102 protein-coding genes, 1 tRNA gene and 1 other RNA gene (2 of these 104 cut by a window edge) are annotated in these 115343 nt (G+C 60.2%); 46 read left to right on the top strand and 58 right to left on the bottom strand.

From position 1 onward, the window contains the following. The 15 genes from murG to FAA97_RS01005 form a co-directional block, all read right to left on the bottom strand. Nucleotides 1-596, bottom strand: partial view of an undecaprenyldiphospho-muramoylpentapeptide beta-N-acetylglucosaminyltransferase gene (murG, locus tag FAA97_RS01075; protein ID WP_136596683.1) — the 5' portion only. Its footprint begins 526 nt before the window's first position; 596 of the gene's 1122 nt are visible here — the first part of the coding sequence; it begins with the start codon at nt 594-596; its stop codon lies beyond the left edge, outside the window. Between the two features lie 4 nt (nt 597-600). Beyond that, nucleotides 601-1755: a putative lipid II flippase FtsW gene (gene ftsW, locus FAA97_RS01070; RefSeq protein ID WP_136596682.1), complete on the bottom strand. Its 1155-nt coding sequence runs from the start codon at nt 1753-1755 to the stop codon at nt 601-603. 1 nt (nt 1756) lies between these two features. Beyond that, nucleotides 1757-3169, bottom strand: coding sequence for a UDP-N-acetylmuramoyl-L-alanine--D-glutamate ligase (gene murD / locus FAA97_RS01065; RefSeq protein ID WP_136596681.1), 1413 nt, complete (start codon nt 3167-3169; stop codon nt 1757-1759). A 7-nt stretch (nt 3170-3176) separates the two neighbouring features. Further along, nucleotides 3177-4277 carry a phospho-N-acetylmuramoyl-pentapeptide-transferase gene (mraY, locus tag FAA97_RS01060; RefSeq protein ID WP_136596680.1) on the bottom strand — a complete coding sequence of 367 codons (1101 nt, stop codon included), beginning with the start codon at nt 4275-4277 and terminating at the stop codon, nt 3177-3179. Between the two features lie 24 nt (nt 4278-4301). Next, nucleotides 4302-5735: a UDP-N-acetylmuramoylalanyl-D-glutamyl-2,6-diaminopimelate--D-alanyl-D-alanine ligase gene (locus FAA97_RS01055; RefSeq protein ID WP_136596679.1), complete on the bottom strand. Its 1434-nt coding sequence runs from the start codon at nt 5733-5735 to the stop codon at nt 4302-4304. Then, the gene (locus FAA97_RS01050) at nt 5732-7186 is read right to left on the bottom strand and encodes a UDP-N-acetylmuramoyl-L-alanyl-D-glutamate--2,6-diaminopimelate ligase (protein ID WP_136596678.1); all 1455 of its coding nucleotides are present in this window, start codon (nt 7184-7186) and stop codon (nt 5732-5734) included. Before FAA97_RS01050 ends, FAA97_RS01055 begins: the two co-directional genes overlap by 4 nt. 57 nt (nt 7187-7243) lie before the next feature. Next, nucleotides 7244-8989, bottom strand: coding sequence for a peptidoglycan D,D-transpeptidase FtsI family protein (locus FAA97_RS01045; protein ID WP_136596677.1), 1746 nt, complete (start codon nt 8987-8989; stop codon nt 7244-7246). Then, the gene (ftsL, locus tag FAA97_RS21200; protein ID WP_246041308.1) at nt 8989-9486 is read right to left on the bottom strand and encodes a cell division protein FtsL; all 498 of its coding nucleotides are present in this window, start codon (nt 9484-9486) and stop codon (nt 8989-8991) included. The genes FAA97_RS01045 and ftsL overlap by 1 nt, the downstream gene beginning before the upstream one ends. Before the next feature lies 1 nt (nt 9487). After that, nucleotides 9488-10513, bottom strand: coding sequence for a 16S rRNA (cytosine(1402)-N(4))-methyltransferase RsmH (gene rsmH / locus FAA97_RS01035; RefSeq protein ID WP_136596676.1), 1026 nt, complete (start codon nt 10511-10513; stop codon nt 9488-9490). 17 nt (nt 10514-10530) lie between these two features. Further along, nucleotides 10531-10971 carry a division/cell wall cluster transcriptional repressor MraZ gene (mraZ, locus tag FAA97_RS01030; protein ID WP_136596675.1) on the bottom strand — a complete coding sequence of 147 codons (441 nt, stop codon included), beginning with the start codon at nt 10969-10971 and terminating at the stop codon, nt 10531-10533. A gap of 407 nt (nt 10972-11378) precedes the next feature. Next, an RNA gene (gene rnpB, locus FAA97_RS01025) (RNase P RNA component class A) lies at nt 11379-11777 on the bottom strand. 69 nt (nt 11778-11846) lie between these two features. Continuing rightward, complete coding sequence (locus FAA97_RS01020) at nt 11847-13037, bottom strand: FAD-dependent oxidoreductase (protein WP_136597669.1); 1191 nt, start codon at nt 13035-13037, stop codon at nt 11847-11849. Between the two features lie 80 nt (nt 13038-13117). Continuing rightward, complete coding sequence (locus FAA97_RS01015) at nt 13118-13642, bottom strand: lytic transglycosylase domain-containing protein (RefSeq protein WP_136596674.1); 525 nt, start codon at nt 13640-13642, stop codon at nt 13118-13120. Between the two features lie 221 nt (nt 13643-13863). Continuing rightward, nucleotides 13864-14625, bottom strand: a complete 762-nt coding sequence (locus tag FAA97_RS01010; RefSeq protein WP_136596673.1) for an N-acetylmuramoyl-L-alanine amidase — start codon at nt 14623-14625, stop codon at nt 13864-13866. Next, nucleotides 14622-15359 carry a J domain-containing protein gene (locus tag FAA97_RS01005; RefSeq protein WP_136596672.1) on the bottom strand — a complete coding sequence of 246 codons (738 nt, stop codon included), beginning with the start codon at nt 15357-15359 and terminating at the stop codon, nt 14622-14624. The genes FAA97_RS01010 and FAA97_RS01005 overlap by 4 nt, the downstream gene beginning before the upstream one ends. Before the next feature lie 339 nt (nt 15360-15698). Here FAA97_RS01005 and FAA97_RS01000 point away from each other — a divergent pair, with 339 nt between their 5' ends. The 3 genes from FAA97_RS01000 (at nt 15699) to FAA97_RS00990 (ending at nt 18654) form a co-directional block, all read left to right on the top strand. Beyond that, nucleotides 15699-16913 carry a pyrophosphate--fructose-6-phosphate 1-phosphotransferase gene (locus FAA97_RS01000; RefSeq protein WP_136596671.1) on the top strand — a complete coding sequence of 405 codons (1215 nt, stop codon included), beginning with the start codon at nt 15699-15701 and terminating at the stop codon, nt 16911-16913. Between the two features lie 47 nt (nt 16914-16960). Further along, a complete protein-coding gene (locus tag FAA97_RS00995) occupies nt 16961-17596 on the top strand; it encodes a LysE family translocator (protein ID WP_136596670.1) in 636 nt (211 codons plus the stop codon). A 143-nt stretch (nt 17597-17739) separates the two neighbouring features. Continuing rightward, complete coding sequence (locus tag FAA97_RS00990) at nt 17740-18654, top strand: lytic transglycosylase domain-containing protein (protein ID WP_136596669.1); 915 nt, start codon at nt 17740-17742, stop codon at nt 18652-18654. 13 nt (nt 18655-18667) lie between these two features. On the opposite strand, the gene FAA97_RS00985 is transcribed toward FAA97_RS00990, so the two are convergent. Then, nucleotides 18668-20029 (bottom strand): serine hydrolase domain-containing protein, encoded by a 1362-nt coding sequence (locus FAA97_RS00985; protein ID WP_246041307.1) that lies wholly within the window; start codon nt 20027-20029, stop codon nt 18668-18670. Between the two features lie 200 nt (nt 20030-20229). On the opposite strand from FAA97_RS00985, the gene FAA97_RS00980 reads away from it, so the two are divergent. From FAA97_RS00980 to FAA97_RS00970, 3 genes are all read left to right on the top strand, one after another. Further along, entirely contained in the window at nt 20230-21480 is a 1251-nt protein-coding gene (locus FAA97_RS00980) for a BtaA family protein (RefSeq protein WP_136596667.1), read from the top strand. Next, on the top strand, nt 21477-22139 hold the full coding sequence (locus tag FAA97_RS00975) for a class I SAM-dependent methyltransferase (RefSeq protein WP_246041306.1): 663 nt from the start codon (nt 21477-21479) through the stop codon (nt 22137-22139). Before FAA97_RS00980 ends, FAA97_RS00975 begins: the two co-directional genes overlap by 4 nt. Before the next feature lie 130 nt (nt 22140-22269). Continuing rightward, the gene (locus FAA97_RS00970) at nt 22270-23049 is read left to right on the top strand and encodes a glycoside hydrolase family 25 protein (RefSeq protein WP_136596666.1); all 780 of its coding nucleotides are present in this window, start codon (nt 22270-22272) and stop codon (nt 23047-23049) included. Nucleotides 23050-23604: 555 nt separating this feature from the next. Here the strand turns inward: FAA97_RS00970 and metF are convergent. The 4 genes from metF to FAA97_RS00950 form a co-directional block, all read right to left on the bottom strand. Then, the gene (gene metF, locus FAA97_RS00965; RefSeq protein ID WP_136596665.1) at nt 23605-24510 is read right to left on the bottom strand and encodes a methylenetetrahydrofolate reductase [NAD(P)H]; all 906 of its coding nucleotides are present in this window, start codon (nt 24508-24510) and stop codon (nt 23605-23607) included. Continuing rightward, nucleotides 24510-25517, bottom strand: a complete 1008-nt coding sequence (locus tag FAA97_RS00960) for an ArsR/SmtB family transcription factor (protein WP_136596664.1) — start codon at nt 25515-25517, stop codon at nt 24510-24512. Before FAA97_RS00960 ends, metF begins: the two co-directional genes overlap by 1 nt. 140 nt (nt 25518-25657) lie before the next feature. Continuing rightward, nucleotides 25658-27307 carry an energy-dependent translational throttle protein EttA gene (gene ettA / locus FAA97_RS00955; protein WP_136596663.1) on the bottom strand — a complete coding sequence of 550 codons (1650 nt, stop codon included), beginning with the start codon at nt 27305-27307 and terminating at the stop codon, nt 25658-25660. Nucleotides 27308-27419: 112 nt separating this feature from the next. Further along, entirely contained in the window at nt 27420-29216 is a 1797-nt protein-coding gene (locus tag FAA97_RS00950) for a hypothetical protein (protein WP_136596662.1), read from the bottom strand. A gap of 172 nt (nt 29217-29388) precedes the next feature. Between FAA97_RS00950 and FAA97_RS00945 the strand changes: the two genes are divergently transcribed. The 3 genes from FAA97_RS00945 (at nt 29389) to FAA97_RS00935 (ending at nt 33312) form a co-directional block, all read left to right on the top strand. Continuing rightward, nucleotides 29389-30339: an alpha/beta hydrolase gene (locus tag FAA97_RS00945; protein ID WP_136596661.1), complete on the top strand. Its 951-nt coding sequence runs from the start codon at nt 29389-29391 to the stop codon at nt 30337-30339. A 124-nt stretch (nt 30340-30463) separates the two neighbouring features. Next, nucleotides 30464-31663, top strand: coding sequence for a succinate--glutarate CoA-transferase (gene caiB / locus FAA97_RS00940; protein WP_136596660.1), 1200 nt, complete (start codon nt 30464-30466; stop codon nt 31661-31663). After that, a complete protein-coding gene (locus tag FAA97_RS00935) occupies nt 31660-33312 on the top strand; it encodes a thiamine pyrophosphate-binding protein (protein WP_136596659.1) in 1653 nt (550 codons plus the stop codon). Before caiB ends, FAA97_RS00935 begins: the two co-directional genes overlap by 4 nt. A 73-nt stretch (nt 33313-33385) precedes the next feature. On the opposite strand, the gene FAA97_RS00930 is transcribed toward FAA97_RS00935, so the two are convergent. The 4 genes from FAA97_RS00930 to FAA97_RS00915 form a co-directional block, all read right to left on the bottom strand. Beyond that, complete coding sequence (locus FAA97_RS00930; RefSeq protein WP_136596658.1) at nt 33386-33727, bottom strand: RidA family protein; 342 nt, start codon at nt 33725-33727, stop codon at nt 33386-33388. A 78-nt stretch (nt 33728-33805) separates the two neighbouring features. Next, a complete protein-coding gene (locus tag FAA97_RS00925; protein ID WP_136596657.1) occupies nt 33806-34144 on the bottom strand; it encodes a protein tyrosine phosphatase family protein in 339 nt (112 codons plus the stop codon). 82 nt (nt 34145-34226) lie between these two features. Beyond that, nucleotides 34227-35051: a DUF4432 family protein gene (locus tag FAA97_RS00920; RefSeq protein WP_136596656.1), complete on the bottom strand. Its 825-nt coding sequence runs from the start codon at nt 35049-35051 to the stop codon at nt 34227-34229. Continuing rightward, on the bottom strand, nt 35029-35529 hold the full coding sequence (locus FAA97_RS00915; RefSeq protein ID WP_168800884.1) for a MarR family winged helix-turn-helix transcriptional regulator: 501 nt from the start codon (nt 35527-35529) through the stop codon (nt 35029-35031). The genes FAA97_RS00920 and FAA97_RS00915 overlap by 23 nt, the downstream gene beginning before the upstream one ends. 163 nt (nt 35530-35692) lie before the next feature. On the opposite strand from FAA97_RS00915, the gene FAA97_RS00910 reads away from it, so the two are divergent. Continuing rightward, the gene (locus FAA97_RS00910) at nt 35693-37048 is read left to right on the top strand and encodes a L,D-transpeptidase family protein (RefSeq protein WP_425467390.1); all 1356 of its coding nucleotides are present in this window, start codon (nt 35693-35695) and stop codon (nt 37046-37048) included. A 174-nt stretch (nt 37049-37222) separates the two neighbouring features. On the opposite strand, the gene FAA97_RS00905 is transcribed toward FAA97_RS00910, so the two are convergent. From FAA97_RS00905 to FAA97_RS00870, 8 genes are all read right to left on the bottom strand, one after another. Beyond that, the gene (locus tag FAA97_RS00905) at nt 37223-37942 is read right to left on the bottom strand and encodes a ParA family protein (RefSeq protein ID WP_136596655.1); all 720 of its coding nucleotides are present in this window, start codon (nt 37940-37942) and stop codon (nt 37223-37225) included. A gap of 283 nt (nt 37943-38225) precedes the next feature. Beyond that, a complete protein-coding gene (locus FAA97_RS00900; protein ID WP_136596654.1) occupies nt 38226-39371 on the bottom strand; it encodes an iron-containing alcohol dehydrogenase in 1146 nt (381 codons plus the stop codon). Next, a complete protein-coding gene (locus FAA97_RS00895) occupies nt 39368-40753 on the bottom strand; it encodes an aldehyde dehydrogenase family protein (RefSeq protein ID WP_136597665.1) in 1386 nt (461 codons plus the stop codon). Before FAA97_RS00895 ends, FAA97_RS00900 begins: the two co-directional genes overlap by 4 nt. Before the next feature lie 103 nt (nt 40754-40856). Beyond that, nucleotides 40857-42224, bottom strand: a complete 1368-nt coding sequence (locus tag FAA97_RS00890) for a glutamine synthetase family protein (protein ID WP_136596653.1) — start codon at nt 42222-42224, stop codon at nt 40857-40859. Between the two features lie 89 nt (nt 42225-42313). After that, the gene (locus tag FAA97_RS00885; RefSeq protein WP_136596652.1) at nt 42314-43354 is read right to left on the bottom strand and encodes a TRAP transporter substrate-binding protein; all 1041 of its coding nucleotides are present in this window, start codon (nt 43352-43354) and stop codon (nt 42314-42316) included. A 99-nt stretch (nt 43355-43453) separates the two neighbouring features. Then, nucleotides 43454-44803, bottom strand: a complete 1350-nt coding sequence (locus tag FAA97_RS00880; protein WP_136596651.1) for a TRAP transporter large permease — start codon at nt 44801-44803, stop codon at nt 43454-43456. Then, the gene (locus FAA97_RS00875; RefSeq protein WP_136596650.1) at nt 44800-45309 is read right to left on the bottom strand and encodes a TRAP transporter small permease subunit; all 510 of its coding nucleotides are present in this window, start codon (nt 45307-45309) and stop codon (nt 44800-44802) included. The genes FAA97_RS00880 and FAA97_RS00875 overlap by 4 nt, the downstream gene beginning before the upstream one ends. Nucleotides 45310-45405: 96 nt before the next feature. Beyond that, nucleotides 45406-46197 carry an N-formylglutamate amidohydrolase gene (locus FAA97_RS00870; RefSeq protein WP_136596649.1) on the bottom strand — a complete coding sequence of 264 codons (792 nt, stop codon included), beginning with the start codon at nt 46195-46197 and terminating at the stop codon, nt 45406-45408. A 182-nt stretch (nt 46198-46379) separates the two neighbouring features. On the opposite strand from FAA97_RS00870, the gene FAA97_RS00865 reads away from it, so the two are divergent. The 7 genes from FAA97_RS00865 (at nt 46380) to FAA97_RS00835 (ending at nt 53330) form a co-directional block, all read left to right on the top strand. Beyond that, nucleotides 46380-47252 carry a MurR/RpiR family transcriptional regulator gene (locus tag FAA97_RS00865; protein WP_136596648.1) on the top strand — a complete coding sequence of 291 codons (873 nt, stop codon included), beginning with the start codon at nt 46380-46382 and terminating at the stop codon, nt 47250-47252. Between the two features lie 159 nt (nt 47253-47411). Then, nucleotides 47412-48497, top strand: coding sequence for an ABC transporter substrate-binding protein (locus FAA97_RS00860; RefSeq protein ID WP_425467399.1), 1086 nt, complete (start codon nt 47412-47414; stop codon nt 48495-48497). Nucleotides 48498-48607: 110 nt separating this feature from the next. Continuing rightward, nucleotides 48608-49483, top strand: coding sequence for an ABC transporter permease (locus FAA97_RS00855; protein WP_136596646.1), 876 nt, complete (start codon nt 48608-48610; stop codon nt 49481-49483). Next, nucleotides 49480-50271 (top strand): ABC transporter permease, encoded by a 792-nt coding sequence (locus FAA97_RS00850; protein WP_136596645.1) that lies wholly within the window; start codon nt 49480-49482, stop codon nt 50269-50271. The genes FAA97_RS00855 and FAA97_RS00850 overlap by 4 nt, the downstream gene beginning before the upstream one ends. Before the next feature lie 11 nt (nt 50272-50282). Beyond that, entirely contained in the window at nt 50283-51335 is a 1053-nt protein-coding gene (locus FAA97_RS00845; protein WP_136596644.1) for an ABC transporter ATP-binding protein, read from the top strand. Between the two features lie 53 nt (nt 51336-51388). Then, a complete protein-coding gene (locus FAA97_RS00840) occupies nt 51389-52432 on the top strand; it encodes a zinc-dependent alcohol dehydrogenase family protein (protein WP_136596643.1) in 1044 nt (347 codons plus the stop codon). Nucleotides 52433-52457: 25 nt separating this feature from the next. Beyond that, nucleotides 52458-53330: a hypothetical protein gene (locus FAA97_RS00835; protein ID WP_136596642.1), complete on the top strand. Its 873-nt coding sequence runs from the start codon at nt 52458-52460 to the stop codon at nt 53328-53330. Between the two features lie 303 nt (nt 53331-53633). On the opposite strand, the gene metH is transcribed toward FAA97_RS00835, so the two are convergent. Further along, entirely contained in the window at nt 53634-57386 is a 3753-nt protein-coding gene (metH, locus tag FAA97_RS00830; RefSeq protein ID WP_136596641.1) for a methionine synthase, read from the bottom strand. Nucleotides 57387-57541: 155 nt separating this feature from the next. On the opposite strand from metH, the gene FAA97_RS00825 reads away from it, so the two are divergent. After that, entirely contained in the window at nt 57542-58783 is a 1242-nt protein-coding gene (locus FAA97_RS00825; protein ID WP_136596640.1) for an AGE family epimerase/isomerase, read from the top strand. Between the two features lie 80 nt (nt 58784-58863). Here FAA97_RS00825 and FAA97_RS00820 read toward each other — a convergent pair whose 3' ends face one another. Further along, a complete protein-coding gene (locus FAA97_RS00820) occupies nt 58864-59607 on the bottom strand; it encodes an SIMPL domain-containing protein (protein WP_136596639.1) in 744 nt (247 codons plus the stop codon). 192 nt (nt 59608-59799) lie between these two features. Here FAA97_RS00820 and FAA97_RS00815 point away from each other — a divergent pair. Then, nucleotides 59800-59875 (top strand) — tRNA-Ile (locus tag FAA97_RS00815). A gap of 58 nt (nt 59876-59933) precedes the next feature. Here the strand turns inward: FAA97_RS00815 and FAA97_RS00810 are convergent. From FAA97_RS00810 to FAA97_RS00800, 3 genes are all read right to left on the bottom strand, one after another. Next, nucleotides 59934-60257: an ATPase inhibitor subunit zeta gene (locus tag FAA97_RS00810; RefSeq protein ID WP_246041305.1), complete on the bottom strand. Its 324-nt coding sequence runs from the start codon at nt 60255-60257 to the stop codon at nt 59934-59936. 201 nt (nt 60258-60458) lie between these two features. Further along, the gene (locus tag FAA97_RS00805) at nt 60459-60845 is read right to left on the bottom strand and encodes a hypothetical protein (protein ID WP_136596638.1); all 387 of its coding nucleotides are present in this window, start codon (nt 60843-60845) and stop codon (nt 60459-60461) included. Nucleotides 60846-60994: 149 nt separating this feature from the next. Then, nucleotides 60995-61411, bottom strand: coding sequence for a secondary thiamine-phosphate synthase enzyme YjbQ (locus FAA97_RS00800; protein WP_136596637.1), 417 nt, complete (start codon nt 61409-61411; stop codon nt 60995-60997). 101 nt (nt 61412-61512) lie between these two features. Between FAA97_RS00800 and FAA97_RS00795 the strand changes: the two genes are divergently transcribed. Further along, a complete protein-coding gene (locus FAA97_RS00795; protein WP_136596636.1) occupies nt 61513-61974 on the top strand; it encodes a heme-degrading domain-containing protein in 462 nt (153 codons plus the stop codon). Here FAA97_RS00795 and FAA97_RS00790 read toward each other — a convergent pair whose 3' ends face one another. Next, nucleotides 61975-62355: a YybH family protein gene (locus FAA97_RS00790; RefSeq protein ID WP_136596635.1), complete on the bottom strand. Its 381-nt coding sequence runs from the start codon at nt 62353-62355 to the stop codon at nt 61975-61977. It abuts the gene before it with no gap. Nucleotides 62356-62412: 57 nt separating this feature from the next. Next, on the bottom strand, nt 62413-63312 hold the full coding sequence (locus FAA97_RS00785) for a LysR family transcriptional regulator ArgP (protein WP_136596634.1): 900 nt from the start codon (nt 63310-63312) through the stop codon (nt 62413-62415). 86 nt (nt 63313-63398) lie between these two features. On the opposite strand from FAA97_RS00785, the gene FAA97_RS00780 reads away from it, so the two are divergent. Next, a complete protein-coding gene (locus tag FAA97_RS00780; RefSeq protein WP_136596633.1) occupies nt 63399-64001 on the top strand; it encodes a LysE/ArgO family amino acid transporter in 603 nt (200 codons plus the stop codon). 3 nt (nt 64002-64004) lie between these two features. Here the strand turns inward: FAA97_RS00780 and FAA97_RS00775 are convergent, their stop codons facing one another. The 4 genes from FAA97_RS00775 to FAA97_RS00760 form a co-directional block, all read right to left on the bottom strand. Then, complete coding sequence (locus tag FAA97_RS00775; protein ID WP_136596632.1) at nt 64005-65225, bottom strand: DUF930 domain-containing protein; 1221 nt, start codon at nt 65223-65225, stop codon at nt 64005-64007. A 66-nt stretch (nt 65226-65291) separates the two neighbouring features. Beyond that, entirely contained in the window at nt 65292-67352 is a 2061-nt protein-coding gene (rpoD, locus tag FAA97_RS00770; RefSeq protein ID WP_136596631.1) for an RNA polymerase sigma factor RpoD, read from the bottom strand. Between the two features lie 397 nt (nt 67353-67749). Further along, entirely contained in the window at nt 67750-69759 is a 2010-nt protein-coding gene (dnaG, locus tag FAA97_RS00765; protein WP_136596630.1) for a DNA primase, read from the bottom strand. A 168-nt stretch (nt 69760-69927) separates the two neighbouring features. Next, entirely contained in the window at nt 69928-70380 is a 453-nt protein-coding gene (locus FAA97_RS00760) for a GatB/YqeY domain-containing protein (RefSeq protein ID WP_136596629.1), read from the bottom strand. A 311-nt stretch (nt 70381-70691) separates the two neighbouring features. Between FAA97_RS00760 and carA the strand changes: the two genes are divergently transcribed. Continuing rightward, nucleotides 70692-71897, top strand: a complete 1206-nt coding sequence (carA, locus tag FAA97_RS00755; RefSeq protein WP_136596628.1) for a glutamine-hydrolyzing carbamoyl-phosphate synthase small subunit — start codon at nt 70692-70694, stop codon at nt 71895-71897. A gap of 36 nt (nt 71898-71933) precedes the next feature. Here the strand turns inward: carA and FAA97_RS00750 are convergent, their stop codons facing one another. The 3 genes from FAA97_RS00750 to FAA97_RS00740 form a co-directional block, all read right to left on the bottom strand. Further along, nucleotides 71934-73334, bottom strand: coding sequence for an MATE family efflux transporter (locus FAA97_RS00750; protein ID WP_136596627.1), 1401 nt, complete (start codon nt 73332-73334; stop codon nt 71934-71936). Nucleotides 73335-73478: 144 nt separating this feature from the next. Beyond that, the gene (gene ypfJ / locus FAA97_RS00745; protein WP_136596626.1) at nt 73479-74405 is read right to left on the bottom strand and encodes a KPN_02809 family neutral zinc metallopeptidase; all 927 of its coding nucleotides are present in this window, start codon (nt 74403-74405) and stop codon (nt 73479-73481) included. Nucleotides 74406-74478: 73 nt separating this feature from the next. Then, nucleotides 74479-75147, bottom strand: a complete 669-nt coding sequence (locus tag FAA97_RS00740) for a glutathione S-transferase family protein (RefSeq protein WP_136596625.1) — start codon at nt 75145-75147, stop codon at nt 74479-74481. A gap of 250 nt (nt 75148-75397) precedes the next feature. On the opposite strand from FAA97_RS00740, the gene FAA97_RS00735 reads away from it, so the two are divergent. Continuing rightward, nucleotides 75398-77770, top strand: a complete 2373-nt coding sequence (locus FAA97_RS00735; RefSeq protein ID WP_136596624.1) for a methyl-accepting chemotaxis protein — start codon at nt 75398-75400, stop codon at nt 77768-77770. 65 nt (nt 77771-77835) lie between these two features. On the opposite strand, the gene FAA97_RS00730 is transcribed toward FAA97_RS00735, so the two are convergent. Next, nucleotides 77836-78561 carry a DUF1868 domain-containing protein gene (locus FAA97_RS00730; RefSeq protein ID WP_136596623.1) on the bottom strand — a complete coding sequence of 242 codons (726 nt, stop codon included), beginning with the start codon at nt 78559-78561 and terminating at the stop codon, nt 77836-77838. Between the two features lie 151 nt (nt 78562-78712). Between FAA97_RS00730 and FAA97_RS00725 the strand changes: the two genes are divergently transcribed. The 5 genes from FAA97_RS00725 to FAA97_RS00705 all read left to right on the top strand — a co-directional run bounded on the left by FAA97_RS00725 (nt 78713) and on the right by FAA97_RS00705 (nt 84837). Next, entirely contained in the window at nt 78713-79660 is a 948-nt protein-coding gene (locus FAA97_RS00725) for a phosphatase PAP2 family protein (RefSeq protein WP_136596622.1), read from the top strand. A gap of 205 nt (nt 79661-79865) precedes the next feature. Further along, entirely contained in the window at nt 79866-83348 is a 3483-nt protein-coding gene (gene carB, locus FAA97_RS00720; RefSeq protein WP_136596621.1) for a carbamoyl-phosphate synthase large subunit, read from the top strand. A 226-nt stretch (nt 83349-83574) separates the two neighbouring features. Beyond that, a complete protein-coding gene (locus tag FAA97_RS00715; RefSeq protein ID WP_136596620.1) occupies nt 83575-83928 on the top strand; it encodes an ArsR/SmtB family transcription factor in 354 nt (117 codons plus the stop codon). After that, nucleotides 83925-84365 (top strand): SRPBCC domain-containing protein, encoded by a 441-nt coding sequence (locus FAA97_RS00710; protein ID WP_136596619.1) that lies wholly within the window; start codon nt 83925-83927, stop codon nt 84363-84365. The genes FAA97_RS00715 and FAA97_RS00710 overlap by 4 nt, the downstream gene beginning before the upstream one ends. A 1-nt stretch (nt 84366) precedes the next feature. Continuing rightward, the gene (locus tag FAA97_RS00705; RefSeq protein WP_136596618.1) at nt 84367-84837 is read left to right on the top strand and encodes an SRPBCC family protein; all 471 of its coding nucleotides are present in this window, start codon (nt 84367-84369) and stop codon (nt 84835-84837) included. A 23-nt stretch (nt 84838-84860) separates the two neighbouring features. On the opposite strand, the gene FAA97_RS00700 is transcribed toward FAA97_RS00705, so the two are convergent. Then, a complete protein-coding gene (locus tag FAA97_RS00700) occupies nt 84861-85718 on the bottom strand; it encodes a DMT family transporter (RefSeq protein ID WP_136596617.1) in 858 nt (285 codons plus the stop codon). Between the two features lie 248 nt (nt 85719-85966). Between FAA97_RS00700 and FAA97_RS00695 the strand changes: the two genes are divergently transcribed. Continuing rightward, the gene (locus FAA97_RS00695; RefSeq protein WP_136596616.1) at nt 85967-87511 is read left to right on the top strand and encodes an MFS transporter; all 1545 of its coding nucleotides are present in this window, start codon (nt 85967-85969) and stop codon (nt 87509-87511) included. 9 nt (nt 87512-87520) lie between these two features. Here the strand turns inward: FAA97_RS00695 and FAA97_RS00690 are convergent, their stop codons facing one another. Both FAA97_RS00690 and FAA97_RS00685 read right to left on the bottom strand, forming a co-directional pair. Continuing rightward, the gene (locus FAA97_RS00690; RefSeq protein ID WP_136596615.1) at nt 87521-88975 is read right to left on the bottom strand and encodes a UdgX family uracil-DNA binding protein; all 1455 of its coding nucleotides are present in this window, start codon (nt 88973-88975) and stop codon (nt 87521-87523) included. After that, on the bottom strand, nt 88975-90204 hold the full coding sequence (locus FAA97_RS00685; protein ID WP_136596614.1) for a putative DNA modification/repair radical SAM protein: 1230 nt from the start codon (nt 90202-90204) through the stop codon (nt 88975-88977). The genes FAA97_RS00690 and FAA97_RS00685 overlap by 1 nt, the downstream gene beginning before the upstream one ends. A gap of 254 nt (nt 90205-90458) precedes the next feature. Between FAA97_RS00685 and greA the strand changes: the two genes are divergently transcribed. Genes greA through FAA97_RS00670 form a run of 3 tightly spaced genes read left to right on the top strand, consistent with a single transcriptional unit; the run spans nt 90459 to nt 93006 of the window. Then, nucleotides 90459-90935, top strand: coding sequence for a transcription elongation factor GreA (gene greA, locus FAA97_RS00680; RefSeq protein WP_136596613.1), 477 nt, complete (start codon nt 90459-90461; stop codon nt 90933-90935). A gap of 22 nt (nt 90936-90957) precedes the next feature. Continuing rightward, nucleotides 90958-92046, top strand: coding sequence for a glycosyltransferase family 4 protein (locus FAA97_RS00675; RefSeq protein WP_136596612.1), 1089 nt, complete (start codon nt 90958-90960; stop codon nt 92044-92046). 3 nt (nt 92047-92049) lie between these two features. After that, nucleotides 92050-93006, top strand: coding sequence for a glycosyltransferase (locus tag FAA97_RS00670; RefSeq protein ID WP_136596611.1), 957 nt, complete (start codon nt 92050-92052; stop codon nt 93004-93006). 9 nt (nt 93007-93015) lie between these two features. On the opposite strand, the gene FAA97_RS00665 is transcribed toward FAA97_RS00670, so the two are convergent. Beyond that, the gene (locus tag FAA97_RS00665; protein ID WP_136596610.1) at nt 93016-93483 is read right to left on the bottom strand and encodes an Lrp/AsnC family transcriptional regulator; all 468 of its coding nucleotides are present in this window, start codon (nt 93481-93483) and stop codon (nt 93016-93018) included. Nucleotides 93484-93598: 115 nt separating this feature from the next. Next, nucleotides 93599-94369, bottom strand: coding sequence for an FkbM family methyltransferase (locus tag FAA97_RS00660; protein ID WP_206109930.1), 771 nt, complete (start codon nt 94367-94369; stop codon nt 93599-93601). 400 nt (nt 94370-94769) lie between these two features. Here FAA97_RS00660 and trxB point away from each other — a divergent pair, with 400 nt between their 5' ends. From trxB to FAA97_RS00640, 4 genes are all read left to right on the top strand, one after another. Further along, nucleotides 94770-95747, top strand: coding sequence for a thioredoxin-disulfide reductase (gene trxB / locus FAA97_RS00655; RefSeq protein WP_136596608.1), 978 nt, complete (start codon nt 94770-94772; stop codon nt 95745-95747). Nucleotides 95748-95767: 20 nt separating this feature from the next. Then, nucleotides 95768-96664: a LysR family transcriptional regulator VtlR gene (locus tag FAA97_RS00650; protein ID WP_136597663.1), complete on the top strand. Its 897-nt coding sequence runs from the start codon at nt 95768-95770 to the stop codon at nt 96662-96664. A gap of 358 nt (nt 96665-97022) precedes the next feature. Continuing rightward, nucleotides 97023-97316, top strand: a complete 294-nt coding sequence (locus FAA97_RS00645; RefSeq protein ID WP_136596607.1) for an ArsR/SmtB family transcription factor — start codon at nt 97023-97025, stop codon at nt 97314-97316. A 61-nt stretch (nt 97317-97377) separates the two neighbouring features. Beyond that, nucleotides 97378-98478, top strand: coding sequence for an alkene reductase (locus FAA97_RS00640; protein WP_136596606.1), 1101 nt, complete (start codon nt 97378-97380; stop codon nt 98476-98478). 107 nt (nt 98479-98585) lie between these two features. Here FAA97_RS00640 and FAA97_RS00635 read toward each other — a convergent pair whose 3' ends face one another. Further along, a complete protein-coding gene (locus FAA97_RS00635; RefSeq protein WP_136596605.1) occupies nt 98586-98846 on the bottom strand; it encodes a DUF2188 domain-containing protein in 261 nt (86 codons plus the stop codon). A gap of 122 nt (nt 98847-98968) precedes the next feature. Here FAA97_RS00635 and FAA97_RS00630 point away from each other — a divergent pair, with 122 nt between their 5' ends. The 3 genes from FAA97_RS00630 to FAA97_RS00620 all read left to right on the top strand — a co-directional run bounded on the left by FAA97_RS00630 (nt 98969) and on the right by FAA97_RS00620 (nt 102903). Next, nucleotides 98969-100117, top strand: coding sequence for a calcium:cation antiporter (locus tag FAA97_RS00630; RefSeq protein ID WP_136596604.1), 1149 nt, complete (start codon nt 98969-98971; stop codon nt 100115-100117). A gap of 169 nt (nt 100118-100286) precedes the next feature. Continuing rightward, nucleotides 100287-101495, top strand: coding sequence for an OpgC family protein (locus FAA97_RS00625; RefSeq protein ID WP_136596603.1), 1209 nt, complete (start codon nt 100287-100289; stop codon nt 101493-101495). A 190-nt stretch (nt 101496-101685) separates the two neighbouring features. Then, entirely contained in the window at nt 101686-102903 is a 1218-nt protein-coding gene (locus tag FAA97_RS00620; protein ID WP_136596602.1) for a PQQ-dependent sugar dehydrogenase, read from the top strand. 67 nt (nt 102904-102970) lie between these two features. Here FAA97_RS00620 and FAA97_RS00615 read toward each other — a convergent pair whose 3' ends face one another. Continuing rightward, nucleotides 102971-104173 (bottom strand): pyridoxal phosphate-dependent aminotransferase, encoded by a 1203-nt coding sequence (locus FAA97_RS00615; RefSeq protein ID WP_136596601.1) that lies wholly within the window; start codon nt 104171-104173, stop codon nt 102971-102973. Between the two features lie 118 nt (nt 104174-104291). Here FAA97_RS00615 and FAA97_RS00610 point away from each other — a divergent pair, with 118 nt between their 5' ends. From FAA97_RS00610 to FAA97_RS00600, 3 genes are all read left to right on the top strand, one after another. Next, the gene (locus tag FAA97_RS00610) at nt 104292-104849 is read left to right on the top strand and encodes a hypothetical protein (protein ID WP_136596600.1); all 558 of its coding nucleotides are present in this window, start codon (nt 104292-104294) and stop codon (nt 104847-104849) included. 547 nt (nt 104850-105396) lie between these two features. Then, on the top strand, nt 105397-105612 hold the full coding sequence (locus FAA97_RS00605) for a cold-shock protein (RefSeq protein ID WP_136596599.1): 216 nt from the start codon (nt 105397-105399) through the stop codon (nt 105610-105612). A 159-nt stretch (nt 105613-105771) separates the two neighbouring features. Then, complete coding sequence (locus tag FAA97_RS00600) at nt 105772-106218, top strand: BA14K family protein (protein ID WP_136596598.1); 447 nt, start codon at nt 105772-105774, stop codon at nt 106216-106218. Between the two features lie 126 nt (nt 106219-106344). Here the strand turns inward: FAA97_RS00600 and bacA are convergent, their stop codons facing one another. After that, on the bottom strand, nt 106345-107622 hold the full coding sequence (gene bacA / locus FAA97_RS00595; protein WP_136596597.1) for a bacteroid development protein BacA: 1278 nt from the start codon (nt 107620-107622) through the stop codon (nt 106345-106347). A gap of 237 nt (nt 107623-107859) precedes the next feature. On the opposite strand from bacA, the gene FAA97_RS00590 reads away from it, so the two are divergent. Then, nucleotides 107860-108093, top strand: a complete 234-nt coding sequence (locus FAA97_RS00590) for a hypothetical protein (RefSeq protein ID WP_136596596.1) — start codon at nt 107860-107862, stop codon at nt 108091-108093. Between the two features lie 22 nt (nt 108094-108115). Here FAA97_RS00590 and map read toward each other — a convergent pair whose 3' ends face one another. Together map and FAA97_RS00580 are read right to left on the bottom strand one after the other, a co-directional pair. After that, entirely contained in the window at nt 108116-108865 is a 750-nt protein-coding gene (gene map, locus FAA97_RS00585; RefSeq protein ID WP_136596595.1) for a type I methionyl aminopeptidase, read from the bottom strand. Between the two features lie 42 nt (nt 108866-108907). After that, nucleotides 108908-109954 carry an LLM class flavin-dependent oxidoreductase gene (locus tag FAA97_RS00580; protein ID WP_136596594.1) on the bottom strand — a complete coding sequence of 349 codons (1047 nt, stop codon included), beginning with the start codon at nt 109952-109954 and terminating at the stop codon, nt 108908-108910. A 235-nt stretch (nt 109955-110189) separates the two neighbouring features. On the opposite strand from FAA97_RS00580, the gene FAA97_RS00575 reads away from it, so the two are divergent. The 3 genes from FAA97_RS00575 to xdhB are packed head-to-tail and all read left to right on the top strand — an operon-like array spanning nt 110190 to nt 114800. Then, entirely contained in the window at nt 110190-110963 is a 774-nt protein-coding gene (locus FAA97_RS00575; RefSeq protein ID WP_136596593.1) for a 3-hydroxybutyrate dehydrogenase, read from the top strand. 28 nt (nt 110964-110991) lie between these two features. After that, nucleotides 110992-112461, top strand: a complete 1470-nt coding sequence (gene xdhA / locus FAA97_RS00570) for a xanthine dehydrogenase small subunit (RefSeq protein ID WP_136596592.1) — start codon at nt 110992-110994, stop codon at nt 112459-112461. Between the two features lie 2 nt (nt 112462-112463). Further along, entirely contained in the window at nt 112464-114800 is a 2337-nt protein-coding gene (gene xdhB, locus FAA97_RS00565) for a xanthine dehydrogenase molybdopterin binding subunit (RefSeq protein WP_136596591.1), read from the top strand. 4 nt (nt 114801-114804) lie between these two features. Here the strand turns inward: xdhB and FAA97_RS00560 are convergent, their stop codons facing one another. Continuing rightward, on the bottom strand, nt 114805-115343 hold the 3' portion of the coding sequence (locus tag FAA97_RS00560) for a hypothetical protein (RefSeq protein WP_136596590.1). The gene runs 328 nt beyond the window's last position; the window shows 539 of its 867 coding nt (coding positions 329-867); the start codon falls outside the window, past its right edge — the gene reads right to left on this strand; its stop codon occupies nt 114805-114807.

Here is a 115343-nt window from a genome sequence, read left to right as displayed (position 1 = left end):
GAGAAGAATTGCGCGCCCTGGCTCCCACCGAAGACGACGAGATGGAAAGGTTCGCCCGGAGCCGAGGCGCGGTAAGCGACCGCAGCACTCTCGATCACGGCGGGCCGAACGGGATTTCCGGTCAGAACCATCTTTGCGGCATACGGCCCTGACGGCGCGAGAAAACCACCGGCAATCGCCCGCACACGCCCGGCCAGCAGCCGGTTGCCACGCCCCATCACGGCGTTCTGCTCATGAACCGCCGTCGCCACGCCAAGAGATGCAGCCGCAAAGATCGGCGGCACCGTCGGGTAACCACCGAAGCCGATGGCTGCCTTCGGCTGAAACCGCGCCACAAGACGGCGCGCTTCGCGATAGCCTTGCCACAGGGTCCACAAGGCCCTGGCAATCGACAGAGGGTTCTTTGAACCGATCGTCGCCGAGCGAACGGTATGGATTTCGTCTGCAGGAAACTGGCCGGCAAACCGTTCGGCGCGCTTGTCCGTTACAAGATGAACAGCCCATCCCCGGCGCTTCAACTCATGCGCCAGGGCTTCAGCCGGAAAGAGATGGCCGCCGGTACCACCGGCGGCAAGAAGAATATTGCCTTTGGACATAGGTCTACTCCGCAGGAACGCCGGATACGGAACGGAAGAGACCGCGTTCCTGGGCGCGTTTCTCTGGCCGACGTCGCGTCAGCGCGAGGATGAAACCCGCCGTGACGCAGATGGCGGTCATTGATGACCCACCGTAGGAAATGAGAGGCAGCGTCATGCCCTTCGCAGGCAGAAGCTCCAGATTGACGCCAATGTTGATGAGCGACTGAACGCCCAGAAGAAGGACCAGTCCCGAAACGGCCAATCGGTTGAAATCATTGCGCTCGCCAAACGCGTGGCTGAGGCCACGCAGAACGAGGAACGCAAATATCGCGACGAGCGCCATGCAAAAGACTATGCCGAATTCCTCTGCCGCCACCGAAAAGATGAAATCGGTATGGCTGTCGGGAATAATCCGTTTCACGATGCCCTCACCCGGCCCCTGCCCGAACCAGTCACCGCGGATAATCGCCTCGCGTGCAGTATCCACCTGGAACGTATCACCCTCACCTGTCAGAAAGCGGTCGATACGGCCGGCCACGTGCGGCAAAGTATAATAGGCGCCGAAGACACCAAGGACGCCCACCCCGCCCAGGACCACGATCAGGAGCCAGGGCATGCCAGCCATGAAGAACATGGCGCCCCACACAGTGCTGATCAGAATGGTCTGCCCAAGGTCCGGCTGGGCAATCAACAGGGCGACCGCAATGCCAAGCAAGAGAACGGAAAAGAGATTGCCGGGAATTTCCGGCTGGCGCGCGTGTTCGGCAAACAGCCAGGCACAGATAACGACAAAAGCCGGTTTCATGAATTCTGAAGGCTGAATGGTAAGCCCTGCCAGCGAAAGCCAGCGCCGACCGCCCTTCACCTCAACCCCGATGAAAAGCACCAGCACCATCATGATCAGGGAGACAGCAAGCAGAACCATGGCCGTGCGGCGCACCTGGCGGGGCGACAGGAAAGACAGCCCCACCATGACCGACAGCGCTGGCAACATGAAGACGCCGTGACGCTTGACGAAGTGGAAGCTCTCAAGCCCCAACCTTTCGGCAACCGCGGGGGAAGCGGCAAACGAGAGCATCAGACCGATCCCCATCAGCAGGATGAAAATCCCGAGGAAAAGGCGATCAATCGTCCAGAACCAATCTGCAACCGGTCCTCGCTCTACGCGGCTCACCATGTCATTTCACTCCTGTGGAGGACGTTTCGACCAGCATGGAAACCTCCGCTAGCTCGGCGACATGTCCGACAAATGCCTCGCCGCGGACTTCGAAATTCTTGTACTGATCGAAGCTTGCGCAAGCGGGAGAGAGCATCACGACCGAACCTTCGGTATCCGCGTCTGCATCCTTGGCGGCATGGGCCAGCGCACGATCAAGACGATCGGATATCTCGAAGGGCACGCGATCCCCCAACTGCGCTGCAAAGGAAGAGGCCGCCTCACCAATGAGGTACGCCTTCACTATGCGCGGGAAAAGTGGTGCGAGGCTTGCGATACCACCTTCTTTCGGCAATCCGCCGGCAATCCAGTAGATCCGGTCATAGCTGGAAAGGGCTGGCGCCGCCGCCTCCGCATTGGTCGCCTTGCTATCGTTCACGAACAGCACCTGCCGGCGCCGTGCGACCGGCTGCATGCGGTGTTTGAGGCCCGGAAAGCTTTTAAGGCCAACGCGGATCTCCTCAGCCGAAACACCGACCACCAGACAAGCCGCAATCGCGGCGGCCGCGTTCTGCGCATTGTGGCTGCCACGCAGCGTTTGGATCTCAACAAGCTCGGCAATCAAGCTATTTTTGCCCTGCTCGGCCAGGTGGATTGCGCTGCCTTCCGCATACAGCCCGTCTGCCAGCGGCTGACGCTTGGAAATGCGGATCACCTTGGTACCGGCACGATCGACACGGTCAGCGATCAGCGCACAATAGCTGTCGTCGACACCGATAATGGCAGTTTGCGCCCCGGCAACCAGCCGTTCCTTCACATCCGCATAGTGCTGCATCGTGCCATGACGATCGAGATGATCGGGCGTGAGATTGAGAAGGATTCCCGCTGTCGGATTGAGTGTCGGCGCAAGGTCGATCTGGTAGGACGAGCACTCCACGACGAAATACCGTCCGGGCTGCGGCTCATCGAGTGTGAGCACTGCGCGTCCGATATTTCCACCCAATTGCGTGTCGCGTCCGGAAGCGGAGAGAATATGGGCAATCAGCGCGGTGGTCGTCGATTTGCCGTTTGTGCCGGTAATCGCGATGAACGGACTGTCTGGCGCGCGGGCGCGCCGTTCGCGCACGAAGATCTCGATATCGCCGATGATCTCGACGCCCGCTGCCTTTGCATAGGCCACCGTCCAATGCGGCTTGGGATGGGTCAGCGGCACACCGGGAGACAAAACGAAGGACGAGATCCTGGCCCAGTCTATCGTGCGCAGATCGGACGTCGTGATCCCGACGGATGCGGCGCGCGAAACGCTGTCGGGATTGTCATCCCAAGCAAGGACGTCGGCGCCGCCGGCAATCAATGCCTGGGCAGTCGCAAGTCCGGACCCGCCAAGCCCGAACAGCGCGACCTTTTTTCCCTTGAATGTCGTTGCCGCAATCATCTGGTGCTCACCGCAGTTTCAGGGTGGAGAGACCCAGCATCGCAAGGCCAACGGCGATGATCCAGAACCGGATCACGACCTGGCTTTCCGTCCAGCCAAGCTTTTCGAAATGGTGATGGATGGGGGCCATGAGGAAGACGCGCTTGCCGGTCAGCTTGAAATATCCGACCTGGATAATCACCGACAGGGTCTCCATCACGAACAAGCCGCCAATGATTGCCATGACGATTTCATGCTTCGTCGCGACCGCGACCGAACCGATGAGACCTCCAAGCGCAAGCGACCCCGTGTCGCCCATGAAGATGGCGGCCGGCGGCGCATTGAACCAGAGAAACCCGAGACCGGCACCGATGACGGCGCCGAGCAGCACCGCGAGCTCACCCGTCCCTGGAACAAAATGGATCTGCAGGTAGTTGGCAAACACCGCATTGCCCGCGAGATAGGCAATCACGCCGAAGGAGGCGGCGGCAATCATCACCGGCACGATGGCCAGGCCGTCGAGGCCATCGGTCAGATTGACGGCATTGCCGGCACCGACGACGACGAAACCACCGAAGACGACGAAGAAGATCCCAAGGTCGAGCACGTAGTCCTTGACGAAAGGAAAGGCCACCGAAGAGCCGAAGGTAGAGGCCTGCGGCGCGGAGGCAAGCGCTGTTGCCATCATGAAGTAGACCGCAATACCGGCAATCACGAACTCGATGCCGAGCCGAGCCTTGCTGGAAAAGCCCTTGTCGGTCTGCTTCGTCACCTTGAGGTAATCGTCGTAAAAGCCGATTGCGCCAAAGCCAAGCGTCACGAGCAGCGTCGCCACGACATAGAGGTTCGACAGATCCGCCCAGAGCAGCGATGACACAACGATACCGGTCAGGATCATCAACCCGCCCATCGTTGGCGTACCGGCCTTCTTGAAATGCGTCTGCGGCCCGTCAGCCCGGATCGGCTGGCCTTTGCCCTGACGCACCCGCAGCGAAGAGATCATCGCCGGTCCGAAGAGGAAAACCACCAGAGCCGAGGTGAACAAAGCCGCCCCGGTTCTGAAGGTGATGTAACGGAACAAATTGAAAAACTGGAAGTGGTCGGCCAGTTCGACAAGCCAAATCAGCATTGGAGCCCTTTCGAAAAGCCCGGATTAAAACTGGCGCTCCGTGTCGGGGAACGATGGATACTTGTCAAGCAAACCCTGAATGATCTTGCCGAAACCGAGACCAAACGAAGACTTGACCATCACCACGTCGCCCGCGCGCACGTGCTCCAGAACATAGGGAACGAGATCCTGCGTCTCATCGAAATGCGCGACAGAGACGGTTTCGGGCAAGGCATCGCGCAAAGCCGTCATTTCCGGCCCGCCGAGCCAGACATCCTCAATGCCCGCTGCCAGCAGCGGCGCGGCCAGGTCCGCATGAACCGATGGCGAAAACTCGCCCATTTCCAGCATGTCGCCGAGGACCGCGATCCGCCGCCCGTCCCCTTGCGGTTTCGCCCCGGCAAGGACGGCGATGGCAGCGCGCATCGACGCCGGGTTCGCATTGTAGCTTTCGTCGATCACGGTCAGCATGCCGCCAGGGATTCGAAGCCTGTGCCTCTCACCCCGGCCTTTTACGGCACCAATGCCGGAAAAGGCAGCGACAGCCGCGGGCACATCGGCACCGACAAGGGCCACCGTCGCCAAAACCGCCATCGCATTTTCGGCCAGATGACGCCCCGGCGCCCCAATCGTCACCTCATGGGTTTCCGAGCCGAAGACGGCCCAGAGTGTCGACTGTTCGGCGGCGCCGTCAAATTCGGCCAAGCGGAAGTCGGCCTTGGCATGCTGCCCGAAACTGTGAACATGCTCTATGCCGGCTTTGCGCGCCGCCAGTTCGAGCTGGTCGAACTGCGCATTGTCGCGGTTGAGGATGACGTCTCCGCCAGCAACAACGCCCTCGAAAATCTCGGCCTTGGCGTCAGCGATTTCCTCGACATTTGCAAAATTGCCGAGATGCGCCGGCGCGATCGTCGTTATGATCGCAACATCCGGGCGGACCATGCGCGACAGCGGGCCAATTTCACCAGGATGGTTCATACCGATCTCGAACACACCAAAACGGGCATCGGCGGGCATACGCGCAAGCGTCAACGGAACGCCCCAGTGATTGTTGAGCGAGGCGACCGCGGCATGAACCTTGCCGGAGGGCTCAAGCGTTCGGCGCAGCATTTCCTTCGTCGTCGTCTTGCCGACCGAACCGGTGACAGCGATGACGGTGGCCGCGCTACGATCGCGAGCCGCAATTCCAAGCTTCTGCAGTGCGACGAACACGTCCTCGACGACAATCATAGGCGCGGACAAACGTCCAAGCGCCGGCAGTTTGGATTCGGCCACAACCAGCAAGGCGGCGCCATTGGCAATGGCGTAGCTTGCGTAATCATGGCCGTCGGTCTTGTCGCCCTTGATGGCAAAGAAGGCGTCGCCCGGACCGATCGTCCGCGTGTCGATGGAAATTCCGGTGATGCCGGCCGGCATGATGCCAATCGGCCGCCCCCCCATCGCCGCAACCATGTCGCTTGAGGTCCACAGCATGCTCACCGGCCCATCTCCTCAAGCGCCTTGCGAACTTCCACATGGTCGGAGAACGGATGCGTCTCAGTCCCGATGGTCTGACCTTCTTCGTGGCCCTTGCCGGCAACGATCAGCGTATCGCCAGGTCCCAGCATACCAACGGCCTCGCGGATTGCTTTTGCGCGATCTCCGATCTCGATCCCCTTGGGTGTCGCGGCCATGATTTCGGCGCGAATGGTTTCGGGCACCTCCGAACGAGGATTGTCATCGGTGACGATCACGATGTCGGCGAGCCGCGTCGCGATTTCGCCCATGATCGGTCGCTTGCCCTTGTCACGGTCCCCGCCGCAACCAAAGACGACGACAACGCGGCCCGTGGTAAAGGGTCGTACGGATTGCAGAACATTCTCAAGCGCGTCCGGCTTGTGGGCATAGTCGACATAGGCAAGCGCGCCAGCCTTGGTCTGCCCCACCAGCTCCAGCCGCCCGGAAGCTCCCTGAAGCTGCTCGAGCGCCTTGAGCGCCACAGGAACGGAAACACCGGTCGAGATCGCAAGACCTGCCGCCACCACCGCATTGGCAATCTGGAAATCCCCCGCCAGTGGGATATGAACTTCGTAGATGTCGTCGCCATGGTGGATCTCGGCCACCTGCTTGTGCCGAGAATGCTCGACACGCTTCAGTGTTAGAAACGTTCCCTTGCGGCCAACGGTCAGGATCTGATGTCCCGCCTCACGCGCCACGCGAATGGCTTCATCCGACCAGACGTCGTCAGCATAAATCACCGCTGGCGCGCCCTTCGGCAAAAGTTCGCGGAAGAGCCGCATTTTCGCGGCCATATAGTCCTCGACGGTCGGATGGTAATCCATGTGATCGCGACCGAGATTGGTAAAGCCGGCTGCAGCCAGCCTCACACCATCGAGACGGTGCTGATCAAGCCCGTGGCTTGAAGCCTCCATAGCGGCATGGGTGACACCCTCATCGGCAAGCGCGCCGAGGAGTTCATGCAGAGAGATCGGGTCCGGCGTGGTCAGCGAGCCGTAGTCGTTCCGGCTTGGCGAAATGACGCCGGTCGTGCCGATCTGTGCTGCCGGATGCCCGGCCCTGGCCCATATCTGCCGCGTAAAGGAAGCAACGGACGTTTTGCCGGCGGTTCCCGTAACGGCGACCATGGTCTCCGGCTGCCGTCCACCGTGACGAGCAGCGGCAAGTGCGAGGAAGTGCCGCGGATCCTTGACGATTACCACCGGCACGCTGACGTCGAGCGCATGGCTGGCAACGATTGCAACCGCACCATTTTCAACGGCCTGTCGCGCGTAACTCGCGCCATCGGCCTTCACGCCGGTCAATGCGAAAAACAAGGTGCCGGGCACAACCTTGCGACTGTCAGACGACAAAGCCAGGATCTCGACCTGGCCGCAGCCGCTCTGCGCGACCTCATCCTTGAAATCCTCACCCGCGAGCGCGCTCAGTAACATGTTGCAGTCCATCCTCATGGGAAACGGGGCGAATCGCCCCGTTATCCGAAAATCTGATCAATAAGAGACGAGCAATGCTGACCCGTCTTCCCCGAATTTCGGTTCTACACCGAGAATTGCGGCGCTTCTGCGGATGATGTCACCCACCATCGGTGCCGCACTATTGCCGGCGAGCGCTGCACCATTGCCCTTGTCAGTTTTGGGCTCATCAATAAAGCTCAAAACGACATAACGCGGATTGTCGATCGGAAAGGCTGCAAGAAAGGCATTGAAATTCTTGTCGTTGACATAACGGCCATTGACGACCTTGTCGGCGGTACCGGTCTTGCCACCGACATCGAAGCCCTCGACCCGGGCATTCTTGCCCGACCCCTTGATACCGTTCCAGCGGAACAGAAACCGCATGTCTGTGCTGGTCGCCGGATCCAGGACCTGCTGGGCGATCTGGTCCGCCTGTTCGCGCGTGCGCGGCAGGAAGGTCGGGTTGAGCAACTTTCCACCATTGACGAGCGCAACGCCAGCCACCGCCGTTTGCAGGGGGGTCGTCGAGACACCGTGACCGAAGGAAATGGTGACGGAATTGATCTTCTTCCACACGCGCGGCTGGGACGGCATCGCCACTTCCGGCAATTCCGTCTGCATGCGCGTCAGCAGTCCGATACGGGTCAGGAATTCCTTGTGGGCGTCCGTTCCGACCAGATCGGCGATCTTCGCCGTGCCGATGTTCGATGAATACTGGAACACCTCAGGCACGGTCAGAATGCGGTTCTTCCCGTGGAAATCCTTGATGGTGAAGCCGCCGAGCCTGATGGGATACCGCGCATCAAGCGTCGAATTCATGTTGATCTTCTTGTGATCCAAGCCCATCGCGACCGTGAACGACTTGAATGTCGAGCCCATTTCAAAGGTCGCGTTGGCCATACGGGAAAGCCACCCCTCCTCCGACCCGACAGGGTTGTTCGGATCATAGTCGGGCAGAGACGCCATTGCGAGGATTTCACCCGTATGCGCGTCGATCACGACGCCGCCGGCACCGATTGCCTTGAACTTGTCCATCGCCTTGACCAGAACGTCGCGCACGATGTTCTGGACGCGCAGATCGATCGAGAGCTTGACCGGCTCCAGCGGCGCATCGGTCGTCATGCCGAGTGCGCGCAGGTCTGCCATGCCCTGGTTGTCGATATATTTCTCCATGCCCGTCATGCCGCGGTTGTCGATATTGACGTAACCAACAACATGCGAGGCCGTGGGGCCGCCTGGATAGAAACGGCGCTTTTCGGGGCGGAAGCCAATTCCGGGAATGCCAAGCGCCAGAATCTGGCTCTGCTGCTTGGGCGTCAACTGACGCCGCAGCCATTGGAAACGGGAATCCGAGGAGAGCTTGCGGTAGGTGTCGCGAACGTCGAGATCGGTGAGCACCGTCTGCAACCGTTCAACGGCTTCGTCGGCATCGACAATCTTGTGCGGCTCTGCAAACAGCGAGACCGTGCGAATATCGGTCGCCAGCACCTCCCCATTGCGATCGAGGATATCGGGCCGGGAAGCCATCAGCCGGTCGGCAGGCAGAATGCTGGAGACGGTTTCGGGCTGCGCATAGCCATACTGCACCAATCGGCCGCCGATCACGGCATAGACGAGGCAGAAGCCGGCGATGACAACACCGACGCGATTCTTCGCCATCTGCGACTTGCGCTTACCGGCGCCCTTGATAGTCAGATTGTTGGCGGTCACGCCGCCGCGCTGCCCATCGGTGGAAAAATGGGCCCGGCTTTTCAGGAGCATGATGCGGGAAAGAAATGTCATCAGCGTTCCACCGATCCTGTCGTGATGATGTCCCTGATGGGATCTGCGGCATTGCCATCTGCAAGAATGGCAGCCTCGGCCTCAGCCGCCAGCTCCGCCTGCAAGGCAGCCTCAGCCTGAGCCTTGGCCTCCGCTTCGGCAGCCAGGGCCAGTTGCGCCTCGCGCTCCGCCTGCGCCTTTTCCGCCGCGAGGATGGCCTCGGGCGTTTCCGCCTTCGGCATCGGGAGTTCAACCGGGCGCGCCAGTTGCGTGGGGGCCGTAGGCTCCAGCTTCAACTCCTCATGATAGGCCTGCACGAGGCGCTCGAGCCGGTTTGGCTGGGTCAGCAGGGCGCGGTCCGCCTTGAGCAGATCGATCGTATCCCGCTCCAGCTTGATCTCCGCTTCCAGGCGACGCACCTCTTCCGCCTTGTTATCGGTGTCATGCTTGATCTTGTAGGTAACGGTCGCCGCCGTCAGCATCGCGCCGACAAGAATAAGGTCGAAGGTCTTCAACATGTCAGCCTCCGAGCTTTTCGAGTGTTGCAAGATCGGGAAGATCGAAAATCGACATATCCGCGACTTCGGCGGGCGCGTCCGTTCTCACCCCAGCCCGCAGTTTGGCGGAACGGGCACGCGGATTGGTTTCTGCCTCTGCCTCCGATGCAGACAGCATTCCCTTGCCGAGAGGGTCGAACGTTGCCGGCCGCGCTTGGACCATCGGAAGATGGCGCGAACCTGATGCCTTGCCCGACCGCTCCGAGAAAAACTTCTTGACGATCCGGTCTTCCAGCGAATGGAAGGTCACGACCACCAGGCGACCACCAGGCTTCAGCGCACGCTCGGCTGCAAACAGCGCCTCAGCAAGTTCGCCAAGCTCATTGTTGACGAAGATGCGGAGCGCCTGAAACACCCGCGTTGCCGGATGAATCTTGTCCTTTGCCTTGCGGGGATTGACCGTTTCGATCAGATTGGCGAGGTCGCGCGTTGTCTGAAAGGGCTCAGTGAGGCGGCGCTTTTCAATGGCACGCGCAATGCGCCCAGCATGCTTTTCCTCGCCCAGAAAGCCGAAGATGCGGATGAGATCGGAAACCTTGGCGCGGTTGACGACATCAGCGGCAGACACACCGGCTGCGGACATACGCATATCGAGCGGCCCGTTTCTCTGAAAGGAGAAGCCGCGATCCGCCTCATCGATCTGCATCGAGGAAACCCCGATGTCGAGAACGATGCCGTCAAAACCGCCCTCGGGTGCGTGATCGGCCAATTGTGAAAACTGGGAGTGACGCAGGTCGAGCGCACCGTTTCGGGCCTTGACCATGTCCTGGCCGGCAGCAATTGCTGTCGGGTCACGATCGAGCGCCACAACACGGGCGCCCTTGTCGAGAATGGCCGCCGTATAGCCGCCAGCACCGAAGGTCCCATCCAGGATCAGCTTGCCATCGCTCGGCTCGAGCGCTGCAAGAACCTCCGCGAGAAGAACCGGAATGTGGCGAACCGATCCGCCATTGGCATCGGTATCACCTTCGCCAAGATTCGCCGCCATTCCGTTTCCCCGCCTGTTTACTGCCTTACACCTCGCATCCTGACCATTTCCCGGGCTTTCGCCTGCGCCTCGTGAAACGCCTGCGGCTGCCACAATTGAAAATGATCCGACCGGCCAACGAAGCAGACCTCCGAGGATATCCCCGTGAAATCCCGGATGAACTCCGTAACCGGCAGTCGCCCCTCTGCATCGAGACGCATATAGACGCCGCCGCCATGCAAGAGCAGCGACATCTCGTTTGCTTCCAACGCGAATGGATCTTCTGCAGCCATCCTTCGCTCGAAACGATCCAGCAGATCCGGCCCGCCGATATTGATCGCCGGATAGATGAAATCCTGGAGACAATAAAGCTCCTGAATTCCCTGCTGCGAAAGCACAGAGCGAAACACCGCCGGGACGGAAACCCGCCCCTTCGCATCGATCCTGTTTGTCGCATTGGACAGGAAGCGGCCCGCCACTGGAATCCGACCCCCTCTTGGACGAAGGCCACGAGATCGGCCCCCTGCTACGCACCACCACACCAACCGGCAGCGCAATCAGAAAACAGCCCCCAACCGCCGGGGCATTCTGCTTCGTCTTGCGATGCGCAGAGACCTTGGAAATCTCCGCTACGGCATGAAAATGGGATACCATGGGACACTATGGGCGTCAATGGGATTGGCTTCTGGACCCTCCCCTGAGGAGGTTGGATATGAATAATGGATTAAGCTTAACGAATCGTTAGAAACGGCTGTTTTTGCGCACAAAACGACGCTCGGTCACACGCCTCCGCCGCAACGTGAGACCAACCGCCAGCTCAATCTTCTCAATGGTTTGGAAAAATTTGCGCAGACCCTTGAAAAGGATCTGGCAATGGATGGGGAAAATCGCCAGTCGGCCTGTAAGCCGGGTTCTGTATGGCCCCGGTTTCCCGGAACGTGGCAGCCATTCATCTGGGACAGCGCTTGCGCGCTGCCTCTCGCAACCCACCCGGATGACTGGCCCGGAAACCGGCTGTAGCCGCGCCGGAGCGCTGCCCACGTCATCCCTATTCGGTCTTGCTCCCGGTGGGGTTTACCTTGCCATCCCTGTCACCAGCGATGCGGTGGGCTCTTACCCCACCCTTTCACCCTTACCCCGCAAGCGGGGCGGTTTGCTTTCTGCGGCACTTTCCCTGAGGTCGCCCTCGCCGGACGTTATCCGGCACCGTGTATCCGTGGAGCCCGGACTTTCCTCACCCTACCACCTTTCGGCATTGGTAAAGCGCGGCTGCCCGGCCGACTGGCACGGCGTCCATAGCCGACACCTTTTGGAAACGCCATCGAAATCGCCACCCGAGGGGCCGAAAGCCGACTCAGTCCCTGAAAGCTGGTTCGAAACAGCGGCCATACGATTCGTCTTCGATCCGGCCGCGGAGAATCAGTTCAGCCCCGAGCCGGCCAATTTCGTCTGAGCTCTTGGCCGCCGCGCCACAACCACCGGAAAGCACGGCGATGCGATCGCTGGCATAGCCGATCGCCGGATAATTTCCAGGCGTGAACGAGGTGACGCATGCCCCCATGGAAACCGGCGAATCGGCCAGCGACGGCACCAGTGCCAAGGCGATTCGCTGCAAGTGCTCACGCGTGGTCAGACGCCCGCCCCGGCGGAACCAGGCGCGAATCTGAGGCTCCGTCTCCAGCAAAAGATCATCCGGATCACCGCCGATTTTCAGATAGGCCTTGCCGTCCGGATAGAGCACCGGGGGAAGCAGGTAGATGTGGTTTGTGGGATCGTCGGGCTGGTGAATGAGCGATGGCATCCCGCGCATCGCCTCCTGCTGTTCTTCCGAGACTTCGAAGAATGCGACGGTGCGAGCATAGACCTTCAAGTCCAGAGGGCGCGGCAAGAGACGTTCTGCAATCGTGAACCCGCCGGCAGCGACGAGCACCTTTTCCGCCGTGAAGACATGACCATCCTCGGTCGTCACCATGGCGAGGCTGCCCTCCTCCTGCACTGAAACGGCCGTCTTGCGGATCATGGTTGCCCCGGCCCGCTGTGCGAGCAGCGCCTGAGCCTTCACCAGCCGCCGCGGGTTGATGTATCCGGCATTCTTCGCTTCATGAATGCCTTCACAGCCGGTGCCGAACTCGAAATACGGAAAGCGCGTCGACAGACGCCGCGAATCGCAGACCTCGACAGGGACAGCGAGCGCGCTTGCCGCATCGACGACGTTGGCGACATAGGGATCGGCCCCGCCGCGTTCTGGCCCAACGATCAGGCATCCGGCCTCGTGATAGAAGGCGATGCCGCTCTCGTCGGCAATCGCCTGATACCGGGCAATCGACCGGTTTGCCAGGCGCGCCCAGATCGGATCCGAATCGATCGTTCTGGTAATCCGCGCCTCATCGTAGTGGCTGGCAAAGACGCCGTGATGCTGGCCCGGATCAACGGGCTCGTCCGGACCGATCACCGCAACGCCATCGCTCGAAAGCGCCAGATAGCGTGCGGCAGCCGCCCCCATCATTCCGGCTCCGACAACGATGGTTTTGTAGTGCTCGACCATGATCTTCCCTTCGCGTTTTGCGAGGGGTGATACCACGGACAGCCCTTCAAGCCACCCCGTAACCGGAGAACCTGGACGGCTTAGCCGCCGATCAGGGCAAGGACCTTGCCGCAATAGCGCTTGGAAACCGGATTCATGCGCTTGGCAGCATGGCCCGCATTGTAGCGCAGAATGGTGCCGCAGGTCTCGCCACCGCCAAGCTCATGCGCCATCGACAGATACTTCATGCCGAATTTGATGTTGGTCTCCGGATCATAAAGACCCTTCGTCTTCCCACGATAGCCCATGGAGCGCGCCGTTGCAGGCTTGATCTGCATGAGACCGACCTCACCGGCACTGCCGCGCGCCTTCGGATTGAAGTTGCTTTCGACACGAACGACTGCGTGGGCAAGATCGACCGGAACGCCATAGGCCTTGGCATATTTCGAGATGATCGCCGAATAGGGCCTTGCAGCGACAGACGGTTTCATCGAAAAACCGGCATCACGCTCGATGGTCTTCAAAGGCTTCGTGAAGAGTGTCTTTCCGCCGTTCGCAAATGCAAGGGGCGCGCTCGACAATAGAAATGCAGTGCATGCCGCGGCAGCAACAATTCGCTTCATCATGTAAAGGTTGTTCTCCAAGACAAAGATCAGCAGGCAGGAACAGATATACGCAACGCTCTCCTCATTGAGAGCGGCCTGCTCAGATCTTTATGTTGATAGTTGTGCTAAGTCCCGCATGGACATCAGTCACTGTTCAGCAAGACCTTTAAAGCTGCGCAATAAGGAATTCCTGTGACGCATCGCACAAAATCACCGGCGGAACGAAATTCGCGGCCCCGCATTTACCGGTAACGCGGCAGTGCGACGAGCAGCCGATGCAAGGTATCAATGGTCGAAGAATCGGCGACGCCATCCACCTTTAAAGGGCGGAAGTGACGCTGGAATGCAGCAACGACACCTTCCGTCATTTCACAATAATTGCCGGTTATTTCAACGCCATACCCGTAGAGCGCCAACATCGATTGCAAGGCCTCGATGGGTGCGCCCATCTCGCCACGCTGGAAGTAGCGCCCCCCACCGATCGGGGTGGGCTCAACCCAGTGCCCTACCCCTTGCCCATGCAGCTTCCGCCAAGGGAAATTTTCACCGGGATCGACCTTGCGAATAGGGGCGACATCGGAGTGCGCCAAGACCCGCTCAGCCCGGATTTGATGCCGCTCGACACAATCCAGACACAATTCGATCACCGCCTGGATCTGCATGGAGGGGAAATCCGGAAGGCCTTCTGGATGACCGCCATTGGCAATCTCGATGCCAATCGAGCGTGAATTGATGTCCGTTACATCGGCCCATATGCTCTTGCCGGCGTGCCAGGCGCGCTTGCTCTCGGGCACCATCTGCACGACACGACCGTCCTCATGCACCAGATAGTGGCTGGAGACCTGGCTTTCGGGAGAACAAAGCCAATCCTGCGCACCTTGCGCGCTCGGCATGCCCGTATAGTGGAGGATGATCATATCCGGCCGACACGCATCAGCACGGTCGCCAAAATTCGGCGATGCACAGACTTCCGCCCGCTGATAGTCAGGCAGAAAGCTGGTCATGCAGCGCGGCGCGCCTTCTCGATGGCAGAGTAAGCCGCGTTGAAGCGCGCCATGCGATGATGGGCAACCGCATGGAATTCCGTCGGCACACCGCGGGCATGCAGGCGGTCCGGATGGTTTTCAGCCGCAAGCGCACGATAGCGACGCTTGATCGTGGCGAAATCATCGGAGGGCTGAACACCGAGGACACCATAGGGATCGCCGTCCAGATGAATGTGACGATGGGCGAGCTGCTCGAAGCGCTCTTCGGATACGCCGAAGATTTCAGCCGTCCGCGACAGAAACGCCAGCTCCTTCTCATGCACTAGTCCATCGGCCTTCGCGATGTGGAACAACGCGTCAACGATGTCCTCGAGCACCGGGCAGTATTGATCACAGGTGCGGCACATGTTTGCGAGGTTGCCGGCATAGGTCTCGAAACCTGCGACATCCTGGCGCGCGAGATTGTAGAGGCGTGCCACGTTGCGCGCCTCTTCCGGCGGAAAATCGAAGATCTTGCGGAAGGCCTGCACTTCGGCATCCGAAACGATGCCATCGGCTTTGGCCATCTTGGCGGAGAGCGCGATGATCGCCACGGAGAAGGAAACGCGCCGTCGCGTTTCCGGATCGCCCTCAAACACGGTTCTCACCGCCTCGACGATAGTGGCCAGGACATTTCCGGCAGCATCCCCGACAGCGCCCAGCAAGCGGTCAAAAAAGGAGGAGATCTGCTCGCAGGCGAAATCGAATATCATGCGAAAGAATGACCAAATATCCCGGCAAATTGCAAGCTGAAGCGGGAAGCAGCCAGATTAAACTTTCTTCATCTTGGCTCAGTTTTGATGAAGCCCCCCCATATCCTATGCCCCGGTTTCAACCGAACGCCCTATGCGCCTGCCCGTCCTGAACTTATCCACAAGAGGCGATTACGACCAGCATCGGATTGAAACGATTGAATGATCGGTCTTTGCCTCACCTCCCTCCAAGACGTCGACGGAGGCCCGAATTGGCCTTTACAGGAGCGCGCCCGTGCCGCATCGATGCGGGGCATGAGAACAGCGCGGTGCCGTCGATGACGCATCCAAGGAGGACACATGGCCAAGCACAAAGTCGCAATGCTGACCGCAGGAGGCCTTGCGCCCTGCCTCTCCTCCGCCGTTGGCGGTCTGATCGAGCGCTACACGGACATCTCCCCTGAGACGGAGATCGTGGCTTACAAGTCCGGTTTCCGCGGCCTCCTGATGGACTACAAGATCGAGATCACCCCGCAAATGCGGGACAAGGCACACGTGCTGCACCGCTACGGCGGCTCCCCGATCGGCAACAGCCGGGTCAAACTCACCAATGTCGCCGATTGCATCAAGCGCGGCCTGGTCAAGGACGGCGAGATCCCGCTGCAGGTGGCAGCCGAGCGCCTGGCAGCCGATGGCATCACCATTCTGCACACCATCGGCGGCGATGACACGAACACGACAGCTGCCGATCTTGCCGCCTATCTCGGTGCAAATGGCTATGACCTGACCGTCGTCGGCATGCCAAAAACCGTCGACAACGATGTCTATCCGATTCGCCAGACACTCGGCGCCTGGACGGCGGCAGATGTCGGCGCGCGGTTCTTTGACCACGTCTCCAACGAACAGAGTGCGGCACCCCGCACCCTCGTCATTCACGAGGTCATGGGTCGCCACTGCGGCTGGCTGACGGCGGCGACCGCACGCGCCTATATTCAGCGTACCAAGCACAATGAGTATATCGACGGCTTCATGATGAACCAGGAGCTGAAGAACATCGATGGCCTCTACCTGCCGGAAACCCATTTCGACATGGAGCAGGAAGCAAGCCGCCTGAAGGAGATCATGGATCGCACCGGTTACGTCACCCTGTTCGTATCGGAAGGCGCCTGCATGGACGAAATCGTCGCCGATCGCGAAGCTGCCGGTGAGACCATCCAGCGCGACGCATTCGGTCACGTCAAGCTCGACACGATCAATGTCGGCAGCTGGTTCCAGAAGCATTTCGCCAAGCTGCTCGATGCCGAGCGTTCGATGGTCCAGAAATCGGGATACTACGCCCGGTCCGCCCCCGCCAACTACGAGGACCTGCGTCTCATTCAAAGCATGGTCGATCTGGCCGTCGAAAGCGGCTTGAATGGCATCTCCGGCGTAACCGGCCATGACGAAGATCAGGGCGGACGACTTCGCACGATCGAATTCCCCCGCATTCGCGGCGGCAAGCCATTCGATCTTTCGACCCCCTGGTTTGCAGAGGTTATGGACTATCTTGGCCAGAAATACCGCCCTGTGAATTGACCTCGGCGCAGAAAACTGGCTTCCTCGTTTGAGGAGGAATGCATGCGATGACCTGGCAAATCTGGTTGGTCTTTTTGACAACCTCTGCGATCCTGCTGGCGCTGCCGCGCCGAAGCATGATCGATGTGGCAAGCTTTGCGGTCGGCCTTGGCAGACGATCGGCGTTTGCAACGGTGACCGGGGTGATCATCGGCCATCTCTGCGCCGCAGCCCTGGTCTTTGCGCTTGCGGTGACACTCGGTCTGGCGTCGCCTTTCACGCTCTCGCTTATCCAGGGTGCAGGACTTGGTTTGCTCGCAATCAAGGCGATCAATCTCTGGCGCAATCCGACAGCAACGGAGCCTGTTGCCGACAACGACAACCTGCCGGTCGAAAAGCCTTTGGGGGTGGTCGCGCATCTCGTGAAGCGGACAACGATTCAGCCTGACTCCCTGATCCTTGTTGCCGCCTTCTTGCCACAATTCGTACCGCTCGCCATGGCAAATCCGAGCGACGCATTTGCCCTGATCGGCGCCTTCGCGGGCATGGCTGGTCTCGTTGCGGTCGCCTATGCCCTGGCTGCATTCAAGATAAGGAAAATCCTGCAAAAACACCGTCGGCGCAGAGCGTCCGATCGCTCGCGCGGCACCGTTTTGATAGCCGCCCGTTCGGTCACCGCCGGCTATCGGAAGATCGCCGCCTGACGCAAGAAGACCGTGTATCCGGCCCGGCCTGGCCGCATGCTTGCCGCAATGGTACGGTTGGATTAATAAAGGCAATTGAATGAGCATTGATTTGCTCTGAAGAGGCGACCGGCAGTCGCTGCGGCTCGAATACGGATATCGGCATGATCGTCAAGTTGGACCGAGGCATCGTTCAGGGATGTGCAGCTTCTCTTCTGGTTGTTTTGACCGGCTGCACGGGCATAGACGATAGCGTCAAGGCAGATCTGGCGGCCACGAGCCTCAGCAATCCCAACTCGCTTGAAATGAAAATGGCCAAGCAGGCCGAAGCGGCCAATGCGCAAAGCGCAACGACGGACGTTGCCGAAAACACTGGCCCCGCGCCCATCATCCCGGGTACGGAAACGGCGGCCCCCGTTCCAACGCTCAAGGCCTCGGCCCTCGCCTCGACCACGGAGGCACCGGCAGCGCAGGCCTTGGCTGCTGTGACGGCCCAACCAACGGCAGATACGGCCCAGATGACGGCCAATGCAGCGTCGGCGCAGGCGACACTCGCTCCGGCTGGCGAGAGCACAGCGCAGGAAGCCGCGGAAGGCTCGCCTAAACCTGTGGTGCTTGCCTATGCCTCACCGCTGCGCGCCACCGCTCTGACAAGCTTCGGCGACCCCTTCGACACGTCTGCACCGTCAGACGAGAAACCAGAAATTTCCGCCAAGACCTCCGATACCGTCGGACCGACACGTCTCAACGCGCTGATTTCGAAATACTCCAAGATCTACGAGATCCCCGAGGATCTTGTGCATCGGGTGGTGAAGCGCGAGAGCCGCTACAACCCGGCCGCCTACAGCAAGGGCAATTACGGCCTGATGCAAATCCGCTACAATACCGCCAAGGCCATGGGCTATAGTGGCAGTGCTGACGGTTTGTTCGATGCCGAAACCAACATCAAATACGCGGTCAAATATCTCAAGGGCGCCTGGATGGTCGCAGACAACGATCACGACCACGCGGTTCGGCTCTACTCACGCGGCTATTATTACGACGCGAAGAAGAAGGGCATGCTGCATCTGATGCATTGATAGGCGGCGCGGGCTAGTCCAGCGCGTCCCTGATCGCTTTGAGCAGCGGCTGCGGCCGATAACCGAGTTTGGCCGGCGTGAGCCCCAGGCGAACAACCACAAGCCCAGTCCCGCCATCCACGGCGATGGACTGACCGTCATGGCCTAGCATCCAGAGTGTTGCGCTCGTATCGCCCTCACCTGCCCCATCTTCATCACCCGGCCCCTTGAGCCAAGTCTGCGCCTGCGAATAGGCTCCATTTGAAGCAGACGAAGGTGTTTTCATCCGCGCAATAAAGTCGAGCGGTACGATCTGCCGGCCCTGCCAGACCCCGTCATTGGCGAGCAGCAGACCAAAGCGGGCCCAATCGTGCGCTGTGGCATAGAGGTAGGAACTGCCGACGAACGTGCCCCTCGCATCAGCTTCAAGAACGGCACTGTCCATGCCCAAAGGATCAAACAAAGCTCGTCGTGGAAATTCGTGCGCGACTTCAAGCGTCGGAAGCTTGCTCATCCAGTGGCGCGCGATGAGCACGCTGTCACCGGAGGAGTAGTTGAACCGTTTCTCCGGCGCAGCGGCCAGCCCTAGGGTCTGGACATAGCCTGCCATATCGCGCTCCAGATAGAGCATACGCGTGACATCGGCGAGATCGCCGTAGCTCTCGTTGAAATCGATGCCGCTTTCCATGGCCAGGAGATCGGCTAGGCGGATGCGGGCGTGATCTCGATCGCGCCATCCCTCGAAGAGCTGGTCATCGTCAAGATCGACACCGCCCTGCCCGGCCAGGATGCCCACCAGGGCGGCGTTCACCGTCTTTGCCATCGACCATCCCAGAAGCGGCGTCTCCGGGGTGATTCTGTCGCCATAGGCTTCCCCAAGGATGCGCCCGTCCTTCACGATGACGACCGCGCGATATCCCGGGCCGAGCAATGCCTCGTCAGCAAGGATCTCACGCAAACGCGAATCAACTTGCCCGACAAGCGCACCCTCCGGCCAGGTGCGCATAGGATCGGCGACAGCCGCACCCGCGACCGGAGCAGAAAATGCCTTTGCAGCTTCGAGACCGTCAGCCTCAACATTCGCGCAACCAAGCCCGTCGCGGTAAACCGCGGTGGAAGCGGCAAACGACAAGGGCATGGCAGCCGTCACGCGCCGGTCGTCAACGGAAACGTCAACACTCACAAGCCGTAGCAGCGGATGGCCGGGTGCCTGGACATCGAGCGCCAGCACATCATCGGCATCCCGGCCGGCAATGAAGACGTTCGAGCAGACGATCTTGGCCGCATAGCCGGTGCCGACCTTCAGCAGATCCACCGGCACGAATACCACGGCGCTTGCGACCGCAACGCCGACAACGGCAACACCAGCGCCCAGCACCGCTTTCCAGATCTTCATGATTCGCGTCCTCTCTTCGCCCAACTGCACTGCATGCAAGCAGCAAACCATGTCAGGCAAAAGTGCTTGAGCACCTTTACTGCACAACCAACCGAAATCATCCGATGCAAAGTCGCAAGCCTGCATCCCAGCCGCGCCGTCATCAAACTGTTGTGGGGTCTGGCTAAACCCTCCAGACCTTCAACGGATGGCGCAGACAGATGACAGATCTCGCACGGGACGCCGGTTTTGGCAGAAACGTAAAACTGAAGGATGCGCTGCTACAGCATGCGCCCTTGTCTGCAGACGGTTTGTCAGAACGGATATTCGGCCTTCTCTTTTCCGGCCTGGTCTATGCGCAGATCTGGGAAGACCCGGAGGTCGATATGGAAGCGATGGAGCTAGCGCCCCATCATCGTATCGTCACGATCGGTTCTGGCGGCTGCAACATGCTCGCTTATCTCAGCCGCAGCCCGCAACACATCGACGTCGTCGATCTCAACCCCAACCATATCGCGCTCAACCGCCTCAAACTGGCGGCCTTCAAATATCTGCCGGATCACGCCGCCGTCGTGCGCATGTTGTCAGGCAGTGGGGTTTCCACCAATGTCCGGCTCTACGACCGCTACCTTGATGAAAAGCTCGATGCCGCCACGCGCAGCTACTGGCAGCGCCGTGGCCTCTCCGGTCGTCGGCGTATCTCGATCTTCAACAGCAACATCTATCGCACGGGGCTTCTCGGACGCTTCATTGCCCTCGGACATCTTTTGGCGCGGGCGCACGGCGTTGTGCTGACCGACATGGAAAACTGCCGCTCGCTGCGCGACCAACGTCAGTTCTTCGACACGAGGATCGCTCCCCTGTTCGAGAAGCCCTTCATCCGCTTCCTGACGGCCCGCAAGAGTTCTCTCTTCGGTCTGGGTATCCCGCCACAGCAATATGATGAACTGGCAAGCCTCTCCGATAACGGCACCATTGCGCCCGTGCTGAAGCACCGTCTGGAAAAGCTTGCCTGCCACTTTTCACTGCGCAACAACTATTTTGCCTGGCAGGCCTTCATGCGCCGCTATCCGCGGGCCGAGGAAGGCGTACTCCCCACCTATCTGCAGCCGCAGAACTACGAGGCGATCCGCGCCGCAACAGACCGCGTCACCGTTCATCATGAAAGCGTCACCGACCTCCTGGCGGCCAAGGAAGCCGGATCTGTAGACCGGGTCGTGCTTCTCGACGCCCAGGACTGGATGACGGATGCGCAGTTGACCGCGCTGTGGACGGAGATCACCCGCTGCGCATCGGAAGGAGCCCGCGTCATTTTCCGGACGGCTGCAGAGGATAGCATCCTGAACGGTCGCATACCGGGTTCGCTTCTTGCCCATTGGCACTACCAGGCGGAACGCTCCGCAAGCCTGAACCTGCGCGATCGCTCGGCCATCTACGGCGGCTTTCACATTTACGAGAAGCGGGCCGCATGAGCATGCGCGGCCAAATGCCCAGCCCATCGTCATCGCATGCCGAAGACATGGACAGAATGTACCGCTATCAGCGCTACATCTATGACCTGACACGAAAATACTATCTGCTTGGGCGCGATCAGATGATCCTCGACCTTAACGTGCCCCAAGGCGGGAGCCTGCTTGAGATTGGCTGCGGCACGGGTCGCAACCTCTTGCTCGCGCAGCGCAGCTACCCACAGGCGCGCATGTTCGGGCTCGACATCTCCGCCGAGATGCTGGACACCGCCCGGTCGAAGCTGTCGCGCGGTGGGAGTGTCCCGAAGCTGCGCGTGGCAGATGCCACGCGGTTTACGGCGCACGACTTCGCAGAGCGAAGCTTCGATCGGATCATGATATCCTATGCGCTCTCCATGATCCCTGACTGGACTTCGGCCATCGATCAGGCGCTTGCTGCGCTGTCGCCGCGAGGCTCGCTCCACATCATCGACTTTGGTCAGCAGGAGAACTTGCCCAGCTGGACTCGCCCTGCCCTGCAAGCCTGGCTAACACGCTTCCACGTCACGCCCCGCGCGGACCTGAAGGTCGAACTGGCAAAACGCTGTGAAGTATTGGGCGCGGAGCTTCGCTTCACCCCGATCGCCAGAGGCTATGCCTGGCACGCGATCGTGAAACGCTAAAAATCAAGGCTCCCGTTGGCAAGTCTGACAATCTCCGCAATGATCGACCCCGTGTAGGCTGAAATGCGATTCCCGCAGGCGGGAGCGTCGACTTACCACGGGGATGACTTCGGGGATCGGGTTGGGTTTGATGCGCTGGGCGACGATACCATGGCTGTTGCTGGGTCTGGCAGCAGCAGGCTGCACATCGAGTGCGACCTCCGTTCTGGACAGCGCGGTGGAGCGTCCACGCTTCGCCGACAGCGACCCTCAGGATTTCAATGGACGCACCCCGCATCGGCACGAGGTCCACGGCATCGACGTCTCCAAGTGGAACGGGGCGGTCGAATGGCACTCGGTGCGCAAATCCGGCGTCGACTTTGCCTTCATCAAGGCGACCGAAGGCGGCGATCGGCTGGACAGCGGCTTCCACGCCTATTGGCAGGGCGCGCGCGCTGCAGGGATCGCCCATGCACCCTATCACTTCTTCTATTTCTGCACGCCCGCAGATGTTCAGGCGGACTGGTTCATCGCCAATGTTCCCAAGGAAGCGGTGCACCTTCCCCCGGTGCTCGATGCCGAGTGGAACCCGACCTCGAAGACCTGCCGTTTGCGGCCGGAACCACCGGCGGTAAGGGCAGAATTGCAGCGCTTTCTGCAGCGCCTGCATGCACACTACGGCAAACGGCCGATCATCTACACGACGGTCGATTTCCACCGCGAGAATCTTGAGGGACATTTTCCTGATCACCCCTTTTGGGTAAGAGCCGTGGCGCAACACCCAAGCGAGATCTATCCCGGTCGAAACTGGACCTTCTGGCAATATACATCGACGGGCACCGTACCCGGGGTCGATGGCGATACAGACATCAACGTTTTCGCCGGCAACCGGGGAGCTTGGCGCAACTGGATGGCCTCTGTCTCGAAATGAGTGACGAGCGAGACCGCGGCCCGACACCAGCTTCACGCCGTCGCACATGCGAGTGCCGAAGACGGGGACAGCCTTCCAAGTGAACTCGGATCGATAGCGCGATAAACACCGCTCAATCCGTTCTCCTGCTGCTCGCTGTGTCCAACACGAGGCGATCGCGCTCGCGCAAGCGTTAAACTTCGTTAAAATTCGTGAACTGTCTACGCAATTGAAAGAACATACATATTAGCCGCAGCAACAGGTCATCATAGTAAGCCCTACGGCGGTGCAGCATCGTTTCCCCCTTGCTTTGACACAAAAGGAACATACTATCTAACGGTCAACGCAAGGAGGCACACATGGGACTGACCAATTCGCTTAACGTCCTTATCATCGGTGCGGCGTTTGTTTTCATAGCCACGATGCTGTTCATCTGATCACGTGATCAGGTCAACCACCAAGCCATGAGGCGGCCGACCTAGGCCTCTCCAAAGCAGACTTTGACAAAACAACAAGGCGCCCGACCATCTGGTCCGGCGCCTTTTTCTATTCCATCGCAGCGAAGAGCGCTGTCGCTCAGGCAGCGGCTTCCGTCCTGTCCTTTGCACCCACGACACCCAGCCGTGCCAGCGTAGCAAGGGTAAGCGGCGCACGGTTCATCGTGTAGATGTGGAACTCATCCAGTCCGCGGCGCTTGAGATCGGCAATCTGTTCGGCGGCGATATCGGCGGCCACCGCAGCACGCCCCTGGGCATCGCCCTCGACCGCCGCGAAACGGCGGTCAAACGCGTCCGGAACGCTTGCCCCGCACATGCCGGCAAAACGCTTGAGCTGTGTGAGGTTCTGGATAGGCATGATCCCCGGCACAATGGGAATGCTGATGCCCGCTGCCCGAACGCGATCCAGATAAGCTTCAAACACGTCGTTGTCGAAAAAGAACTGCGTCAGTGCTCGTGTTGCGCCCGCATCGACCTTCCGCTTCAGCATATCGATATCGGCAGCGTCATCGGCGCTCTCCGGATGCTTCTCCGGATAGGCCGACACGGAGATTTCAAAATCACCCATGTCGCGAAGCCCGCGCACCAGGGCTGCGGCATTCTCAAAGCCGCCTGGATGCGGCTCATAGCGCGACCCAACCCCGCCCTGCGGATCGCCGCGCAGGGCGACGAAATGTCGAACACCAGCGGCCCTGAACTCCTCAACGACAGCCTGCACGTCCTGGCGCGTGGCACCGACACAGGTCAGATGCGCTGCGGTGGCAAGCGGCGTCTCGGCAATCAGGCGACGCACAGTCGCGAGCGTCGGCTCTCGCGTCGTGCCGCCGGCGCCATAGGTGACGGAAACGAAATCAGGAGAGACCGCCTGCAGTGCCTTTACGGTCTCCCAGAGCTGGCCTTCCATGTCGGGTGATTTTGGCGGAAAGAACTCGAATGAAACCTTCATCGTCTGATCATTGCCGATGGTGGGATTTGTGTCGGTCATCAGTCGCTCCCGGTCAATGCAAGGGGTGTCAAGGAGGCTTGGCTTGTCGTGCGCTCGCCTCGGCGGGCAATCCAGATGGTCACCGTCAAGCCCTCGCCGCCGGTCTGAGACGGCGGAAGATCAACGACTTGTTCCATGGTGAGCCCGAGCCGCGTCAGCCAGTCAGACATGACAGAATGCGCAAATCCCAGCCGCAGATGGGCATGGTCGTCGCGCAGATACTCCAGCTCATGCGGAGCAAGGTCGATGATGACGAGACGGCCGCCCGGGCGCAGCATGCGCACCGCCTCGGCGAGCGCCAGTTCCGGCTGCTCCAGGAAGTGAAGCACCTGATGGACGGTGACAATGTCGTAATCGCTGGCGTCGAGCGGCAGGTTAAGAATATCGCCATGCCGGACGGTTGCGGACTTCACCCCCGCCTTGTCGAGATTGGAGCGGGCAACGGCCAGCATGTCGCGGCTTGCGTCGATACCAACCGCCCGCCGGTAACGATCCGAGAACAGCTGCAGGATACGTCCGGTTCCGGTACCAAGATCCAGGAGCGCCTCGACCGGCTCTTCTCCGATCAGGGTCACAAGGGCCGCCTCGACCTCCGAATCATTCACATGCAGTCGGCGCAATTCATCCCATTCTGCAGCATTGCGGCTGAAATAGGCTTGCGCCTTTTCCGCGCGCGCCCGCTTCACCGAAGCAAGACGCTCCCGGTCGCGCGACAACACCGGATCTGCATCTTCGCTTGCCTGAAGCAGTTGGCGGATGAACGTGACGCCGTCGCCTTCCTGCTTCAGCCGAAAGTAAGCCCAGGCGCCTTCCTGATACCGATCGACCAACCCCGCTTCCCCAAGGAGCTTCAAGTGCCGCGAGATACGCGGTTGGGATTGCCCCAGAATTTCGGTAAGATCGGTAACCGTCAGGTCGCCGGCAGACAGAAGCTCGAGAAGCCGCAAGCGCGTCGGCTCTCCCGCAGCCTTCAAAAGATCCACTAAACGATCAATGCCAAACTTCATCGACAACCCCAATAATCACATAAAGATATCTTTATGTCTGATTGAGAAATGAAGCAAGGGGGTTTTTGCGACCACAGACCTCAAAGAAAAACGGCCGCCGATAGGGCGACCGCTTTTTCGTGATGCAGGTTGCAAAAGCCTCAGCGCGTCAGCCGCTTGTAGGCCTGGCTGCCGGGGTTCAGCGCGTCGGGACCGAGGCGGCGGATCTTGTCCTGCTCATAGTCCTCGAAGTTGCCTTCGAACCATTCGACATGGCCATCGCCTTCAAACGCCAGGATGTGGGTCGCGAGACGGTCGAGGAACATGCGATCGTGGCTGATGATGATCGCGCAGCCGGCAAAGGCTTCGAGCGCGCTTTCAAGCGCACCGAGCGTTTCCGTATCAAGGTCGTTGGTCGGTTCGTCGAGCAGGAGAACGTTGCCGCCGGCCTTCAGCATCTTGGCAAGGTGAACGCGGTTGCGCTGACCGCCAGAGAGATTGCCGACCTTCTGCTGCTGGTCGCCACCCTTGAAGTTGAAGGCGCCGCAATAGGCGCGTGAGTTCATGTCGAACTTGCCGAGCTTGATGACTTCGGCACCGCCGGAGATTTCTTCCCAAACGGTCTTGTTGCCATCGAGCGCGTCGCGGCTCTGGTCGACATAGCCGAGATGAACGGTATCGCCGATGCGAATCGTGCCTTCATCCGGCTTTTCCTGACCGGTGATCATCTTGAACAGCGTCGACTTGCCGGCGCCGTTCGGGCCGATGATGCCGACGATGCCGCCCGGCGGCAGCTTGATCGACAGGTCGTTGATCAGCGTGCGACCGTCAAAGCCCTTCTTGATGCCTTCCAGCTCGATGACGACCTGACCGAGGCGCTCGGAGACCGGAATGATGATCTGTGCATCGCCGGGGCGGATGTTTTCCGCCGCATCGACCAGCTGTTCATAGGCCTTGATACGGGCCTTGGACTTCGCCTGACGGGCCTTCGGGCTGGAGGCAATCCATTCCTGTTCGCGCGAAAGCGCCTTCTGGCGACCGGCTTCGTCGCGGGCTTCCTGCTGCATGCGCTTGGCCTTGGCCGTCAGGTAGGCAGAGTAGTTGCCTTCATAAGGAATGCCGCGGCCGCGGTCGAGCTCGAGGATCCAGCCCGTAACGTTGTCTAGGAAGTAGCGGTCGTGGGTGATCATCATCACGGCGCCCGGATAATCGCGCAGGTGCTTTTCCAGCCAGGCGATGGTCTCGGCGTCAAGGTGGTTGGTCGGCTCGTCGAGCAGCAGCAGGTCCGGCTGCGACAGAAGCAGGCGGCAGAGCGCGATACGGCGGCGTTCACCACCCGAAAGCACGGTGACATCCGAATCCTTCGGCGGGCAGCGCAGCGCTTCCATCGCCATCTCGACCTGCTGTTCGAGATCCCAGAGGTTTTGGCTGTCGATGATGTCCTGGAGCTTGGCGCCTTCATCGGCGGTCTCGTCGGAATAGTTCATCATCAGTTCGTTGTAACGGTCGAGCACGGCCTGCTTGTCGGCCACGCCTTCCATGACGTTTTCGAAGGCGTTCTTGTTCGGATCGAGGTGCGGCTCCTGCTCGAGATAGCCGACGGTCGCGCCTTCGGCGAGCCAGGCCTCACCGGTGTATTCCTTGTCCTGACCGGCGATGATGCGCAGTACGGTCGACTTACCGGCGCCGTTCGGGCCGAGAATACCGATCTTGGCATCGGGATAGAACGAGAGATGAATGTTCTCGAGGATCTTCTTGGCGCCGTAGGACTTGCTGAGTCCCGACATGTGATAGATGAACTGGCGTGCCATCGTGAAATTGCTCCGGGCAGAAGGGAAAGTTGCCGCTATGTAGGCGAATTGCGCCTGCGGAGCAATGCATTCGCCCCAAAACCAATGAGAAATTGCTAGGCGGCAAGCCCACTCAGCGAAGATTTTGCAGATCGATCCTGTAGATCTGCAAGGGATTGCCAGCGCCGGTATCGACCGGCACAAGGCCTGGCCACGTTTCGCCTCTGGCGAGCGTTTCGTAAAGGCCGTTACCGCTGCCCGAAAGGGTCTCCGGCAAACGACAGACGGCAACATAGCTGAAGCCCTTCATAAGCCGCTGTCGCACCGATGCATCGGAACCGGCGAGAGCTTGAAATCCAAGGCTCATTCCGGGCGCCGCGCGGTGAAAAGGCACCGCGTTGACGGGATGACGGCCATCGCCTTGCAGAAGAATCGGAACACCAAGTCCGTGGGGCGCAAGAATTCGCCCGGACGGCAGCGTCGCGAGGACCGAAAAATCTCCCGCGTCACAGGGGTTTCCCATGCTCATCTCGACACGGTATGCGGCAGCGACTTTAGGCACCATCAGAAATGCAAGGGCGAAGATGGCGAACCCGCCAAGTGAACCATGAACGCCCTGCAAGGCCCTCAGTCTTTGCTCCCGGTCTGTCAGGGCGAGGAGAACATAGGGAAGGAAAAGCGGGATCATCGCTGCTGCGAACCGAATAAAGCGCATCTGGGCAAGCGTCAGAACGGCCACCGCGCACGCCACGGCCAGCGCCACGGCAAGACCGGGCCTGCGTCCTGCCTGCGGCAGAATGGCCCCAAGCGCCGCGAAAAGAAGGATCACCAGGAGCACGACGCTACTTGCGACCGAATAATGCCCCAGCTCCAACTGATGCCAGAGCCCGTGCTCCTGCGGGATCGGATCAAGCCAGTATCGCCGGGCGATATCATCGACCATCCAGTAAGGCCCAGTGAGACATTCCGGAAACAGCGCGATGACGAGGGCGAGCATCGCAAGAGATGGTAAAACCATGGCCGCCAGACGCCCCGGCAAAGACACCCGGCCAAACCATAGGGGCACGGCTGCCGCGATAACACCGTAGCCGACGGCAAGATAAGCATAAGGCGCCGAGAAACTATCGCAGGCAACCGTCGAAAGGGCTGCCGGGCTGATGAAAGCGACAGCCAGAACGATGGAGGAAATTGCAAGTGTTCCGCCTGCCCAGGAGAGCACGCGCGCACTGCGTTCCGGGTCGAATAACCAGGCCGAAACCATGCCGCAATAGGCCACAGCGATCATCGGCACGCATTCAAGGCCGACAACGACAGAGATTGCGGAGGCAAGTCCAATGAGCACGCCGCCGCCCCGGTCAAAGGACCTCAGTCCCACCATCATCGCAAGCGCACACAGGATCTGGACATTGTGGTGATCGATGCGACCGGGCACGAACTCCAGAACCGCAACCGACATCAGCACCATCATGAGCGCCGAAATCAGGATGATCCGCAAAATCGGCCATTCGGATTGCGCCAGGACCGGCGTGACAAACTTTGCGACCAGCATCACGTAGATTGCCAGCATGACCAGCGGCCATGTCGAAAATGAGGCGGCGAGAGCCTGCGTCTCGCCGAGCAATGGCAGGTAAGCCCAGTAGAGCAGCACATAGGGAAGATCGACCAGCCGCGACCACGGGGACACATAGAGATCAGGCGTCCTGATCTGCGGCATGGAAAGATCAAACCAGGATGATGCGCCGCTGAGATACAAACGTATCTGATATTCCCGCAGACCATCGTCGACATCACGAAGCAGTCCCTGGCCGTCAGCGATATCAAGCAGAACCAGAAGCACCGCGACGACAAACAGGACGAGCGCAAGCATGGACGTCAGCCCTGAACCTCTGCGATCCGTCGTTTCGACGCGCACCTCTCCCACTGTTGCCAAAGCCCTGTCCCCTTCCAGATCGTGTGCTACCTTGACGGGAATTCCTTAAATCAGGTTTATCAAGCCGTTTCATAATTCTCGTGCGGGCAGGCTCAATGAACTGTGGATGCGCTTGCCTTTGCGCAGTTGCCCTCACCAACCAGATCATTTCCTATGGCGATTGGAGGACATCATGTTCAATGACCAAAACACTCACCTGTCGCCAAGCGGGGCCGTGCTTGCCTATCACCGGGAAAAAGCTGCGATACCGGCGCGGGCCTCGATAGTCGTCTGCCATGGCTTGGCTGAGCATTCGCGCCGCTATCAGGCATTTGCTGTCGCGATGGCCAATCGGGGTTACCACGTCTATGTTCACGATCACCGCGGCCATGGCCAAACAACCGCGCCGGGTGCGCCCCTTGGACGCTTTGCAGCATTGCCGGGCAAGGCAGAGGTGATCGCAGACGTCCTTGCCATGCGTGACCTTGCCGTTTCCGAACACCCCGGCCTGCCCGTTGTTCTCTTTGGTCACTCGATGGGCGGGCTGATCGCGCTCAACACCGCCGAGCAACACCCAGATTCGTTTCAAGCGCTAACGGTCTGGAACTCCAATTTCAACCCGGGCATAGCTGGCCGGTTTGCACAGCTGGTCCTCAAGATTGAGCAGGCGCTGAAGGGTTCGGACGTACCGTCTTTTATCCTGCCCATGGCCACCTTTGCCGCCTGGGGTCGCTCCATTTCACCGCGACGGACCGATTTCGACTGGATCTCCCATGATCCAGCTGTGGTCGACGCCTATATTGCCGATCCGCTCTGCGGCTTCGACGCAAGCGTCTCCCTGTGGCGCACCATTTTTCAGCTCACATTTGACGGGGCCAGCGACAATGCCCTTCGGCAGTTGCGCTCGTCCATGCCCATCTATCTCGTTGGCGGCGGTGAAGATCCGGCGACCGAGAAAGGGGCCGCGATCCGCTGGCTCGGCGAGCGCCTGAAGGCTGCAGGCCTCCGCGATGTCAGCACCACCATCTATCCGAATGCCCGCCACGAAACTCTGAACGACACGGATCGCCAGAAGGCAATCGAGGACCTCGCGCAGTGGCTCGACCGACACTTTCAACCGGCTCGTCTTGCCGAAACGGAATGATGCCATGAGACAATATCGCGTGCGCCAGGCCTGAAGGACGGCTAAACCGGTGCTGACCGCGAGGAAAAGTCATGGCCAGTGCCATGCCGGTACCAAGCGCTCCACCATGGCCGACAGGATATCGATGACACCTTCATCCCCCGCCCCGCCGCCGCTCGCTGGTATCCGCGTGATCGAGCTCGCCCGCGTCCTTGCTGGCCCCTGGGCCGGCCAGATGCTCGCCGATCTCGGTGCCGACGTGATCAAGGTGGAAAACCCTGATGGAGGTGACGACACCCGCGCCTGGGGGCCTCCCTTTGTCGAAGGTGCCGATGGCGAAAACCTCTCGGCGGCCTATTACCATTCGACCAATCGCAACAAGCGCTCCATCGCCGTCGACTTGAAAACGCCTGACGGCCAGGAAACGGTCCGCCGCCTCTGCGCCTCGGCGGATGTCGTGATCGAGAACTTCAAGCGCGGCGGCTTGGCAAAATACGGCCTCGACTACGAAAGCCTGAAGGCGATCAATCCAAAACTCGTCTATTGCTCGATCACCGGTTTCGGCCAGGATGGCCCCTATGCCGATTTCGCCGGTTACGACTACATCGTCCAGGGCATGTCCGGCTTCATGTCGATCACGGGCGAAAAGGACGGCGAGCCGATGAAGGCGGGCGTTGCCATCGCCGACATCTTCACCGGCATCTATGCGGTGACCGCCATCCAGGCTGCTCTCATCCATGTCATGAAGACCGGCCAGGGCCAGTTCATAGACATGGCCCTGCTCGACGTCATGTCGGCGGTGCTCGCCAACCAGAATATGAACTATCTGATCTCGGGCAAGGCGCCCACTCGGCTTGGCAATGCCCACCCCAACATCAGCCCTTACGAGGTGGTGCCAACCGCAGACGGCCACTTGATTCTCGCGGTGGGCAATGACGGCCAGTTCCGGCGTCTTTGTGCCATCCTCGGCATCCCCTCGGTGGCCGAAGACGAGCGTTTTGCCACCAACAAGGCCCGCGTCGCCAACAAGGTCGAGGTCCGCCGCATCGTCACCGCCGAAACCGCAAAATGGCAGAAGCGCGAGCTTCTCTCAGCCTGCGAGGCCAATGCCGTGCCGGCCGGACCGATCAACTCCATCAAGGAAATGTTCGCCGATCCGCAAGTTGAGGCACGCGGCCTGAAGATCGAGCTCACCGACGACAAGGGCACCGTGATCCCCTCTGTGCGCACGCCGATTGTGCTCTCTGAAACACCGCTACGCTATGAACGCCCGAGCCCGCGCATCGGCGAACACGGCGAAGACATTCTGGCCGAACTGGCCGAGCTGGAAAGGAAGACAAAATGAAGAGAACCGGCGGAGCCCTTGTTGTCGAGGCCCTGAAGGCCAACGGGGTGGAGCGCGTGTCCTGCGTTCCCGGCGAGAGCTACCTCGCAGTGCTCGACGCGCTGAAGGACAGCGGCATCGAAACGCTGGTCTGCCGCCAGGAAGGTGGCGCCGCAATGATGGCCGATGCCTGGGGCCGCCTCACCGGCAAGCCCGGCATCTGCATGGTCACGCGCGGTCCGGGTGCGACGAACGCCTCGGCTGGCCTGCATGTGGCGCGTCAGGACTCGATCCCGATGATCCTTTTCATCGGCCAGATCGGCCGCGACATGAAGGAGCGCGAAGCCTTCCAGGAGGTCGAATATCGCCGCGCCTTCACCGAATTTGCCAAATGGGTCGGTGAAATCGACGATGCCCGCCGCATCCCGGAATTCATCACGCGCGCCTTCGCTGTCGCCACCTCCGGTCGCCCCGGCCCGGTCGTGCTGACACTGCCGGAAGATATGCTGCTCGACGAGGTCGAAGCGCCCGAGGCGAAGCCGCACACCCCCGTCGAGGCCCATCCCGGCCCCTCACAGATTGCGAAATTGGGCGAGATGCTGAAGACCGCCAAGCGGCCGATGATCGTTCTCGGTGGCACGCGCTGGAGTGAGGCTTCAGTCGCCGGCATCCAGGCCTTTGCAGAAAAATTCAAGCTGCCCGTCGGCTGCTCCTTCCGCCGCCAGATGCTTTTCGATCACCTGCACCCGTCCTATGCCGGCGATGTCGGTATCGGCATCAATCCGGCGCTGGCCAAAGAAGTGAAGGAGGCAGATCTGCTGATCTTGCTCGGTGGCCGCTTCTCGGAAATGCCGTCTTCGTCCTATACGCTGATGGACATCCCCTACCCGGCGCAAAAGCTCGTGCATGTGCATCCTGACCCGTCCGAGCTTGGCCGCGTCTACCGCGCCGATCTCGCGATCTGTGCCGCACCGGAAGAATTCGTTGCAGCACTCACCGCGCTTGAGTCCGTCGGAGAGCCGAACTGGGCCGCCCGCACCGAGACCATGCATGAAGCCTACCTCGCCTGGTCAACGCCGCCGAAAACCGGCCCCGGCGCGGTTCAGATGGGACCGATCATGGACTGGATCGAGGCCAACACGCCGAAGAATGCGATTTTCACCAATGGCGCCGGCAACTACGCCACATGGCTGCACCGCTTCCACCGCTTCCAGGCCTTCAACACCCAGGCCGCCCCGACCTCCGGCTCCATGGGCTATGGCCTGCCGGCCGCAGTTGCTGCCAAGCACCTCTTTCCCGAGCGCGAGGTCATCTGCTTTGCCGGTGACGGCTGCTTCATGATGCATGGCCAGGAGTTGGCGACCGCCATGCGTTACGATCTGCCGATCATCACGCTCGTCATCAACAATGGCATCTACGGCACGATCCGCATGCACCAGGAGCGCGAATACCCCGGCCGGGTCAGCGCGACCGACCTGACCAATCCCGATTTCGCAGCGCTGGCGAAAGCCTATGGCGGCCATGGCGAAACCGTCGAAACGACCGAGGACTTTGCGCCTGCCTTCCTGCGCGCCCGCGCAAGCGGAAAGCCGGCGATCATCGAAATCAAGCTCGACCCGGAAGCGATCACGCCGGCGCGGACATTGACCCAAATTCGCAACAAGGCCTGACAGATCCTTGACTTCAAAGAGAAAAGGCCGGGATCGCTCCCGGCCTTTCGCATTCTACACGTTGCCAAATAAATCAGATGGCAGCGGTCACGATGAACTCGACCTTGTAGTCGCGCGTGGCGAGCGGCGCGCCGCTCGTGGCGCGGGCCGGCGGGTTTTCCGGATCGATCCAGCCTTCCCAAACGGCGTTCATTTCGGCAAAGGTCGACATGTCTGCAAGGTAGATGATGGTCTGCAGGATCTTCGACTTGTTCGAACCGGCAGCGGCCAGCAGACGATCAACTTCGGCCAAGGCGGCCTTCGACTGCTCGGCAACCGTCGCGCCTTCACCGACCTGACCGGCGAGATAGACGGTGTTGCCGTGAACGACGGCGCCGCTCATGCGCTTGCCGGGTTCGATACGCTTGATGCTCATGGACTTCACTCCTGCTTTAAGACCTGTGGAAATACTGGGGACGACCCGAAGGCCATCCGCAAAGGCGAGCGTGCAATCTCAGCCGCGTTGGCGCTGGGCATGCTCGTAAGTGGCTGTCGAGCGCGCGCCCGAACGGCAATAGCCAAGCATCGGTCGCTCGAAATCCTCAAGCGCATCGACCATGCCGGCCACCGCATCCGGCGTCACACCCATCGGTCCGACCGGCACGTGCTTGATCTTCAGGCCGAGCTCTTCAGCGCGCTTGGCGATTTCCGCAAACGCCGGTTGACCGAAGTCTTCGCCATCGGGTCGATGGCAGACAATGGACTTGAAACCGAGCGCCTTGATCTCGTCGACCTCATCGACGGTGATCTGCCCGCTGACCGAATATTCCTCGTTGATCTGCCTGATGTTCATCGGCGCACCTCGTAAATCCTGTGGGCCAAACATCTACGACGCGACGGCATGAGCGTCAATGACAGGCACTGTTCGCAAAGCCTCACTCAAAGGAAAAAGAAAGTCCGAAGCTCCGGCTCTCCCCTGGCTGGAGCATGGTGATTTCATCAGCCAGCTCAAGTGCTTGGCGATCCGCCAACCGGTGCGACACGGGCTCGATGCCAAGCACACGGGCAGACAGGCGCTGATTGTGCCAGACCTGAAGATGTGGCAGCGTATCGGTGCGGAAAGAGACGCGCAAAGTCTTGGCGCCGAGGGCAAGCATGGGGCCTAGTCTCACCTCCGCCATGGCATCTTGATCGGCCGGCACACAGAACAATCCGCCGTCTTCGGACTCGAATGCCCATGGAATTCCGCCTCCCGCGAGCATGCCTCCATGAAGGCGGGTGCCAGCATCGAAGTGTTTTGAACCGATGTTCATATGATACATCAGAAAGCACGGGAAAGCCGCAGGCCCTGTATTTATCAGAAGATCGGAAAGAACGACTTCGCCGCTTTCGGCCTTGATCCGCCACTCGCGCTGCAATTCCGCCAGATGGCCGCCAACGAGCGTCAGCGGCACCGTTGCCCGTGCGACCAAATCCCCGTCATCGGTTTCAACGCGCACATCTTGTGCACCATGCCCGGAGGCAGAACCATGCAGCGGAAACCTGAGACCGTTGCGATTTACACTGGGGTGACGGATGTGGTCTGGTCCGCAGGTGAAAAGAAAGCCCTCCAGCGAATGGTCGATTCGCCGATCGCCATCGTCAGGTATGGCGCGACCCGGCGCGATATCAACGCCGTCTACCCAGCAGGAACCGATATCGAACACCGACGTTGTGTCCAGGACCAGACGCGGCCCCTTAGCTCCCTGTATGGTGATCATTGTGCAAACCTCCGACGCGATCGACAACCTGGTCGAACGGGCCGGACGCTAGCATCTCCTCGACGCCTTGCAAGCCGTCGTTTAATGACGCGAGATCCGCATGTGCAACATTTGCCTCGATGACTGTCTGGAAGTATCGGGCCCGCTCCTCAAGCCTTCCAAATCGCGAAAACCCTTCAGGCGTCAGCGCCAGGAGCTCGAATCGACGATCCGATCGATCGCGTCTGCGGGTGATGTAGGCGCGATCCTCAAGAACTTTCACCGCACGGCTGATCTTGGTTTTCGACATGCCGCATCGAAGGGCGATTGCCTTCGCCGTTCCGGGCGAAGTCTCCGCCAGACACCAGAGGACCTGCCATTCCGAAAAGGAAAGCTCATCATCCGGTCCGCAGACGGCGCCGAAAGCGCGATCCAGAACTTCGGCCATGCGCATAAGACGATAAGGCCAGAACGCCTCCAGCCGCAGGGTTTCCTGCATGGTCCTCCCTCCGGGCCTCCCAGCCCTTGTCCTTTCCGCCTCCCCAGACGGTTCTCCACCAGCACATTATCAAATTAGCGAGATGTTCACCATGAATTCACTCTTTCCACATTAGTGTCAAATTTCTAGCGTTTCTCGCGCGCACAGACGAGGAATCCGAATCGTGATCTCTATCAAGAAATTTGCCCTGCTCGCGGCGGTCGCGCCTGTAGCTCTTTGCGCGAACACGTTTGCGCATGCGCAGGCCTTCTATGATCGGCAACCGGCACAAGGGCAGACTCTCCTGGTTTCGCCGGAGGGCGACATCCTGGACTTCGTGCCGGAAGTGGGCGAAGTCGCGATCAGCCGCGACCGTATGGGGCGCACCATTCTCGTTGACCGTCGCGGCAATCTGGTTGCAACCGAGATCCCGGCCGAGAGCTATTATCCGCGCAATGGGCGTAGCCGCCAGCAGGCCTTGCCCGGTGTTGAAGACCCCTATCAGTATGACGAGCAGCAGGCCGAACGCTGGGATGATGAGGTCACCACCGCCTCGATCCCTGACGTGGAACCGCTGCGCCCCGGCTTCGACGATAATTTGCAGGACATGCCGCAGGGCGGCCCGGATCTGCCACTCCCGCCAGATACCCAGCCGGCCCGCACCGTCACGCCGGATATTCCAGTCAAATCGGATCTGTCTCGGCTCGAAATCACCGCACTGCAGGTCTTCCTTGATCGCGAAGGCGTCTCCCCTGGCGTCATCGACGGCAAGATGGGGCAAAATGTCAACAAGGCCATCGTTGCCTGGCAGCAGATCACCGGCGAGACGCTCGACCCGAACAATGCCGAGGACATTCTGGAACGCCTGCGGATGACGGGTGGCATGGCGCTCAAGAGCTATACGATTACCCCCGGTGATGCGGCGGGCCCGTATGTCGCGTCGATCCCCGACGATTACGCCCACAAGGCCCAGCTACCGGCCATGTCCTATACCTCGACCGCAGAAATGCTGGCCGAGAAATTCCATATGGACGAAGGCTACCTGCGCGAACTCAATCCCGGCGTCGACTTCACCATTCCCGGCACCATCATCAAGGTCACCGATCCCGGCGAGACGAAAAAGGGCCAGGTGTCGCGCATCGTAGCCGACAAGGGTTTGAAGCAGGTCTTTGCCTATGGCGAGGATGGCGCGCTCATCGCTGCCTATCCAGCCAGCATCGGCTCGGCTGATACGCCCTCGCCCTCCGGCACTGTGACGATCGAGCGTATCGCCCTCAATCCGGGGTACACCTATAATCCCAAGGTGAACTTTCAGCAGGGCAACAATACGAAAATCCTGCAGATTCCGCCAGGCCCGAACGGACCGGTCGGTACGGTCTGGCTTGCCTTGTCCAAACCAACCTACGGGATTCATGGCACCCCCGAACCCTCCAAGATCGGGCGCACCCAGAGCCACGGCTGTATCCGCCTGACCAACTGGGATGCCACCGAGCTTGCAAAGATGGTGAAGGCCGGTGTCACGGTCGAGTTTCTCGACTGAGCCGCCGGTTCGGCCTCATCGCAGGTATGCTGTTTCAGACAGGTGAACAGTCCGAGACCCACGGCTAACAGAGCCTTGAACCGTCCGGGCAGATTACCGCTCTTCGAAAACGAAACGACCCGCGCTGGTATCCAGACGCGGGTCGAAAATTGAGGCGAGCAGGGAGTCGGACTATCAGGCGGCGGAACGGACAAGTCTGAACAGGCGCCGTGGCTCACTGGACCGAACCACGCGAGCAGGCAGCAGACGCATGACTTCGGCCGCAAAAGCCTTTGCGTTTTCCTGGGCCTTGTCGAGATTGCTGACCTTATGCGGGTCCAGCGAGTATAGGGTGCCGCCACAGTCGAAGATCTCGCGAAACGCCGTGCGCTCTGCAATGGCCGTGTTGATGACGTTCACACCACGGGCGGCAAGCAGGCCCTTGATCGCGAGAAGTGCGCGGGTCGTAACCATCGAGGTCACGCGGGTCAGCACGACCGAATGGGGAATGACGAGATTACCGGCACTCTGCATGAGCTTGATCAGGTCGAGGATCTGCGCCCCGCCCTTTGCATCCATCGCACAGCCTTGAACCGGGATGAGGACGTGATCCGACAGGCCGATGCCGGTTGTGACCATCGCATCGCGGGCGCCTGCGAGGTCCATGATGATGTAATCATTGGTGCGGGACAGCTCGCGGATATGACCCTGGACGGAGGCGACGGATACTTCCGAGATGACTTCGATGTTGTGAAGATGGCCGGTTGCGTCATACCACTGCGTGATCCAGCGCTGCGGATCCGCATCCAGAATGGCTACCCGGTATCCCTGATGGGCCAGTTCAGTGGCAAGCAGCAGGGCTGCTGTTGTCTTACCGGCGCCACCTTTGGCATTGGCGAATGAAATGACTGGCATGCTGTTTTCCCACTATCGGATCCGAGCGGCTCATCGCTCATATCGCAGTCATAGATATCCGACTGCATATGTTCATTCTTGCTAAACATGGTTAACAATTTGCAAACAAAACAATTTCACGCCCTCCCTAATTTTGGGAGTGCGGGTGCTAAAAGCCAGGAAATTCAAGGAATCCAGCGTGGCTTTGAATGTGACTTGGAAACAGGTCAGCACCACACAAAAGGTTAAGAACCGAAGCACGAAGGGCAAGGCCGGATGGCCCTGCCTTTCGTCGTGACGGGAATCAGAAGCAGTCGGCGAAAAGCTGCTTCGTGTTTTCAAGCGTCATTTTGACAGGGTTTCCACCTGCACTCGGATCTTCGATCGCCATGGCCGACAATTCGTCGATCCGGTCATTGGCAATGCCCATGGCTGTCAGGTTTTCAGGAACATGAAGCTCGGCCCGTAGCGACAGGACATAGTCGTAAAAACCGTCGAACCCACCGGAAATGCCGAGATAGGCCGCAGCCCGCTCGATCCGCTCCTCGATCACCGCGCGGTTGAACTTGAGCACCGGCGGCATGACGACGGCATTCGTCATGCCGTGATGGGTGTTGTAAACGGCACCGATCGGATGTGACAGCGCGTGAATGGCGCCAAGCCCCTTCTGGAAGGCGACGGCACCCATGGCAGCTGCCGACATCATGTTGGTACGGGCCTCGATATCGGTGCCGTCATGATAGGCGCGCGGCAGGAATTCCTTCACGAGCCGCATGCCCTCCAGCGCGATACCGGCAGACATCGGATGATAGAAGGGCGAGGAATAGGCTTCCAGGCAATGCGCAAACGCGTCCATGCCGGTACCTGCCGTAATCATCTTCGGCATGCCGACCGTCAGTTCCGGATCGCAGATGACGACGCCGGGCAGGAACTTCGGATGGAAGATGATCTTCTTCACATGGGTGACGGAATTGGTGATGACCGAGGCGCGGCCGACTTCCGAGCCGGTACCGGCAGTCGTCGGCACGGCAACGATCGGCGCGATGCCGTCGGAATTGGCCCGCGTCCACCAGTCGCCGATGTCTTCGAAGTCCCAGACCGGACGGGTCTGGCCGGCCATGAAGGCCACGCATTTGCCGAGATCGAGGCCGGAGCCGCCGCCAAAGGCAACCACGCCGTCGTGACCGCCGTCCTTGTAGGCCTTGATACCGGCTTCGAGGTTCTTCTCGTTCGGGTTCGGATCGACATCGGCAAACAGCGCGCGACCGAGGCCTGCCTCTTCCAACACGTCGAGCGCGGTCTGCGTGATCCCCATGGGCGCAAGGCCGCGGTCGGTGATCAACAGCGGCTTCTTCATGCCGAGCGACTTGCAGGCATCCGCCAGTTCCCTGATCCGGCCACGTCCCATCTTGATGGCGGTGGGATAGCTCCAGTTGGCGACGATATTCATTTCGTGACTTTCTTGAGGTGATAGGATTTCGGACGGGTCAGGTTCTGGAAGCCAAGCACGGAGAGCGAACCGCCCTTGCCGGTTTCCTTGACGCCGGTCCAGCAGAGCGCCGGATCGAGATAGTCTGCCCGGTTCATGAAGACGGTGCCGGTCTCGATCTCGCGGCCGATGCGCGAGGCGCGTTCCGGATCCTGCGTCCACAGCGACGCGGTCAGGCCGTAGGGGCTGTCGTTCATCAGGGCGAGCGCTTCGTCGTCGCTCTTCACCTTCATGATGCCGACCGCCGGGCCAAAGGTCTCGTCCTTCATGAAGGCCATGGAGTGATCGACGTTCACCAAAACCTGCGGCATGATATAGGCGCCGCCGTCATCGGCCGGAAAAAGCTTGGGATCGACCAGCGCCTTGGCGCCCTTCGAAACCGCGTCTGCGATCTGCTCGCGCACGACCTTGGCAAAGCGCTTGTTGGCCATCGGTCCAAGCGTCGTTTCCTGGTCGAGCGGATTGCCAAGCTTGTAGTTGGACACCCAGGCGACCGACTTCTCGACGAAAGCGTCGTAGAGGCTTTCATGCACATAGATGCGCTCGATGCCGCAGCAGCACTGGCCGGAATTATAGGTCGCGCCATCCATCAGCGTGTCGACGGCAGCGTCGAGATCCGCGTCTTCCATGACGTAACCCGGATCCTTGCCGCCCAGCTCGAGACCGAGTCCGGCAAAGGTTCCGGCAGCGGCCCGCTCGATCGAACGACCGCCTTCGACCGAACCGGTGAAGTTGATGAAGTTGAAATTGCCGGCCGCAATCAGCGCCGAGGTCGTGGCGTGATCGAGGAAGAGGTTGATGAAGACGTCGTCAGGGACGCCCGCCTCGACGAAGGCCCGCACCATGCGCTCGCCGACCAGCAGCGTCTGGGTGGCATGCTTGATGACGACTGTATTGCCAGCCATCAGCGCCGGCGCGATCGTGTTGATCGCCGTCATATACGGATAGTTCCACGGCGCGATGACAAAGACCACGCCATGCGGCTCGCGCTCGATGCGGCGGGAAAAGGTCGCGCTGTCCTCAACAACCAGCGGCGCCAGCGCGTCGGCGGCAATGGCCGCGACATAGTTGGAGCGCTCGTTGAAACCCTTGTATTCCCCGCCATAGCGCACCGGACGACCCATCATGTGGGCGAGTTCCGGCACCACCTCATCCGACATCTCGTTGAGCCGCGCGACGCCCTTCAGCACGAGCTGCACACGCTCTTCGAGTGGCCGGCGCGCCCAGGCCTTCTGCGCCTTGCGGGCCCGCCCGACGGCATCTGTCGCCGCGTCCAGCGACATGGCCGGACGTTCGGCGTAAACCGATCCGTCGATCGGCGAAATGCATTGGATCATGGTCATGATCTTCTTCCTGTTTTCATCGGTCACGATGACGGCGACCATGGGTCGCCATCCCTGTTTCCACCCTTACTCAATTATAGGATCAGCTCAACGCTGCCTTTGGTCACGCCCGTTCGAAACCGCGTGCCACCTCCCAGTCCGTGATGCGCCGATCATACTCCTCCTGCTCCCATTCGGCAGCGCGAACATAGTGGTCAACAACGTCATCGCCGAAGGCAGCGCGCAGCATGGCGGAACCGCGAAGCGTCTCGGCAGCGGCGCGCAGCGTCCGCGGAATTTCCCGGACGCCCTCAGCGCCATAGGCATCGCCGGAAAACTCCGGCTCAAGTTCCATCTTCTTCTCAATGCCCTCGATGCCCGCGGCAAGAAGCGCAGCCATTGCCAGATACGGGTTGAGGTCCGAGCCCCCGACGCGGCACTCGACGCGGATGCCCTTGCTTGCTTCACCGCACAGCCGGTAGCCGGCCGTGCGGTTGTCCTTCGACCAGATCGCCTTGGTCGGGGCAAATGTGCCAGCGACGAAGCGCTTGTAGGAATTGATATAGGGCGCGAGGAAATAGGTGAACTCCCCGGCATACGCCAGAAGCCCCGCCATGTAGTGCCGCATGACGTCGGACATGCCATACCTGCCGTTTTCGTCGAAGAAGAGCGGCGTCTTGCCATCGACAGACCATAGCGACTGGTGGATATGCGAGGAAGAGCCTGCGGCATTGTAGTGCCATTTGGCCAGGAAGGTGATGGCCTTGCCCTTCGACCAGGCAATTTCCTTGCAACCATTCTTGATGATCACGTGCCGGTCGGCCATCGAAAGCGCATCGGCATAGCGGACATTGATCTCTTCCTGGCCGGCAGACGCCTCGCCCTTGGAATTTTCGACCGGGATGCCGGCCCCCTGCAGGCCCTTGCGGATTGCCCGCATCACATCCTCTTCCTTGGTCGTCTGGAAGATGTGGTAGTCCTCATTGTAGCCAGAGACGGGTTTCAGGTCGCGGTATCCGGAAAGGCGCGCCGCGTCATAGGTCTGGTCGAAGAGGAAGAATTCGAGTTCTGTCGCCATGAAGGCCTTCATGCCCATGGCTTCGAGCCGGGCAACCTGCTTTTTCAGGATTGCGCGCGGCGAATGCGGCACTTCGGCATGGGTGGCGTGGTCGAGCATATCGCAGAGCACGAGAGCCGTTCCTTCGAGCCAGGGTATCCGGCGAAGCGTCGAAAGATCGGGCTTCATCGTATAGTCGCCATAGCCCTTTTCCCATGACGTCGCTTTGTAGCCAGAGACCGTTTCCATCTCCATGTCCGTGGCCAGCAGATAGTTGCAGCTATGGGTTTCCTTCCAGGCGCTCTCCACGAAATACTCGGCTTGAAAGCGCTTGCCCATCAGCCGGCCCTGCATGTCCACCTGACACGCCAGAACCGTGTCGATGCGCCCTTCGGCGACGTCCTTCTTCAGATCTTCAAATGTATAAGTGGTCATGTCGGTGTTCCCAGGGCAGCGTTTGGCTCATGCCGTCTTGTTTTTGTGCAGGCGACCCGACCGGGGCCGGATCGCCGACGCGGGTCTGATCAGCCGTAGCGATAGGGCTTGCCAGCCTTTTCCATGTCGGAATTGTACTTCTTCAGGATCTCGACCACCTTGCCGGTGCGCTCGGTCTGCTTGGCAACCTCCTCCCAGAAGACATGGGCCGCATCTTCAACCGTCTTCCATTCGGCATCGGGAATGCTTGTCAGCTCGAGACGCTTGCCTTCGGCCCGCAGGCGGGCTTCGCCACCCCAGTACCAGTGAAGGCGCTTGTAGTGCGAGGAATCCATGCACATCTGCCAAAGGGTCTGGAGGTGTGGCGGCACCTCGTTCCAGCGATCGGCATTGGCGAAGAACGAACCGCACCAGCCGCCCGACACGTTGTTGGTCAGGAAATACTTGGTGACATCGACCCACCCCGAGGTGAAGACCTCGGTGATACCGGACCAGGCGATCGCGTCGATTTCACCGGTCTGCATGGCAACCGGCACGTCTTCGAACGGAATGGTGACCGGCACGACACCGAACTGCGAGAGGAACTGTCCAGCCGTCGGGAAGGTGAAGACGCGCAGGCCCTTGAGGTCATCGAGCTTGGTGATCGGCTTGTTTGTGGCAAAGTTGCACGGATCCCATGCACCGGCCGACAGCCACTTCACGCCCACTTCCGAATAGGCCTGATCCCAGATTTCGGCGAGGCCATACTCGTAGAACAGCGTCGGCACATCGAGACTGTAACGCGAGGCAAACGGAAAGTAGCCGCCGAAGACCTTGATATCGACAGGCGAGTTCATCGAATCGTCATCAGACTGAACGGCATCGATGGTCCCGGCCTGCATGGCACGGAAGAGTTCGCCCGTCGGAACGAGCTGGTCGGCTGTGAAGAGCTGAATTTCCATCTCTCCATTTGCCGCCTTGTTGAAGGCATCGACGGCAGGACGCACGACGAATTCGGCAAGCGCCGCGCCGGCATAGGTCTGGAGACGCCAGGTGATCTTGGCATTCTGAGCTTTGACATAAGGGGCTGCAAGCACAGCGGGCGTCGCCATGGCGGCCGTTTTTAGAAATGAACGTCTGCTATTGGTCATGTTGTTTCCCTCTGTTTTTATCGTTTTCATCCACGGAACCCTCCGCCCCGCGCATGGTCTGGTGCCGGACCCGTTTGCCGGGTCTCTCGTCATTGCAAATCAGCCTCGCAGATAGATCTGGCTTGGAAGCCAGGTGGCAATCTGCGGGAACATCATGATGATCGCCATGCCCAGGAGCATGATGGCGACAAAGGGGAAGACCGATCGATAGATGTCGACAAGCCTGATTTCGGGCGGTGCCATCGCACGCATGAGGAAGAGATTATAACCGAAGGGCGGGGTCATGTAGGCGATCTGGCAGGTGATGGTATAAAGGACGCCGTACCAGACGAGTGCGTTGTCGACGCCCAGATCGAGCTTGCCGACCAGCGGGATGTAGAGCGGTGCGACGATGACAAGCATGGCGGTGTCATCGAGGAAGGCTCCCATCACCAGGAACGACAACTGCATCATGATCAGGATCTGCCACGGTGTCAGGCCGATATCGTTGACCAGCAGTTTCTCGATCGCCCTGACGGCGCCCAGGCCGTCGAACACGGCGCCGAAGCAGAGGGCCGCCAGAATGATCCACATGAACATGCAGGAAATGCCAAGCGTCTGCTCGAGCACCCGGTTCCACACTGCCTTGGTGAGACGCCCCTTGTACCAGGCGGCAAACAGCGCGCTGAGAGCACCGATCGCCGAGCTTTCGACCAGGCTGGTGACCCCCATCAGGAACAGGCCCATCATCAGGAAGAAGATGAGGAATGGCAGGATGCCCGCACGCAACAGCTTGAGCTTCTCACGCATCGGCATGTCGCGCTCCTCCTTGGGGAGCGCGGGGCCAAGCGCCGGATTGAGCCGGCAGCGAATGATGATGTAGAGGCAAAAGAGCGTTGCAAGCAGCAAGCCGGGGAATACACCGGCAAGCCAGAGCTGACTGACCGGCTGGCGCGCAATCATGCCATAGAGCACCAGCACCACGCTTGGCGGGATAAGGATGCCAAGCGAGCTGCCGGCCTGGATGACGCCAGACACCATGATCTTGTCATAGCCGCGGCGGAGCAGCTCCGGCAGCGCAATGGAGGCGCCGATTGCCATGCCGGCAACGGACAGGCCGTTCATCGCCGAGATCACCACCATCAGGCCGATGGTGCCGACGGCCAGACCACCCGGCATTCCACCGAACCAGACATGGAAGGCTTTGTAGAGATCTTCGGCAATGCCGGATTCCGACAGCATGTAGCCCATGTAGATGAACATGGGCAGCGTCAAAAGCGGATACCACTTCATGAGCTTCATGCCGGCCGAAAAGCCCATTTCGAAGCCGCCATTGCCCCAGAGAACAGCAGCGGAAACGACACCGACGAAACCGATCGTGGCGAAGACACGCTGCCCAGTCAGCATCGACAACATCATCGATGAAAACATCAGGAGCGCGATCATTTCATAGCTTAGGAACTCGCTCATGGGAGTGGCCTCCCGATCGCAACAGCAATGTCCTTGATCAGGATCGACGTCGCCTGGAGGAACATCAGAGCAATACCGATCACCATCACGATCTTCACGGGCGCCATGTACGGCGACCAGGACGAGTAGCTGGTCTCGCTGTATTGGAGTGCGTAAGCGGTGCTCGATACGCCGCCATAGAGGAGGAAGAAGAGGTAGACGAAGAGCATCAGGATGGTCACGACATCCACGACCGCCTTTGTCTTTGGTGACCAGCGACCGTAGAGCAGATCCATGCGGACATGGCTGTCGAGTTGCAGCGAATAGGCTCCGCCGAGAAGATAATAACCCGCCATCACGAACTGGGCCATCTCAAGCGTCCAATGTGCCGGCAGGAACATCGTCTTGGACATCGATGAATAGAGCAGTATGCCCATCAAAACGAAGATGCCATACATGACGATACGGCCGACGCGCCGGTTGAAGCCGTCAACGATACGAACATAGGCCGTGAAGACTTCAGGCATGAACCCATCCCACCACTGTGCGGACAGCAGATGCTGCCTGACTACCGATCGCCTCAAGCGCGCTGATCGACATCCAATCCCTCGCTTCCTCAACCATCATGCCTCACCGGCCGAAGCCTCACTCAGCGTCGCAAGGGCGTTCGACACCATCCGCTCCAGACATTCTGCGGCGGCCGCCAGCCCTGGCTCATCGCGGACCAGATCATTGCGCACTTCGATCATCACGTTCAGGTGGCCGCCCGGCAAAGCATGCAGTTGCAAGCTGTGCGTCACGCCATCATCGGGACCGTAAGGCGCGTTGCGCTCGATGCGGTAGGGTTCCCCCGGCGCAAGGGCAAGCATCGCGTCGGCCAGACGGCTGTCGGCATCATGGAGAATCCCAATCTCCACGGAACGCGGCTGGCCGAAGTAGACCGGCGTGAAGGTGTGGATTGTGATCACGACTGTACGGCGGCCTTGACCAACGCGAGCGGAAAAGGTCTCACTGATGCGGTCGTGAAAGGGGACGTAGAACGCTGCCATCCGAGCATATCGCTCCGCTGCCGAAAGCCCGACATTGGCTGATATCTCGTAGACTTCGCTCTTTGCCGGCATGGCGGCTGGCGATTCCGGCGGACGATTGCAATCGTAGAGCAGCCGCGAAAAATTGGCCTGAATCAGCACAGCATCGAGACGCGATGACAGAAGCATGGCGAGCGCGAGAGCACCGGGGTCCCAGGCGGCATGACTGTCTCGGACCTCCTGCGAAAGACCAAGGTCAAGCGCCGAAACCGGGAAGCGGTTAGATGCATGCTCACAGATGAGCACCACATCTCCGGCACCGGTTTCATTGTGTACGGACACGGCGTCGCCATCGGCTGCCGCCAGTATTCCTGACCTCACCAGCATCCCAGTTCTTCCCCTGAGCCTATCGGCTTCTGTTCTTTCCGAAGAGAATTCTTCACAGAACCTCGACTGTCAATCGTCCTTTTGAAAATTTCTCTTCACGGACGTGTTGACAGGTTTGTGACGGCAGCGCTTAATCTTGGTCAAAAGCTGGCGAAGACTGGCTTGGGGGAGAGCGTCTATCCTTGCTGAATACGTCCAAGACAGTGTCGGACGTGATCCATGCCCATTTCAACGGGCTGACACGGGCCGAGCGACAATTGGCAGAAAGTCTGCTGGAGAATTACCCTGTCTCCGGGCTGGGTAGCATAACGACGATTGCCGAGAATGCGGGCGTATCGACGCCGACGGTCGCACGCATGGTCCAGAAGCTGGGCTACAAGGGCTATCCGGAATTTCAGGCGCATCTGCATCAGGAACTCGAAGCCACGATTTCCAATCCGATCGCAAAGCATGACCGCTGGGCGGCGGATGCACCCAATCGCCACATCCTCAATCGCTTTGCCGAAGCGGTCATGACCAATCTCCGCACCTCGCTTGGCGAACTGAAAACCGCAAGCTTCGACGAGGCAGCGCTCCTTCTCGGCGACCGCAACCGCAATATCTACTTCGTCGGCGGTCGCATCACCGGGGCACTGGCGGAGTATTTCTTCACCCATATGCAGGTCATCAGGCCAAAGACGACCCTGATGTCGTCGAATGCCAGTGCCTGGCCGCAATATGTGCTGAACATGCAAGCCGGTGACGTGCTGGTGATCTTCGATATCAGGCGTTACGAGGCCGACCTGACGACGCTTGCCAAGGTCGCAAAAGCCAACAAGGTCGAGATCATCCTGTTCACCGACCAGTGGATGTCACCGGTCGCGCCGCATGCCGGAACCTGTTTCAAGCTGCATATCGAAGCGCCCTCCGCCTGGGACTCCTCCGTGGTCACGCTCTTCGTGGTCGAAGCGCTGATCGAGGCCGTGCAAAGCTCGTCCTGGGATGAGACGCGTGAGAGAATTCATACGCTTGAAGGCCTCTTCGAGCAGGCCCGGCTCTTTCGGAAACCAAAATGAACGGCGGATACAGCACATCAGAAGCCGCAGACAGACACATGAAACAGGTGATCGGGCGCCGGGTGAAGCCCGTCACATAACCATAACAAATCACCCCTAATTGATCCGCATCGCTGCCAACCTCAGAGGAGAACTCCAGTGACCACAACGTTCCGCAAAATGCTGTCTTTGACGACCGCGCTCGTCATGACAACGTCGGCTGTTGCCTATGCCGAGCCGAGCGCCGAGCTTATCGAAGCGGCCAAGAAGGAAGGCATGCTGACCACGATCGCCCTGCCCCATAGCTGGTGCGGTTACGGCGACGTGATCGCCGGCTTCAAGGCCAAGTACCCGGAAATCCAGGTCAACGAACTGAACCCGGACGCAGGCTCGGCCGACGAAGTGGAGGCCATCAAGGCCAACAAGGACAATAAGGGCCCGCAGGCTCCTGATGTCGTTGACGTCGGCTTGGCCTTCGGTCCGCAGATGAAGGCCGAAGGCCTGCTGCAGCCCTACAAGGTTTCCACCTGGGACGAAATTCCAGACGCCATCAAGGACGCCGAAGGCTATTGGTACGGCGACTACTACGGCGTTCTGTCGTTCATCGTGAACAAGGACCTCGTCGAGAACACGCCGGCCGACTGGGCCGACCTGCTGAAGCCAGAATATGCCGGCCAGGTCGCTCTCGCCGGTGACCCGCGCACCTCCAACCAGGCCATCCTCGGCGTACTCGCCGCCGGTCTGTCCAAGGGCGCGAAGCCCGGTGAAGAGTCCGGCAAGGCTGGTCTTGAGTTCTTCGCCGAACTGAACAAGGCCGGCAACTTCGTTCCGGTCACCGCAAAGGCCGGCACGATCGCCCAGGGCGCCACTCCGATTTCCATCGCCTGGGACTATAACGCCCTGGCATGGAAGGACGAAATCAACGGCAACCCGCCGGTCGAGGTCGTCGTTCCGAAGACCGGCGTTCTCGCCGGCGTTTATGTTCAGGGCATTTCGGCCTACGCGCCGCACCCGAACGCTGCCAAGCTTTGGATGGAATACCTCTACTCCGACGAGGGCCAGAACCTTTGGCTCAAGGGTTACTGCCACCCGGCACGCTTCAACGCCATGGCGAAGGCCGGCAAGATCGACCAGGCTCTTCTCGACGCTCTGCCGCCAGCTGAAAGCTACGAGGCTGCTGTCTTCCCGACGGTGGAAGAGCAGAACGCCAACAAGGCGGCGGTGACCGGCGGTTGGGACACTGTCGTGGGCGCCAACGTCCAGTAATTTTGCGACCATTCTGGTCCCGGCCCGACTCGTTCTGGCCGGGACTTGCCTTGATAAGTCTTTCCGCCCTAGTTTGGCCGAATTGAAACAGCCCGCGAGACCATCCGACAATGACCAAAGCTGCTCCGGCGCGTCGGCTGAACCTGCCATTGACATGGCTGGGCCTCATGCCCTTCACGATCTTTATCCTGTTGTTCCTCATCCTCCCGACAGCGCACATCGTCATCGGCGCTTTTCAGACGCGCGATGGTTCGTTCACCTTCCAGAACATCATAGATCTGAACACCGGAACCATTCCGTCAAGCTACTGGATCTCGGTCAAAATCTCGCTGGCCTCCGCGTCGCTCGGCGCATTGATCGGTTTTGCCATGGCAGCGGCCGTCACCTTCGGTGCCGTGCCTCGCTGGGTGAAGTCGCCTCTTCTGACGTTTTCCGGGGTGGCCTCGAATTTCGCGGGCGTCCCGCTTGCCTTCGCCTTTCTTGCAACCTTCGGTCCGGTTGGGCTGGTCACGCTCTTCCTGCGCAATAATTTCGGCATCGTCCTGCAACGCGACCTCGGGTTCAATATCCTGAGTTTCTGGGGACTGACCGTCACCTATCTGTTTTTTCAAATCCCGCTGATGATCCTGATCATCACACCGGCGCTGGAGGGCTTGCGCAAGGAGTGGCGCGAGGCTGCACAGGTTCTGGGCGCCACATCGCTGCAATACTGGCGCATGGTCGCATTGCCGATCTTGTTTCCATCCCTGCTCGGCACCTTCGCCCTGCTGTTTGCCAACGCGTTCGGCGCGGTCGCAACCGCAATCGCACTGACCGGCTCGAGCCTCAACATCGTTCCGATCCAGCTTTACGCGCAGATTCGCGGCGACGTCCTCGGCAATCCTAATCTCGGCTACGCAATGGCTTTCGGCATGATTGTGGTCACCGCCATTGCAAACGTTCTCTACATCTGGCTGCGAATTCGCGCCGAAAGGTGGCTTAAATGAGCTTGGGGGCCCGTATTGCTGGCTGGATCGCACTGATCATCGGCCTGGTCTATTTCTTCGTACCGCTCGGTGGCCTGTTTGAATTCTCGATGAAGGCGCGGCGCGGCGTTTATTCTTTCGATGCCTATGGCAGGGTTTTCGCTGATCCGCAGTTCCAGCAGACCTTCGCCTTTTCGGTCGTCATGGCACTCGTGACAATCGCCATCGGCGTGCTTCTGGTGGTTCCGACCGCTTACTGGGTACGGCTGAAGATGCCTTGGGCCCGGCCGTATATCGAGTTCCTCACCTTGTTGCCCCTGGTCATTCCCGCCATCGTCATCGTCTTCGGCTATATCAGGCTCTACAATACCTCAAGCTGGCTTCCGATGACGGGTTCGGCGCTCGGCACCAACCTGCTGCTCGCCTTCGGCTACACCATCCTTGCCCTTCCCTACATGTACCGCGCGGTCGATACCGGCCTTCGAACGATCGACGTGGCGACCTTGACGGAAGCGGCGCAAAGCCTTGGCGCCGGCTGGGCAACCGTCATCGGCCGGATCATCCTGCCAAATGTTTTGCCCGCCGTGCTTTCCGGCGCTTTCCTGACCTTCGCCATCGTCATCGGCGAGTTCACCTTGGCCGCGCTCCTGGATCGTCCCGCCTTCGGTCCATACCTCCAGCGCATCGGGGCCAACAAGCCGTACGAGCCTTTTGCCATGTCGGTCATCGCATTCATCATCACCTGGGGCTGCCTTGCGTTGATCCAGCTTGTCTCCCGCCTCCAGAAAACAGCCCCGCGCCAGGCCTGAGGATTTCGTTCATGACGTTTCTGACACTCTCGCACCTCAAGAAATCCTTCGGCGCCACCCAGGTCGTGCATGATTTCAACATGGCGATCGAAAAGGGTGAGTTCATCTCCTTCCTCGGCCCATCCGGCTGCGGCAAGACCACGGTCTTGCGCATGATTGCCGGCTTCGAGACACCAAGCGCCGGCACGATCGAGATCGCCGGCAAGGACCAGACGAGCCTGCGCCCCAACCAGCGCAACATCGGCATGGTCTTTCAGGCCTATGCGCTTTTCCCCAACATGACCGTGTTCGACAATGTCGGTTTCGGATTGAAGATCGCCGGCATGGGCAAAGCCGACATTGAACGCCGCGTAAAGGAAATGCTGGCGCTCATCCATCTGGAGCACCTCGCCGAGCGATATCCCTATCAGCTCTCCGGCGGCCAGCAGCAGCGTGTGGCGCTCGCTCGCGCCCTTGCGCCGAAGCCTCAGGTTCTTCTGCTCGACGAGCCGCTTTCGGCCCTGGACGCCAAGATCCGCGTGGCACTTCGCGAAGAAATCCGCCAGATCCAGCAGAAGCTCGGCATCACCACTGTATTCGTCACCCATGACCAGGAAGAGGCACTGTCGATCTCGGACCGCATCGTCGTGATGAACGCCGGCAAGGCCGACCAGATCGGCACGCCCTTCGAGATCTACAATCGGCCCACGACCCGCTTCGTCGCCTCTTTCGTCGGCACGCTGAACGTCATCGACGCGGTGGTTACCGACCAGGCCGCGGGCCTAGTGAAGATCGGCGAGCAGACGGTCACGATCCGGGATGCGATTCCCGCCGCCAACGGCACGGCAATCCAGCTCGCCATGCGGCCGGAGGCCGGCTCCCTCGCGGACCCCACAATCGCAACGGTCACCGGTATCGTCACCTCCAGCCAGTTTCTAGGCTCGGTCATCCGCACGAGGGTGATGGTTGACGGAAAGACGATCTCCTTCGATACGTTCAACGATCCGGGCACGGCCCCGCCCGTGGTCGGCACGACGGTCGGCGTGAAGATCGACCCTTCCGCCCTGATCGTACTGGCGGAGTAACGGTCAGTACCGCAGCCCCAGTACTGCATTCATGACCGGGAAGGAGCAGAGCCATGCGCGCCGTCTATTTTGAAAATTTCGGCGTGCTGCCGGACATCCGCACCCTGCCCGATCCGACCCCGACGCCCTCGGGCGTCGTGGTGGCGGTCAAGGCAACAGGTCTTTGCCGCAGCGACTGGCATGGCTGGATGGGCCATGACGCCGATATCCGCCTCCCACATGTGCCGGGCCACGAACTGGCGGGAACGATTGCCGCCGTCGGCCGCGACGTGCGCCGCTTCCGCGTCGGCGATCGCGTCACCGTGCCCTTCGTTTCGGGTTGCGGTCACTGCCGGGAATGCCGCTCCGGCAACAGCCAAGTCTGCGAGGAACAGTTCCAGCCCGGCTTTACCCATTGGGGCTCCTTCGCCGAATATGTGGCGATCGACTATGCCGACCAGAACCTCGTCGCCCTGCCGCCGGAGATTTCCTATGACACGGCGGCAAGCCTCGGCTGCCGCTTCGCCACCTCCTTCCGCGCCGTCGTCGACCAGGGTCGCCTGAAGGGTGGTGAATGGCTTGCCGTGCATGGCTGCGGCGGCGTTGGCCTTTCCGCCATCATGATCGGTGCGGCACTGGGCGCGAATGTCATCGCCATCGACATTGCCGAGGAGAAGCTCGCGCTCGCCCGTGAACTGGGCGCCGCCGTCACCATCGACAGCCGCACCGTCGCCGATGTCGCCGAAGCCGTTCGCGAGATCAGCGGCGGAGGCGCGCATGTTTCGGTGGACGCCCTCGGCCATCCGCAGACCTGCTGCAACTCCATCTCCAATCTGCGACGTCGCGGGCGCCATGTGCAGGTCGGGCTGATGCTGGCCGATCATGCTACGCCGCAGATCCCGATGGGCCGGGTCATTGCCCACGAACTCGAGATCTACGGCAGCCATGGCATGCAATCCTGGCGCTACGATGCCATGCTCGACATGATCAAGGCCGGAAAGCTCGCGCCGGAAAAGCTGATTGGTCGCCGCATAGGGCTTTCGGACGCACCGCAAGCGCTGGCCAACATGGACCGGTTTACCGAGAGCGGCATCACCATCATCGATCCGACGGCCTGATCGCCGACTGCAGGAATATACACCCATGACACCGCGCATCACCGTCCTCCAGAGCCTCTCCGATGCAGGCAAGGAGGGGCGTGCCAATGAAGACCGGCTCGGCCACAACGAGGCCTGCGCCTTCGTCTTTGATGGCGCAACTGGACTGGGCGACCGGCAATTCATGCAGGACTTCGGCTCCGATGCCGCCTGGATCGCCGAATTTGCCTCCACCCGTCTCGCAAAGCGGCTCGGGCGAACATCCGATCCCAAAACCGAACTGCGCACGATCTCCGAGAAGGCCCGCGAGGCCTTTGTGACGGTGGCCGGCGAACAGCCACGGTATGCCTGGCCGCTCTGCAGCCTGACCGCGCTGCAGGCGACGGAGACCGGTTTCGTCTATTTCGGCCTCGGCGACAGCTGCCTGTATATCCTGCATGACGACGGTCGCTCCGACTTCGTCATCCCGATCCCCGGCGCCTATGAATGGGAACAGCATCAGGCGGCTGAACACATCGCCCGCGTCGGCGGCATCGGCGCCGCGGCGATTGCAACAAGCGATCCGACGACTTTTGAAAAACTGCGCGAGGGGCGAGCGAAGCAGAACACGCCCGAAGGCTCAACCTGGACCTTTGGCATCGTGCCCGACGCCGTCGACCACCTCGCCATAGTCGATGTACCCATCCATAGCGGCGGCGCGACCGCCATCCTCTGCTCCGATGGCCTGGCCGACCTCGTGGCATTGTACAAGCTCTACACGCCCGAAACGCTCGTCCAGCGCGCCGTCACCGCCGGGCTTCAGTCCCTCATTTCGGAACTGCGCCACATGGAGCGCGACGTCGATCCGGACGGCTTGAAATACCCGCGCTACAAGCAGAGCGACGACACGACGGCAATCCTGCTCAGGCTGAAGCCTTGAAGGCAATTAGGGATCTGCCTCAATAGCTTACAAGCGAACTTGGATTCGATCTGTCAGGAACCTTGCGCAGAGCGTGAGATGCGATGTGGCTGACCGCGCGCCGTCTCAGCTGCCAGCCCCTCATCCGCCCCTTCGGGGCACCTTCTCCCCGCAAGCGGGGAGAAGGGCGAAGCCGCCAGCGTCAGCAGCCCCGTCAGATCAAGCTGAGACCAAGTCACGACGATCAGCGCTTTGCTGCCTTCTCCCCGTTTACGGGGAGAAGGTCCCGGCAGGGGGATGAGGGGCACTTGCCCAGTCAGCCAACTACTCCGCCGCCTTCGGCACATAATTCAACACCGGCCCCAGCCAGCGCTCGACCTCGCGGATCGCCATACCCTTGCGGCCCGCATAATCCTCGACCTGATCACGCTCGACCTTGGCGACGCCGAAATAATAGCTGTCGGGATGGCCGATATAGAGGCCGGAGACGGATGAGCCGGGCCACATCGCCATGCTCTCGGTCAGCGTCACGCCGGTGGTCCTTTCCGCATCCAGCAGCCTGAACAACGTGAGCTTCTCGGTATGATCCGGCTGGGCCGGATAACCCGGCGCAGGGCGAATGCCGGCATAGGCCTCGCCGACAAGCTCTTCAGCGCTCAGACTTTCATCGGCAGCATAGCCCCAGAACTCGCGACGAACCCGCTCATGCATGCGCTCGGCAAAGGCTTCGGCAAAGCGATCGGCCAGCGCCTTGACCAGGATAGACGAATAATCGTCATTCGCCCGCTCGAAGCGCTCGGCGATCGCCACTTCCTCGATGCCGGCCGTGACGACGAAGCCGCCGACATAATCCTCGATACCGCTGCCAACAGGCGCCACGAAATCGCTGAGCGCGACATTCGGCCGGCCATCGCGCTTGGACAACTGTTGGCGAAGCGTGAAAAAGGTGGCAAGCTCGTCCGTCCGGGCCCCGTCCTTGAACAGCCGGATATCGTCGCCGATGCTGTTGGCCGGCCAGAACCCGATCACGGCACGCGGCCGGAACCAGTTTTCCGCGATGATCTTCTCCAGCATCGTCTGGGCATCCGCATAGAGTTGCCGTGCCGCCTCGCCCTGTTTTTCGTCGTCGAGGATAGCCGGGAAGCGGCCCTTCAACTCCCAGGTCTGGAAGAACGGCGTCCAGTCGATATAGCGGGCGAGTTCTGCGAGATCATAGGTCTCGAACACCCTGGTGCCGGTAAAGCTCGGTGTCTTCGGCTGATAGCCGCTCCAATCGATCTTCACGGCATTGGCCCTTGCCGAAGCGAGCGGCAGGCGCTGCTTCTCGGCTTCCGCCCGCGCATGCGCGTCGGCCACCTTGGCATACTCGCCGCGGATACCGCCGACATACGCCTCGTTGCCATCCTCCGACAGCAGCGACGACACAACGCCGACGGCTCGGCTTGCATCTGTGACATAAACCGCCTGCCCCGCCTGATATTGCGGATGGATCTTCACCGCCGTATGCACCCGGCTGGTCGTCGCCCCACCGATCAGCAGGGGGACATGAAAGCCCTGACGCTGCATTTCGGAGGCGACATGCACCATCTCATCGAGCGATGGCGTGATCAGGCCGGAGAGACCGATGATATCGACGTTCTCCGCTTTCGCCACTTCGAGGATCTTCGTGGCCGGTACCATGACGCCGAGATCGATGATCTCGTAATTGTTGCAGGCAAGCACGACGCCGACGATGTTCTTGCCGATGTCATGCACGTCGCCCTTGACCGTCGCCATCAGAACCTTGCCGGCGCTCTGACGTTGATCGCCGCCGTTCAGGCGCTTTTCCTCTTCCATGTAAGGCAAAAGCACGGCAACCGCCTGCTTCATCACGCGCGCCGACTTGACCACCTGCGGCAGGAACATCTTGCCGGCGCCGAAGAGATCGCCGACCACATTCATGCCCGCCATCAGCGGCCCTTCGATCACATGCAGCGGGCGCTCCGCCTTCAGCCGCGCCTCTTCCGTATCGCCCTCGATGAATTCGGTGATGCCATTGACCAGCGCATGCTCCAGCCGCTTTTCGACCGGCCATTCGCGCCAGCTCATGTCCTGCGTGCGGGTCTTGGCCTCACCCGTGCCGCGATAACGCTCGGCGATCTCAAGCAGCCGCTCGGTAGCGTCGCGGCGGCGATTCAGCACCACATCCTCGCAGGCTTCGCGCAGATCCGGATCGATGCTCTCATAGACCGCAAGCTGGCCGGCATTGACGATGCCCATGTCCATGCCCGCCTGGATGGCATGGTAGAGGAAGACTGCATGCATCGCCTCGCGCACCGGCTCGTTGCCGCGGAAGGAGAAGGAGAGGTTCGAGACCCCGCCGGAAATATGCACCAGCGGCATTTCCTGCCGGATCGTGCGCGTCGCCTCGATGAAGTCGACGCCGTAATTGTCGTGCTCCTCGATGCCGGTCGCGACCGCAAACACGTTCGGATCGAAGATGATGTCTTCGGGCGCAAAATCCGCCTCTTCGGTCAGGATCCGGTAGGCGCGGCGGCAGATCTCCACCTTGCGCTGATAGGTATCCGCCTGCCCCGTTTCGTCAAAGGCCATCACGACGACGGCGGCGCCGTAATTGCGGATGAGCTTTGCCTGCGCGACAAAATTCTCCTCGCCTTCCTTCAGCGAGATGGAGTTCACCACGGCCTTGCCCTGCACGCATTTGAGGCCGGCCTCGATGATCGGGAACTTCGAAGAGTCGATCATCACAGGCACGCGCGCGATATCGGGCTCGGCTGCGATCAGGTTGAGGAACTCGACCATGGCCTTTTCCGAATCGATCAGACCCTCGTCCATGTTGATGTCGATGATCTGCGCGCCGTTCTCCACCTGGTCGCGCGCCACGACCAGAGCCGCGGAATAATCGCCCGCCGTGATCAGCTTGCGGAACTTGGCCGAGCCCGTGACATTGGTGCGCTCGCCGACATTGACAAAGGGAATGTCCTTGGTCAGTTCGAAGGGCTCGAGCCCCGACAACGACATGAACGGCCGGTGCTCGGCGGGCGCGCGCGGCGCCCTGCCCTTCACGGCCTCGGCGATGGCAGCGATGTGAGCAGGCGTCGAGCCGCAGCAGCCGCCGACGACGTTGAGGATGCCCTCGTCGGCAAAACCGGCAACCAGCGCCGCCATTTCGTCCGGGCTCTGGTCATACTGGCCAAACTCGTTCGGCAGGCCGGCATTCGGATAGGCCGAGATCAAGGTGTCGGCGACGCCCGAAAGCTCCTGCAGATGCGGCCGCATGGCATCTGCCCCAAGCGCACAGTTGAGGCCCACGGCAAAGGGCCGCGCATGCCGCACGGAATTCCAGAACGCCGTCGGCGTCTGGCCGGACAGCGTACGGCCGGACAGGTCGGTGATCGTGCCGGAGATCATCACCGGCAGGCGGATGCCCTTGGCGAGAAAACGCTCCTCGCAGGCAAAGATCGCCGCCTTGGCATTCAGCGTGTCGAAGATCGTCTCGATCAGGATGAGGTCGGCGCCGCCATCGATCAGCCCGTCGATCTGCTCGCCATAGGCAAGACGCAGATCGTCGAAGGAGACCGCGCGGTAGCCGGGATTGTTGACATCGGGCGAGATCGACGCCGTCCGGTTGGTCGGACCGATGGCGCCTGCAACGAAGCGCCGCTTGCCGTCCTCACGCTCAGCCCGGAAGGCCGCCCGGCGCACGAGTTCGGCGCCATGACGGTTGAGGTCATAGACCGCTCCTTCCATCTCGTAGTCGGCCTGGGCGATGCGGGTCGAGGAAAACGTATTGGTTTCGAGAATATCGGCGCCGGCCATCGCATAGCGGAAATGGATATCCTCGATTGCATTCGGCTGGGTCAGGATCAGGAGGTCGTTATTGCCCTGCTGGTGGCAGGCGCATCCGAGAAAGCGTTCGCCGCGAAAATCGTCTTCCGTCAGACCAAGCCCCTGGATCTCCGTGCCCATGGCGCCATCGAGAATGAGGATGCGTTCGCGCGCCGCTGCCTGCAGGGCTGCGAGGATTTCGGCTCCATCCCGGTTTGCGCCGTCACGGCCGAACAGTTGATCGAGCATATGCGAACTCCCTTGCTTCATCAGCGACACCGCCCAAGTCACATAAAGATATCTTTATGTCAACATGCTGATGGAAATGTTTGGGTTTTGACAACGGTGACAAGCCCGATATGGATCGGCTATATCTTCAAGCTCCATCCACCGAGGAGTATGCCATGCCGACCAACGATGCCCAGCAGTGGAGCGCCCGCCCCTATCATCGCCGCTGGCTGCTCGCCCAGGCAGACGGCCTGTTCGACTTCTTCCAGACCGCCGCCATCAATCCGAAAGGCGGTTTTTACGACCTGTCGCGCGACGGAAAACCGCTTGCCACCGACAACCCCGCACGCGGCATTCATGCCAGCGCCCGCATGGTCCATTGCTTCGCGATCGGCCATCTGCTCGGCCGTCCGGGCTCGGCCGATGTGGTCGATCACGGCATGCGCTATCTCTGGGAACGCCACCGCGACCAGACCCATGGCGGCTACTTCTGGCAGGCGAATGATACGGGCGCTGCGGATGCCTCCAAGCAGGGCTACGGCCATGCCTTCGTGCTCCTCGCAGCCTCTTCGGCGAAATGCATCGGCCATCCGCTGGCAGATAGCATGCTGTCCGATATCACCGAAGTGATCGAGACCCGCTTCTGGGATGAACAACACGGCGCAATTGCCGAGGAATTCTCAGCCGACTGGCAGCCCGTGCCCGGTTACCGCGGCCAGAACTCCAACATGCACCTCACGGAAAGCCTGATGGCCGCCTTCGAGGCCACCGGCGAGCGGCATTATCTCGACAAGGCAGAGCGGATCGCTGACCTCCTGATCAATCGTCGCGCCCGCGAGGAAGCCTTCCGGGTGGCCGAGCATTTCGACGAAAACTGGGTGGTCGACCGCAGCTACTACCACCCGAATGAAATGTTCCGCCCGGCCGGCACGACACCCGGCCACTGGCTGGAATGGGCACGCCTTCTGCTGCAATTCTGGGTGCTCGGCGGCAAAACAAAGGACTGGATGCCGGAAGCAGCCCGCGGCCTGTTCTTCCAGTCCATGGCGCTCGGCTGGGACAAGGACAAGGGTGGCTTCTTCTACACGCTGGACTGGGCAAACGCGCCGGACAAGCGTTCCAAGCTCTGGTGGCCGCTCTGCGAAGGCGCGGCAGCCGCACACTTCCTCAACGCCCATCAGGAAAGCGATTTCCACGAGGAAAGCTATCGCCGCATCTGGAACTATGTCGCCAACAACAATCTCGACCGCAATTTCGGCGGCTGGCACGAGGAACTGACCGAAGACGGCAAGCCCTCCAGCCTGCTCTTCCCCGGCAAGGGCGACATCTACCACGCGCTCCAGGCCTGCCTGATCCCGCTTTTCCCGGCAGACGGCAGCCTGACGAAGATGGTTGCCGAGCACCCGCTCGAGCTCTGAGGCGTGATCGAAGCTTCAAAAAAGTGAGGCCGGAGTTTTTTCCTCCGGCCTTGTCTCTTTTCCTGGACTGACGCCAGCCTTCACTGCTCGATGGCGTAGGTAATGTTCACCGTCACAGTGTAACGGTTTTCGCCCGACGCGATCGGCACGGCATCCGCTGCCGCCATCTTGGCCATGGGGGCGGCCATCAGCTCCGGCATTGGCCGGGCAAAGGCTTCGGAAATCTCGATCACGCGACCGAGCTTGACGCCGGCAGCCTCGGTCAAGGTCTTTGCCTTCGCCGCCGCATCCGCCACCGCCTGCTTGCGGGCTTCTTCAACCGTCGCGTCGCTATTGTCATTGGTAAAGACGATGTTGCCGCCCTGATTGACGCCGAGCTTCACCGCCCGGTCGATCAAACCACCAAGAGCGCCGAGATCTCGCACACGCACGGTCAGGCCGTTTTGCACGGAGTAACCGACGATCTCCGGGGCTTCGTAGCCATTGCCGCTCGATGTCTCCTGCCGATACTTGGGCTGGATCGAAAAGTCGGAGGTCTGCATGTCCTTCTCGGCAATGCCTTGCGACTTCAAGTCGGCCAGCACTTCGGCCATGGCCTTGCTATTGGCCGCCAGCGCCTCGGCAGCCGTTGCCGCCTCCTGCACGACGGACAGTGAAATCAGCGCCATATCCGGCGCGACAGAGGCTTTGCCCTCGCCCGAGACCATGATGGTCGCTTCGCGCCGCTGCGTCTCCTCGGCGGATGCCGGAGCCGCCAGAAAGCCTGCCGTCATGGCTCCTGAAAGAAATGTTGCCAGCATCAGAGCGCGTGTCGCCTTGATCATGAATGGATGTCCTTTCCCACAAGTGCCGGACGCTCAGTGGTCGTCCATGGCACGATACCCTGTTATGCAAGCCTTGACGACCTGCGTCTGTGAAGCCTTTACGTCAAAGACTTGTCCCTCTTCAGGAATTGCGTTAGAGCCAAGCCTTCGGTGCGGGGGAACCATTGCCCGCCCGACGGCAATTGCCGGGCTGGGCCTGTAGCTCAATGGTTAGAGCCGGCGGCTCATAACCGCTTGGTTGGGGGTTCGAGTCCCTCCGGGCCCACCATTTGCCTTTCAAAACAGGCTACAGCAGATTGCTCTCAGTCCTGCGGTTACAGCGAAGCCTATTCGGTGCAGCCGGTATCCTTGAGCGCCTGCAGGTGAAACCGGCGCAGTGCCATTTGGATGTCGGCCTCCGAGATCGTCAGCCCGGCGCCTGCGAAATCGGACAGGAGGCGAGCAATCACGTCGCTGTCACCCGAGACCATGTGATCGACGACATGGAGATCCTCCGCATACCGGCCAAGATCCTCAGCCTGCAACCCCAGCAATGACCCTGCCCAGAAGCCGGCGAGCTGGTTTCTCCGCGCCCGGATAGAATCGAGTGCTTCGTCATCCTGCGAAAGGCTGGGCGTGCGCGACGATGTCAGCGTAAAAATCTGGCTCAAAACAGCAGTCCTCCTCGTATCGTTTCATGACCTTTGGTCATCTGCGCATGGGTTGCAGATGAATGTGTCAGAAAGCAGATATAAAATCGAACACCGCCTACCAAATCTCTGTGAGCGATCGTGACGGGCACCCGGTCCAAAGGACCGCCTTTCCAGGAAGGGAGCGGCAGAACCGCTCCCCTTCGACGGCTTTAGTGCTGATCAATAGCGAACGACCGGGCAGCCGCGGACATTTGCAAAGATCATTCGGTCGCGGTCACCGTGGCGGATGCCCTTGACCACGACATGGCGGCGAGAGACATCTGCGACGAAGGCGCGGCGCATGCCGTTCCAGCGTGCTTTTTCCAGCGCATGATGCGGACGGCACTCGCCGCGGCGTCCATGGTGTCCCCAACGACGGTCATCATGGCGCCCCCAGCCGCGTCCACGATCGTCATGGCGACCGTGGCCATCGCGGACCTCGATTCCGTAGCCCGAGCCACCAACATAAACGCCCCAGCTGTCAGCGAAGGCAACCGTCGCCGTGCCGCCAAATGCTGTCAACGAAACGATAGCTGCGATTGCGATTTTGCGGATCATGCCAATCATTGTCTCTCTCCTTGAGGGCCGATTTCGGAGCCGTCCCGAAAGCTGCCTGTTGATGTCCTGCGCCCTTCAGCGATGAGGAGAGACTACGATCCCGCGACTGAACGCTATCCGAATCCATCATTCAGATGCCGTTCATCGAGAATGCAGGGTCAAAACTGCAGCACCACTTCGCGACGATGCGGCCTGTCACGGTGTTCAAAAAGATAGATGCCCTGCCATGTCCCCAGCATCAGACGACCGGATTCGTAAGGGATCGAGAGCGATACCGGCAAAAGCGCCGCCTTTATATGCGCCGGCATATCATCCGGCCCTTCGTCGCGGTGACGGATATAGCCCATCGAGGGATCCGTTGCCTGCGGAACAAGCCGGTGGAAATAAGCGAGGAGATCCAGTTTGACGGTCGGATCGGCATTTTCCTGGATCAGCAGCGAACAAGATGTGTGCCGGACAAAGACAGTCATCACACCATCACCGACCTGCGTGGACTTGACCGCCGCCGCCACCGCTTCGGTGAATTCGTAGAGCCCTGGACCCTTCGTCTGGAGGATGATCCGCTGCAATGTCATATCAACTCCCTTTCGTGACGCCCGCTCGAATTTTCCCGGCGAGGCCTAGGCGATAGACCCGCCCCTCGTCTAATGTCTGTGCAGAGTTGAAAGGAATGGCAATGACCCTCATGGACATGATCGAAAAACAGGAAGAGCGCCTGGTCTTCAAAAGCTTTAACGAGCTGACGGCGCTTACGATAGGTCAGGCGCTGGTGGAGAAGGCGCTGGTCCAAATGGCACCTGTTGTAATCGACATTCGCACCCCTGACCGCACCCTGTTTCACGCAGCCCTCCCAGGCGCGTCCCCCGACAACGACCACTGGGCGCGTCGCAAGAGCAATGTGGCGCTTCGTTACCACAAGTCCTCTCTGCGCGTCGGCGAATCGAACCGCCTCAAGGGGCGCTCCTTGTCTCACGACATCGGCATAGATCCGCTCGACTATGCCGATCACGGCGGCAGCTTCCCGGTAAGGATCGCCGGCAGCGGCGTGATTGCAGCAATCACTGTCTCAGGGCTCAAATCCGAAGAGGATCATGCCATGATCATCGAGGTGCTTGAAGCGCATCTCGGTCTTGCCTGATCAGGGCGCGACCTGCGTGAACAGACTGAAACGGCCGAATTGACCATTGTCTCGCTCAAGCACGAGGACAGCCGGCAAGGAATAGGGATCACCGCCTCCTGGGGGCCGCGCATCGATGCGCCGGTGATCCTGACCTTTCAACGTGCATTCGACCGCGACCTTGAACCCTGCCTCATCCGTCATGACGATCGCATCCTCCACCTGGAGGCTATGCCGCAGGACGTAAGCCGATAGCGTGTCGCGAAACGAGGACCGACCGATGACGCGAATGCCATCAGGCAGATCGAGTATTGCCTCATCGCTGAAGCCGCTCATCAAAGCGTCGAAATCATGGCGATTGAAGGCGTCGAGAACAGCCAGAACCTGATCTTGCACAGACACGATAATTCTCCCTTTTTCCAAAGAGATAGCGCCGCCGGCTGGATAAACAAGCCCCCTCTAGAGAGGCAGCAGCACCTTGCCGGCATGCGCCACAACCAGATCCGTCACTGGCGCCAGCTGGCGTTTCACCGAACGGCTGACATGCCAATAGAGCGGCACATCCAGCGGCAGATCAGGCACCAGCTCTTCGAGCCGCCCCTCTGCCAGCGCATCGGCAATCAGCTGAACAGGGTTCATACCCCAGCCCATACCGCAGAGCGCGGCCTCGACAAAGGCCGTACTGGAGGCGAGCCAATGCGAGCGGAGCGTTACCCCGTGACCGACGGCCATGTCCGCCCATCGGCGTTGCAGATCGTCCTTGGCGTTGAACGTAAGCGCCGGTGCGTCCGATAGTGTCTCGACAGAGACCACGCCGTCCGCAAACCAGCGCGCCCTGAATGCAGGACTTGCCGTCGCCAGATAGCGCAGCCTGCCAAGCGCCACGCAATCACAGCCGCGGACCGGCTCGGACATGCTGCTGATTGCCGCCCGCACCTCACCGCGCCGCAACCAGTCTGCGCTATGGTCCTGATCGTCGATCACAAGATCAAACAGAACCTGGTCAATCGATGCCATTGCCGGGACAAACCATGTCGCCAGGCTATCCGCGTTCACGGCAAGCCGCAGCGTCGGCCAGTCGGTTGCGCGGGGCGCCATGGCGCCGAGGAGGCCGAGATCGCGTCTGACGTCCTGCTCGAGCAGTCGCAGTTCTTCGGAATGCTGGAAAAGACGACGACCGGCCTCTGTTGCCTCGCAGGGCTGGGCGCGGATGATCAGCGGCGTTCCCACCTGCTCCTCAAGCGCCCGCATTCTCTGCGAGATCGCAGACTGCGTGACCCCCAGGGCAAAAGCCGCGCGCTCGAAACTGCCATGGCGCAGAATAGCGGCCAATGCGGCCAGTTGGGAAGGATCGAACATTAGATGCCCTAATGCGGATTGATAATTATTCACTTTTCTAATCTTGGGTCACTGGCTAGTCAAATCTCCCAACACGGGAGCTTGTCATGCACGCAGCCTTGATATCGGGGTTTCTATTGGGTCTGAGCCTGATCGTCGCCATAGGCGCGCAGAATGCCTTCATTCTACGCCAGGGGTTGAGGCGCGAACATGTGTTTCCCCTTGTGCTGACCTGCGCCCTCTCTGATGCCCTTCTGATTGCCCTTGGCGTTGCTGGTTTCGCCACCGTGCTTGCGTCGCTGGACTGGCTGGAGCCGGTGATGCGCTATTGTGGCGCCGCCTTCCTCCTGGCCTATGCCCTGCGAAGTTTCTGGTCTGCGTGGCGAGGCGGCAATGCGCTTTCCCCCCGTGGAACGGAGCACACGTCACTGGCGGCATCGCTCACCACCTGTCTGGCGCTGACCTGGCTAAACCCGCATGTGTACCTGGATACTGTCGTTTTGCTCGGATCGATCTCGACGCGGCACGGAGGCCACGAAACGGCATTTGCGCTTGGCGCGATGACGGCCTCTTTCGTGTTTTTCTTCAGCCTCGGCTATGGAGCACGTCTGCTTGCCCCGCTCTTTTCGCAGCCTATCTCCTGGCGTCTGCTGGACCTACTGATCGGGATCGTCATGACAACAATCGGCGTCAGCCTGGTTCTCGAGTAAGCCCTACTGAACCGGGAAACCGCGCGCGCGCCATTCGGCACGCGGCACTGCCGCACCGACGGACAGCGAAAAATCCACAACCCGCGTCGCATCCGCATCCACCTCGCAGCGGACTGCGATGTTGATCCACCGCCCATCGATGTCCTGAAACGCCGCCAGCGGTACGTCGGCAACAGTGCTCTCGCCGATCCTCAGGATCGGCAACAAATACGGTACATAGCCGGGACGCCCGTGACGAAGCTGCTGGCTAAGCTCGGTGCCGCACAGCTGGTCGCCCCGCTCCTGACGCGACATCATCCCCATGGCTGTCATAGCCAGCGGATCATTCGAAATGGCCGTTGAAAACAACCGTGCCACGTCACGGGGCTTCAGCGCGGCCTCCCTCACCTCCTCCGCCGAAACGGAGATCGTCTCGCCGCTGGGAGACAGGGTCTCCACCGGTGCATCTTGTGCGCCGTAGCCCGCAGCGTCTGCCTCAGGCAGCGCCAACTCAGGCGCAGCAAGGCTCGGCTCATCTTCCGCCTCCGCCGCAGGGTCTTCGGCAGGCGCATCCGGCTCGGGCGTCTCCTCCGTCTCCGCAGCCTCCCCTTCCGGAGCGCCATCAGCCGCTCCCTCGCGGGAGAGGTTCGTTCCGCTGTCCCTCTCGCCGAACTGCACGACGGGCCGCAAGACCGGGATTGGCGCCGTATCCCCTGCCGGAAGCTCGGGCTCCGGCTCGCTCGGTGCCGGTGCCTCCTCGGCGGGGGGCTCTTCGGCTGGCGGCGGCTCCTCGACCGGTTGCTCCTCGGCTGGCGGTACGGGCTCGGCTGGCGGCTCTTCAACCGGCTGGGGTTCAGGCTCGGGAGGAGGTTCAGCCGGCGCCGGCGGCTCTGCCTGTGCTTCCGCTTCCTCTTGCGCCTCCGCTTCCGGCTCAAGCTCAGGAGGGGGCACAAGTTCGACCGATACGCTCTCGACAGGCTCTGCCTGTTGCGGCGGCGGTGTCAGAAAGAGAAGCACGGGCGCCAGAAGCAGCAGATGAATAAAGATTGACGCAGCAAGGATCACGCCGCCCCGCGATCTCCGCGCCAAGCTCGCCATCGGCGTCTCGCGCCTCGTCTTCAGTTCTGCCGCACCATCATCCTGCATGCAGCGCATGTAGGCGCGAATACCGGCGGGATCGAGAGGCTTTGACCGATCTTCCAGTAAAAAACGCTCGATTGCGACCGCCGGCCACCAAAAACCCACCCAAAAGGAAAACCCGGCAGGATGTCACCTGCCGGGTTTTCAGATAGTCATAAATTTCGGTTCGCCTTAGCTATCCAGGAACGACCGGAGTTTTCTCGACCGGCTCGGATGCTTCAGCTTCCTCAGCGCCTTGGCCTCGATCTGGCGGATACGTTCGCGGGTGACCGAGAACTGCTGGCCGACTTCTTCAAGCGTATGGTCGGTGTTCATGCCGATGCCGAAGCGCATGCGCAGAACACGCTCTTCACGCGGGGTGAGCGAGGCGAGAACGCGGGTCGTCGTTTCGCGCAGGTTCGCTTGGATGGCGGCGTCGATCGGCAGAAGCGCGTTCTTGTCTTCGATGAAGTCGCCGAGATGCGAATCCTCTTCGTCACCGACAGGTGTTTCGAGCGAGATCGGCTCCTTGGCGATCTTCAGGACCTTGCGGACCTTTTCGAGCGGCATGGCGAGCTTCTCGGCCAGTTCTTCCGGTGTCGGCTCGCGACCGATCTCGTGCAGCATCTGGCGCGATGTACGAACGATCTTGTTGATCGTTTCGATCATGTGCACCGGAATACGGATCGTGCGGGCCTGGTCGGCGATCGAACGGGTGATCGCCTGACGGATCCACCAGGTCGCATAGGTCGAGAACTTGTAACCGCGACGGTATTCGAACTTGTCGACCGCCTTCATAAGGCCGATATTGCCTTCCTGAATGAGGTCGAGGAACTGCAGACCGCGGTTCGTGTACTTCTTGGCGATCGAGATGACGAGACGCAGGTTTGCCTCGACCATTTCCTTCTTGGCGATGCGCGCTTCGCGCTCGCCCTTCTGCACCATCGATACGATGCGGCGGAATTCGGTGATCGAAATCCCGGTTTCGGTCGCAAGGTTCTGGATCTCGCCGCGAATGTCGCGGATCGTCTGGCTTTCTTCGCGCGCAAAATCCTTCCAGCCACGGGCTGAAAGATTGGCGATCGACTTCATCCAGTTCGGGTCGAGTTCCGTGCCGGAATACTGCTCGAGGAACGAGTCGCGCTTGACGCCATAGCTTTCGGCGAGACGCAGCAGACGACCCTCGTTCTGCATCAGGCGCTTGGAAATGTCGTAGAGCTGCTCGACAAGGCTGTCGATGCGGTTCTGGTTCAGCGACAGCGACTTGACGGCCGTGATCAGCTGATCCTTCAGCTCCTTGTAGCGACGCTCCTGGCCGGATGACAGCGTGCCGGCACAGGCGAGACGCGCCTCCACCTGCTGGTCCTGCAGCTTGCGCAGCTTCTTGTAGGTGTCGGCGATGACGTCGAGGGTCTCCATGACCTGCGGTCTGAGTTCCGCTTCCATGGCGGCGAGAGACAGGTTCGATTCGTCTTCGTCCTCTTCCTCTTCTTCCGGAGGCAGACCCTCACCACCAATCGCGGTGATGTCGTCATCGTCGGACGAGGCCTGCGGACGGCGCTTTGCGCGCTCCCGCTCCTTCTCTTCAGCAGCCTTGCGGTCTGCCTCGATCTTTTCAGGAGACTGAAACTGCGGAGCAGCCTTGGCTTCCGGGCCGGAATAGGTCGTTTCGAGATCGATGATCTCGCGCAGAAGGGTCGTGCCTTCGTTCAGCTCGTCGCGCCAGATGATCAGCGCCTGGAAGGTCAGCGGGCTCTCGCAGAGGCCCGAAATCATCGTCTCGCGGCCGGCCTCAATGCGCTTGGCAATGGCGATTTCGCCTTCGCGCGACAGAAGTTCCACGGAGCCCATTTCGCGCAGATACATGCGCACCGGGTCGTCGGTACGATCCGTCGGCTCTTTCTTCTTGGCAGTGGCAACGGCAGTGCCGGCGGTCGGCGCAAGCTCACCGCCTTCGCTCTCGGCTTCGTCGTCGCTGTCGTCTTCGCTGGCAGCCGTTTCTTCGGCATCCTCGTCTTCGATGACGTTGATGCCCATGTCAGACAGCATGGCCATGGTGTCTTCGATCTGCTCGGAGGTCACTTCCTCCGAAGGCAGAACCGAATTCAACTCGTCCATGGTGACATAGCCGCGCTTCTTGGCGGCCTTGATCATTTTTTTGACCGCGTCATCGGAAAGATCGAGAAGCGGCCCGTCGGTTGCACCGTCGCGTTCGCCGTCAGCTTCTTCGTTCTCTTTGACTTTCGATGCCATTTATTCTGTCGCTTTCCCTGACGTCTGCTCACGATCTATGCTGCCGGGCGAATGCAAGGCGGATCAATCGCCCCGGCGGATAGCTCTCAGTGACCTAACGGAGTGTTGCTTAATTCCTGCTTAACCAAGGATGACGCGACCGCGCCCACGAACGTGAAAATGTTCGCATGGCCGGCCACCATACCAGATATCGATCCGAACCCAATTCGACATTGCGCGCTCGATTTGGTGATTCCCACATTTTTTGTTGGCGTCAAGCTTTTCCGCTTGAAAAGATGGAAAATCAACAACAATCTTGGATCTTCACCCTACACCAACAGCCACTGCTCATGTAGGCACAACTGACGCGCTGACAAGGGGCACCTGCCTCTTGTGCTGCAAATCGCGCCCGGTCACCTCAATGCGCGCCCGTGGCTGGCCCCCGCACCCGCCCGGACATCACGCCGAAACCATCGATGATCGCTTCCTGGTTTTCCATGCGAACCACCTCCAGCTGAACCTCGTGCAATGCGTTGATCAACTGCTCGATGCGCTCGCCATCATCCGCTTCCGTCGCCTCTGCCACTTCGCGCTCCAACTCCATGCGCTGACGCTTGAGCGCACGCGCGCCCTTGTAGAGCGACAGCGCCTGACGATAGGCCTCTCGCGCATCTTCAGGCGCTGCAATTTCGGTGGCGATCCAAAGCCTGGCATTGCGGATCTGCTGATCGAGCGCCCGCAGGATTTCGCCGTGGCCGAGGCTGTCGAGGCGCGCAATGAGCTGTTCGCGGCTAAGCGCCGAACCAAGTTCCGCAACAGCAGTCAGAAGCGAAGACCACAGCCTTTGCAATCCGGCATTGTCGTAGTCGATCGCAGCGATCTCGTCATATTCCTGCTCAAGCAACTGCGGATGATTGACGATGGTCAGCGCCAGCACGCTTTCGCGCAGGGTTGGCTGCTCCTGGCGGCCACGCACCAGCCCGGACCTCGCGAGCCTGTCGGACACAGCGCCCCGGCTGGCCGCAATCGGACCCGGCGGCCTGCCGCCACCGCCGAAACGACCGCCGACGGTTGCCTTGCCACCACCGCTCGCCCCGCCCTTATAGCCGCCTCGTTCCCCTCTCCCGGGCTGCGCTCCCTGAAACAGGGCGTAGAGACGATCGCGGATGTCCTGTTGGTAATGGCGGCGCACATTCTCGTCCGCGATCACCTGCACCACCTGCTTCAGCCGCGCCTCGATCTCGGCGCGCTTTTCAGGCGTATCGATCGAAGCCGAGGAGACTTCGCGGATCCACACCATCTCGGCAAGCGGCTTTGCCTCGGCCATCACGCGGTCAAAGGGCTGACGCCCATCATGCTTGACCAGATCGTCCGGGTCCTTGCCATCCGGCAACATGGCAAAGCGCAAGGATTGCCCAGGCTTGATATGCGGCAGCGCAAGCTCCACAGCCCGAAACGCCGCGCGCTGCCCTGCCCCATCGCCATCGAAGCAAAGGACCGGCACGGGCGTCGTCTTCCACATCAGCTGCAGCTGGTTTTCGGTAAGCGCCGTCCCAAGCGGCGCGACCGCATTCTCGATGCCCGCCTGATACAGCGCGATCACATCCATATAGCCTTCAACAGCAATCAGCGTGTCGGCTCCACCCGCCCCCTGCAAAGCGCGACGCGCTCGGGAGAAATTGTAGAGCACATTGCCCTTGTGAAAGAGTTCCGTTTCGTTGGAGTTGAGATACTTCGCCATCGCATCCGCTGCCATGGCACGACCGCCGAAGGCGATCACCTTGTCGCGCGAAGACAGGATGGGGAACATGATGCGATCACGGAACCGGTCGTAGGAAACAGGAATGTCCGGGCCATGGACGACAAGCCCGCAGGCCTCGATCTGCTCTTTCGGCACGCCCTTGCCGGCCAGATACTCCTTGAGTGCATTGCGGCTCTCCGGTGCATATCCCAGCCGAAAGGTTTCGATCGTGCGGCCGGTCAGGCCACGCTCCCGCAGATAGGCTCTCGCCCGCGCACCACTCGCCGTTTGCAACTGATCCTGAAAGAACTGCGTCGCCATTTCCATGACGTCCTGCAGCGTCGTGCGCTCGCGCTCGCGCCGCTCGGCCTGCGGATCAGGCTGCGGCATGGAAATGCCGGCCATATCCGCGACCTGCTGGACCGCCTCGACGAAGCTCAAGCCCTCAAGATCTGTCAGAAAGCGAAAATGATCGCCAGAGACCCCGCAGCCAAAACAATGGTAGCGACCTTTGCGGTCCTCACAGTGAAAGCTCGGGCTCTTTTCGCCATGAAACGGGCAGCAGGCCCAGTAATCCTGGCGTGAGACATTGGTTTTCTTGCGATCCCAGGTGACACGCCGGCCCACCACGGCCGAAATCGGCACGCGGTCACGGATCTCATCGAGAAAGTCACTGGAAAAGCGCATCTGTGTTCCTGGGAAGCTAGGCTTCCATATAGGCGCGACTGGCGGCATGCGCCAAGGGTTTCGCGCGCCATACCCGTTATTCACAAGCCAACCGGCATCGATCGTACCAGCACAAAAAGCAAACGCCGCCCGAAGGCGGCGTCGCACAAGCCTTGAACGGCGCAGGCCTTATTTCAAGAGGTCTTTGACCAGGCCGGAAGCCTTGCCGAAATCCATCTGTCCGGGATAGCGCTCCTTCAGAGCGTTGATGCATTTGCCCATGTCGCGCAGGCCTTGAGCCCCGGTTTCGGAGATGACGGCAGCGCAAAGTTCGCGCACCTTGTCTTCCGAAAGCTGCTCGGGCATGAAAGAGCGGATGATCTCGATTTCCTCAAGCTCCTGCTGTGCAAGCTCGGGGCGTTGGTTTTCCATATAGATGCGCGCTGAATCCTCGCGCTGCTTGATCATCTTCATGAGGATCTGCATGATTTCGTCGTCGCTGACGGCATCCTTGCCATTGCCGCGATTGGCGATATCACGATCCTTGATCGCAGCCTGAATGAGCCGAACCGTCGAGGTCCGACGGACATCCTTGGCTTTCAGCGAATCTTTGAGCGTATTGGCGAGCGTATCGCGTAACATGTGTCTCTCCGCAGAACATCTCCTGCCGGGATTGCAAGGATGTTTAAGGGTTCTTTCGAGTGGGTTTCATAGCCATAGACATTTCGCAGTGCAAACAAATTGCGCAGACCGTTGAAAAGCCGTGCAACAAACATCACGTCACAAGGACTGATGAATTGACCTTGTCCTTCGATAGGTCTATTGCTCCGCACCTGCACGAAAATTGTCATCAGGGCTGAGCCGCGCCATTCCGCGCGACCCGAACTGCAACACAGATGGCCCTGCCGTACCGTCATGACAAGGGCGGTCCTGCGGGCAAACAAGGAACGACCATGACCGCGACCAATCCCTGGACGACCCGCAAGCCGACTGCTGTCCTCGTTCTTGCCGACGGCACTGTCATTGAAGGGCACGGTATCGGCGCCACAGGCAAGGTTCAGGCAGAAGTCTGTTTCAACACGGCACTGACAGGATACGAGGAAATTCTTACCGATCCCTCCTATCTCGGCCAGATCGTCACCTTCACCTTCCCACATATCGGCAATGTCGGCACGAACGACGAAGACATCGAAGACCTGACGCCGGCTGCCCGCCATGGCGCGGTCGGCACGATCTTCAAGGCCGACATCACCGACCCCTCGAACTATCGTGCGGCTTCCCATCTCGACGCCTGGCTGAAAGCGCGTGGCGTCATCGGCCTGTCCGGGGTCGATACCCGCGCGCTGACAGCCTGGATCCGCGAGCATGGCGCGCCCAACGCCGTCATCGCCCATGACCCGAACGGCGTGTTCGACATTGAGGCCCTGAAGGCCGAGGCGAAAGCCTGGAGCGGCCTTGAAAACCTTGACCTCGCCAAGGTCGCAACGTCTGGCCAGTCGTCCACCTGGTCTGAAAAGGACTGGAACTGGACAGACGGCCACACCACGCTTGGGTCAGACGAGGCGAAGTATCACATCGTCTGCGTCGATTTCGGCGTGAAGCGCAACATCCTCCGCCTCTTTGCCGGCCTCGATTGCAAGGTGACCGTCGTTCCGGCCTCCACATCTGCAGAAGATATTCTCGCCCTGAACCCGGACGGCGTTTTCCTGTCCAACGGTCCGGGCGACCCGGCAGCAACAGGGACATACGCGGTCCCGGTCATTCAGGCGCTGGTCGATACCGACAAGCCGCTGTTCGGCATCTGCCTCGGCCACCAGATGCTGGGCCTCGCGCTTGGCGGCAAGACCGAGAAAATGCACCAGGGACATCACGGCGCCAACCATCCGGTCAAGGACCACACGACCGGCAAGGTGGAAATCGTATCGATGAACCACGGCTTTGCTGTCGACTCGAAATCGCTGCCGCAAAACGTTGAAGAAACACATGTTTCTCTCTTCGACGGCACGAATTGCGGCCTCCGCCTCAAGGGCAAGCCGGTCTTCTCCGTGCAGCATCACCCGGAAGCGTCGCCCGGCCCGCAGGACAGCCACTACCTGTTCCGCCGCTTCATCAACATGGTGCGCGAGACGAAGGGCGAGCCGGCACTCGCCGAGCGTTGAGCCCGGCCAGGGACTGTTGAGATTGAGCGGCCCGGATCAGATTCGGGCCGTTTTCATTTCCTGACGGACTTTGAGGTAGAAGCGCAGGCACAGCATGACGGCTGCACTTGCAAGGCCGATCGAAAAACCGAACCAGATGCCGATCCCGCCCACCCCCAAGGGGAAAGCCATCAGCCAGGCGACAAAAAAGCCGATGGGCCAATAGGCGGTCAGCGCGATGAACATCGGCACGCGCGCGTCCTTCAGGCCGCGCAGAAGACCCGCCGCAATGGCCTGCAAGCCATCCACCAGCTGAAACACCCCGGCGACCATGACCAGCGGCCCCGCATAGGCGAGAACCTCGGGCGCCGATGGTGTTGCCTCGTTGAGAAAGGCGCCGGACAAGGGGCCCGAGGCAAGCAGAAAGAGTATGCTGCCGGTGAGCGACAGAATGCAGGCGATTGTCGTCACGGTGATCGCCGCCCGCACGAGCTCGGGGTAGTTGCCCCGCCCATGCGCAAGCCCTACCCTGACGGTCGCGGCCTGCGAAAGCCCAAGCGGGATCATGAAGGCAATCGAGGCGAGCTGAAGCGCGATCCCATGCGCCGCAAGCTCGATTGTGCCGATGCGCCCCATCAAAAGCGAGGCCGCACTGAACAGGCTGACTTCGGCCAAAACAGTGACGCTGATCGGCAGGCCGAGCACGACGACCTCGCGAAACGCCTGCCAATCCGGACGCCAAAAACGCACGAACAACTCGTAGCGGCGGGTCTCGTCCTGCATCTGCAGATACGTCACCATGGCGATGAAGCTCACCCACTGCACGAGAACCGCAACAAGTGCGGCACCCATCATGCCAAGTTTGGGAAAGCCAAAGTGGCCGAGAACGAGGGCATAGGCCAAGATGGCGTTCAACACCAGAATGCCAACCGTGATCCAGAGCACGATCCGCGCCCGCCCGGAGGCGCTGACCAGCGCGCGCAGGACAGCAAAAAGCAAAGCGGGCAAGAGTCCGAATTGGACGATCTGAATATAACTTGCTGCGAGTGCCGCAACCTCCGGCTTTTGACCGAGCGCCAGCAGGATCTCTTCGGCAAAGTAGAACAGCGGCGCAGTCACCAGCACATAGAGAATGGCGACCCACATACCCATGCGGATCGAGCGGCGGACCGACACCACCTCGCCGCGCCCATAGGCCTGTGCGACCATCGGCATGACAGCGATGGAAAAGCCTGAGCCGAAAACGAAGATGGTGAAGAAGAACTGCCCCGCAAGCACCATGGCGGCCAGCGACACGGCCCCGAGCTGCCCGACGATCAGGACATCGGTGGTATGGATGCCGAGCTGCGCCAGCTGCGCCCCGATCAAGGGAATTCCAAGCGACAATGTCGCGCGGATATGGTGCATCCAGCTGCCGGGAGTGTGACGTTCGACTTGGTTTAGGCTTTCGGTGTTCATGGCGGATCTTCCGGACGAAAAAACCGCTCCCAGCAAGGCTGGAAAGCGGCATGTCCGGAAGCATTAGGTCAATGCGCCATGGGCGGCAAGGCGCGAATTCCATGCACCACATAGTTTGGTGGACAGATCAGCACGCGTGATAGATTAGAGCGCGCCCGAGAACGTGTCGCAGGCGCCGACATCACCACTGTCATAGCCGCGCTTGAACCAGGTCATGCGCTGCTTCGAGCTGCCATGGTTGAAGGCGTCAGGCACGACATAGCCTTGGCTACGCTTTTGCAGCGTGTCATCGCCAATCTGGGAAGCGGCATTCAGCGCCTCCTCGAGATCACCGTCGGAGAGAATGTTCCGATTGGCCACGGATTTCGCCCAGATCCCGGCGTAGCAATCCGCCTGCAGCTCGACCCGAACCGACATCTGATTGGCTTCGCGTTGCCCCATCGACTGGCGCTGTCGATTGAATTCCGGCAGCACGCCGGTGAGGTTCTGCACGTGATGCCCGACTTCATGGGCAATCACATAGGCCTGGGCAAAATCGCCTGCCGCATCGAACTTCTGCTCGAGCTCGCGGAAGAAATTGGTGTCGAGATAAACCTTGCGATCAGCCGGGCAGTAGAAGGGACCACTTGCAGACGAGGCCTGTCCGCAGGCGGAGCTCACGCCACCGCTGAAAAGAACCAGGACCGGCTCCTGATAAGTTTCTCCAGATTGTGAGAAGATCGCATTCCACGTGGACTCTGTCTCGGCCAGAACAGTCCGAACGAATGCCGTGGTGTCGTCATTAGACGGCGTCCCAGGACGCGTGCCGACTTGTTGTTCGTAGCCCGAGCCGCCGCCGGCGACATTGCCCTTACCGAGCACCTGCAGCATGTCGATGCCCATGGCCTTGAGGACAAAATAGATGACGACGAGAAAGATGATGGTCCCGATGCTCAAACCGCCGCCACGTCGACCGCCCATCGGAATTCTGATCCCTGGCCTCCCAAAGGGACTGCCGCCAAAACCGCCACCCCGCGATTGACCGCGTCGATCTTCAATATTGTTGGATTGCCGACGGCCTCTCCATTCCATGATGCTTCTCCCGCTCGATTGCCGCCTTCAACGTTGCAGATAACAATGCGTTCCAATGTGAGGAGATCAAGGCCTAACTGTCGGCATAGACATAGGTGCCGCCGCGCGAAAGCGCGCGCTGATAGGCCGGCCGGGCCCGGATACGATCGAGCCAGTCGCGCAGCACCCTGACATCGCCGTTCTGCCCAAACCGCGTCATGCCAGCCTCTACCGGAAAACTCATGGCTATATCGGCCGCGGTAAACTGATCCCCGGCAAACCAGTCGCTCTTTGCCAATTCCGCTTTCCAGAATGCAAGATGGTCGGAAAGTTGCGGCTTCAGCAGAACCTTCGACACGCCATCGCTGATCATGCGAGCAATCGGACGGATGATAAACGGCACCTGCTTGGGGATACGCGCAAAGATCAGCGTCATGACCAGCAGCGGCATTGCCGATCCCTCGGCGTAGTGAAGAAAATACCGGTAGCGCAAAAACGCGTCGGTCTCCGGCTGCGGTCGCAGCCATGCGCCGCCATAGCTGTCCAGAAGATATTCAATGATGGCACCGCTTTCGGCCACCACCCTGTCCCCATCTGTGATTACGGGCGACTTGCCCAGTGGATGGATCGCCTTCAGGCGCTCTGGAGCACGATAATCAGGACCGCGCTTGTAGATCTGGACCTCATAGTCGAGCCCCAACTCCTCCAGCAGCCACAAGATCCGGTGCGCCCGCGAGTTGTCGAGATAGTGGACCGTAATCATCAAGCGTTCCTTTCGCATTCATCCAGCTTGTCCGCTCAGCGTGGAGCGGTCTCGAGCACAAGTCTGAAAGCAAAGCGCGTGTTCCCTCGCGATCACACCATTCGACTTCGGTTCTGGCAAGATCAGCACCGCCAAACATAAAGGTATGCTTAACCATGACCACATAAAGTTCATGACAATTACGGGGCGAAACTGCCTGTCGCACCGCCGCATCATCAAGACCTCGCGCTAGTTTTCAGGAAGCTCCCCCATGTTATTCCGATCCGCAACGAGCCATAACATCTTCGCAACCGTTGCGCTGGGAGCCGTAACGACGCTTGGCGTGGCATCGGCGATCGTGGCTTCAAGCTACGACAGCATCCGCAGCGCATCGGTCGATCAGATGAAGATGGCAGCGATCGAGGCGGCCGCGGACACCGAACAGACTTTGTCTGCTGCTCATCAGATGGTGGTGGGATTGGAGGCATCGCTCGCGGCAATACGCGATGCCGGCGCAGATCGCGCGCTTGCCATGGCCTCGATGACGGAAGCGCTCTCCCGCTTCCCGGGCGCCATCGGTCTATCGACCGGTTGGGAACCCAACGCTTTTGACGGCAAGGACAAGGATTTCATCGGCAAACCCGCCCACGATGCGACTGGCCGGTTCGTGCCCTACATCTTCCGATCGCAAGGCACGATCAAATCCGACGTGCTCGTCGACTACGACAAGCCCGGGGCCGGCGACTACTACATTCTTCCGGTGACATCGGGGAAGGACGTCATCCTCGAACCTTATGTCTATGCCGTGGACGGCAAGGATGTCCTGATGACCACGCTGTCGGTGCCAATCTTCGATGCCGGCAAGCCCGTTGCCTATGTCGGCGCTGATATCGATCTCGACCAGACCGCCGCTACCCTCGCCGCGATCCGCCCGCTGGGCGATGGTTATGTGGCACTGCTGTCAAGCGCCAACACCTTTGTCAGCCATCCCGACAAGAGCCTGATGGGCAAATCGCTCGCGGCGAGCGGCCTGGACGTGAAAGCCGTTGAAAGCCTGCTGAAGGCGCCCGGAACAGCAGGCACCCTCGTTGACCACAAGGGGATCGAGCAGCTTGCCATCGCCATCCCGATCGAGCCCTTCCCCGGCGCGGTCTGGAACCTCGTCGTGGCAGCACCGAAAGCCACGGTCTTCGCCGCGCTTACCGAAACGATCTGGACCTCGGCAATCATCATTATTGCCGCAACTGCGCTCCTGATCCTTGTCGGCGCGCTGCTTGCGCGTCGCTTTACCGGTCGCATCGAGCGGGTCATTGGCCAGACTAACGCGATTGCCGCCGGCAAGCTCGATGTCGAACTGACCGACAGCGACCGCAAGGACGAACTGGGCGATCTCTCCCGTTCGCTCAAGGTGCTGCTCGAGACCAATCGCCAAAAGGTCGATCTCGAAAAGCAGGCGGAAGCGCGCTACGAGCAGGAAGAATTCGAGCGTGTCGAGCGCTCCAAGGGTCACAAGGCCCGCGAGGACGAAATCCGCTTCGTGGTCGAGGAATTGCGCTCGGGCCTTGCCCGCCTGTCCGACGGCGACATGACCGTCCAGCTGGAGAAGCCCTTTGCTCCGGCGATGGACGAGATCCGAGGCAATTTCAACGCCTCGATCGAGAAACTGCGCGCCGCGATGATGTCCTTCCGCGACAACGCCACGACCATCGAAAATGGCGCCCGCGAAATCCGCTCCGCCGCCGACGATCTCGCCAAGCGCACCGAACAGCAAGCGGCCTCGGTGGAGGAAACCTCCGCGGCTCTGTCGCAGATCACGCGCTCGGTCCGGGAATCGACCGAACGGGCAGAAATGGCCGGCCAGCAGGTCAGCCGCACCAAGGAAAGTGCTGAACGATCAGGTGAAGTGGTCCGCTCGGCGATAGACGCCATGAGCGCCATCGAGCAGTCGTCGCAGTCGATTTCGAACATCATCGGCGTCATCGACGAGATCGCCTTCCAGACCAATCTTCTGGCGCTCAATGCCGGCGTCGAGGCGGCCCGCGCTGGCGAAGCCGGCAAGGGTTTTGCAGTGGTTGCGCAGGAAGTGCGCGAACTCGCCCAGCGCTCGGCCAATGCCGCCAAGGAGATCAAGGCGCTGATCACGGCGTCCGGCGAACAGGTGAGGCACGGTGTCTCGCTGGTCGACGAAACCGGCGAGGCCCTGGCTGCGATCGTGGCCGAGGTGCAGGAGGTCAACAGCAACGTCCACGCCATCGTGGATGCAGCCCGCGAACAGTCGACCGGACTGCAGGAAGTCAACACTGCGGTTAATGTCATGGACCAGGGGACGCAGAAAAACGCGGCCATGGTCGAAGAAACCAATGCCGCCTCGCATACCCTCGTCTCGGAAGTGCAGGCGCTGTCGGCGCGGCTGGGGCAATTCAATCTCGGCTCGGCAGCACACCATGGTGCGACAGCCGCTTCAGCTGCGTCCTATACCGCCCCCAACCAGACAGTCGGCCGTCCAGACAACCGCGCGCGCCCCGTCGCCGCAAGCGAGACTGTTCGTCCGGTTGCCTCACCGGCCCGTACACTTGCCGGCAAGATCGCGTCAGCCATGGGCGCCAAACCCGCAGCGAGCGGCGGCGAGTGGGAAGAGTTCTGATCCTCAAACCAATTCGCCAGAGACCGGATGACGAGCCTTGGCTCGTCATCCGCGCTTGAGGGCTCTTACCTTGGATTGAAGACAAGAAGCTCTTCGAAGTGGTTCATGTCGTCGAAGGCGCAAAAGGCTGGTGCCTTGAGCGTAATAACCGGAGCTCTCCTGCTGATATCCTTGGCAACCTCTTTAAGGAATGGCATCCATGCCGGCAGGGTCTGATCATCGAACAGCTCGGTCATGTAGGCGAAGGTGATGTGGAAACGATACGTGTCGTGGTCAGGATGGCGATAGCCAAGCAGATCCGTCAGACGATCCCGCCAGTCCTTCAGGATCACCCGATCACGCTCGGTCACCGGGCCAACCGTCAACCCGAGCGGGGTTGCATGCAAGACCTCAACCGAAAAGGCATCGCCCGGTTCAAAACCCGCCAACCGATCCATGAAGATCGCCGTCATATCGTCAACCGGCGTTTCGACTGGAATATCCTGCGGCCAATAAGGCTGCGCGCGCCGTGTCTCGATAATCCCCTGAAAGAGGGTCATATGCAGGCTGGATTGCGCCGTGAAGGCAAGCTTTTCCGCCCCGGGCATCTGGATGAAGCGCTGCCGCGCGGCATGTATCGCCGCCTCGGTCTCGCTTCCCTCAACAAGATGACAAACGACCGTATTGCCACGTTCGGCGAGAAAAACGCCGGACGTGTTGTAGCGCGAACCGAGATGCGGAATAGGGCCGGGATTAAGCCGTCTGGATGCGAATTGAAGGTGGTCGGGAATCTGTGGGTGATCAGGGAGCATATAGTGATCCTCAGCCGTGATGGCGAGCCGCTATCAGCCTTCCATGAACCTGCTATGACGACCGCTTAGTGGCGACGGTGTTTCGGCGCGAACGCAATTTTAAACTCTGCTCTTCACAAATTGCGCTCTCGGGCAGCGACGGAGGCGGTAAATGTTAACGCGGGATGCAGAAAACCTTCGCGGGTGGCTGCTGCTATTCATGATTGCAAGCAGCCTTGTGGTCGTAGTTTTATATCTGACGTCGAAGATTTCTTTAGAGTACCAATCGCTGCAGCAGGCAACCATCAGCCTCTGTATCCTGATCGTCGCGTCTGCAATCTGCGCGCGACGTGGGTTTCTCAATTGGTCTCTCGTTTTGGAAACCTTGTCTATCGGCGTGGCCTTGTCCATTCTCGGCCTTGTTGCATCCTATATGGCCACCTCGGTCAATCTGCCCCTTGCAGATCAGCTTCTCGCCTCCGCCGACAGAACGTTGGGCTTCGACGGAGCTGCTTTCATCCATTGGGTCGATTCTCAACCGTGGCTGGCCTGGCTACTGATGCAGGCTTACGCATCATTCGCCGTCCAACTTGTGTTGTTGCCGCCAATCCTCATTCTTTTCGGACAGGCCGTGCGCGGCTTTGGTCTTGTGCTGAGCTATGCCATTGCCTGCTTTGCCGCCAGCTTGATCTCAATTTGGTTTCCTGCGGAAGCAACCAACATCACCTACGGAATCGATGGAAATCTACTGCAGTCAATCAATGCCCAATTCGGTTTCGCTTTCCTTGAGCAGTTCCATGCAGTGAGAAATCAAACCGAGTTCGTGCTTTCACTGGACGACGCTCAAGGAATCCTGACTTTTCCCTCGGTACACACCGCAACGGCGGTCGTCTGCGCAGTGAGTACATTGACCGTACCATGGCTGCGATATCCAGTCCTCTTCCTGAATATCTGCATGGCCATTTCCACCCTCTCCCATGGCGCCCACTATCTTGTCGATGTCGTTGCCGGTGCACTTCTCGCGATTGCCGCCCTATGGCTGGTGACGCGATTGGCCCGGGTCAGCCCTCCGATCCTGCGGCGGCCTGTGCGTGCTCCGGCACTCGACCTGCCATTTTAACTAGTACGCTCGGCGGGTGTTAGCTCATCATCCGAGCCGCCACTCCCCAACTTTCCTGTCAGAGGCTGCAATTATGGGGTTCCTTCCTCCAGAACATTTCCCTATAAGCCGCTTCTAGCCTGAAAAGACCATCTCTCTGCGCCCGGCCGGTGAACCTCCCTCACCCAGGCCGGCTTTTCGCGCAGGTCAAAGAACGGATAGAGCCATGCCCAAGCGCCAAGACATCAAGTCCATCCTCATCATCGGCGCGGGGCCGATTGTCATCGGTCAGGCATGTGAATTCGACTATTCGGGCACCCAGGCCGTCAAGGCGCTGAAGGAAGAGGGTTACCGGGTCATCCTGGTCAATTCCAACCCGGCGACGATCATGACCGATCCGGGCCTCGCCGACGCAACGTACGTCGAGCCGATCACGCCCGAGGTTGTCGCCAAGATCATCGCCAAGGAGCGCCCGGATGCGCTGCTGCCGACCATGGGCGGCCAGACGGCGCTCAACACGGCACTCTCGCTGAAGCGCATGGGCGTTCTGGATCGCTACAATGTCGAGATGATTGGCGCAAAGCCGGCAGCCATCGACAAGGCCGAAGACCGCGCGCTCTTCCGCGAAGCCATGGCGAAGATCGGCTTGGAAACGCCGAAGTCGATGCTGGCCAATGCCACCGAGATCAAGGACGCCGATCGCAAGACGCATGAGGCTGCCCGCGCCGAACTGCGCGCGAAACTCTCCGGTCCGGAGCTCGACAAGGCGCTGGACGAACTGGAAAACCAGTGGAACCTCGGCGAAACCGATCGCAAGCAGCGCTACATGGCTCATGCCATGGCGATTGCCGCTCAGGCGATCGACGTCGTCGGCCTTCCCGCCATCATCCGCCCGTCCTTCACCATGGGCGGCACCGGCGGCGGCATTGCCTATAACCGCTCGGAATTCTTCGAGATCATCAATTCCGGCCTCGACGCTTCGCCGACCACGGAAGTCCTGATCGAAGAATCGGTCCTCGGCTGGAAGGAGTATGAAATGGAGGTCGTCCGCGACAAGGCGGACAACTGCATCATCATCTGCTCCATCGAGAACATCGACCCGATGGGCGTGCACACGGGTGACTCGATCACCGTCGCGCCGGCCCTGACGCTGACCGACAAGGAATACCAGATCATGCGCAACGCCTCGATCGCGGTTCTCCGCGAGATCGGCGTTGAAACCGGCGGCTCGAACGTCCAGTTCGCCGTTAACCCGAAGGATGGCCGCCTCGTCGTCATCGAAATGAACCCGCGCGTCTCGCGCTCTTCCGCGCTTGCCTCGAAGGCCACCGGCTTCCCGATCGCCAAGGTTGCGGCCAAGCTTGCCGTCGGCTACACGCTCGACGAACTCGACAACGACATCACCGGCGGTGCGACCCCCGCCTCCTTCGAGCCGTCGATCGACTACGTCGTCACCAAGATCCCGCGCTTTGCCTTTGAAAAATTCCCGGGCGCCGAGCCGACTCTGACCACGGCGATGAAGTCGGTCGGCGAAGTCATGGCGATCGGCCGCACCTTTGCCGAGAGCCTGCAGAAGGCGCTGCGCGGTCTTGAAACCGGCCTCACCGGCCTCGACGAGATCGAGATCCCCGGCATTGGCCAGGGCGACGACAAGAACGCCATCCGCGCCGCCATCGGCACGCCGACGCCGGACCGTCTGCGCATGGTTGCCCAGGCGCTGCGCCTCGGCATGTCGCCGGAAGAAGTTCACGAAGGCTGCAAGATCGACCCGTGGTTCATCGCCCAGTTCAAGGCGATCACCGACATGGAAGCCCGTATCCGCGAGCACGGCTTGCCGGAGGATGCCGAAAACCTGCGCATGCTGAAGGCCATGGGCTTCTCCGACGCCCGCCTCGCCTCGCTGTCCGGCAAGCGCCCGAAGGAAGTGGCTGAGCTGCGCAACGGCCTCGGCGTGCGTCCGGTCTTCAAGCGCATCGACACCTGCGCTGCAGAATTCGCTTCGCCTACGGCCTACATGTATTCGACCTATGAAACACCCTTCGCCGGCGCGCTCCGCTCGGAAGCCCAGGTCTCCGACCGCAAGAAGGTGGTCATCCTCGGCGGCGGACCGAACCGGATCGGCCAGGGCATCGAGTTCGACTACTGCTGCTGCCATGCCGCCTTCGCGCTGAAGGATGCCGGCTTCGAAGCGATCATGGTCAACTGCAACCCGGAAACCGTCTCGACCGACTACGACACCTCCGACCGCCTCTATTTCGAGCCGCTGACGGCTGAAGACGTGATCGAGATCCTGCGCGCAGAGCAGGAGAAGGGCGAAGTCGTCGGTGTCATCGTCCAGTTCGGCGGCCAGACCCCGCTGAAGCTCGCCGAAGCGCTCGAAAAGAACGGCATCCCGATCCTCGGCACAGCGCCCGACATGATCGATCTGGCCGAAGACCGCGACCGCTTCCAGAAGCTTCTGATGAAGCTCGACCTGACCCAGCCGAACAATGGTATCGCCTATTCCGTCGAGCAGGCCCGCCTGGTCGCAACCGAAATCGGCTTCCCGCTGGTTGTGCGCCCCTCCTACGTTCTGGGTGGCCGCGCCATGCAGATCATCCATTCGGAAGGTCAGCTCCAGACGTACCTGCTCGACACCGTGCCTGGCCTCGTACCCGAAGACATCAAGCAGCGTTACCCGAACGACAAGACGGGCCAGATCAACACGCTGCTCGGCAAGAACCCGCTGCTCTTCGACAGCTACCTGACCAACGCCATCGAAGTCGACGTCGACGCGCTTTGCGACGGCGAGACTGTCTTCGTTTCCGGCATCATGGAGCACATCGAGGAAGCCGGCATCCATTCGGGTGACTCGGCCTGCTCGCTGCCGTCGCGCTCGCTGTCGAAGGAGATGCTGGACGAGCTGGAACGCCAGACGGCCGCCATGGCCAAGGCGCTGAATGTCGGCGGCCTGATGAACGTGCAGTATGCCATCAAGGACGATGTGATCTACGTTCTCGAAGTCAACCCGCGCGCCTCGCGCACGGTGCCCTTCGTCGCCAAGACCATCGGCGCGCCGATCGCCAAGATCGCCGCCCGTATCATGACCGGCGAAAAGCTTGACGCCGCGATCGCCGCCTATGGCGAGAAGCCGGATCCGCGCAACCTCAAGCACATCGCTGTCAAGGAAGCGGTGTTCCCGTTTGCCCGCTTCCCCGGTGTCGATACGCTGCTTGGCCCGGAAATGCGCTCAACCGGTGAGGTCATCGGCCTTGATACCGATTTCGCGCTCGCCTTCGCCAAGAGCCAGCTCGGTGCCTCGGTTGAACTGCCGCGCGACGGTACGGTCTTTGTTTCGGTGCGGGACGAGGACAAGTCCCGCGTCCTGCCAGCGATCCTGATCCTGTCGGAGATCGGCTTCCGGGTCATGGCGACAGGTGGCACGCAGCGCTTCCTCGCCGAAAACGGCATCGACGCGATCAAGATCAACAAGGTGCTGGAAGGCCGTCCGCATATCGAAGATGCGATCCGCAACCGTCAGGTTCAGCTCGTGATCAACACGACGGACGGCAACAAGGCGATCTCGGACTCCAAGTCCCTGCGCCGCGCTGCGCTTATGCAGAAGGTCCCCTACTACACGACCATGGCAGGCGCACTTGCCGCTGCCGAAGCCATCCGCGCCTTGAAGGGCGGCCAGCTCGAAGTGCGCCCGCTGCAGAGCTACTTCTGAGGCGGCACGCTTCAGCCGCTCTGTAAGCGGCTTGAGACAACTTTTGAACCACAGGATCGCCGCATTCCCGGATGCGGCGATCTTGCGTTTAACCAACTCCTGATCAGCAATATATCCAGCCAACCACGTTTCTCGACGAAGCTTAAGTCCTGAGTCGGGGCACGGGTTGACAGAACTCGATCGGACCTTTATTTACCCCTCAGGTTAATTAACTGAGTGGCTAATTATGGACACTGATCCGCTATCCCTCACGCTTTCGGCCCTCGCCGATCCGACGCGCCGCGCCATTTTGGCGCGCCTTTCCCGCGGCGAAGCGACCGTCAACGAACTCGCGGCCCCTTTCGACATGAGCCTGCCGGCAGTCTCGAAACATTTGAAGGTACTGGAAAAAGCCAAGCTGATCTCGCGCGGCCGCAGCGCGCAATGGCGGCCCTGCCGGCTTGAGCCCGAGCCCCTGCAAGCTGTTGATGGCTGGCTCGATGATTATCGCATGCTTTGGGAAAACAGGCTGGATCGCCTGGAGACCTATCTGGCCGAAATCCAGAAAGACCGAGGTGAGAAAGGAAACAACACACCATGAGCGAGAAGCTGGAAATAACAAACGAGCGACTAATCAGGGCGGACCGTGGGCAGGTTTTCAACGCCGTTGCCGACCCAAAAACGCTTGAGCGCTGGTGGGGCCCACACGGCTTCACCAATCGCATCGACGCCTTTGATTTTCGCGAGGGCGGCGACTGGCTGATCACCATGACCTCGTCGGACGGAACCGATTTTGCCAACCGCTGGACCTTTCAGGCCATCGAACCGGAGCACCGTCTTGTCGCCCTTCACCACGAACCGATGCATGTCTTCACGCTGGAGATGACGTTCGAAAGCGTCGATGAGGGCACAAACCTTCGCTGGTGCATGCAGTTCGATCCCACCGATGAAAACCGCGAACTAGAGAAATTCATTCACGCCGCCAACGAACAGAACCTCGATCGTCTGGACCAGGTTCTTCAAACAGGAGATCAATGACATGAATATCGCGCAGGATCCTGCCCGCATCCTCGAATTCGACCGACTGGTCGACGCACCGATCGACCTTGTCTTCGTTATGTTTTCCGATGCCCGCCACCTTGATGCGTGGTGGGGACCGGATGGCTTCCAGAACGAAACCCACGAGATGGAGTTCAAGGTCGGCGGCCTCTGGCGCTATACGATGCACGGACCTGACGGCAAGGACTGGCCGAACTGGATCCGCTACCACACCATCACCCCTCCCACACGCATCGCCTACGAGCATGGGGGCGAAATGGACGAGCCGGCGCATTTCGACGGCGTCATCACTCTTGACGCCGAAGGCGATCGCACCCGCGTGACCCTCACCCTCATTTTCCCGACCGAGGATGCCCGGAACGCCACCCTCAAATTTGGCGCTGTGGATGGCGGCAAGCAGACGCTGGCTCGTCTTGGTGCCTATGTCGCAGAAGTCCACGCTTCAAGTTGAGGCCGGTGGACGGCAATCAAGGCTCAGGCCTGACGCTTGTGTTTTGCCAGTATGGCGAAGGCAATACCGCCGATGACAAAGGCACTCGCCAGCACAAAATGCAGCGTCAGGCGCTCATTCAGGAACAGAATAGCGCCAAGCGCCGCGATGACCGGAACCGAGAGCTGGATCAGAGCCGCCTGGAACGTCGTGAGCCCGCGCAAGGCCGTGTACCAGACGGCATAGCCGAGACCCGATGCGACAATGCCCGAGGCCAGCGCGAGCACGACACCCGCCGCCGTGCCGGCCTCAAAGCCAAGTGCAAAAACGGCAAGCGGCAGGCACAAAACCGAAGCGCGGATAAAATTGCCCGCGGTCTGGCCGGTCGCATCCGTCGATCCGCGACCACGCATCGTATAGACCGCCCAGGCGATGCCGGACGCGACCATAAGCAGACATCCAACCGGATCCGGCCGTCCGGCGCCGGGCAGGATGAGATAGACAAAGGCAGCAAAGGCAATTGCAAAGCCGATCGCTTCACGCCCGCTCGGACGATCTCCCTTGAGAAATCCGAAGGTCAACATGCTCGCCTGCACGGAGGAAAACAGAATCAGAGCGCCGGTCGCGGCTCCCAACGACAGATAGGCCGCGGAGAAGGCGATGGCATAAACGAAGTGAGCCGCCGCCGCCAACCAGTCTCCCGGCAAGTTTGGTCGCAATGAGCGCGAGATGCCCCGCCCGCGCCGCGTAAGACCATAAAGCACGATAGCACCCGAGATGATCCTGACTGCCGTGTACCCGGCGGCTCCGATCGCGGCCGTCCCCAAGGCCTCGCGTGCCAAGAGAGAATTCGCGGCAAAGGCGAGCATGGCAACGGCCGTCAGAATGATGTTTGATTGCATGGCGCCCCTCCGCTCCGCAGCTATCCCATTGCGCAGAACCGCCTCCCGTTAGACTCGAGCGCTCAAGCCTTGGCAAGGTGATCGGCGCAAGTTGACCGGAGAACTATGCCGCACGGCGTTTCCGGCAGCGTGCCCCGGAACGCATCACCGGGCGACCATGGAGCAACCCGCAATCCATCAAAATTTGACATTTGTCGAAAGCAGTCCGCTACGGCACTCTGCCGCCGTCAAAACCGAGAGGCCCCCTGATGACTGCCAGCGCAGAGATTGCAGCCGCAAAGGCCACGCGCCGCGAATGGATCGGATTGCTGATCCTCTCCATCGCTTGCCTGATCTATTCGATGGATCTTTCAGTCCTCTTCCTCGCCATGCCGGCGATTGTCGCTGATCTCGACCCCTCGGCCACTCAACTTCTATGGATCAATGACATCTACGGCTTCATGGTCGCGGGTTTTCTCGTCACAATGGGCACGCTCGGCGACCGGATCGGCCGGCGCAAGGTCCTCCTGATCGGCGCATTCTTCTTCGGTGCGGCCTCGGTCTTCGCTGCTTTCGCCAACACCGCCTCCATGCTGATCGTCGCCCGCGCCCTTCTCGGCATTGCCGGCGCCACAATCGCTCCGTCCACCCTCTCTCTGGTCGTCAATCTTTTCCGTGACGAGAGCGAGCGTAATCGCGCCATCAGCATCTGGGGCACGGCCTTTGCTCTCGGCGGCCTGGTTGGTCCGCTGATCGGTGGACTGCTCTTGCAGTACTTCCATTGGGGATCGGTCTTCCTGATCAATGTGCCGATCATGGCGGCACTTCTGGCAAGCGCGCCCTTCCTTCTGCCGGAGTACAAGGACGAAAACGCCGGGCGCTTGGATCTTTTGAGTGTCGCGCTCTCGCTCCTCGCCGTGTTGCCCATCGTCTACGGTTTCAAGAAAATGGCGGCTGAAGGCTTCGAGGTCTCCCAGCTGTTGCCGATCCTCTTCGGCTTTGCCGTCGGCGTCATGTTCGTCAGGCGCCAGAAGGTGCTCAAGCACCCGATGATCGATCTTGCACTGTTCAGGATCCCGGCTTTCACCGCCTCGCTGATGGTCAATCTTGCCGGCGTCTTCTTCATCTTCGGAATCTTCCTGTTTCAAAACCTCTACCTGCAGCTTGTCATTGGCCTCACCCCACTTGAAGCAGCCATCTGGTCCATCCCCTCCTCACTGGTCTTTACCGTCATGTCGTTCCAGGCCTGGCGCGTGACGAACAGACTTGGCCCCGTGAAAACGGTGCTGCTCGGCCTTGTCGTCAATGCGCTCGGCACCGGCCTGATGGCGATTGCCGCCTGGCATTCGAGCCTTGTCGGTGTCCTCGGCGCCAGCATGGTCATGGGTTTGGGCTTTGTGCCCGTTATCCTGACGACGACGGGCCTGATCGTCGGCACCGCGCCGCCCGAGCGCGCAGGCTCCGCCTCCGCCATTTCAGAAACCAGCGCCGAGTTTGGCGGTGCGCTGGGTGTCGCAGTGCTCGGCAGCCTGGGAACCCTGTTTTACCGCTTCGGCATGACAAATGCAGACCTGACCGGACTTTCGGCTACGGACCGGGACGGGGTGACCGCCGCGCTCGGCACAGCTTTGGAGGTTGCGCGCACCACCCACAATGAGGCCGCGCCCTGGATCGCGCTCGCAAAGTCCAGCTATGCCGGTGGATTTGCGCTCTGCTGTGCGCTCGCAACCGTGACGCTTCTGCTGCTTGCCGCCATAGCGGCACGTGTCTACGCCAGGACCGAACTCGATGAGAGCCGCATCGGCGCCCATTGAAGCGGGCGATCAAGACAGCGAAAGCGTGTCGTGAAGCCGTTTGACGCCCAAAAGGTCTGAACGAAAGGCCGCAAGACTTCGCGCCTTAAGCTCGGCATCAGGCATCCGCAGTATCGCCGATGGGTGCGTGGTGACGAGCAACATACGCCCCTCCTGCATCGGGATCGGCATGCCGCGCACTTCAGCGATTGGCCGGCTTTCGCCGGTCAGCGACAGATAGGCGGTCGCACCGAGCGCCACCACGATCCTTGGCCGCACAATCTCGATCTCCTGCGCCACCCACCAGCGGCAATGAGCAACCTCGCCAGCATCGGGCCGCATGTGAATGCGCCGCTTGCCGCGTTTCTCATATTTGAAGTGCTTCACCGCATTCGTCACATAGACCTGCTCCCGCTCAATCCCCGCACCGGTGACAGCCTCGTCAAACACTTGGCCCGCGGGACCGATAAAAGGCCGACCGGCCAGATCCTCGGTATCACCGGGCTGTTCCCCGACAAACATGATCGCCGCCTGATCCGGCCCCTCGCCAAAAACAGTCTGCGTTGCGTGGCAATACAGCGGACACCGGGTGCAGCGTGCGGCCTCCTGCCGCAACCGTTCAAGCGGCGGCAGACCGTCCGCCGCCTCTTCCTCTCGCCCGCGCCACTGCGCCTGCAGCCGCTCATGAAAGGCCGGCGGCTGACTTGCCTGGCGCGCCGCCATCTCTGCGACCCGCTTCTCGGCCCCTGCGATCAGGTCGGGAATGAGCGAGGCCTCTGGCATGTTCTTCCAGTATTTCTTCGGCATCTCCGACTGCATTGCTCTTATCTTCACCCGCGCCGGGTTAAAGATATTGGCAAAATAGGTGCGCCACAGCTCGTCGGTCTCGTCCTCGGCATCAGGTCGGGCGGCGGGCTCACCATAGGTCTTAAGTTCCCGTCCATTCCAGGCGGCTGACCCCTTGGGCGTTGCGATCAGCCAGTCCATGTCGGTAAAACGGCGCTGAAAGAAGCCGGCGGTACGCGCAACGATGAAATGTTCGGGTTCAAACCAGGCAACGAAGCGTCGCCTTCCTTCCTGCCCTGCCTCGACCTCGCGAAACCGCACAAAGGCCTTCATCTTGTGACTATCGCGCCTGACATTCTTGATGAGCTTCACGAGGTGGGAGACATCAGGATCGGAGGTGACCTGCAACAGATTGCGCTCTTCCTGCAACCGCCAGAGAACCCGGTAAAGGAGCGCAAAGCGATCCGGATCGGAATGGCAGATCGCCGCCTCCGCCGCCTCGATGAAACCCTTGGGCACCACAATATCCGACTGCAGGCAAGACTCTGACGCTGGCTCGGCGGAAGCAAACAGGTCATCCCCCTGCCCTTTCAATTGCCAGCGCACCTCATGCGGCGGCACCGCACCGGCAAGCAGCAGCCGTGCAGCATCGCGCCACTCCCCAAGACCGCCTCGCCCCTCGAGCGTCACCGTCCGCATCAAAAAAGCGACAACTGTTCGGCTGGTGGAGCGAAGACAGATCGCAGATCCGAGCGATCAAGACTGCGATTGGGCGACCAGCCTTCAGCCACAATGAAGGACCGCACCTTTTTGAGGGAAACACCCAGCCGAGACAGATCTTCAAGCCGCACGCGGCGATGCCGGCGAGCAGAAAGCAGCCCATTGACGGTCTTCGTGCCAAAGCCCGGAACCCGCAGCAAGGTCTCCCGGTCCGCCTTGTTTACGTCGACGGGAAAGCGGTCGCGATTGGCCAGCGCCCAGGCGAGCTTCGGATCAAGCTCCAGATCGAGCATTCCGCCCTCCCCGATCGAGGCAATCTCGTCGACCGAGAAGCCATAAAAGCGATAGAGCCAATCGGCCTGATAAAGCCGGTGCTCGCGCATCAGGGGAGGCTTGATCAGCGGCAAGTTCCGCGAACTGTCCGGAATCGGGCTGAAGGCGGAATAATAGACCCGTTTCAATCCATAAGAACTGTAAAGCCGGGCACTTGAGCAGAGAATCGTTGCATCGCTTGCACCATCCGCGCCAACAATCATCTGCGTGCTCTGCCCGCCAGGCACAAAATTCTTCCGGCGCCCGGTCAGAGTCGGCTCGCGGGCCTCGTCGATCTTCAGCCTGAGATCGGCCATCGAGCGGCGAATATTGATCGGCCGCTTCTCGGGTGCATACCGCTCGAGCCCCTGATCGGTCGGCAGTTCGATGTTGATCGACAATCGGTCGGCATAGAGCCCTGCCTCCTCCACGAGGTGCGCGGATGCCTCAGGAATCGTCTTCAGGTGGATGTAGCCGCGAAAATCGTGTTTCGTCCTCAAGTCCCGCGCGATCTTGACCATCTCCGCCATCGTATCATCCGAGGACTTGATGATGCCCGAGGACAGGAACAAGCCCTCGATATAATTGCGCCGATAGAACTCGGTTGTCAGCCACACCACCTCATCCGGGGTAAAGCGCGCCCGCTCGACATTGCTGGACGAGCGATTGATGCAATAGGCGCAATCGTAAATGCAGAAATTGGTCAGCAGGATCTTCAGAAGCGAAATGCAGCGCCCGTCCGGCGCATAGGCGTGACAGATGCCGGAACCTTCCGTCGACCCCAATCCGCCTGATGCGGAAGAATCGCGTTTGGTTGTCCCGCTCGACGCGCAGGACGCGTCATATTTCGCTGCATCGGAGAGAATGGCCAAGCGCTCTTTAAGGGACTTCTTCATAGCATGTTCCCTATATGTTCTAATGACATTCGTCAAGCTCACCGCCTGCGACAATCCGCCTCCGGCGCGACCATCCCTATGACTTTGCTGAATTTTCTTGCCGACGAAAACTGCGCGTCGAAAAGTCTGGAAATTTTGCCGACCATTCTGCTATAGTCTCGACCAACGTGATTTGTGACTGGTTCCGCAGCTTTGCTACGGAACCTGTTTTCTTTTGTGCCCGCCTGGCGGACAAGAAGACGAAGGATGAGGAAATGGTATACAAGGTACCGATGACGCAGAACGGCTTCGACAAGCTCAGCGAGGAGCTGCGCTGGCGTCAGCAGGAGGAGCGTCCGCGGATCATCGAGGCGATTGCCGAAGCCCGTGCCCATGGCGATCTTTCGGAAAATGCCGAGTATCACGCCGCTAAGGAAGCGCAGAGCCACAACGAAGGCCGTGTTGGCGAACTGGAAGATTTGATCGCACGCGCCGAAGTCATCGACCTCACCAAGATGTCGGGCTCGAAGATCAAGTTCGGTGCCACCGTCAAGCTCGTCGATGAGGATACGGAAGAAGAAAAGACCTACCAGATCGTTGGCGACCAGGAAGCCGACGTCAAGGCGGGCCGGATCTCGATCTCGTCCCCGATTGCCCGCGCGCTGATCGGCAAGGAAGTCGGCGACAATATCGAAGTTGTAGCGCCGGGCGGCTCCAAGGCCTATGAAATCCTCGCGGTGAACTGGGGCTGACCCAGACCGGAAAGATTGCCCAGTGGCACAACCGCTCGACGACATCACGGTGATTTCGCCGCATTTCAAGCGGCGCTTGTCCGGCGTAACATCGACCGTCATTCAACTCATTCCGGAACAACGGCGTCAGGGTCTTGGCATCCTGACGCTGGGGCCTGGCCTGCCACCCCATTTGCCGAAGATGCGCTGGAGCCAGCTGCCAGGGCTTTGGAAACGACCGAAGTCCGGCGGCAACAGGGTCTGGCACGCGAGACGCAACAACGAGATGCTGGCAGGGCTCGTTCTGCGCGACATCCTACGCATGCCGCTGAAACTGCTCTTCACCTCCGCAGCACAACGCCATCACAGCCGCTATACCCGCTGGCTGATCTCCAGGATGGACGCAGTCGTTGCGACGAACGCCAAGTCCGGCTCCTTCCTCCAGGTTCCGCATACCGTCATCCGCCACGGCGTCGATCTTGACCTGTTTCATCCATCGGGAGAGGTCGATGCAGCCATGCCCGCCGATCTGAAGGGCCGCCACATCGTTGGTTGCTTCGGTCGGGTTCGCCATCAGAAGGGCACTGATCTCTTCGTAAAGGCCATGATCGAGCTTCTGCCGGATCATCCTGACTGGATGGCCGTCATCTCTGGCCGCGTAACACCGGAGCATTCCGGCTTTGCCGATCAGCTCAAGGCAGAGATCGCTGCCGCGGGCTTGAAGGAGCGCATTCGCTTTCTGGGCGAAGTCGATGACATCAAGCCCTGGTACCGTCGCCTGACACTTTACGTCGCCCCCTCGCGCAACGAAGGCTTTGGCCTTACACCGCTCGAAGCCATGGCCTCTGGCACTGCCGTTGTCGCAAGCGATGCAGGCGCCTATGCGGAGATGATCATCGAAAACGAAACCGGCGCTGTGGTACCGGCCGGCAATTATATCAGGCTTCGCGATGCCATCGCCGCCTTCCTCAATCCACAAAAGGCAATCGAGGCGGGCCGCAAGGGACGACAGCATGTCGAAGCGACCTTTGGCTTGTCACGCGAAGCCGATCAACTCAGCGATGTCTATGCCAGACTGCTTAGCACCACGCCCCCCTCTCCCCACGCGACCGTGACGCAGGGAAACGGCTAAGCCATGGCGGCGAACCAGCATCTCGATATTCTCATCGTCAACAAAGACAACAACTTCGGACTGACGCGCGACACCGCGCTGCTGATCGACGCCCTTGCCTCGATTGGCCGGTCGGAATGCGTGGCGAGCAAAAACATCCGTGACCGCAGCCTTCTCGATTGGCTCCTCGGGCGCAAACACGCCAAGACGATCATCCATATCGAACGCGCCTTTCCCCGCTGGTATGGGGCAACCACATTCAACCTCCTCTGCCCGAACCAGGAACGCTTCCCCCGCCGCCATATCGGACGATTGAAGGCCATAGACCTCGTGCTCGCCAAGAGCCGCCATGCAGAGGACATCTTTCGAGAACTCGGCGTCCCCACCTGTTACATCGGCTTTACGTCAGAGGATCGCCTCGACGCGAATGTCGAAAAGGATTGGAGCCGTTTCTTTCACCTCGCTGGAGGCAGCACCTTGAAGGGTACGGAAGACGTGATCGATCTCTGGTCACGCCATCCGGAATGGCCGGAACTGGTCCTCGTGCAGCGCGATCCGCATCCCAAGGCAGCAGGCATCGCGAATATCCGCGTCGTCAGCGGTTACATAGACGATGCGGACCTGAAACATTTGCAAAACAGGTGCGGCATCCATCTCTGCCCCTCCCGATCGGAAGGCTGGGGCCATCATCTGGTCGAAGCGCTCTCGGTCGGCGCGGTCACCGTCACCACCGACGGCCCGCCGATGAACGAGCATGTGTCGCCCGACTGCGGCATCCTCGTGCCCTATGTGAGAACAGAGCCTCGCCATCTTGGCACCAACTATCTTGTCGATCTCTCTGCCATGGAAGCGGCAATCGAGGCCCTCTTGGTGATGCAGGATGCGCAAAAGCAGGCACTGGGGACTGCCGCCCGCCAACGCTTTCTGGAGATCGATGCTGGATTTCGAAAGCGCCTTGCAGATGCGCTCGCGCCTTACTGAGACATCAGATCAAATCTCGACCAAGCCGACACGCTTGACCTGACGGATCGTCAGCATGGTGCGAACCGTGTCCACGTGCTCGTTTGCCGTCAGCACCTCGATGACAAAGTCCTGGAAGCGGGTCAGGTTTTCAGCCACGCAATGGAGCAGAAAATCGCTGTCGCCATTGACCATCCAGGCCTGCCGCACGATGGGCCAGCTATCGGTTGCCGCTGCAAAGGCCTTGAGATTGCTCTCCGACTGATGCTTGAGGCCGACCATGCAAAACGCGACCAGATCATAGCCCAGCTTGTTGGCGTTGAGCACGGCGTGATAGCTCTCGATCACCCCGGCTTCTTCCAGCTTGCGCACGCGCCTCAGGCAAGGCGGCGCGGAGATGCCGACGCGCTCGGACAATTCGACATTGGTCATGCGCCCGTCCCGCTGCAATTCTTTCAAAATGCGCAGATCGATGGCGTCGAGCGAGATATTCAACAAAATACGATCTCCCGGGACGACAACATTTTTCACTTCCCTAAAATGGAAGCACACAAATTGCGACCACTTCATTCAGTCGACACAGTTTTTCAGACTATTGTCTTCAGTCTAGAAACTAGGCAACGCCTAGCGCTGCTTGAAAGCGCTGCGGTACTGCTATCAGCATCGGATGAGTACGTGGGGGGACCGTCGCGCCAAAATAGACACCGAACCGCCTGCCAAGAAGTGCGCCAATAAGCTTCCCAACAAGTTTCGACGCACCACCGGTTCCTGATCGTCCAGGCCAACCAATCCAGCAAATTCTGTAACCCAGGCGCTGTAGCAGTTGTATCGCAGGAGTCGAGCCTTCTCTAAATTCAGATTTAAGCTGCTCAAAGACCACAATTGGTTCATGAGTCTTCAGAGTTTCATCCGCTCCACGCAAGACCTCTGCCTCAAATCCTTCAGTATCGATCTTAATGAAAGACACCGGCTTCTCAAATGAGAAATCATCCATCCGACGGACTGACACAGGTACGGTGGGCCCAAGTCCTTGATGTTTGAGGCTGGATGCACCCAAGTTACCGTCAACCTCACGGAGGAGTGCTTTGTGGCTGCCGTCACCGAGAGCAACAGACTGGACTGAAACGGTTTCCAACCCTCTCACGTTAAAAGACAGAAGCTGAAACACCTCGGGATTGGGTTCGAAGGCGACCACATTAGCGAACCGGCTTGAGAAGTACAGGGTATGATTACCAATATTCGCACCTACGTCCAGGCAGGTACCAGGTGCAATGTCATTCAAAACTGGCCCCAAGAATGAGAATAGCAAATCCAGTTCTCTGCGCTCAAAAACACCATCCAGATTGATGCTTCGACCAATTAGATCTTGCGCAAAAACTGCCATCTTCCTTGGATTGGTGGCGAGATTTTCCTGAGCTCTCCGCGAAAGATATTTTTCAACTTCTCTCCGGACCCGCCGCCGAATTAGCCCATCTTTCCTTGACCTGCGCTCTTTAAATAAACATGTAATCTCAGATCCTGACACGTTCCTACCCCAAGCACTCAGCCGCCGCGATTCTTCACGCCGCATTAAACCAATTCCTCAGCCAAAGAAAGCAACCGAGCAAGGGAGGCAAGGAAAGGGTGACAGCGCAATGAGTTGGGGAAGGCCGTCCGCTGAGGCCAAAAGCACCCGTTCCTGTCAAGAGTCGACCTTGAACGTACGACAGAAACCAACATAAAATGCTTCCAGATAATTAGCGCGCGGCAATGGGCATCGGCGCATCGACATTGAAGGAAACGACATGACCACCCGTCACACCAAGGTGCTGATTATCGGCTCCGGCCCGGCCGGCTACACCGCCGCGATCTATGCGGCCCGCGCCATGCTGAAACCGGTGCTCATCGCCGGCATGGAACAGGGCGGCCAGTTGATGATCACCACGGATGTTGAAAACTATCCGGGATTTGCTGATCCCATCCAGGGCCCCTGGCTGATGGAACAGATGTTGGGTCAGGCCAAGCATGTCGGCGCCGAAATCGTCAGCGATCTCGTGACCGAAGTCGACACGAGCCGCCGCCCCTTCACCGTCAACACGGATAGCGGCCAGGTATGGACCGCCGACACGCTGATCATCGCCACGGGCGCCAAGGCCAAGTGGCTTGGCATCGAGAGCGAACAGCATTTCCAGGGCTTTGGCGTTTCGGCCTGCGCCACCTGCGATGGCTTCTTCTATCGCAACAAGGACGTCATCGTTGTCGGCGGCGGCAATTCGGCTGTCGAAGAAGCGCTTTATCTGTCGCATATCTGCAAGTCGGTGACCGTCGTTCACCGCCGCGATTCCTTCCGCTCGGAAAAGATTTTGCAGGAGCGCCTTTTTGCCAAGGAGAATATCCGCGTTCTCTGGAACACCACCGTCGAGGAAATCACGGGCGCTCCGGCCAAGCCGCCGATGCCGCCTTCTGTCAGCGGCGTTAAACTCAAGGATGCGCTGACCGGGGCGATCACCGAGATGCCGATCGACGGCGTCTTCGTCGCCATCGGCCACGCCCCGGCCGTGGAGCTTTTCAAGGGCAAGCTGAAGCTCAAGGAAAATGGCTACCTGTGGACAGCGCCCGATTCGACGGCGACCGACGTGCCGGGCATCTATGCTGCAGGCGACGTGACCGATGACGTTTTCCGCCAGGCGATTACAGCCGCCGGCATGGGATGCATGGCAGCGCTTGAAGCCGAGCGTTTCATCACCGCCAATACCATCGAAACCCGTGAAGCGGCGGAATAAACATGATCAGAGGAGCCGGAATGCCGCTGGACTGGGACAAGTTGCGCATATTCCATGCCGCCGCCGAAGCCGGCTCCTTCACCCATGCTGCCGACAAGCTGCATCTGTCGCAATCGGCCATCAGCCGGCAGGTCTCGTCGCTGGAGCAGGACATCGGCGTCAAGCTGTTTCACCGCCACGCCCGCGGCCTCATTCTGACCGAGCAGGGCGAGTTGCTCTATCGCACCGCGCACGACGTTCTGCTGAAGCTGCAGACCGTCAAGATGCAGCTGACGGAGACGACGGAAAAGCCCACGGGCAAGCTGCGCGTCACCACAACTGTCGGCCTTGGCCAGGGCTGGCTGACAGACAAGGTGCAGGAGTTCCTGCAGCTCTACCCTGAAATGTCGATCCAGCTGATCCTCGACAATGAGGAACTCGACGTCAACATGCGCCATGCCGATTGCGCCATCCGCCTGCGCCAGCCGCAGCAATCCGACCTCATCCAGCGCAAACTGTTCACCGTGCACATGCACGTCTATGCGGCCCCCTCCTACATCAACCGCTATGGCGAGCCGCAGACCATCGATGATCTCGACAACCACAAGATCATCACGTTTGGCGAACCCGCGCCGAACTACCTCCTTGATGTGAACTGGCTGGAGGTGGCCGGCCGCTCCTCCGACAACCCGCGGCAACCGCATTTGCAGATCAACAGTCTGACCTCGATCAAGCGCGCCTGCCTCCTCGGCATCGGCGTGGCCTGCCTGCCTGACTATATTGTCGGCAGAGACCCGGGGCTCCTGCAACTGGCGATCAGCGCGGAGATCCCATCCTTCGACACCTATTTCTGCTATCCCGACGAGATCAAGAACGCCGCAAAACTCAAGGCTTTCAGAGACTTCATCGTTGCGAAAGCGCGCAACTGGAACTTCTGAAACGGCATTCCGGATCGCGTTATGCACGACGAAAGTCGCAGATGTGCGGACTGCGCATGCCTGACATGCATAAAAAAGCATTGCGCGCTGCACAAGAAAACATCATATCGCACACAGCTGATGCACATGGTGGCTTTTTCCTCCCAGTTCCACCGCAGCAGCTGTTCCCCTCTGGAGGTTTTTGACCTTCACACTTAAAGGGCCCTGGTAACACCGGCGGCCCTCTTTTTTTTGCCCAAATCCTGGAACAATTTGCCTGCACTCAGCGTCTCATCGTGACCGGCACCTCACGGGTGTTGAAGCAGTTCCACTCATCATTCTGCCCAATGGCAGACGAGAGACACGGCAGGGAGAAGAGATGGTCCTTGAGGACATAATGAAAGCCTTGGCACATCCGGCGCGCATGGAGATTCTGATCTGGCTCAAGAAGCCGGAGGAATTCTTTGACGTCACCCAGGAAGAAGCCGTCGAAGGTGTGAGCGCAGGACAGTTTGAACGGTCCGGCCTGTCTCAGTCAGCCGTTTCTGCACATTTGGCAACCTTGCAACGCGCGGGCCTGATCTCGTCAAAGCGCGTTGGCCAACGTGTGCTCTATCGTCGTGAGGAAAATGCGATCAGCGATTTTGTGAAGACCTTGAACGGCGTACTGTAGTGTCCCACATGGGAGTGCCCGATGCCCCTCCCCTCCCGCATCGGCAATTCCGTGAGGTTTCATGTCTAAACTGCTTCAACCGACCACTGTCGGCGCAATTTCCGTTTCCAACCGCATCGCCATGGCACCCTTGACCCGCAATCGTTCGCCGGGTGCGGTTCCCAATCAGCTGAATGCCGAATATTATCGCCAGCGCGCCACCGCTGGCCTGATCATTTCCGAGGGAACCGCGATTACCCATCAGGCGCAGGGCTACGCCGATGTGCCAGGCCTGTACACGCAGCAAGCGATCGAAGGCTGGAAAGCCGTGACCCAGGCCGTCCACGAAGCCGGCGGCAAGATTGTCACCCAGCTCTGGCACGTTGGCCGCATTTCGCACACCTCGCTGCAGCCCGACGGCGGCAAGCCTGTCGCCCCATCGGCCATTCAGGCAAAATCGAAGACTTACATCATCAATGATGATGGCAAGGGCGGGTTTGTTGAAACATCCGAACCCCGCGCATTGGAATTGTCGGAAATTCCTTCCCTGATCGAGGATTATCGCAAGGCTGCTCGCGCGGCGGTCGACGCTGGTTTCGACGGCGTGGAGATCCACGCGGCAAACAGCTATCTGCTTGAACAGTTCATGCGCTCCAGCAGCAACAAGCGCACCGATGACTACGGCGGCTCTGTCGCCAACCGCATTCGCCTAACACTCGAAGTCGCACAGGCGGTTTCGGCCGAAATCGGCGCAGACCGTACCGGCATACGCATCTCTCCCACGACGCCAGCCAACGATGTGTCGGATTCTGATTCAACCAGTGTCTATACGGCTCTGGTAGAGGGTCTTGCGCCGCTTGGCCTCGCCTTCGTGCATGTCGTCGAAGGTGCGACTGGCGGCCCACGCGACGTTGAACCGTTCGATTGGCATGCCCTGAAAGCAGCCTACCGCAATGCAGGCGGCAATGGCACCTGGATTGCCAATAACGGCTACGATCGCGCCATGGCAATCGAAGCCGTCGAAAGCGGCTATGCCGATATGGTGGCCTTCGGTCGACCCTTTATCGCCAACCCGGATCTGGTACATCGCATCGAAAAGGATGCGCCTTGGGCTGACATAGACCCGGCGACGCTTTATGGCGGCGGTGCCGAAGGTTATACCACCTATTCGACGCTGGACTGATCTTCAGTCGCCCCTCGAGAAGCCCTCCTATGTGGGGGCTTCTCTCTGCTCGTGCCGATGCAGCGTCAGCACATCCTACTCCCGAAAAGGTCGCCCAAGGCTCAGAGTCAGTCCGATGGCCGATCAACCGAATCGACAATCTCCACTTCTGGCCGATCGCCGCCGTCGCTGTATTCCTCACGCCAGCGTCCAGCTTCGTCCTGATAACTGATGGTGACGGATTCATCGCCGACCTGCTGTTCCGCCATGACGATGCGGGCAGCCTCCAACGCCTGATCGTGGCTGGCAAAGGTCTCGGAATACACCCCACCCAGCCGATAGGCCCAGCCACCATCATGCGGGACGATTTCGTAGGTGATTTTCACCATGGTCCTCTCCTTTTTCGGGCATAAGATTATCCCATTAAATGCGCGATCGCGCAAATCATGGCCTCCGCCAGGAACCGACGACAGACAAGACCCGTTAGCACCAGCCGGTACAGAAGGGGGCGATTGTGACTTCACTCATCAAGCAGGAAAAATTGCTGTTGGTGCCGATCCTGGCTGCCATAGCCGCTTTCGCCAGCGAACATGCTATCCTTGAAGCTGGCCAGGTCCCGGCTCTGATCGCAGCCGCACTTCTGATCGCGGCCATTGTCGTGGGCTCCATGCGCGTTGCCCATCATGCTGAAATCCTGGCACACAAGGTCGGTGAGCCTTACGGCACCATGATCCTCACTTTATCCGCGGTGGCGGTCGAGGTTCTGATCCTGTCCATCATGATGAGCAATGGCAGTTCACCGACACTCGTGCGCGACACGATCTATTCGGCCGTCATGCTCGATATCAACGGCATCCTCGGTCTTGCAGCCCTGCTCGGCGGCCTGAAGCATGGCGAGCAGCCGTATAACGACGACAGCGGCAAAACCTATGGTGTGATGATCCTGACGGCGATGGGCATTTCGATGATCGTGCCCGAGTTCATCCCTCGCGATCGCTGGCAGTTCTATTCTGTCTTTACGATCGGCGCGATGATCGCGCTTTACGCGCTGTTTCTGCGCATGCAGGTCGGCGCGCATAGCTACTTCTTCGCCTACAGCTATCCAAACTTCAGCCCGTCGGCGAGCGATGAGCAAGAAGACGGACGCGTGCCGACACCCGCCGCCCGACAGCCAGACGCCCGCCATGCTGCAAGCCAAGCGGAGCCGTCGACCTTCTTCTCGATCTCGGTCATCCTTGTCGGCGTTGTCATCATCGGCCTTCTGGCGGAAGTCATGTCGGTCCTCATGAATGCGGGGCTTGAAGGCACTGGGGCGCCGGTTGCGCTGACCGCAATTCTTGTTGCCGCCATCTCGGCAGCGCCGGAGATCCTGACCGCCTTGCGGGCAGCCCTTCGAAACCGGATGCAGGCTGTCGTCAACATCGCCATGGGCGCGTCACTCTCGACCGTCATCCTGACGGTTCCCGTGATGGAGGCGATGGCGCTCTACACCGGCCAGCCCTTCGTGATGGCGATGACGCCGGTGCAGACCACGATGATCGCCATCACGCTGGTTGCAGCCGCGATCAATCTGAACGACGGCGAGACCAATGCCATAGAGGGCATGACCCACTTCGTACTCTTCGCCACATTTATCATGCTCGCCTTCCTCGGCCTGTGACATAACGCCGCCCATGAACTCGCACCCCCCATCTCCGGGGTGGAACCTTTGCTCAAAACCTCCGTTGACTGTGCGTGACCGGCCCTTGAAAGGCCGGACGCCGCAATCTGAACATGTTGCGGATGAAGATCACCACCTCGGGCACCGGGGGCTTAATCGGGAGTCGACAGTGAGACGTTTGGACGTGATTGATGGTATGCGAGGCTATTTCCTCGTCTTCATGCTGATCAACCATCTGGTGTTCGTCGGCGGCCTTTGGCTGGTCGAGATCAACCACCGAAACCTCGCCTTTGTCGAGGATGCGCAGGGCTTCGTGTTCCTGTCAGGGCTGCTGACCGGTATGGTGTATGCCCGCAAGATGATCAAGGATGGCTACGAGGCCGGGCGGGACCGCATCTGGTCACGCGCTTTCGAGCTTTATCGATATGCAATCGCAATCACGCTGATCATCCTTTGCCTGCATATTCTTTTGCCAGGCGCAGACGCCGCCTGGAAGAACTGGCTGGGGGCAACGAGCCTGTTGCAGGTCGATACGCTTTGGCCTGTCGCGGGCTTCCTGGTGCAGCCAACCTTCATGGATATCCTGCCGCAGTATATCGTCTACATGCTGTTTGCGCCTTTGGTCATCTGGGCGTGCATCAAAGGCAACTGGCTGGCGGTCGTCGTCGGATCGCTGCTCCTGTGGATGTCGGCTCAGCTCGGCCTGCAGCGACTGATCACATATCCCCTCAACGAGTTTGTCATACAGACGACCAGCCACGATGAAGGGTTGCGCGTAAGCTTTAATCTGCTCGGTTGGCAGATCGTATTCTTCGCCGGCATCGTGGCAGGCACGCTGACTTCGATGAACAAGATCGATTGGCAGCGGGTGTTCACGCCGGAGCGCTCGCGCCTCGCCTGGACCGCGCTTGCCATTGTGCTCTTCTTCCTGCCGCTACGACTGGCGACCGCGCATGGCCTTATGCCGGGTGTTGTGCTTGAAAAGTTCGGCCTGATGGAGGTGCGCGCTGATTTTGGTCCAGTCTATCTTCTGAATTTTGCCGCAGTGGCCTACGGGTTGGCGTGGCTTCTGATCGCTGGTCCGCGACACCAGAATGCCCGCATCCAAAAGATTGCAGCATTTCTGACCAGTGTCTTCACGCTAAAATTCCTGCAGCTGCTCGGTCGTCATTCCCTGCAGATCTACGTCTGGCATGTCCTGATCGTCTACATGGTCTACTACATCGATGGCCGCACGCCGGAACTGTCGCAGGTGACGAAAACCATGATCGCATGTGTGGCCTTGGCGCTGCTTGCCCTGCCGGCGATATGGCGCGACCGCGAGAGGTTGTTTGCCAATACCCCGCTGATTGGTCCGTTTGTGAAACCTGCGGCGTGACGAAAACACCGACAACGGCCCCGTTTGGGGCCGTTGTTGTTTTTGCTGATCAAATTTCGATGACCCAAAGTTGAAGCGGTCACATCCATTTTGGCGGAACTGACGGAACTGCGCCCCGTTGCCCCGGCTGAGGAGCATCCTATGTTCCCGTCACGCACGCGCCGATAAATGGCAAAACAGGGAGACCGCAATGAACCGAACCCTATTTCTAAACACCGCGCTCGCAGCAAGCCTGTGGGCATTGCCGACACTCGCCCAGCAGTCATCAACGGCAGAGACAGGAGCGCCCAACGCACCCGATCAGCAGCCAGCCTTTGCCGGACAGACGCGCGCGCCCCTGCCGCCCCAGATCGCAAACCTGTCTCAAACCGTTGTTGCCGATGATCTCCCACATCTGTGGGCACTCGAATTTCTACCCGACGGTCGCATGCTGGTGACCGCAAAGCAGGGCGCGATGCACATTATCTCGAAGGACGGCAAGGCTGGGGCTGCACTGGAAGGTGTGCCAGAGGTTGCCGCAGCCGGCCAGGGCGGATTGCTGGATGTCGCGCTTGCGCCCGATTTCGAAACATCGTCGCGGATCTTCTTCTCTTTCGCCGAGCCGCGCGAGGGCGGCAATGGCACCTCCGTTGCGTCCGCAACGCTCGTCAGCGACGACCAGGGCGGCGGCAAGCTTGAGGATCTCAAGGTCATTTTCCGCCAGATGCCCACCTATGACGGTGACAAACACTTCGGTTCGCGGCTGGCCTTTGGCCCCAAGGGCGAACTGTATGTGACCGTCGGCGAGCGTTCGGATCGAGAACCGCGCGTCCAGGCTCAGGATCTTGCCAGCGGCTATGGTAAGGTCTTTCGGATCGATCAGTCTGGACAGGCGCTTCCCGACAACCCCTTTGTGTCGACAGAAGGCGCATTGCCTGAAATCTGGTCCTTGGGCCATCGCAATCTGCAGTCCGCCACCGTTGACGATCAGGGCCGTCTCTGGACCGTCGAACACGGCCCACGCGGCGGCGATGAACTTAATCTGCCGGTTGCCGGCAAAAACTATGGCTGGCCCGAAGTCACCTACGGTGTTGAGTACAGCGGTGACGCTGTCGGTGACGGCGTGACAAGGACCGGTGAAACGGAACAACCGCTTTATTATTGGGACCCGGTTATCGCCCCCTCCGGCATGGCCTTCTACAATGCCGACGCCATTCCCGAATGGAAGGGTGCCTTCCTCGTCGGCGGCTTGGTCAGCCAGGGCGTCGTTGTCATGCATATGGAAGACGACAAGGTAAAGTACGAAGAGCGCGTTGACCTCAACGCCCGTATCCGTGACGTCAAGGTCGGCCCCGACGGTGCCGTCTATGCGGTGACCGAACAGCGCGGCGGCGGAAAGTCCTCGATCATCAGGCTGTCCAAGTCCTGATTTCGGTACCGAACATGCAAATGGCCCGCTTCAGCGGGCCATTTCTTTGGGCGATCGAATATCTCGATTACTTCAGCGAAGCGCAGAAGCGCTGGATGCGGCTGCAGGCTTCCTCGAGATTGGCATTCGACGTGGCGTAGGACACGCGGAAATTCGGGCCGAGGCCGAAGGAAGACCCATGCACGGTGGCGACGCCCTCGGTTGCGAGCAGCTCCATGACGAAATCCTCGTCGGTTTCGATGACCTTGCCCGAAGGCGCGGTCTTGCCGATCAGCGCCGCGCAGGACGGATAGACGTAGAATGCGCCTTCCGGCTTGGGGCAAACGATGCCCGACGCCTGGTTCAGCATCGAGACGACGAGATCACGACGCTCCTCGAAAGCCTTCTTCGATTCCGTGATGAAATCCTGCGGACCGTTAAGCGCCTCGACGGCAGCCCATTGGGCGACCGAGCAGGCACCCGAGGTCTGCTGGCCCTGGATCATGTCCATGGCCTTGATCAGCTGCAGCGGGCCGGCCGCATAGCCGATGCGCCAGCCGGTCATCGCATAGGCCTTGGACACGCCATTCATGGTCAGCGTGCGGTCGTAAAGCGACGGCTCCACCTGGGCCGGCGTGTAGTAGACGAAATCGCCGAACACGAGATGTTCATACATGTCGTCGGTCAAGACCCAGACATGCGGATGCTTGACGAGCACGTCCGTCAGCGCCTTCAGCTCGTCCTTGCTGTAGGCAGCGCCGGACGGGTTGGACGGCGAGTTGAACATGAACCACTTGGTCTTCGGCGTGATCGCCTTTTCCAGTTGCTCGGCCGTCAGCTTGAAATTGTTCTCAATCGTGGTTTCGACGAAAACCGGCGTGCCACCGCACAGGGCAATCATTTCGGGATACGACACCCAGTACGGCGCCGGAATGACCACTTCGTCGCCCGGGTTGATGGTTGCCATGAAGGCGTTGAACAGGATCTGCTTGCCGCCGGTGCCGACGATCACCTGCTCCGGCTTGTAGTCGAGGCCGTTCTCGCGCTTGAACTTGTCTGCGATCGCCTTGCGCAGTTCGGGAATGCCGGCGACTGGCGTGTACTTCGTCTCGCCGCGGGCAATGGCGGCAACAGCCGCGTCTTTGATATTCTGCGGCGTATCGAAATCAGGCTCGCCGACGGAAAGCGAAATGACGTCCTTGCCCTTGGCTTTGAGTTCCCGGGCCATCTGCGTGACAGCGATGGTGGCGGAGGGCTTGATACGGGAGAGAGCGTCGGCAAGGAAGGCCATTGTTTGGATCCTGAAGCTGTTGATCGGAAAACCTGCGGGCAAACCCAGGCTTCAGGTCCAAGCTGTATGTCGAAACGCGCCATCGCTTTCAAGGAAAAACGGGACAAAGCCCAAACAAATGCGCAAAGACGCCGAAGCCAAAGCGCCAGCGAAGCCGTGGCCGTTCTGCCACAAGCGGCCTTGGAAACACGAAAAGGATCAGAACCACAGCGGCTGCTGCCTTAATTCTGTCCACCCCCAGGCGCCACATGGCGACATCGAATTGCCAATGGACGGAATGGTGATCATGAGCGAAATGGATCTGGATCTGACGACGAGGCACCGCAACCCGCAGCGGTCGTTTCGCATTCTGCTTGCCGCCGCCTTGCTCACCGTAAGCGGCGCCCTCGCATTTGGGGTGTCGCAGGCCGCACAACCGACCGTGATCATTCCACCGCATGTCGATGACAGCGGCGATCTCGCGCCCGTGATGGGTGAATTCACCGGCAGCATCACCTCGCCTGCCCGTCTGGCGCAATCAGTATCGGTCGCCGAACGCTCCACATTGAGTGGTGAGGAACGAAAATTCCTGCTCTCTCTGCTGATGATTTGCTTTTCGGTGATGTCGCTGGGATCCTTCATCCTATGGCGTCGTGGATTCCGGGAATTGGCCAAATGCCATGTGGACGACAAATGAGACAGCCGGCGCGCTTCCTTCGCATCGACAATTGCCCCATCGATCTTTGAGGGTTTGCAAGCGCCGCCATCTCTGCGAAACACACGTATCGGCTTTTTTATTCGTCGGACAGCATGGGAAATATTTCGATCGAACCCCGCGTCCCTCTGAATTTTAGCAACCGAAAAGCATCGCAGACGATATAATTTTGCGGCTCAAATGGATTTGGGCGATCCGCCCTGTCGATTTCGCGCTATAGTCGTTGTTCGCGCTGGGTCTCTGCGACCCCGCGTCGACAAAACTTTCGCTTGCCAATTTCCTGTAAAGCAAGCAATCTTCCCGCGTTCGGGCAAATTTGCGAGCATGGGAAGACCTATAAACTGGTGCGCGCCGGGGACGCTATAACAACCTCGGGCAGAAGTTCTTGGCCGGTGTCATAACCGTGAAGAACAACTGCGGTAACAGGGACCCTTTCCTCGAATGTCGACAAATGCCTGTCGCACCCGCTTGCGGGTAACATTGTAATGCTGCCCTTCCGAATACGGGCAGAGAGAAAAGGACCTGACGCATGGCCGAGACTGGCACTGTTAAATTCTTCAATACCGACAAGGGTTTCGGCTTCATCAAGCCGGACAATGGCGGCGCCGATATCTTCGTTCACATCTCTGCAGTACAGGCATCGGGCCTGTCTGGCCTGACCGAAAACCAGAAGGTCAGCTACGACACCGAACCCGATCGTCGCGGCAAGGGCCCCAAGGCCGTAAACCTTCAGATCTCCGGCTGATTTCAACCGGATGTCTTCGAATTGCGGCCCGGCATTCATGCCGGGTTTTTTTTGCCCTGCCCCGTCCCGCCATTCAGCTTCCGTTCAGCCGTAACGCTTTAACCATGCAGCATAAGCTCGCTGCTGGCGACGCAATCTACCGCCTGAGGAACCGAAGCCATGATGAAATTTGCAAAACACGCGCTTCTCGCCACCGTGGTCGCCGTTACCCCGCTGGTCACCATGGGTCAGGCTGAAGCGAGAGATCGCTACTACCGTGACCATCACCGCCGCGACGATGCCGTGGCCCTGGGTGTGATCGGCCTCGCGACCGGTGTCATCGTTGGCTCGGCACTTGCCAACAACCCGCCGCAGCGTCGCGTCTACGTCGAAGAACCGCCGGTATCGGTCTACGATGACAACGACGCCTACTATGTCGACGATTACCCGCCGCCCCCGCCGCGCCGCCCGGCCTATCGCCCGCGTTCGGTTCAGCAGTCTTACGGCATCGAGCCGTGGACGGGTGCCTGGCATGAATACTGCAGCGCGCGCTACCGCAGCTTCAACCCGCGTACCGGCACCTATGTCGGCTACGACGGTCGCTCGCATTTCTGCACTGCAGGCTGAAGAAACGAGCCATCAAGACAAAATAGCCCGCCGGATCGTCCGGCGGGCTATTTTGTTTTGACGATATGGAGAAGTGCCACCCATCTCGGTCAAACGGCCGGACGGGTGACACCAACAATCACAAAGTCAATAAGGGCGGTCGGCGGCGATCTCACCCTGCTCTGCTTCTCGCTTCAGATAGCGCTGATCAATCTCAGGCAAAGGCTCGCCATCAATGGCTGCCTCAAAGGCCTGCAAGCGCTTATAGATTGACATGAGTTCGACGAGGGTCGTCCAGGAATTGATCAGATACTGGAAGGAACCGCGAACCTGCTCAAAGACGTTCAGCACCTGATTCATCAGACCAAGCGTCACCTTTCCGGCGGCGATCGATGGAATCAACACCAGCGTGCCGAAAATGTTGTCGGCCTGCAGGTAGAAAATGCGAGCGATGTTGAAATACAGGTAATGAAAATAGAGGCGGAAATAGTTCGCGCGAACATTGGCGAAGAGCTGCGCCACTGTCACCGGCTGCGCGCGACCTTCATCATCCTCGCCGTAGACCAGTTCCTTGCGGTAAGCGGCTTCAACGCGTTGATTGCGAAATTCGAGGCCAGGCAGCTTGATGCCGATAACAGCCAGAAACACCGTACCGAACAGTGACCAGGCGATTGCTGCCCAGACCAGTGCATGCGGCACTTGGCCAAAGAATGGTAGTTCGTTGATGGTCTCGGAAAAGGTAAAGAGCACCGGCAAAAAAGCAATCAGCGTCATCACGGCACGGACGAGACCAACCCCGAGGCCTTCGACCGTCGACGAAAATCGCATCGTATCTTCCTGAACACGCTGCGATGCGCCTTCGATATGGCGCAACTTGCCCCAGTTCGCCATATAGAACTCGTTCATCGCCGTGCGCCAGCGGAAGATATAATGACTGACGAAAAATGCGTTGATGACACCCACCGTCACAGCGACAAACGCAATTCCGACAAATCCGAGCATACCGATGTAGAGCTGCTCCGCCGTCACCGGCGCAGTCCGCGCCAAAGCCTGCTGGATCAAATCATAATACGGTCCGTACCATGCGTTGATCGCCACGCTGACCTGCACCGAGAAATAGGTGGTAAAGACAATGACGGCAGAACCAAGCACAGACCACATTTGCCAGCGGTGAGGGCTGAACCAGAACCAGAAGGCGGTAAAAATGGCCACCCCGAGCGCGTAGTAAATGTAGAACCATAGGAACGGCGCGGACCAGAAGAGGGATACGCCGATAGGCGCAGCCTGGCCTTCGGCCAAAGGCGGCAATCCTATCGAGGAACCGGCTGCTGAGCCACCAGCGTACCAAACAAAAATCAACACCGCGCTCCAGAGTACTGCCGAGGTGAAAAACAACTTTGGACGGGGGAAAAACGAGTGAAACACGCGGGGAACCTTCGTGTTGGAGAAGTCTATTCAATCGATGGGAACCCTAAGACGAAATGGTTCCGTCCAGCAATCTCCATCGGGCAATTGTGGCAGAATTACCCCTGAGAAAATTAAGGGTCTGTAAGACTGACATGCCTGTGGCGCCTGCAAGCTGATGGACCTGACAAAGCCGCCACCTTGCCTCGCGGGCAAAAATCGCTAGTGGAGGGACCAGGATTTTCCAAGGAGTGCCCCATGAGCGACCTCAGCCTGCAGCAGGCCATCGACAATATCTACGCCTCGATCAACAACGACAATGAAGAGATCGACACCCATATCGCGGCGCTGAAGGCTACCATGGCACGCGAGGGCGTGAAGGAAGCCATTTTCGACAACGCCAAGCTTGCCCAGCCGAACCGCCAGGGCCGAAAGATGATGCAGTCCTATTTCAAGAAAAAAGGCGTGGCCGTCGGCTTCACCGGCCAGTGACGGCAAGCGCTGGCGGCAGCCTTCACTCCGCCAGCGTCAGGATGATCGGGCCGTTGCGGGTCACCACGATGGTATGCTCGAACTGCACCGTCGGCGCCTGCGGATCGCTGAAGAGTGTCCAGGCATCGTCACCGTCCTCGGCCCACTGCCCACCGAGCGAGAGGAAGGGCTCGATGGTGAACACCATGCCCTCCTCCATGATTCTGGTTTCATCGGGATCCGGCCAGGTCGACAGTTCCGTCGGTTCTTCGTGCAGAGACCGGCCGATGCCGTGGCTCGCAAGGTTGGCAATCAGCGTATAGCGGTTCTTCTTGGCAAACAGGCCGATGGAGTTGCCGATGTCGGCCATCGGACGACCGGCCTTCACCTGGTTCAGGCCCACCCAAAGCGCCCGCTTGCCGTCACGCAGCAGGCGTTCCAGCTTGGCCGTTCCCGGCGGCACAAGGAAAGACGAACCCGTGTCGCCGAAATAGCCGGCCTTCTCGCCGGACACGTCGAGGTTGACGAGGTCTCCCGCCTTGATCACCCGATCCCCCGGAATGCCGTGGGCCACCTCTTCGTTGACGGAAATGCAGGTGGCGCCTGGAAACTGGTAGCAGAGTTCCGGGGCCGACTGGGCGCCGTTCTGTTCCAGCACACGCCTGCCGATTGCATCGAGTTCGCGGGTCGTGATGCCGGGTTCCAGCGCCTCCGACATCGTCTTCACCGCGAGCGCGCAGATCCGGCCGATCTCCTTGAGGCCGTCCAGATCCTCTTCGGTTTCAACAATCATGATGTCCTTCTTGGCCCTTGGCCCTTATGCTCTGGCTGCTGCTTAGGCGCTCGATGCTTTCGACGTCAACGCCTGGCGCACGAGTGGCGCGACTTTTGTGCCGTAAAGCTCGATGCCGCGCATCAGTTCCAGATGCGGCATCGGACCGATCGCCATCTGCATCAGGAAGCGATCGTTCTTGAAGATGCCGTGCATGGCGACGATCTTTCCCGCAACTGCCTCGGGATCGCCGACGAACAGCGCGCCGGTCGGGCCTCGCGACGCATCGAAATGCGCCCGGCTCGTCGGCCCCCATCCGCGCTCGCGACCGATGCGGTTCATGACCGTCGCCTGCGGCTCGTAGAAGATGTCGGCCGCCGATTGTGTCGTGTCGTGGATGAAGCCGTGCACGTTGATGCTGGTCTTCAGGCTCGCCGGATCGACGCCGGCCTTGGCGGCACTCTGCCGATAAAGGTCAAAGAGCGGCGCAAAGCGATGCGGTTCGCCGCCGATGATGGCAAGGGCAAGCGGCAGACCGAGATAGCCCGCCCGCGCCGCCGATTGCGGCGTGCCGCCAATGGCGATCCACAGCGGCAGGGGATCCTGCAGCGGGCGCGGATAGACGCCACGCGCCTGTATAGGCTTGCGGGTCTCGCCCTCCCAGGTGACGATCTCGTTGTCACGGATCTCCATGAGAAGCTGCAGCTTTTCGGCAAACAGCAGATCATAATCTTCGAGATCATAGCCGAACAGCGGGAAGCTTTCGATGAACGACCCTCGCCCGGCCATCATCTCCACGCGACCGTTCGACAGAAGGTCGGCGGTGGCAAACTGCTGGAAGACGCGCACCGGATCATCCGACGACAGAACCGATACAGCGCTCGTCAGGCGGATGTTTTTCGTCTGGACTGCGGCGGCGGCCAGAATGGTGGCCGGAGACGACGCCATGTAGTCCGGGCGATGGTGCTCGCCGAGCCCGAAGACATCGAGCCCGACTTCATCGGCGAGCCTGATTTCCGCCAGCAGCTCATCGACGCGGCGCTTGGCTTCGGCGCCCTTGTTGGCGGCATTCGGATCGACGTCGGCAAAGGTGTAAAGTCCAAGTTCCATGGCGCTCTCTCACTGTCTCATTGCCGGAGAGATAGAACGTCACGCGTCAGCCTGCAAACTGAAGCAGGGTGACGGTCTGTTCGCAGCGGCGAACGAGTATTCATCGCGCCTAGTGCACTACACCTGTCCACCATGGGGGCGCGCCAAAATCGCGATTGCCAGTGCCGCACTTTTAAGAATACCCTCCACAACCGTATTGCGTCGCAGCAGGCCGGACATGAGGAGGAGATATCGCATGGCAAGAACCGTCGTCGTCACCGGATCGACCAGCGGCATCGGGCTTGGCATCGCCAGGGCCTTCGCGGCCGAGGGCGCCAATCTCGTCATCAACGGCTTCGGCCCGGCTGACGAAATCGAGGCGAACCGGGCGGCTCTGGAAGCCCATGGCGGCAAGGCGATCTATCATTCTGCCGACATGACGAAGCCGGCCGAGATCGCCGACCTCATCGCCACAGCAGAACAAACCTTCGGCGCCGTCGATGTTCTTATCAACAATGCCGGCATTCAGCACGTTTCGCCTGTCGAGGAGTTTCCGATCGACAAGTGGGACCAGATCATCGCGATCAACCTGACAAGCTCCTTCCACACGATCCGCGCCGCTGTCCCTGGCATGAAGGCCAGGAAGGCGGGGCGCATCATCAATGTCGCCTCGGCGCATGCGCTGGTCGCCTCGCCCTATAAATCGGCCTATGTCGCAGCCAAGCACGGCATCCTCGGCCTCACCAAGTCGGTCGCCTTGGAACTGGCGGAATTCGGCGTTACCATCAACGCCATCTGCCCCGGTTACGTGCTGACGCCACTCGTCGAGAAGCAGATCCCCGATACGGCCAAGGCCCGCGGCATATCGGAGGAACAGGTGAAGACCGACGTGATGTTGCGTCTCCAGGCGACCAAGGAATTCGTCGCCATCGATGAGGTCGCGGCGACGGCGATCTTCCTTGCCAGCGACGCGGCGCGGCAGATCACCGGTACCTCCATTGCGATCGACGGCGGCTGGACAGCGCAGTGACGCCGATCGCGCATTCTAAAGGCAGTCCATGACCAGCATTCGTTTCATCCTGAACGGCGAAGACATCGCCCTTTCAAGCCTCGATCCGACCGAGACGCTGCTCGACTTCCTGCGGCTGAAGCGCCGGCTGACGGGCTCCAAGGAAGGCTGCGCCGAAGGCGATTGCGGCGCCTGCACCGTGCTCGTCGGACGACTGGTAAAGGGCCGGCTGATCTATGAAACCGTCAATGCCTGCATCCGCTTTGTTGGTTCGCTCCATGCCACCCATGTGGTGACCGTCGAGCATCTGGCGGCAAAGGACGGCACGCTTCATCCGGTGCAGCAGGCGATGGTCGATTGTCACGGCTCGCAATGCGGCTTTTGCACGCCAGGCTTCGTCATGTCGCTCTATGGTCTGTGGCTCACCTCGGAAAACCCCGGTCGGGCCGAAATCGAACGCGCACTGCAGGGCAATCTCTGTCGCTGCACGGGCTATGAGCCGATCGTGAAAGCCGCAGAAGAGGTCGCCCGCATCAGGCCATCCGCCCTCTTCGACCCGCTGGAGCGCGAGCGCGCCGCGATCATGGCCCGACTGGAAGAGCTCTCGACCCGCGAAACGATCGCGATCACCGGCCCCGACGGCCGTCGCCTGATCGTCCCCGGCAGCGTCGAGGGGCTTGCCGAAACGCTGGCCGCGCATCCCAAGGCAACTGTGGTTGCGGGCGCTACCGATGTCGGACTCTGGGTCACCAAGCAGATGCGCGTGCTGGATCCTGTCGTCTTCATCAACCAGCTGGACGCACTCCAGCAGATCGACATCACAGCCGAAGGCATCACGCTCGGTGCCGGCGTGAGCTACAGCCAGGCTTTTGAGGCGCTGCAAGGCGAAATCCCCGCCTTTAGTCGCCTGATCGAGCGCATCGGCGGGCAGCAGGTGCGCAACATGGGCACCATCGGCGGCAATGTCGCCAATGGCTCGCCGATCGGCGACAGCCCGCCGGCTTTGATCGCGCTGTCCGCCACGGTCATCCTGCGCTCGGCCTCCGGCACCCGCACCCTGCCGCTCGAGGATTTCTTCATCGACTACGGCAAGCAGGACCGGCAGCCCGGCGAATTCGTCGAAAGCATCTTCGTGCCGCGCCCGAAGGCGGCGAGCCATCTCGCGATCTACAAGATCTCCAAGCGCCGCGACGAGGATATCTCGGCACTCTGCGGCGCCTTCCATCTGGAGAGGAGCGCCGCAGGCATCGTCACGCACATCCGCATCGCCTTCGGCGGCATGGCAGCAACGCCGAAGAGGGCGCGCGCGGTCGAGGCGGCTCTTTACGGCAAGCCCTTCACTCAGGACACCCTCGACGTTGCGCGGGCGGCTTTCGATCACGACTACCAGCCGCTCACAGACTGGCGGGCGACGGCCGAGTATCGCCAGATGACGGCGAAGAACCTGCTGACCCGCTTCTTCCTCGAGGTCTCCGGCACCCCGCAGGAACTGCAGCGCTTCGCCGTAGAGGAGGCGTGATTATGGATAAGGCGACATACGAGACGACGAAATATATCAAGGGGCCGATGCACCAGGCGCTCCGGCATGATTCAGCGCATAAGCATGTTGCCGGAAGCGCCGAATACATCGACGATATTCCCGAACCCGCAGGCCTCTTGCACGGTGCGCTCGGAATGGCCGACCGCGCCCATGCGGAGATCTTGTCGATCGATCTCTCGGCGGTCAAATCCTATCCCGGCGTCGTCTGCGTCCTGACATCGGACGACATCACCGGCGTCAACGACATCTCCTCCGGCGGCCGTCACGACGAGCCGCTGTTCGCGACGGACAAGATCGAGTTCCACGGCCAGACCATCTTCGCCGTCATTGCCGAAACGCGTGACGCAGCCCGCAAGGCAGCGCGTCTCGCAAAGGTGGACTACCGCGACCTCCCCTTCTGGACCGACATTGACGGCGCGCTTGAAAACGGCGCGCCGCTGGTCACGCCTGGCATGACGCTGAAGCGCGGTACGCCGGAAACGGAACTCGACAAGACCGAGCACCGGCTGAAGGGCACGATGCGGATCGGCGGTCAGGAGCATTTCTATCTCGAAAGCCACATCGCCCTTGCCATTCCCGGCGAGGATGACGAAGTCACCGTCTGGTCTTCGACGCAGCATCCCTCGGAAGTGCAGCATATCGTCGGCCATGTGCTCGACATCCCCTCCAACGCCGTGACCGTCAACACGCGCCGCATGGGCGGCGGCTTCGGCGGCAAGGAAACGCAGAGCAACCAGTTTGCAGCCCTCGCCGCACTTGCAGCCAAGAAGCTGAAGCGGGCGGTGAAATTCCGCCCCGACCGCGACGAGGACATGAGCGTCACCGGCAAACGCCACGATTTTAAGATGGACTTCGACGTCGCCTTCGATGGGGTCGGCCGCATCCATGCAATCGACGCCAATTTTGCCGCCCGTTGTGGTTACTCGTCCGACCTCTCCGGCCCCGTCACCGACCGCGCCCTCTTTCATGCGGATTCGAGCTACTTCTATCCGCATGTGAAGCTGACCTCCCAACCCTTGAAGACGCATACCGTCTCCAACACCGCCTATCGCGGCTTCGGCGGCCCCCAGGGCATGCTGGGCGCCGAACGGGTGATCGAGGAGATTGCCTATGCGCTGGGCAAGGACCCGCTCGCCGTCCGCAAGGCCAATTTCTACGGCGAAAAGGGCTCCGGCCGCGATGTGACGCCCTACCACCAGCAGGTGGCGGACAACATCATCCTGAGGGTCGTCGAGGAGCTGGAGACCGCCGTCGACTACCAGGCGCGACGCCATGCAATCATGGACTTCAACCGCACAAGCCCGGTGATCAAGAAGGGCATCGCGCTGACGCCGGTCAAGTTCGGCATTTCCTTCACGATGACCGCCTTCAACCAGGCCGGCGCGCTGGTGCATGTCTATCAGGATGGCTCCATTCACCTGAACCATGGCGGCACCGAAATGGGCCAGGGCCTCTACACCAAGGTCGCCCAGGTCGTCGCCGACTGTTTCCAGGTCGATGTCGACACGGTCAAGATCACCGCGACCACCACGGCCAAGGTGCCGAACACCTCGGCCACCGCCGCCTCCTCCGGCTCGGATCTGAATGGCATGGCAGCCTTTGACGCGGCCCGCCAGATCAAGGAACGGCTGATCGCCTTCGCAGCCGAGAAATACGCGGTTCCCGCCTCCGAAGTCGAGTTCCTGCCAAACCAGGTGCGTGTTGGCCGCGAAATCTTCTCCTTCGGAGATTTCGTCAAGCAGGCCTATTTCGCTCGGGTTCAGCTCTCTGCCGCCGGCTTCTACAAGACCCCAAAGATCCACTGGGACCGCGCCGCTGGCCGCGGCACGCCCTTCTACTACTACGCCTACGGCGCGGCCTGTTCCGAGGTCTCCATCGATACGCTGACAGGCGAGTATCTGATGGACCGGACCGACATTCTCCACGATGTCGGCAAGTCGCTGAACCCGGCGATCGACATTGGCCAGATCGAGGGCGGCTTCGTCCAGGGCATGGGCTGGCTGACGACCGAAGAACTCTGGTGGGATGGCAAGGGACGCTTGAGAACGCATGCGCCCTCCACCTACAAGGTCCCGCTTGCCTCCGATCGACCGAAGATCTTCAACACGAAGCTCGTGCCCTGGTCGGAAAACACCGAACCCACCATTGGCCGCTCCAAGGCGGTTGGCGAGCCGCCCTTCATGCTGGCGATTTCGGTACTCGAAGCGCTCTCCATGGCGGTCGCCTCCGTGGCCGATTATCGGCATTGCCCCAAGCTCGACGCCCCCGCGACGCCGGAACGCGTGCTGATGGCGGTTGAAAGGCTGAAGCGCGCGTAATGCCTTAGCGCATCGCGGATCGCAGCAGATAAAGGAATGCGGCCAGGATCATCACCGGCAGCACCAGCAGCTTGACGAGATAGGCGATCGCGATACCGATCGAGGCATTGAACAGCTCCGAGGACATGGCAATACCGTCATTGATCACCCGGGCATTCGCCGCGACAGCGCCCGCCATGTCCGATGCCGCTTGAAGCGTGCCGGAGAAGGCCTGGCCCAACCGGCCAAAGGCAGCATCTTCTTCAGACGCGCGATCCTGTTTCATCGCATCGACCTGTTGCTCTACCGCCGCAAGGCTGGGCTCCCCCTGCACCTTGTCGAAGACCGAGGTCGCATGCATCCAGGCCTCGTCGGTAATGGCATCACCCGCGTAGAACGCAATCGTATAGGAGGCCGGCAGCAGCACGGCTCCGAGCAGGCCGAGGATCGCAAAGGAGCGGGCCAGCCGCTCGATCAGACGCGGCACGCGGCGGGCCGTCATGGTCAGGACCGCGCAAACGAGCGCAAAGGCGGCCAATCCGGCTGCCGCGACCTTGGCGACGG

This window comes from Peteryoungia ipomoeae, from assembly GCF_004912165.1.
Taxonomy (GTDB): domain Bacteria; phylum Pseudomonadota; class Alphaproteobacteria; order Rhizobiales; family Rhizobiaceae; genus Allorhizobium; species Allorhizobium ipomoeae.
This window is presented reverse-complemented; position numbering and strand designations above follow the sequence as displayed.

Coding starts and splice junctions, on each gene's coding strand:
- ftsW (WP_136596682.1), bottom strand. CDS start 1,755: ATGGTGAGCCGCGTAGAGCGAGGACCGGTTGCAGATTGGTTCTGGACG.
- murD (WP_136596681.1), bottom strand. CDS start 3,169: ATGATTGCGGCAACGACATTCAAGGGAAAAAAGGTCGCGCTGTTCGGG.
- mraY (WP_136596680.1), bottom strand. CDS start 4,277: ATGCTGATTTGGCTTGTCGAACTGGCCGACCACTTCCAGTTTTTCAAT.
- FAA97_RS01050 (WP_136596678.1), bottom strand. CDS start 7,186: ATGTTACTGAGCGCGCTCGCGGGTGAGGATTTCAAGGATGAGGTCGCG.
- FAA97_RS01045 (WP_136596677.1), bottom strand. CDS start 8,989: ATGACATTTCTTTCCCGCATCATGCTCCTGAAAAGCCGGGCCCATTTT.
- ftsL (WP_246041308.1), bottom strand. CDS start 9,486: ATGTTGAAGACCTTCGACCTTATTCTTGTCGGCGCGATGCTGACGGCG.
- rsmH (WP_136596676.1), bottom strand. CDS start 10,513: ATGGCGGCGAATCTTGGCGAAGGTGATACCGATGCCAATGGCGGATCG.
- FAA97_RS01020 (WP_136597669.1), bottom strand. CDS start 13,037: ATGGTCGAGCACTACAAAACCATCGTTGTCGGAGCCGGAATGATGGGG.
- FAA97_RS01015 (WP_136596674.1), bottom strand. CDS start 13,642: ATGATGAAGCGAATTGTTGCTGCCGCGGCATGCACTGCATTTCTATTG.
- FAA97_RS01010 (WP_136596673.1), bottom strand. CDS start 14,625: ATGACCAGCTTTCTGCCTGACTATCAGCGGGCGGAAGTCTGTGCATCG.
- FAA97_RS01005 (WP_136596672.1), bottom strand. CDS start 15,359: ATGATATTCGATTTCGCCTGCGAGCAGATCTCCTCCTTTTTTGACCGC.
- FAA97_RS01000 (WP_136596671.1), top strand. CDS start 15,699: ATGGCCAAGCACAAAGTCGCAATGCTGACCGCAGGAGGCCTTGCGCCC.
- FAA97_RS00995 (WP_136596670.1), top strand. CDS start 16,961: ATGACCTGGCAAATCTGGTTGGTCTTTTTGACAACCTCTGCGATCCTG.
- FAA97_RS00990 (WP_136596669.1), top strand. CDS start 17,740: ATGATCGTCAAGTTGGACCGAGGCATCGTTCAGGGATGTGCAGCTTCT.
- FAA97_RS00985 (WP_246041307.1), bottom strand. CDS start 20,029: ATGAAGATCTGGAAAGCGGTGCTGGGCGCTGGTGTTGCCGTTGTCGGC.
- FAA97_RS00980 (WP_136596667.1), top strand. CDS start 20,230: ATGACAGATCTCGCACGGGACGCCGGTTTTGGCAGAAACGTAAAACTG.
- FAA97_RS00975 (WP_246041306.1), top strand. CDS start 21,477: ATGAGCATGCGCGGCCAAATGCCCAGCCCATCGTCATCGCATGCCGAA.
- FAA97_RS00970 (WP_136596666.1), top strand. CDS start 22,270: ATGCGCTGGGCGACGATACCATGGCTGTTGCTGGGTCTGGCAGCAGCA.
- metF (WP_136596665.1), bottom strand. CDS start 24,510: ATGACCGACACAAATCCCACCATCGGCAATGATCAGACGATGAAGGTT.
- FAA97_RS00960 (WP_136596664.1), bottom strand. CDS start 25,517: ATGAAGTTTGGCATTGATCGTTTAGTGGATCTTTTGAAGGCTGCGGGA.
- ettA (WP_136596663.1), bottom strand. CDS start 27,307: ATGGCACGCCAGTTCATCTATCACATGTCGGGACTCAGCAAGTCCTAC.
- FAA97_RS00945 (WP_136596661.1), top strand. CDS start 29,389: ATGTTCAATGACCAAAACACTCACCTGTCGCCAAGCGGGGCCGTGCTT.
- caiB (WP_136596660.1), top strand. CDS start 30,464: ATGACACCTTCATCCCCCGCCCCGCCGCCGCTCGCTGGTATCCGCGTG.
- FAA97_RS00935 (WP_136596659.1), top strand. CDS start 31,660: ATGAAGAGAACCGGCGGAGCCCTTGTTGTCGAGGCCCTGAAGGCCAAC.
- FAA97_RS00930 (WP_136596658.1), bottom strand. CDS start 33,727: ATGAGCATCAAGCGTATCGAACCCGGCAAGCGCATGAGCGGCGCCGTC.
- FAA97_RS00925 (WP_136596657.1), bottom strand. CDS start 34,144: ATGAACATCAGGCAGATCAACGAGGAATATTCGGTCAGCGGGCAGATC.
- FAA97_RS00920 (WP_136596656.1), bottom strand. CDS start 35,051: ATGATCACCATACAGGGAGCTAAGGGGCCGCGTCTGGTCCTGGACACA.
- FAA97_RS00915 (WP_168800884.1), bottom strand. CDS start 35,529: ATGCAGGAAACCCTGCGGCTGGAGGCGTTCTGGCCTTATCGTCTTATG.
- FAA97_RS00905 (WP_136596655.1), bottom strand. CDS start 37,942: ATGCCAGTCATTTCATTCGCCAATGCCAAAGGTGGCGCCGGTAAGACA.
- FAA97_RS00900 (WP_136596654.1), bottom strand. CDS start 39,371: ATGAATATCGTCGCCAACTGGAGCTATCCCACCGCCATCAAGATGGGA.
- FAA97_RS00895 (WP_136597665.1), bottom strand. CDS start 40,753: ATGACCATGATCCAATGCATTTCGCCGATCGACGGATCGGTTTACGCC.
- FAA97_RS00890 (WP_136596653.1), bottom strand. CDS start 42,224: ATGACCACTTATACATTTGAAGATCTGAAGAAGGACGTCGCCGAAGGG.
- FAA97_RS00885 (WP_136596652.1), bottom strand. CDS start 43,354: ATGACCAATAGCAGACGTTCATTTCTAAAAACGGCCGCCATGGCGACG.
- FAA97_RS00880 (WP_136596651.1), bottom strand. CDS start 44,803: ATGAGCGAGTTCCTAAGCTATGAAATGATCGCGCTCCTGATGTTTTCA.
- FAA97_RS00875 (WP_136596650.1), bottom strand. CDS start 45,309: ATGCCTGAAGTCTTCACGGCCTATGTTCGTATCGTTGACGGCTTCAAC.
- FAA97_RS00870 (WP_136596649.1), bottom strand. CDS start 46,197: ATGCTGGTGAGGTCAGGAATACTGGCGGCAGCCGATGGCGACGCCGTG.
- FAA97_RS00860 (WP_425467399.1), top strand. CDS start 47,412: ATGCTGTCTTTGACGACCGCGCTCGTCATGACAACGTCGGCTGTTGCC.
- FAA97_RS00855 (WP_136596646.1), top strand. CDS start 48,608: ATGACCAAAGCTGCTCCGGCGCGTCGGCTGAACCTGCCATTGACATGG.
- FAA97_RS00850 (WP_136596645.1), top strand. CDS start 49,480: ATGAGCTTGGGGGCCCGTATTGCTGGCTGGATCGCACTGATCATCGGC.
- FAA97_RS00845 (WP_136596644.1), top strand. CDS start 50,283: ATGACGTTTCTGACACTCTCGCACCTCAAGAAATCCTTCGGCGCCACC.
- FAA97_RS00840 (WP_136596643.1), top strand. CDS start 51,389: ATGCGCGCCGTCTATTTTGAAAATTTCGGCGTGCTGCCGGACATCCGC.
- FAA97_RS00835 (WP_136596642.1), top strand. CDS start 52,458: ATGACACCGCGCATCACCGTCCTCCAGAGCCTCTCCGATGCAGGCAAG.
- metH (WP_136596641.1), bottom strand. CDS start 57,386: ATGCTCGATCAACTGTTCGGCCGTGACGGCGCAAACCGGGATGGAGCC.
- FAA97_RS00825 (WP_136596640.1), top strand. CDS start 57,542: ATGCCGACCAACGATGCCCAGCAGTGGAGCGCCCGCCCCTATCATCGC.
- FAA97_RS00820 (WP_136596639.1), bottom strand. CDS start 59,607: ATGATCAAGGCGACACGCGCTCTGATGCTGGCAACATTTCTTTCAGGA.
- FAA97_RS00805 (WP_136596638.1), bottom strand. CDS start 60,845: ATGATTGGCATGATCCGCAAAATCGCAATCGCAGCTATCGTTTCGTTG.
- FAA97_RS00800 (WP_136596637.1), bottom strand. CDS start 61,411: ATGACATTGCAGCGGATCATCCTCCAGACGAAGGGTCCAGGGCTCTAC.
- FAA97_RS00795 (WP_136596636.1), top strand. CDS start 61,513: ATGACCCTCATGGACATGATCGAAAAACAGGAAGAGCGCCTGGTCTTC.
- FAA97_RS00785 (WP_136596634.1), bottom strand. CDS start 63,312: ATGTTCGATCCTTCCCAACTGGCCGCATTGGCCGCTATTCTGCGCCAT.
- FAA97_RS00780 (WP_136596633.1), top strand. CDS start 63,399: ATGCACGCAGCCTTGATATCGGGGTTTCTATTGGGTCTGAGCCTGATC.
- rpoD (WP_136596631.1), bottom strand. CDS start 67,352: ATGGCATCGAAAGTCAAAGAGAACGAAGAAGCTGACGGCGAACGCGAC.
- dnaG (WP_136596630.1), bottom strand. CDS start 69,759: ATGCGCTTTTCCAGTGACTTTCTCGATGAGATCCGTGACCGCGTGCCG.
- FAA97_RS00760 (WP_136596629.1), bottom strand. CDS start 70,380: ATGTTACGCGATACGCTCGCCAATACGCTCAAAGATTCGCTGAAAGCC.
- carA (WP_136596628.1), top strand. CDS start 70,692: ATGACCGCGACCAATCCCTGGACGACCCGCAAGCCGACTGCTGTCCTC.
- FAA97_RS00750 (WP_136596627.1), bottom strand. CDS start 73,334: ATGAACACCGAAAGCCTAAACCAAGTCGAACGTCACACTCCCGGCAGC.
- ypfJ (WP_136596626.1), bottom strand. CDS start 74,405: ATGGAATGGAGAGGCCGTCGGCAATCCAACAATATTGAAGATCGACGC.
- FAA97_RS00740 (WP_136596625.1), bottom strand. CDS start 75,147: ATGATTACGGTCCACTATCTCGACAACTCGCGGGCGCACCGGATCTTG.
- FAA97_RS00735 (WP_136596624.1), top strand. CDS start 75,398: ATGTTATTCCGATCCGCAACGAGCCATAACATCTTCGCAACCGTTGCG.
- FAA97_RS00730 (WP_136596623.1), bottom strand. CDS start 78,561: ATGCTCCCTGATCACCCACAGATTCCCGACCACCTTCAATTCGCATCC.
- FAA97_RS00725 (WP_136596622.1), top strand. CDS start 78,713: ATGTTAACGCGGGATGCAGAAAACCTTCGCGGGTGGCTGCTGCTATTC.
- carB (WP_136596621.1), top strand. CDS start 79,866: ATGCCCAAGCGCCAAGACATCAAGTCCATCCTCATCATCGGCGCGGGG.
- FAA97_RS00715 (WP_136596620.1), top strand. CDS start 83,575: ATGGACACTGATCCGCTATCCCTCACGCTTTCGGCCCTCGCCGATCCG.
- FAA97_RS00710 (WP_136596619.1), top strand. CDS start 83,925: ATGAGCGAGAAGCTGGAAATAACAAACGAGCGACTAATCAGGGCGGAC.
- FAA97_RS00705 (WP_136596618.1), top strand. CDS start 84,367: ATGAATATCGCGCAGGATCCTGCCCGCATCCTCGAATTCGACCGACTG.
- FAA97_RS00700 (WP_136596617.1), bottom strand. CDS start 85,718: ATGCAATCAAACATCATTCTGACGGCCGTTGCCATGCTCGCCTTTGCC.
- FAA97_RS00695 (WP_136596616.1), top strand. CDS start 85,967: ATGACTGCCAGCGCAGAGATTGCAGCCGCAAAGGCCACGCGCCGCGAA.
- FAA97_RS00690 (WP_136596615.1), bottom strand. CDS start 88,975: ATGCGGACGGTGACGCTCGAGGGGCGAGGCGGTCTTGGGGAGTGGCGC.
- FAA97_RS00685 (WP_136596614.1), bottom strand. CDS start 90,204: ATGAAGAAGTCCCTTAAAGAGCGCTTGGCCATTCTCTCCGATGCAGCG.
- greA (WP_136596613.1), top strand. CDS start 90,459: ATGGTATACAAGGTACCGATGACGCAGAACGGCTTCGACAAGCTCAGC.
- FAA97_RS00670 (WP_136596611.1), top strand. CDS start 92,050: ATGGCGGCGAACCAGCATCTCGATATTCTCATCGTCAACAAAGACAAC.
- FAA97_RS00660 (WP_206109930.1), bottom strand. CDS start 94,369: ATGGCAGTTTTTGCGCAAGATCTAATTGGTCGAAGCATCAATCTGGAT.
- trxB (WP_136596608.1), top strand. CDS start 94,770: ATGACCACCCGTCACACCAAGGTGCTGATTATCGGCTCCGGCCCGGCC.
- FAA97_RS00650 (WP_136597663.1), top strand. CDS start 95,768: ATGCCGCTGGACTGGGACAAGTTGCGCATATTCCATGCCGCCGCCGAA.
- FAA97_RS00645 (WP_136596607.1), top strand. CDS start 97,023: ATGGTCCTTGAGGACATAATGAAAGCCTTGGCACATCCGGCGCGCATG.
- FAA97_RS00640 (WP_136596606.1), top strand. CDS start 97,378: ATGTCTAAACTGCTTCAACCGACCACTGTCGGCGCAATTTCCGTTTCC.
- FAA97_RS00635 (WP_136596605.1), bottom strand. CDS start 98,846: ATGGTGAAAATCACCTACGAAATCGTCCCGCATGATGGTGGCTGGGCC.
- FAA97_RS00620 (WP_136596602.1), top strand. CDS start 101,686: ATGAACCGAACCCTATTTCTAAACACCGCGCTCGCAGCAAGCCTGTGG.
- FAA97_RS00615 (WP_136596601.1), bottom strand. CDS start 104,173: ATGGCCTTCCTTGCCGACGCTCTCTCCCGTATCAAGCCCTCCGCCACC.
- FAA97_RS00610 (WP_136596600.1), top strand. CDS start 104,292: ATGCGCAAAGACGCCGAAGCCAAAGCGCCAGCGAAGCCGTGGCCGTTC.
- FAA97_RS00605 (WP_136596599.1), top strand. CDS start 105,397: ATGGCCGAGACTGGCACTGTTAAATTCTTCAATACCGACAAGGGTTTC.
- FAA97_RS00600 (WP_136596598.1), top strand. CDS start 105,772: ATGATGAAATTTGCAAAACACGCGCTTCTCGCCACCGTGGTCGCCGTT.
- FAA97_RS00590 (WP_136596596.1), top strand. CDS start 107,860: ATGAGCGACCTCAGCCTGCAGCAGGCCATCGACAATATCTACGCCTCG.
- map (WP_136596595.1), bottom strand. CDS start 108,865: ATGATTGTTGAAACCGAAGAGGATCTGGACGGCCTCAAGGAGATCGGC.
- FAA97_RS00580 (WP_136596594.1), bottom strand. CDS start 109,954: ATGGAACTTGGACTTTACACCTTTGCCGACGTCGATCCGAATGCCGCC.
- FAA97_RS00575 (WP_136596593.1), top strand. CDS start 110,190: ATGGCAAGAACCGTCGTCGTCACCGGATCGACCAGCGGCATCGGGCTT.
- xdhA (WP_136596592.1), top strand. CDS start 110,992: ATGACCAGCATTCGTTTCATCCTGAACGGCGAAGACATCGCCCTTTCA.
- xdhB (WP_136596591.1), top strand. CDS start 112,464: ATGGATAAGGCGACATACGAGACGACGAAATATATCAAGGGGCCGATG.